We start from the raw sequence: 115,343 nt of genomic DNA on the forward strand, positions 1-115,343 counted from the left end.
GGTTGTAACGATATTTAAACTTTGAATATCTATAAAAATAAATTCATCACTTCCATCGTATAATTTTAATAGCCCATCTTCAACAACAAAACTTTTATTCTTTGTATTACTCCATTCTTTACTATCCAAATCCGATAATAATCGATGCCAACTATCTCTTTTCCAAAAATAATAGCCTCGAACTAATTCTGTATTTTCTGTTATATTATAAACAAGTAAACTTTCAACATTACCATGTTCTATCGTTTTATCGTCTGTAAGACTTTTCAATTCTATTCTAGGAATGAGAACCCCTCTATTTTCAGAGAAAATTTCAAGTTGAGCAGATAAATTAGGAGTAGCTGTACCTATTCCAACTTGAGCGTAAGTTATTGCCCCAGTGCAAAAAGCACCGAGTAAAATCCATCTCTTTTTCATGTGATTAGCTATTTAAATTATATATTAAGTGTGTGTGATTACATATAGGGGGTGATTATATTTCAGTTATGATAAACTCACTGCGTCTATTTAATTGATGTTCTTCGACTGTACACGGTACCCCATTACTACATTTGTTTAGCAATTGAGTTTCTCCGTATCCTTTTCCGGTCAAGCGACTTGGTGCTATTCCTTGTTCAACCATCCATTGTATCGTTGCTTTTACGCGTCGATCTGATAAATTCAGGTTGTACGCATCATTGCCTTTGCTATCTGTATGCGAGCGAACGTCAATTTTTAGGGTTGGGTATTGTTTCATTACTTCTACAATTTTCATCAATTCAATGGAAGCATCACGGCGAATAGTGGATTTATCAAAATCAAAGTAGATTGGTTTGAGCTGAAGGCGTTTGAATAAATCATCGTTCACTTGAAGTGGTTTCTCTGTTCGTTCCAATCCGATATTCACGGTTTTCACACCAGATTCTCGATTTACATTAAAAGCAACTTCAACAGTGTTATATGATTTGTTCTCTACTTTGATGCGGTATTTATGACCACAATCTAATAGAGAGGCGATATAATAGCCCTTGTTGTTGGTATAAATCGTATCTGTTTTTTGGTATAAACCGTCTGAAATAACTACCAAGGCATTCACTAAAACTTCGTTGGTATCCTTGTCGTATACCGTACCTTCTATACTTTGTTGACACGGTTTTTCAGCTAAAAAATAAATATCATCTGAGCCTTTACCTCCCGCGCGATTTGAACTCACAAAGCCTTTTCCTTGTTTGGAATCTAAATAGAAACCAAAATCATCCAAGCTACTGTTTATAGGAGTTCCCATATTAACTACGGGACCAAAACTTCCATCGGGATACAGCTTCGCTACAAATACATCGAGTCCCCCTAGTCCTGGATGTCCATCGGAAGAAAAATACAACTGATAATCTGAAGAAATGAAAGGGAAGCTTTCTCTACCTTCGGTATTGATGCCTTTACCGAGGTTCTCTATGGGACCATAGCCTTTATTTTCATATAAGGCTACCCGAAATAAGTCGGATTGACCGTGTGTACCGTTGCGATCTGAGGCAAAATACAACCATTTATCATCTGGAGTTAGCGCTGGATGAGCGGTATTGAAATTGTCTGAATTAAAAGGCAATTCCTCTACTTCTCCCCACTTGCCATCTGATTGTTTGACAGCCTTGTATAGTTTTAATAGTGAAGTCTCGTTTTTATTTTGCTTGCTCTTTCCGTTTGGTTTAGAATTGTTTCGCGTGAAGTACATCGCTGTGCCATCTTGTGTAAAAACTGCGGTTGCATCATTGACTTTGGAATTGATCTCGGGTGCAAAAAGCACAGGCTCTCCAAATCCATCTTGACGCATGATTGAGCTGTATAAACTCGTATAGCTCTCATTGGTCCAACTGTGAATCTGACTTCCACTTTGGTGATCTGTAGCTCTTGCAGAGGTGAAAATAAATTGATCTCCGAGCCTTGTTCCACCATAATCGGAATAGTCCGTATTCAAGTCCAACAATTTGATAGCATAGCGATCCGAATGATTTTCAATATGCGTCAAGTAATCGCTATTTTTAGTCAATTGTTCTACTCGAGAATCTTGATTTTCTAAAACAGCAAACTGATCCATCAATTGTTGCGATTTCTTATAATCTTCAACTGCTTTTAAGGTTTGCGCATAGCGGTAATAATATTCGGATGGCAATTTAGATAGGTTTTTATCTTCATAATCCCCATCAAATAATTGCGTATACCATTTATTAGCGTCAACTAACTTGCCATTGAAATAATAAGCATCCCCTAAATTTTGCAAGATAGAGGTGTTTACGTATCCCTTTTGTGCAATGCGTTCATACACTTTAATGGCATCTACATAGGCTAAGCGATCAAAGCTTTTATCGGCTTGTTTTTCTTTTTTTATTTGACTGTATCCCGAAACACTAAAGCTCAAAACAACACTTAGTATCCCCAGTCGTATCATTTGTTTTATCATAACTTGACTATTAGAAGAACCTAGGCGCAGTGATGCGCTTATAGCTGTTAAACAAAGTGAATCGCATAAAAATCTCGTGAGATCCAGAGTTATAACGAGCTAACTTGCTCGTTTCTGCATCGTAACTATAGCCGACAAGGATATTTTCTGATACTTGGAAGCCCACAAGTCCACTCACTGAGGCATCCCAGCGGTAAGCGGCTCCAACAGTAAATTTATCGACAAACATAAAGTTGGCCGTCACATCTACTTGCAAAGGAGAACCTTGTTCCATTTTTACCATAGCGGCGGGTTTGAACTTCAAATTGGGGTTCACCTCAAACACATAGCCCCCGGTTACATAGAGGTGCATTTTCTCGCGAAGGGTTTTGATACTGTTATCGTCATACCGAGAACGCGTCAATAAAGCAGGGACAGATATCCCTACGTAAGCTCTGTCGGAATACAAAAATAATCCCGCACCAATATTTGGGGTAAATTCATTCTTGACATCCTCTGCTACAATAGGATCCGTTGGGTTGTAAACATTTAATTTGCTGTAGTTGACATCGAGTAAATTAGCGGATCCTTTTAATCCAAAAGCTAATTTATAGGTATAATTCAGATCGATTGCATAGGATAAATCAACCGATAGTGTATTGTCATCCATTACCCCTAGGTGATCATTGGTGAAATTGACGCCTAATCCTAAGCCTGAATCTCCCAAAGGCGTATTGACTGATAGGGTAGCGGTTTTAGGTGCCCCTTCTAATCCTACCCATTGGGTGCGATACAAACCAAAAATATTCAAGCCCTCTCTACTCCCTGCATAAGCAGGATTAATATTGGAGTGGTTGTACATGTATTGGGTATATTGGGGATCTTGTTGCGCATAGGTTTGGGTGATACTTAGCAAACCTAGACCTCCAAGAACGATTGTCTTTAGTGTGTTTCTTTTTTTCATTTACTTGGGATTTACTGGTTCTCTAAATGTAAATTGGCCGCTTTCTTAATCATGCGACTTCCGTTGGCATCTTTGTATTCATAGGTAACTACATAGTAATACGTGCCACTTGGCAATTTCTTTTTCTTATCTATCGTAACTTTTCCTTCTGAATAACCTGTAAATACATTGGTACTTCCATCTCCTAGTGGATCGTAATTTGTCGTTTCATATACTTTTACTCCCCAACGGTTGTAAATCTCTACCCGGTTATTGGGGTATTTGCGGATGTTTTCAATGATAAAGTAATCGTTCTTTCCATCGCCATCAGGGGTTACTAAGTTGTAAATCACCACATCGCCTTCTAAAATAAAATCAGTCTTTACCGTCGCTAATGTAAAATAACCAAAGTCTTTTATTTCGGCTGGCGTGGTCACCGTGCGACTAGACATATCAACTACACCGCCTTCGTCAACCCATAGCTGCTGTTTTTCATCCCAACGAACAATGTGAAGTTCATTTTCAGGGTCTTTCAACAAGTCGAGAACAGTCGTGTGCTCATCCCAAGTCAAACTTAAAATAACTGTCGCAGGAGTTTTTAATTTCCCTTCCAATTTCCAATATTCTGCGGTATTGAGTTGTTTGATTACACCGGTAGTTGCTTTGTGATTTTCAAAGAAAGAAGGCCCTTCTATATTGTATTTGGCGGTAATCGCATCTTTAATATCCTTTGGAGCGCTAATCATTGCTGGGCGATATCTATTTTTATCCCCTACTGGATAGGTGAAAGGCTCCTTTCCTATCTTCTCAACCTCGCCTTCTATATGGCTTTGATCAGATACATTAACATGCTGTGACTGAGGCATAAAACTAACCATTCCATAAGGTAAATCTGTACTGGAATTAATTGTAGGATCTACTTTTACAATTCCTTTTTTAAAATGAGCCAGACCATGGATATCTACATTATTTTTTAAATCAAAGTCAACGCCATCCCATTCACTATCGAATTCAACATTGTATAAGGAGGTCAAACCTTTTCCTTTGATTTGTTTGGCAAAAGAAGAATTATTTAAAACAAAATAAGTAGATGATGTTTTCTTTGTAGTGGTAATACCATACTGTCCATCATTTGTAAAATCTTCATAATAATAAACACTACCATCATTCACAAAATCCCCTGTTGCTGTATTTATAAAATCAAACCGCGTTGATAAGATTGTTTCTGAACGGACACTAAACAAACCTGTATTTACCAGAGGGGCATTATCAGATCCATCTTGACCATACGATAAGCCATGAACACTGACAAGCAGTAAAAAGGTTATTTTTAAATAATGCTGACTCATATAATTTTAATTTAATGGTTTGTATTCCCGTCAATTTTCTACTCTTATTTAGTGCTCTCCAATATATTGAATCGCTAAAGTATATCTTAATTTAAAACGCACAAGTCTTAAATTTCACTTAAAATTAAATAAAAAATACCATCTAAAAAACAATTTCAAAATCATAATAGTAATTTAATTTAAAATTAACATTGAATAATACACACTATTTAACTAAAAAATAAAACAAATATGTTCATTTCTATTGTTTTTAACGAAAAAACACACTTTAGTATTTAAAAAATAATTTTATGATAATTTTACTTTTTTAAAAAAAATATCAAAATAGTATCAAAAAAGAATTTGAAACCTGAAAAACAATACGTTACATTTTTTCCATAAAAAAAACCACTAAGAGCAGAACTCCTAATGGTTTTTTTAGTATTTAATTTTTCTTTGTTAAGCTATCGTTTATGAGCTAACGTCATTTCTCTTTTTCCTGGAGGTCCTGGAACAATTTCAATTGTAAATCCCGCGGCCTTCATATTTCTTTTAATTGCTGATCTACAAGCATAAGTAACTAAAGTTCCCCCATGTTTTAAACTGTCATAAGCCTTTTTAAAAATAGCTTCTGACCATAAATGGGGTTGAAACTGATAACCAAACACATCAAAATAAACCAAATCAAAATAATCTTTGGTCAATTCAACGATTTCAAATGGGACAAGTAATTTTTGAATAACCAATTGAGGATGCAACGGACACATCACATTCCAAGGAACTTCATGCATCCTTGTAAACACTTCCTTTCCTTGTTTGAAATCAGGTAAGTGTGTTGAAAAAGTTAGCACTTCATATTCCTCTTTTTGCAAAGGAAATGCTTCAATTGTGTGATAAATCAATTTTTTTTGCTTGTCAATAATTTGAGCCATTGTCAAAAAGGCATTTAACCCAGTTCCAAAACCAAATTCAACAATCTTAACTTCCTCTTGGTGTATAAACTTCATCAATCCTTGTTCTATATAAACATGGTTTGATTCTTGAATAGCACCATGAATAGAATGATAGGTTTCTCCCCATTCTTCAATTTCTAAAGAATGAGAACCATCAGAAGTGATAATAATATTTCTCTTCATTATATTAAGGAATCAATAATCGCTTAATTCTCGGTATAGGTCCGCCACACTTTTTTTGATGGCAGCTCAAACAAGCTTCTACAATTGCATTGAATTTTTCTTTTGTATTGTGGTTGGGATCAGCATAGAATTCTTCCTCTATACGAATGAAATTTCGCGCTTGTGTTTCAAAAAACAAATCCTTATCTGAAGGATCAGTCATTGTAGCTGTATACAGGCGTTGATGTAAACTAGGCATAGAGTTCGCAATAGCGAGTTCTTCCATTATTTTTTCTCGAATCCGTTGATTATCAACAAACATCTGCTCCATAAGAGCAGCCATTTCTGACATCTCATACATTTTAAATTCGGTTTTCTCTTGCTCTATTTCGTTCGTTTGTTCTTTTGGTGCTTCTTTATTTGCTTGTTTGCAACTGAGACAAAAACTCAAGAAACACAAGGCTATCCCCCATCGAATCATAGTTCCGTTTATTTTGTAATTGCTATTCCATCTGCTTCAAATGCATACGTTACCTTAGGCTCTGTAATAGCAGCAATTTCTGTTTCATTTTTTCCTGCATCCTTAGCATAATGTTTCAATTCATCAATAGATACAATCGATACAAAAGCTTTCCCTTGCATCACCACTTCATGTCCTGCTGCATTCATAGGAGCGAAAAAACCGTACTCTTTAAAACGAACGAAGCTACTTTTATCTTGTGCTAAATCAACTTGCATCCAGCATCCCTTTTTCTGACACACTTCTTTAATTGTAGACGTAAATGAAACCTGAAGTGTATCCCCTGCTTTCAATTGATCAAATTTCTTCCACATCTCCTCTTTAGATAATACAGGTTGATTTACATCTACAGTCTGTCCAAAAGTTTCATAGTCCTTTTTAACTGTTTCGGTTACAGTCTCCTGTTCTACCTTTTGCTCTTTCTTCTTATCACAACTAACTGCTAATAAAGCAATTAAACCTAAAGTTAATACAAAATATTTCATGCGATTTAAATAAATAAATTAATTTCAAAGGTAAATCAAAAAAATAAACTAAAAACAAAGAGTTTACGCAAACAAATTGAATGTATCTTATATTTTCTCAATTTTTTTTTTGATAATATAATATTTTCTTCAGCTATGTAATTATTCTTTAAATTAAATTGATAAATAGTGACTTTTTTTGCTATTTTTGTAAGGCAGTAGTTCAAAAAACTACTTGAATTTTTAGTTTAAACAACAACAACTTTTTAAAAACACTATAAAATGAGTTTAGAAACAAAATTTGAACTTTCTATCGAAAAAATAGAAAAGTCTAGAGTCGATACAATTGATTTCGAGAATGTAAAATTTGGATCTATTTTCACAGATCATATGTTGGTTTGTCATTATAAAGATGGGAAATGGGGAAAAGTAGAAATCAAACCTTATGGACCTATGAGTTTTGCACCTGCTATGAATGTTTTCCACTATGGACAAGCTATTTTTGAAGGAATGAAAGCTTACAAAGATACCAATGAGGATGTATGGTTATTCCGTCCACGTGAAAATTGGTCTCGTTTTAATAAATCTGCAGAACGTATGGCTATGCCACACATTGATGAAGAAAGATTTATTGATGGTTTAAAAGCACTTTTAAATTTAGATAGAGAATGGGTTAGAAAAGGAGAAGGTAACTCTTTGTACTTACGTCCATTTATGATTGGTACACACGAAGGAGTTGTTGCTGGTCCATCTAGTGAATTTATGTTCTGTGTTATTTGTTCTCCTGCGCGTACGTATTACTCAGGAAAAGTAAAAGTACAAATTGCTGAACATTATAGCCGTGCTGCTAATGGTGGTGTAGGTTATACCAAATGTTCTGGAAACTACGGTGGGCAATTCTACCCTACGCAATTAGCTCAAAAAGAAGGATACCAACAAGTAATTTGGACCGATGATGCTACCCATACCAAATTAGAAGAAGCGGGTACAATGAATGTATTCTTCAGAATAGGAGATACTTTAATTACAGCCCCTACAAGTGAGCGTATCCTAGATGGAGTTACAAGAAAAAGTTTACTTGATATTGCAACTAGTAAAGGAATTAACGTAGAAGTAAGAGCTATTGTTGTTCAAGAATTATTAGATGCTCATGCAAAAGGAGAATTATTAGAAATATTTGGTGCAGGAACAGCAGTAACGATTGGACAAATAGAAGGTTTTGCTTACCAACAAAAATATTACGAATTACCTGAAATTAAAGAGGAAGATTCATTCGCTATTAGGTTGAAAACAAACTTACAAGGTATTCAACAAAAAGCAATTGAAGACACTTTTAATTGGACAGAAAAAATATAATTACTCGCTAGAGCAGTAATTTCAAAAACGGCAGACATCCTGCCGTTTTTTTTATGCGTTATATTAAAGGTTTTTACTTATTTTTGCTAAAATATTTATTATGTTTACACCAGGGCAAATTAAATTCGCTATTTTTTTTATTGTTGCGTTTACGATTATTCTAATCATCATGTATCGCAAAGATCTTAATCTTCATCGAAAATATTACAAAAATAGATTGTGGGTTTTACTGGCGTTTCTAGCCTTTATTGGTTCTTTGTTCATCCTAAAGAATGTACTTAAATAATATTTAATCCTAGGTATACGCTGCTTACTATGAAAATCCTCAAGTACTTCCTGCTTCTTGTCACTTTATTATGCACTTCCCTCGTCGTTTTTGTATTAACACAAAGTGGTACTTTCAAAATAACGAAATCATTTGAATTAGATGCACCTCAACCTATTGTATATCAATACATACAGGATTTAGATAATTGGAATGATTGGATTACAACGGAAAATTCATCCAATGGAATATACCAGATAACCTTGCCTAATATTGGTGTTTATCAAATCCGAAAGGAATATGACAAACCCTATGATAGTATTTCACAAGATATTTTATATGATAATAAGCTGTCTAATATTATCTGGCGCTTTAGTACGAAAGGACAAAAAACGAAAGTTGATTTCTCTTTTGAAGGATCAATAGACTTAAAGACAAAAATAATTACTTTCTTTTCGGGATCTCCAGATAAAGTGGTAGGTGAAGCGATTGACAATAATATTAATGCCCTTATTGTTTTTTTTATTAAGCAATACAAAGAATACAATTTAACGACAACCGGTTCTACAAACAAAGATACCCTACATTATATTTATCTGAACAGTACTTCAAATTATGAAAATATAAAAACAACAATCGCATTGCTTAATACACAATTAACCGATTTTTGTAAAACCCATAAAATTAAGGTAGACCCAACTCCGCTATTGATTTTTGACAATACGCCTCTAACTGAAAATATAACTTTTCAATATGGCTTTCAACTCCATGATTCTATCTTTTTAAATGAGGAAGAAAGTTTTAAAACAGGAATCCTAGCTTCAACTTCTTACTTTGAAAGCAGCGTTTCGGGTTATTATTCACACCTGCCAAAAGCGCTGAGAGAGATTCGTTCAATTATTAGTAAATCAGAGGTTTTTACTAATAATCCAGCTCAGAAAATGAGAATTGAATTAAATCAATCCTCTTTAAATAATCGCTTACCCTCTGCATGGGAAACCACTATTTTGATTCCCATCACACAAAATCAACAGCCAACGCTATTAAATGATAGTTTAAGACGTCCTATACGCCCTTCTTTTGGAGTTCCTAGAGAAACCTCTTCATTAAGAAAAACTCCTCCGGAAACACCCCAAGAGACAGTCGAAGCAACTAATCCATAAACAAAAAAGAGAAATACTTCGGAGGTACTTCTCTTTTTTGTTTTATGAATATCAAACTATTTTACAGACCACTTGCTAATAACACTTTGGCGCGTTCTAAATCTTCTGGCGTATCAATTCCAACACCTATATGTTGCGTCAGGGCCATCTTAATTCGCTTGCCATATTCTAAATAGCGCAATTGTTCCAATTTTTCAGTAGCTTCTAAAAACTTCATTGGCCACGTTGTAAATTCTAACAAAGCTTGTTTTCTAAAAGCATATACACCAATATGTTGATAATATTGAACACTCGTTTCTTTATCTCTTGGATAAGGAATAACAGAACGAGAGAAATATAAAGCTAGATTATTTTCATCTACAACTACTTTTACATTATTGGGATTTTCAATACTTGCCCAATCGTGAATTGGCGTCATTAAAGAGGCAAGATCTATTTGTTTGACTGTATCCTCTTTAAAAATGGCTATTAATCGTTCTAAATTATCTTTATTTACAAAAGGTTCATCTCCTTGAACATTGATAACAATATCCGCTTCTATAGAAGCAACAGCTTCAGCGATACGATCACTTCCACTTTCATGTTCTTTTACACTGCGCACCACTTTTCCACCATGCAATTGGATTTCATCAAAAATCAAAGGCGAATCAGTAACAACAAAAACATCATCAAATAGTCCCGTTGCTACAGTAGCTTCATACGTTCTTCTAATAATGGTTTTGCCTCCCAATTCTTGCATTAATTTGGCAGGAAAACGCGTAGAAGCATATCGAGCAGGAATAACTGCAATTACTTTCATAGTAGTTGTATTAATATCAATCAAAGATAAGCGTTTTTCAAGATTCCGCTCAAACAAATACATCGGATTTTTCCTGGAATTTAATCCAATTTCTCTTCAAAATACTCTTCCTGAAAACCAATCAGATACAATTTGCTTTTAGCCCGAGTTAAGGCTGTGTACAACCAACGTACATATTCTTGATTAATGCCTTCTGGCAAATAGGGTTGCTCGATAAAAACCGTATCCCATTGTCCACCCTGTGATTTATGGCAGGTAACGGCATAGGAAAACTTCACTTGCAAAGCATTGAAGTACTCATTTTCTTTTACTTTTTGATTCTTTTTATATTTTGAAATCTCCTCTTCATAATCCAATAACACTTCTTGATATAAACGATTGCTCTGTTCATAAGTCAATGCAGGTGATTCACTGGTGAGGGTATCCAACAAAATTACGGTATCAAAGGGAATCATATTCTCATAATCAATCATGCGAATTCGCACAGATGCAAATCGAAACCCATATAACTCTATTGTTTTGTAAATTTGTAAAATCTCAATGATATCGCCATTGGCAATAAAATCAGTTACGGTGGAATCTTTAAGCCAGTAATAATTATTTTTTACTACCATCAACAAATCTCCTGCTGCTATTTCGCTCTCTCTATCTAAAATACGCGTCCGAATTTGTTGATTATAGGCATTCGCTCGCTTATTGGAACGCACGATAAACATAGTTTCCTCTGGACCTGCATTAGAATAGGAGGAATAAATTGCATCTTGAATATCATAGCTGTCTGTAAGGCGAATAATATCTTTAAATCCATAGAGATTAAATTGAAACGTATCTATAAAATGAGAATCTAACAGCATTCTCAATTCAGTGGCATTATAGAGAATGCCTGAATCTTCTTCTTGGCGCATTACCTCATCCAACTCAATATGATGAATTGGCATATTATAGTGAAAGCTCAATTGATCTGTATCTAAAGCAGGACTGACCGTCATATTGATTGGAGGAAGCTGAGCTACATCTCCGATCAAAATCAACTTACAATTTTGCCCCGCATACACATAATAAATCAAATCATCTAACAAAGAACCATGTGGATACATACTGCTATCTCCAGCAGAGCCATCGCCTATCATCGAAGCTTCATCTACGATAAAAATTGTATTTTTATGCTTATTTTGGCGCATTGTATATTGCATACCACCACCATTTTTCAAAGGTTTGGGATAATATATATACTTGTGAATGGTAAAAGCCGAACGTTGAGCATAACCGCTAATAACTTTTGCTGCACGCCCAGTTGGGGCTAACATGACTGAAAATTTTTGAATTTCACGCAACTGGTTTACAACTACAGATAACAACGTAGTTTTACCTGTACCTGCATATCCTTTCAATACAAATAATTCATCTTGCTGTTCTGTTGTAACAAACGCAGCTATTTTTTGTAAAAAAATATCCTGCTTTAACGTTAGCTCATACGGAAATTGATGTCGTAATACTTTGTAAAATTCAGTTCCTCTCATTCTAATACTATCCTAAAATACGCCTAAACATCAAAGATACTAAGCTTTTTAGCCTAAGACTAATTTACTCCTTTAAAATTGTTTAAATTTGTCTCGCATTCACTGTTGGAAATTTAGAGTTAAACACATTATGAAGCAAAGCTTAAACAAACTTATTATTCAGGTTTCTCTTCAGAAATTTACTTTCATTATTCAGGATGTTGAATCTAAACAAATTCACCATTTTGTCTCAGAAGGACTGAACCAAAACAAGACAATTGACAATCAATTGAATATACTCTTTGCCAAACATGAGATTTTATCCTCTACCTTTGCCGATATTTTGGTATTACACGACAACAATCTCAATACATTTATACCAACAGAATTATTTGATGAAAAAGCACTAGGCTCTTATTTACAGTACAATACAAAGGTTTTTTCTTCTGATTTTTTTGCTTTTGATGAATTGACAACTAAACAGATCAATAACGTTTATATTCCGTATGTTCAAATTAACAACCTTATATTGGACAAATTAGGGGCTTTTACCTATCAAAATATCAATACTGCCTTAGTTGATCGCGTTTTGGATTTAACAGTCAATACCTCTGAAATTGAAGTATATGCTTATATCCAAAAAGATCACTTTGAACTAATTGTTGCTCAAGAAGGAAAATTGCTTTTATTCAATTCTTATTTGTACAATACCGCGCAAGATTTTATTTATTATCTTCTCTTTGTCTATGAGCAACTTAAACTTGATCCAGAGAGTACACCTTTAAAACTCATGAGCCGTATTGAAAAGGAAGATACGCTATTTGAACAAGCTTACACCTATATCCGATATATAGAAATACTAGAGGAAAACACAGCAATTGCTCCTACGCTCCTCTTACATTATCAAGTACCTAAACAACATTATATTTTATTCCATATATGAGAATTATTTCAGGAAAATTAAAAGGAAGAAAACTTAGTCCACCTAAAAACTTACCTGTTCGCCCTACTACAGATATGAGTAAAGAAGCTTTGTTTAATATCTTAAACAATCACTTCAATTTCTCAGAATTACAAGTGTTAGATTTATTTTCGGGCACAGGAAGTATTAGCTATGAGTTTGCTTCAAGAGGTGTGGAAAATATTATCAGTATAGATGCTGATTATGGTTGTGTCAATTTTATAAAAAAAACAGCCAAAGATTTGGGTTTAAATATAGTTCCTTATAAATCCGATGTATTTAAATTCCTTGAAAAACACAAAGGAACGTATGATGTCATTTTTGCTGATCCACCCTATGATTTCACACAAGAACAGTTTGAAAAAATAATTTCAGATATCTTAAACAATAATCTTTTAGATGCGGAGGGAATGCTTATTGTAGAGCATTCTAAATTTACAAAAATGGCGCATTTACCTCATGTTTCATTTGAGAAAAATTATGGAGGTTCTATTTTTACCTTTTTTGAATACGCATCGGAAGAGCAGGAAGATACTGAAGATTAAAAAAAGAGATTGACTTCATTAAATAAGTCAATCTCTTTTTTGTTTTATTTTAAAAATAAAATGCAGATCTATAAGCCGGATTCTGTATGTACCGAAGTACATCCTTATCATTTATCTAGGCCATCAATTGCTCAATGGCTCCATCTGCCTACCCCTAAAGCATCAGGCGAGCAGCCCTCAAACGCTAAATATACATGGCATTTCACCGCATAGAGTTTACCTGGTTTCACTACAGCCTTACCTGTACATACTTTCTGTTGCACTTGTCCTCACGAATTGCTCCGCGGATGGGTGTTACCCATTATACTGCTCTATGGTGTCCAGACTTTCCTCTCGTTTATTACTAAACCAGCGATAAGGCGATCTGCATTTAAGATTGCAAAAGTACAGTTTTCCACTGGAATGTGAACAAACTATTTACTTTATTTTGATAGCGCATAAGTAATGCGGACTTCTAAATAGTTAGGTATACCAACACTAGATAAAACTCGCTTTCCTATCTTCTATTCGATTAAGGAAGCCACTTTTTAGGGAAATTTGGTTTGCGTTTTTCCAAAAAAGCATTACGCCCTTCCGTTGCTTCTTCCGTCATATACGCTAAACGCGTTGCCTCACCCGCAAAGACCTGCTGACCAACCATACCATCATCCGTTAGATTCATAGCAAACTTCAACATTTTAATAGAAGTTGGTGATTTAGCTAATATTTCTTGCGCCCATTCATAAGCCGTATCTTCTAAATCATCATGTGGAATAACCGCATTTACCATTCCCATTTCAAAAGCTTCTTGAGCAGAATAATTTCTTCCTAAAAAGAAAATTTCTCTCGCCTTTTTCTGTCCTACCATTTTGGCCAAATACGCAGAACCATATCCTCCATCAAAACTTGTTACATCGGCATCAGTTTGTTTGAAAATAGCATGCTCTTTACTAGCTAAACTCATATCGCAAACAACGTGTAAACTATGCCCTCCTCCTACAGCCCATCCAGGAACTACAGCAATAACCACTTTAGGCATAAAACGAATTAAACGTTGAACTTCTAATATATTTAAGCGGTGCATCCCATCTTCTCCTACATAGCCTTGATGTCCTCTTGCATTCTGATCTCCTCCACTGCAAAAAGAGTAAACTCCATCTTTTGGAGAGGGCCCTTCTGCTGAAAGCAATACTACACCAATAGAGGTATCTTCTTGCGCATCGTAGAAAGCGCGATACAACTCACTGGTTGTTTTAGGTCTAAAAGCATTTCGAACCTCTGGTCGATTAAACGCAATACGAGCTACGCCATTACACTTTTTATAGGTAATATCTTCAAACTCGATAGCTGTTTTCCATTCTATCTTATTCATATTTTCTCTTATTTGAGAGTAAAATTACTGTTTTTTTTATTCATAAGTAAGTAAAGAAGTTTAGAATCCAAATTTATAATTTGAGCATACTAAAAGGGCAATTCTAATATAAAAAGCGACTCTTCTTCTTCTCTTCTTCTTCTAAATAGTATTATGTGTAATATTTTTAGGTGTAAAGTGAAACTTTATCAATAATTTTATTTGATATTCAATAACTTTTATTAATTTGGTTTTTTCTTTAAAAATTTCATAGAAAGACAGTAAGACTAATGAATATCAAACTCGCAATCTCTTTAGTTAGCTTATTAGCTTTAGCTTCTTGTAAACAACAAGAGGTTAATATGGATTTAGCCTTGAATATGCCTATCATAAAAGAACATAATGTCCTAATTGACAAGCCTTATGAAACCTCATTTCAAGAATTAAAACCTGAATATATCCTTGAAAAAGGACAAAAAATAGAAGATTTCTACAATCAATATATCAATAAAAGTGGGTATACAGGCAGCTTTTTAGTTGCTCAAAACGGTAAAGTCTTGTATGAGCATTACTCTGGTTATGCCAATAAAAGACAAAATGAAGCCATTACAGAAAATACGCCAATACACGTTGCTTCTGTAGGTAAAGTCGTTACAGCCATAACTATTTTGCGATTAGTACAAGAAAATCTCCTGAGCCTCGACCAACCAGTTTCCGAAATAATCGAAGGTTTTCCTTATGAAAATATAACCATTCGCATGCTGTTAAGTCACCGAAGTGGGCTAAAATATTACGGATATTATCCCAACAAATGGACCAATCAAAATGTGATTACCAACGATGCAGTACTAGATGTGATTAAGAGTAATACCGTTGCTTTGGATTTTAAACCCAATACGCGTTTTACCTATAGCAATACCAATTATGTTGTTTTAGCATCTATTGCTGAAAAAGTAACAAACAAAAAATTCAAACAAGTGGTTCGCGATTTAATATTTGATCCCTTAGAAATGAATCACAGTTTTGTTTTTGATGATATCACGCATAAAAATCAAGTAACGCAATCGTATAATTCAAATTACCGTGAAATGCATTGGGATTATATGGATGGAACCTATGGGGATAAAAATATTTATACCACGCCGAGGGACATGCTAAAATTAGATACGGCTCTTTATTCGGATGACTTTCTAAGTGCTGATTTAAAAGCACAAATGACAGAAGGTTATAGTTTTGAAAGCAAAGGAACGCGCAATTATGGTTTAGGTATGCGATTAATTAAAATGAAGAATAATAAAAACTATACTTACCACAATGGTTGGTGGAGAGGAAATACCTCTTCTTATATTCGCTTAGCTGATTCTAATGCTTGTATTATTCTATTTTCAAATAAATACTCGAAATCAACGTATAAAACAATAGATTTATCTCATTATTTAGGAGATTATCCCGTTGGAAATGTAGAGTTGTAATTAAAATTACAACTCTTTTTTTATAGCCTAACTATCTATCTATTTTTTAGAGATACAAATGGGATGACTCCTTCAATTAAAGTGCTTAATACTAGAAATATAAACTTCAATCCTTCGTTTTACTAGGCACTTTTAATCATTAAGAATGCGTTTAATATCTTTATTATCGCCGTAGATCACCATAATATCGCCTTTGTGTAGAACCGTTTCATACGAAGCAATCCCTTGTACTTCATGAATTTTTCTTTGAGCACCAAAAAAATTCTTTTCTTCCCGAACTTTTAAAGTGGTGAGTACAACTAAATTGTAATTCGTTCTAAAACCAATTTCAGCTAATGTTTTATTGGCAAAACGATCGGATATTGTGATTTCAACAATGCTATATCGTCCATTGATTTCATAAGAATCAACCACTCCTTTTATACACAATTTCTTTGCCCAACGCTCAGCGGTCTCTTCTTCTGGATGCACAATCTCATCAACGCCAATTGCCTGTAATACATTTTCGTGTAAAGGAGTAATAGCACGACTAATTAATCGCTTTACATTTAAATTTTTTAAAACAGCAGTGGTCATTATATTGGCTCCTTGATCTTCTCCTATAGCAACAATCACAATATCTGTATTAGCTAAAGGCAAACTTGCAACTAAATATTGATCCGTAGCATCTAAACAAATGGTATGGGATACTTTGTCTTTATTTGCATCTACACGAGCCATATTTTTATCTACGCCAATGACTTCATTTCCTTGTTCAGTCAATTTCTGAGCCAAAGATGCTCCGAAATTTCCCAAACCAATAATTATATATTTCATCCTAATGTTCTTAATTAATTGATCAAAATTTCTTCTGTTGGATACCTGTAATTGGTTATCGTTTCCTTTTTGCTAATTGCAATTAAAAGAGTCAATATACTCACCCTTCCAACAAACATAAGCACAATTAAAGTTACTTTACTTGAATCCGCAAGTTTTGCCGTAATTCCTGTACTTAACCCGGATGTACTATAAGCGGAAAACGCTTCATAAGACAATCGAATAATATCCATATTGGGTTCAAAAAAAGTAAGGGCAAAAATAGCAACCCCTATGCTAAACAAAGATAAAAAGATAATGGCAAAAGCGCGTCTTACGGCAGATTCATCTACTTCTCTTCTATTGATTTCAATCCTTGTTTTACCTCTCATTAAGGTCCATATATTCAAAATAGCGATGGCAAAAGTAGTGGTTTTAATTCCCCCACCTGTCGAAATGGGAGATGCTCCAATCCACATTAATAACATAATAATCAAAAATGTAGGTACACTAAATAGATTATTATCTACTGAAGCAAACCCCGCAGTACGCGGAGAAGTAGCTGTGAAAAAAGCAACAATCACTTTACCTATCCCCTGATGTTCCGATAGCGTATTGTTGTATTCTAAACCATAGACTAAAACCGTCCCACCAACAATTAAGCTCGCAGTGGTTATCAGAATGATTTTTGTACTTAAATTAATCACTCGAGGTACATATACACTTGCTTCTTTCAAGCTAAAAGGCAATAGGCGATTAACAATTAAATGCTTGATATAATTATACACATTGTAAACAATAGGAAATCCGAGTCCACCTAGAATAAACAAACCTGCAATAATCAATTGCAAGGGATAATTGAATCGATATTCTAACGTATATAAGTTTTCTGGCAAAGTCGAAAATCCCGCATTACAAAAGGCAGAAACACCGTGAAATACAGAAAAAAAGATTCGCTCGTAAATAGATTCAAACACTTGATTTCTAACACTGATAAAAATAGCAATCATGCCTATAACTTGAATAATCCCAGAGATAATCATAATGCGTTTCAGAGTACCAAAAACATCTCCGAGTTTATCAATGGATGAAACATCTTTTAATACCAATTGATTCCCATAAGAAGCCTTTCCTCGGAAGAAATAACTAAAATAGCTAGCGATTGTCATAATTCCTAATCCCCCACACTCCATTAAGAAAATCATCACTGTTTTGCCAAATAAAGTAAACTGACTCCCTATATCTACAGTAGATAATCCCGTTACACATACTGCACTTGTTGCTGTAAATAAAGCATCAATATAACGCAAACTCCCAGGAGTTACTGTAGCTTTTGGAAAAGAGAGCATAAAAGCCCCAATAAAAATCAGCAACAAAAAGCTAACAATAAACAATTGAGGCGGTGTTAATTTCGTTTTCTTCAAATTGAGTTGCAACATGGAGAACTCACGTACCAACATGATAAAAACCGCGAAAAAAATCACAGCACTACTATCAAAAAATCGATTGGTATGTTCTGGTTGCCAACGAACAACCACAAGCGTTAAAAACAGAATTATACTAAAAAAATCGAATATCTTAACGCCAAGACTAGGGTGCCTTTTTTGTTTAAAAGCAATATAATATCGATAGATAATAATCAGCATACCAAAGGTCAAACACACATTATATAAATGGTGTAAATGACTGTGATACTCATTCAAAGTATTAAATCCTAAATCAAAGATTAGGACAAATAAAGAAACAAAACTTAGTAAGAAAGGCAAACGAACTAAAAAATACTTCATTTTATTTACTACGACCTCCTTTAAATAAAATAACGGCATACTATAAGACTAATTCTTCAAAAAGTTGTTTAAAGGTTTGATCCACATCTGCGGTTAACCCGCAATGCGTAGGAGATACTTGGAGGCAAGAGCTCTTTGCTGCAGCTAACCACCTAAAGCGTTCCGCGGCATCAAATTCAGCAATCGGACTTGCTTCTGCATCTGCATCTGCTATGGCAATAAAAGATTGAATGTGCTTTTCTAAAATAAAAAAATCAACCTCTGTAGCGAAACAGGCTAGCTTTTCGCGATTTAAAAAATACGCCCCACGTAGTGTTTTCTTCCGTTTACAAAAAAGCAAAAGGCCAATATTAATAAATTCACCTCGTTCTACTCGAGGTACGAATCGAATTACTGCATATTCATAGACCAACATGACGTGCTTTTTTTGCTTCATTAACAAACACAGCTGCATTATCTCGTCTTAGTTGTAAAAACTGATAATAAACCGTTCTAATTTCTTCTGGTGTCAAGTTTACATGTTCCCAAATTAACCAATCCTCTGGAATTTGTTGAACAATAGCTTGTAAAACTTCATTGGTTAAAATTCGCGTAAAAGTGTCATTTACCTCCTCTAATTTTGAAGCTTTCCCTAATAACACATGATCCTTAATCAAGGAAAAAGGAGTTAGTGCACTTTTCTCCCAATTCGTAAAAGAATGATGAAAATAAAAAGAAGCCCCGTGATCAATCAACCACAATTCTTTATGCCATACTAACATATTGGTATTGCGAAAGGTTCGATCTACATTGGTGATAAAAGCATCTAACCAAACCACCTTTGAAGCCAATTCTTCCTCAACTTCATAAGCTTGGGGGTCATAAGTCAAAGCCCCTGATAGAAAATGAAGTCCCAAGTTTAAACCTTGGCTAAACTTCAATAAATCCTGAATTTCCTCATCGGCTTCTGTTCGTCCAAATGCTTCATCCAAAGTAGCAAAAACCAACTCTGGTATAGGTAAAGACAATGTTTTGGCTATTAATCCACCGAGTAATTCTGCAATTAAAGCTTTCACTCCATGTCCCGCACCTCGAAACTTAATAACATATTTAAATCCATCGTCTGCGTCTGCCAACGCAGGCAATGATCCTCCTTCTCGTAAAGGAGTTACATAACGTGTAACCACTACACTTCTCAAATCAAGTGATTCATTCATGAATTTGTATTCTTATTTAAAGACTTGTAGATTTAAAAGTAAGCTTTCTCTTGGGTTTTGCCAAATCGCGCTTGTGCTAAACGTAAAAAAGGGATAAATCCCTTCTTTTCCATCTTGTGTAAGCTATAAATCATTTGCTGTAATAGACCTATTTCATCGTTATTTTGGCGTTGTTCAGAATCTTTCTCAACACCCCTTGCTGTTCTTTTGTTTTCAAATTGAAGATTTCTCTTACTTTGCCATTATTTAATTTAACGACTGCTTTTGTAGCCAATCCTTTAGGCATTTTGACATGCTTAATTGCAACTTTATCTAAGTGTTCAGCAGCCGTTTTAGTCAAGAAATTCTTATAAGCCAAATACAAAAACACAGCCGCAATAATACAAAATACGTAATCCATTTCCTTAGGACTCTTCCAATCTGCCATAAACAAGCGAATTAAAGACATCCCTAAAATAATCGCAGACATCAAACGAGAAGATCTTAATCTTCCTTTGTAATTATCCTTAATCGACAATTGTTTTGTTTCATTATTAAATGACACCATATATACCGTATTTAGATTTTTATCTATCCTACAAAGTTAAGGATTTAACCAAGAAGTAGCTCATTTTTTAACCTTTGTTCAAGACTTTACGCTATAGGGTACGTTGATTAATATCGAGTAAAAATAGAATTAAAAATAACAAGTTGTTCATCCTCATGTTTTCCCAATAAGTATTTAAACAGAGGAATATATCCTGTATATAATCCAGCATGTTCAAACACAATCTGTTTATTTTTCATAATATAGCCATCATAAAAACACGTTTGCAACTGTCCTATTTTATTTACAACCCCAATCTCTAAATAGGGATGTTTACGACTAAAAAGAGCTACTCTATCCTCTAGAAAAAGTACAGGCGCCTCAAAATTAGCCCAACAATCATTCAGCTCGTCTATATTGACTGATACTACGAGTAAGCAATCTTCATCCATCGTGACAAATTCAATATGAGCAAAGGGAAATAAAATGATTAACTCCTCTGTAAAAGCTTGTTTATTTTCGACATGCAAAGCGATAACAATATAAAGGATTTCCATAGACTAACTTCTTTTATTTAAAGTTAAACAGTAAAAATGTTAATTCCTTATTTTTAACCTTACGAAAAGGTTATTATTTTATTATGTAAGGGCGAGAAAGTACTACTTCCTATTTTTTGTACATAAATAGCCATTTTTTAGAAAAAAAATGGATTCAATAAACGTATAGTCAATACTTCTATATTCATAAAAAAAGGGTTAGATTTTGTACAAAATCTAACCCTTAAACTATTTGGCGTTACCTAATTTATTGTGAATTTTAAAATTCAAAGTCCTTTATCGTTTCCACCTAAAGACTAAATGAACTAGCGAACTAATTTTTTATATTTCAAACGCGTTGGAGCAACATCTCCTAAACGTTTCTTGCGGTTTTCTTCATATTCCGAGAAAGAGCCTTCAAAGAAATACACTTGAGAATCTCCTTCAAAAGCAAGGATATGGGTACAAATACGATCTAAGAACCAACGGTCATGGGAAATTACTACTGCACATCCAGCAAAATTATCCAACCCTTCTTCTAAAGCACGTAGTGTATTTACATCCAAGTCATTCGTAGGCTCATCCAGTAACAATACGTTTCCTTCTTCTTTTAATGTCATGGCTAAGTGCAAGCGATTGCGCTCTCCTCCTGATAAAGTATCTACTTTTTTGTTTTGATCCGATCCAGCGAAATTAAAACGACTTAAATACGCTCTTGAATTTACTTGGCGTCCCCCCATCATAATCAATTCTTGTCCATCACAGAAGTTTTCCCAAATTGATTTTTCAGGATCTATATTTGAATGCGCTTGATCTACATAAGCGATTTTTACCGTATCTCCGATAGCAAAGGTTCCTGCATCTGGTACTTGCTCTCCCATAATCATACGGAAGATTGTAGATTTACCCGCACCATTAGGTCCGATTATCCCTACAATTCCAGCTTGAGGTAAGGTGAAATTCAAATTATCATACAGCAACTTATCGCCAAATGCTTTAGCTACTCCTTTAGCTTCAATAACATTAGTACCTAAACGAGGTCCATTTGGAATGTAGATCTCTAATTTTTCTTCTAATTGTTTTTGATCTTCATTCAATAACTTATCGTAGTTCTGTAACCTTGCTTTTTGTTTCGTTTGACGACCTTTAGCTCCTTGACGGACCCAGTCTAACTCGCGTTCTAGCGTTTTACGACGTTTTGAAGCTGTCTTTTCTTCTTGTTCTAAACGCTTTGCTTTTTGGTCTAACCAAGAAGAATAATTTCCTTTCCATGGAATTCCTTCGCCTCGATCTAATTCTAAGATCCATCCAGCAACATTATCCAAGAAATAACGGTCGTGCGTTACAGCAATTACCGTTCCTGCGTATTGTTGTAAGTGTTGTTCTAACCAATGTACGGATTCAGCATCCAAGTGGTTGGTCGGCTCATCCAATAACAATACATCTGGATTTTGCAATAACAAACGACACAAAGCTACACGACGGCGTTCTCCTCCTGATAATGTCTTGATTGGGGTATCTGGATCTGGTGTACGCAAAGCGTCCATTGCTATTTCTAGTTTCGTATCCAATTCCCAACCGCCAACAGCATCAATCTTATCTTGTAATAAGGCCTGTTTGTCCATGAGTTTTTGCATCTTATCTGCATCTTCATACACCTCTGGCAAGCCAAACATATCGTTAATTGCATTAAATTCATCAAGAATAGCTACAACCTCTGCAGCTCCTTCTCTTACAATTTCGATTACCGTTTTTTCCTCATCTAATTGTGGCTCTTGTTCTAAATATCCCACGGTATAACCTGGAGCAAATACAACATCTCCTTGGTGATTCTTATCTACTCCAGCAATAATCTTCAATAAAGAAGATTTACCAGAACCATTAAGACCCAAAATACCAATTTTAGCTCCATAAAAGAAGCTCAAATAAATGTCCTTTAAAACTGTTTTGTTTGTAGATGAGTACGTTTTACTCACCTTTGACATCGAAAAAATCACCTTTTTATCGTCTGACATAAAGTAAAAAAAATTGATTGAATAATGAAGTGATGTTGTGCTTAACTAATCGTCGATTAAGTATAGAAACATCGAATAGGTCAAAAATACACATTATTACGGAGATAAGAAATATTTTTAAGAAGCGATGTGAATTTTTAAGTTCCCTCTACGAATTAAAAACAAGCCATATCGTTACAATACAAAATACCATAAAGCAATTAAATAGTATATAATGTTGATATTGATTTTTTGATAGCTCAGTATCTCCCTGAAGCTTTACTAGACTAATCGCATAAGAAAAGGTTAATACAGCCATAAAAACAAGGCTAAATCCATTAAAACCAAATGATAACAAAGAAGAATAATCGCGTTTACTCGTTTTTACCTTCACTATTTGTTTAATAGCATTGTCCGTTGTAAGATCACCTCCTCTTCCTGTATAAAATCCTTTTCTAACGAAAATTTAGTCCCTTCGTCGGTATAAAATCGATAGCCTGTAACGGGATTACTTTTCCCTTGTTGAATTAAACTATAGGTTACAATGGTTTCCTCTGAGTTGCGATAAGGTAAGAGTAACAAATCTATACAAATCATCCCAAGCCCAGCAAGAACTGCTATCAAGCCCCAAACGACATAGACTCGATTTTGCTTATTAAATATAACTTCTTTTTTTACTCTTTAAAACCTCCTCCGGATCGTAAGCTTTGATTTATTAAAAAAGGTTAAAACAAACCTATAATAACAAACACATGACCACAACGTGTTAAAGTTTTCAAAAATAACAATTAATCAATCCAAAACACTTCAAATAATCAAATATTTTTACTTATATTTAAAGTAAGAAAAAACACACAATTGTATGGAAATTTTTATTAGAACGATCCGTTTTAAAGACCTCCAAGACGAGCATGTTGATACAAGCCAATCTGTAGGCGAAAACTTAAGTTATCCACTAGGTGAAGCGAATATGCCTGCTGGGCTTTACGTAGATTTAGAAGAGGAAGAAAAAGATTATTACGATGAATACGAAGAACACCTTGGAATTTAAGTATGTAGGATCTTGTAACTGATTTTCTGTTTTTCAAAAAAACGACAATCAATTACAAGATTTTTTATTTTATCTCTTTGTTACTTTATGTACAGATCTCTGTAGTGGATTTAATTATTTTACGCTACTTTAGGTAAAAACACAAACAATTCTATACGCGGCCTTTCAGCGCATTAAATACCCAAGCAATCGCTAAAAATCCTATACCCACAGCTGCAAATCCCCAGCCAGCGATTTCATAATATTTCAATGTTCCTAAAGCAATTAATACGATTCCCATTAGAATCATAATTAAGGTTGCATAACCTAATATTTTATTTTTATTTAAATTATATGCCATGGTGATTTTTAATTAAAGATTTTCATAAGCATTTCTTTCAATAAGTCTCCTTGAGGTAATTGAGTTGCTCCTACTCCTTTTCCTTTTAAATCCACTTCTTTAAGGTGTGAAATAATTTGACTCACTCTTTTCATAGGATAAGTTTTAAACCCCAACTCATAGTCTTTTATTGCATACTGAACAATTTTTAATTGCTTCATGACTTGTTGTGGTGATTTATCTTTCAATCCATGGTACAATAATAACTTTGAAAAATAAGCATAAACGATTCCTATCGTTACAACAAAAGGGTTGTTTTTCGGGTTTTGTGCAAAATGATTCGCTATTTTATAAGCTTGAAGTTGATTGCGATCAACAATCGCTTTCATTAATTCAAAATTATTGTAATCTTTACTAATACCGATGTTCTTTTCAATTACTTCCGCAGTAATTGGCTGTCCTTTAGGCAAAATAATAGCTAATTTATCTAGTTCTTTTACTATTTTAGATAAGTCATTGCCCAAAAACTCAATTAACATAGCCGCTGATTTGGGATCAATACTGTATCCTTTTTTCACAACTGCTTGTTGTAGCCAACCTTCCAATTTGTAATCTTTTAAGCGATTACTCTCAAAAAGAACCGCGTGCTTTTGCAAACTTTTATATAGTTTTTTACGCTTGTCTATCGTTTTATATTTATAACAAAAAACCAATACCGTAGAGGGTTGAGGCTGATTGACATAATCATCCAATTGTTCAATCGTTTTAGCTAAATCTTGGGCTTCCTTTACGATAATCACCTGTTTTTCAGCCATCAGAGGGAAACGCTTAGCATTCGAAACAATATCTTGAATGGTAACATCTCTCCCGTATAGTATCATCTGATTAAATCCTTTTTCCTCTTCAGTTAATACCTTACTTTCTATATAATCCGCAACATTATCAATATAATAAGGTTCATCACCCATCAAAAAATAAACGGGTGCGATTGTCTTATTTTTAATATTCTTTACGATTTCTTTGAGTTGTTCCAAAATATAATTTACTTAAAATTGTTCTATCCACTTAAACAAATATCTTTGTGTTATGCAAAGATTAAACTTTCCATCTTTTAATTTTCGATTCAAAAATAGTGAAAATAAGATAGCTATTTTTGATGTAATCAGGAAAAAATTTATTCTTCTAACTCCTGAAGAATGGGTAAGACAACATGTTGTCCATGAGTTAATGGAAGTAAAAGGCTATCCATTATCACTTATTAGTGTTGAAAAGATTGTCAAAATCAATGGAATGAACAAGCGCTATGATGTAGTTGTATTTAAACCCAATGGAGAAATTGCGGTTTTAGTAGAATGTAAAGCTCCTTCTATAGCTATTACCCAACAAACCTTTGATCAGATTGCCCGTTATAATTATCAATTACGCGCTGATTTATTATATGTGACCAATGGTTTGCATCACTATTTTTGCCGAATGGATTATGAAAAAGAAAGTTATTTCTTTTTGAAATCCTTGCCAAACTATCTTACTTTTTAAAGAAACAAACTATGGAGAAACAAGTTGCATTGGTTGTACTCAACTGGAATGGCAAAAAATTATTGGAAACTTTTTTGCCTACTTTATCTCAATTTTCACCCCAAGCCAACCTCTATGTAATTGACAATAATTCTTCTGATGGTAGTCAAGCTTATATACAACGCGAATTTCCAGCAATAGAAATCATTCAAAACAAAGGAAACTACGGCTATGCAAAGGGATATAATGTAGGTTTATCTGGTTTGAAAGAACCGCTACTCATTTTAATTAACTCAGATATTGAAGTAACTGAAAACTGGTTAGAACCGATTGTACACTTGTTTGACACAGATCCAAATCTAGCTATTGTACAACCTAAGATACTCGATTATAAAAACAAAGCTTATTTTGAATATGCAGGTGCTGCAGGGGGATATATCGATAAATATGGATTTCCGTACTGCAGAGGACGTATTTTTGGCACCATTGAAAAAGATGAAGGTCAATATGATGATATTGTGGATATATTCTGGGCTAGTGGCGCGTGTTTATGCATTAAAAATGAGGTTTTTAATGCATTGAATGGATTTGATGAAGCTTTCTTTGCGCATCAAGAGGAAATTGATTTGTGTTGGCGCGCAAAAAACAGAGGATATCACATCAAATACTGCGGATTCTCAACGGTGTATCACGTTGGTGGTGCAACATTAAATTACGAAAATCCCAAAAAAACCTATTTGAACTTTAGGAACTCCCTGATGATGCTCTATAAAAATCTTCCTGCTCAATCTAAATTCAACAGACTCTTTATTCGCTTGTGTTTAGACGGTGTTGCAGGGATTCGGTTCTTATTTTTACTCCAACCCAAGCACTGCTGGGCGATAATTCGATCTCATTTTGGCTTTTATAAACGCATCGCAACACTTAAAAACAAAATAGAAATAACAAACATTAACAATTATTTCACGGAAAAATCTATAATTTTTACGTACTTTGTGTGTAGAAAAAAGATTTTCACTATAATTCACAACAAACAGTAAATAATTTTTATTCAGATATACTAGAATCTCAATGCTTTTGGTATATTTGACTCAAAATTCAATCATTTTTTTATTTATGAAAAAAGTAGTTTTAGGTTTAGCAGTTTTGGCTCTTACGTTAACATCGTGTGGTACAAAACAAAAACTTGCTGATTTAGAAGCAAAAAACAAGGAAGTACAAGATTTATTAAACACTTGTACTATTCAATTGAACTCTGCACTAGCTGAGAAAAAAGTATTATCAGATCAAGTGCACGACTTAAAAAAGAACACCTCTGATTTAATTAGCAACATGGGTAACTTAACAATGTTATCTTCAAAAGGGGCTGATAACCTAGAGAAATCTTTAGAAAGTTTAAAAGAAAAAGATTTAAAAATCACAAGATTACAAGATGCACTTACTAAAAAAGACTCCGTTACTTTAGCTTTAGTTAAGAGTGTTAAGAAAGAGGTTGGTTTTGACGATCCGGATATTGAAGTTAACGTTGAAAAAGGAGTTGTATATATTTCAATTGCGGATAAATTGTTATTCAAATCTGCTAGTTACCAAGTAAACGACAAAGCGAAATCTGTGTTGGCAAAAGTAGCTAAAATTGCAAAAAGCAAACCTGATTTTGAATTGATGGTTGAAGGACACACAGATAATGTGCCAATCAAAAACACAATGTTTGAGGACAACTGGGACTTGAGTGTTAAGAGAGCTACTTCTATTGTAAGAGTTCTTCAAAAAGACTTAGGTTTAGATCCTAAACAATTAGTTGCTTCTGGACGTGGAGAATATGTGCCATTAGTTGAGAATGACAATGCTGATAACAAAGCAAGAAACAGAAGAACTAGAATCATTTTAATGCCGAAAATCGATCAATTCTATGATATGATTGAGAAGGAAATGAAAGAAATGAAAAAATAATCACTTTCAATATTTTTAAAAAGCCGTTTGACCTGTCAAACGGCTTTTTTATTTCCCTTATATTGTAAATTTTTATTGCCATACTTTTGTTTATTTCATTGAAAAATAGTACTTTATTCTTTCTTTTATATCTAGTACTTAACCTTCTTACACAGCCCCTCAAACTATGAGTAGAATTCCAGAAAACTTTAATAATTTTGATATCATTGGTGATATACACGGGCATAGCAACGACTTAAAAAAACTATTAGGTGCCTTAGGTTATAAACTAATAAGCAATTACTATCAGCATCCGGAAAGGAAAGTTTTGTTCTTAGGAGATTATATTGATCGCGGTGTAAATGTTGTTGAGGTATTAGAAATTGTAAAAAACATGGTTGACAATGGAGAAGCGATTGCTTTAATGGGAAATCATGAATACAATGCTATTTGCTACAACACTAAAGCTACCGATGGGTCTTATTTAAGAGCGCATACCAAGAAAAACTTCAACCAACATGCGATTACTATGGCTGCTTTTATGCAACAGCCGGCGTTATACCAAATGTATATTGAATGGTTTAAGACGCTACCGCTTTTTTATGAAAATAATTCGTTTCGAGCGATACATGCGTGTTGGGACTATGAAAGCATTGCCTATCTAAAAACACGTCTAACACAGCCTTGCTTACCTCTCGATTTATTAGAAGAGGCTACTAGGGAAGGTACTGCTTTGCATCAAGCAGTAGAAATTGTGCTCAAAGGAAAAGAAATGGTATTGCCCAACCAGAAATCTTTTATTGATAAAGATGGTGTTATTCGTGATTCTTTTAGAATAAAATGGTGGGAAGAACCGAAAAAACCGCATAGGCTCAGTACAGTTAGTGCTTCTGTAATTAAGCATCAATCCGACCAAGCGCTTACGCTTCAGAACCTCAGTTTCTACCCTAAAGAAGCTAAACCCGTCTTTTTTGGACACTATTGGATGAAAGTAAACGCCAATCTTAAACCTACTGTTTTAACAGCGAATACGTGCTGTTTAGATTTTAGTGTAGCCAAAGATGGTTATTTAGTATGTTACCGATACCAAGGAGAACAAATCCTTGATTCGACTTGTATGAAATTCATTAAAGAATATAATTAATAGGTAGAGAGATCCAATAAATCAATCAAATCATATTGCAAGATTTTTGGATCTTTTTTCAAAGAAAATCGCTTGGTTACAAAAAATGAAACATGCTTATTGGACAATTGGGTTGTATAGTTTTCTACTTTTTCAAAATACATCGCACTAAGTGACGATTTTATCCCTAATCCCCACTCTTCCCCCTGGTAGGCAAGATTCAATTCGCTACCGACTTGTCCGTTGACATAAAAAACAGTGTTTTTGGTACTCAAATTTTCATCAAAAATCCCATTAATGCCCACACTAAAAGACAGAGAAGCTAAAAACTTCTTCCACAATACCCAATTATAGCCATACCCAATAGTTGGGCCAAAACTAAAACTTCGACTATCATTCCCTCTGATTCCATCCATTAATTCTGGCGTATTTTTAATTACACTCAAAAAACTAGACCCTCCAATTAACAATGCTCCTGCAGACTTTTTTTGAATCCTATTCTTATTATGAGCTGCACCAATTGAAAACTTATCTGAATTAAATACATAAGTGAATTTCCCTCCATATAGGTTAATTCTCAAATCATCAAAACTCAAGTATTTCTGTTGTTCTGAATCATAGCGGTAAAACCCCTTGTACTGTTGAAAGTAAAAGTCAATAATAAACTTTTTACCCATAACGTGATATTGAAAGTCAACGGTAGAACTTTTTCCTTTTTCTTTATCTCGCATACCTGAAAATCCATGGCTATAACTCAAAGAAGAATTTTTCCACGCAAAAGCCAATCCTATATTCAAAGGTCGATTGGGTTCGAAGGAAAGTTCTTTTTTTCCTTCTTCGTAATTTAAAGACAAAAACGACTGACTTAAACTAGTGGTTGCACCATAGGTATGCTTATATTTACCAATGTATAAAGAATCGCCCTGAGCCAAACTGCAAGCACAACAAAATAAACTGATTCCTAAAATACTTACTCTTTTCTTTTTCACTGTTCTACATTAAGTAAATAATTCTTCTATTTTTTGAATCCCATCGCGCTGACAAACCAATCGATATCGCTTGTATTCTGTATAATTTTCATATTCAATTTGGGAAATAAGATTAATATAGTACACTTTGTCAGCATAAAAATTAATAACCTGATCATTTTGTTCATCCAAACTTAAAATAGAAACTTTTGGGTTATCCATTCGCTGCATAAAACGCGTCAAGTTGAATCGAAAAATATCGTGCACTCCTTTAAAGAAATACGTGCTATTTTTCATCATTTCTCCACGATCTAAGGATACTTTTTTGCGATAAAGCAATATTTTTTCATTGTGGATTCGATTCTCCACTTCCAATAAAACAGATCGATTTCGAATACTTAAAACTTCTGAAGGGACTTTCTCATCGGTTATAAAATCAACCGCTTCCTTAATCCATCCTATTGGTTTTCCTTTGATACTTATAGACGTTTTATTGTCAAAATACTTTCCTCCCAACTTCCCTGCAAAATAGAATCGAGTCAGTTCTTTAATGCGATCTTTTAACATATAGCCTACAACCAAAGCCACAAATAAAGGCATGGTAAAATTACCGTATTTTTGTTGAAAAGAAAAGGCTACAACTGTTGCGAATATCATGGATATTCCCGCAGCAAGACTATAGTAAACTTGTTGTACAAAAACACCATCGCTATCTTTTTTCTTATTTGATTCTAGTAGTAAATCGGATTCTACATATTTATTCAACATAGCATAACGATAAATCACTTCTTGATTGATCGTTTTTTCATTTGCTTTTATGAAACTATAACCTTTGCTTTTCATGTAAGCTTGTTCCGACAAAATCAATTGCTTGATTTGATTTTGTACTTCTTGAAAACGCGCATCAACGACCACGGTCAATTGATCTAATAACAAAAAGCTATAACGCAACAACGTATAAGATAAGTATTCATCAGCAAAACTAAAATAATTTAAATACTCTTTACCTGTTACTTGCTCATTTTGATGTAGTTCTTCTTTTACTATCCTATACTTATCTCTTATGGCAATACTTGCGGTAACATAGGTCTGTACCAACTCTTGCTTTGTATCTCCCGTAGTTTGCTTAAATTCTGTTACAGCTTGGCGCAAGGCACTTCTAAAAATAGCCATAAACATCTTTAACTGAAATTCAACTTCATACAAACTTTGTTCTGTTTCCTCTTTTAGCAAAAGATGAGTAGCTGAGCTTAAATTATTAAGAGGAATTGCTCCTTCATCTACGATGGCACTCAATTTATAAGCGGGAGTAATAAACCGAACTTTAGATTTTACATCTGAATAGAATTGATCTTTTGAATAATTCGATTTATTCAAGTCTAAGGTATTAGGTACAAAAATCCAAGTATTGATTGTAAAGTCACTTTTATGTTGATTTTTTTCTTTAATAAAGCCAACTTTCATCTCTAAAGTATACGCATCATGCGATCGAACTTTGATATCTAGCATTCTATTTTCTATCTTTCAAATTACAATTTAAAGTTAAGATTATTTTCTATTTTTAAAGTGTATATTTTGCAAAGAACGTATATAATCAACTTAAACCTCTTCCAATCAAAATAGATGACGAGGGTAAATAGATTTATCAAGCAAACAATACGTCTATTTGCCATATTTAGTAAAAGTTTTTAACTCAATTTTATCCCAAACAAAAATCTTTACTTATCTTTCAACTCCTATTGGTGAATAACATCACCCTAATTTAAAATACGCAAAACTATGAAGGGAATTATATTGGCAGGTGGTTCAGGAACTCGATTACACCCTCTTACCCTATCTATATCCAAACAGTTATTACCTGTATACGACAAGCCAATGATTTATTATCCTTTATCAACCTTAATGTTGGCAGGTATTCGCGATATTTTAATCATTTCAACTCCCAGAGACTTACCCTTATTTGAATCCTTATTAGGGTCAGGAAAACAAATAGGAATTAATCTTACCTATGCTGTTCAACCTCAACCAGAAGGGATTGCACAAGCCTTGATTATTGCAGAGGATTTTATTGGAGAGGACCCTGTTTGTCTGATCTTAGGAGATAATATTTTTTATGGCAATGATTTAAAAAACAAATTACAATCCGCTATTGATTCTGTCAAAGATGAAGAAAAAGCAGTTGTATTTGGCTATACGGTCAAAGATCCGCAACGCTATGGTGTTGTAGAATTTAACACCGATCACCAAGCAATTTCTATTGAAGAAAAACCACAAAATCCAAAATCAAACTTTGCCGTTGTCGGGTTATATTTCTATCCAAATAGCGCAATTGCCTATGCCAAAACCCTTCAACCCTCTCCTCGAGGCGAACTTGAAATCACCAGTTTAAATAACCTTTATTTACAGCACAACAACCTATTGGTACAACCTTTAGGAAGAGGTTTTGCCTGGTTGGATACAGGTACACATGAATCACTTGTAGAAGCCACTGAATTTGTCAAAACGGTAGAAAAGAGAACAGGATTAAAAATTGCGTGTTTAGAAGAAATTGCCCTATATCAAAACTGGGTTTCTCCTGAAAATCTAACGACAAGTATTGCCGCTTACAAAGGAGATTATTATGATTATATTCGAGAAAATATGCGTGTATTCAAAAAAGAATAATCTCTATTTTCTACGTTCTATTTCCGTTATCCACGCTTGATTATCCAAATACCAATTCACTGTTTTTCGCATTCCTTCTTCAATTTTCACGGCTGGCATCCATCCTAAGTTTTGTAGTTTTGTTGCGTCTATAGCGTATCTAAAATCATGCCCTTTGCGATCTTCTACCAAGCGAATAAGCTGTTTATTTCTCCCTTGTTCACTACCGAAATGAGTATCTAATAAATCGCACAAAAGGTGCACCAAATCCATATTTCTTACCTCATTAAATCCTCCTACATTATAGGTTTCACCGAGTATTCCATGTTCTAAAATAAATCGTATAGCCTCTGCATGATCTTCAACATATAACCAATCGCGAATATTATCGCCTGTACCATATACAGGAATTGGCTTTTGTTTCAAAATACATTGAATAGTTAAAGGAATTAATTTTTCTGGGTATTGATTTGGTCCGTAATTATTAGAACAATTGCTAATTAAAAAAGGCATTTGATAGGTTTCACCATACGCCCTAACAAAGTGATCTGAACTAGCCTTAGAAGCAGAATAAGGTGAATTAGGAGAATAGGCGGTTGTTTCTGTAAACAGCCCCTCTGCGCCTAATGCTCCATAAACTTCATCTGTACTGATATGATAAAACACCTTACCTTCCCAGTTATTTTCCCACAACTTGCGAAAGGCATTAAGTAAAATCACCGTTCCCATAACATTCGTAGTTACAAAAGCTAACGGATCTGCAATAGAACGGTCTACATGAGATTCTGCTGCCAAATGAATAACATGCGTAAACTGATAGTCTTCAAACAATTGATTGATGAAATATTCATTGCGAATATCACCTTGTATAAATTGATAATTGGGTAAATGAGCAATATCCTCTACATTAGAGCTATTACCTGCATAGGTCAATACATCTAAATTGACAATGACATCCATCGGATAAGCTTCTACAAATTTTCTTACCACATGACTTCCTATAAATCCAGCTCCTCCTGTAATTAAAATACACTTTGTAGATTTCATCCCTTTATGATTATCAATTAACAAACAAATATAGACATAAAAAAGCTACACCTCCGCGCGGAGGTGTAGCTTAATTTAAACAAAAAAGGCCTATTTTTCAATAGACCTTTTGTATTAGTTATTTAACATAACAGGCATAACAAGCATGGTAACTGCTTCTCCCTCTTCTAAACCATCAACTGGTGTTAAGATTCCCGCTCTGTTTGGTAAGGACATTTCTAATTGAATCTCATCGGATTGAAGATTATTCAACATTTCTAATAAGAATCTAGAGTTGAATCCAATTTGCATATCATCGCCTTGATAATCACAAGTCAAACGCTCATCTGCTTTGTTTGAGTAATCAATATCTTCTGCTGAGATATTCAACTCCGTACCTGCGATACGCAATCTGATTTGGTGTGTTGTTTTATTTGCATAAATAGCCACACGGCGAACTGAATTCAAGAATTGAACTCTATTTAACAATAATTTATTTGGATTTTCTTTTGGAATTACCGCTTCATAATTAGGATACTTTCCATCGATTAAACGACAAGTTAAAGCATAATTATCAAAGGTAAATTTAGCATTTGAATCATTAAATTCAATTACTACATCTGCACCTGAAGCCATTAAAATATTCTTTAAAATAGTCAATGGTTTTTTAGGCATGATAAAACTCGCTTCGCTAGCTGAAGTAATATCCGTACGAGAATATTTAACCAATTTGTGTGCATCTGTTGCAACGAAAATTAATCCCGTTGGAGCAAATTGAAAGAAAACACCTGACATGACTGGTCTTAAATCATCATTTCCTGCGGCAAATATAGTTTTGCTAATTGCTGTCGCTAATACGCCAGCTGACACTTCCGTTTTTGAAGGATCTTCTAAGCTCTCTGCTTTAGGAAATTCATCTCCAGCAGAATAGGCTAAAACATACTTTCCAACATCTGAACTAATTTCAATCGTATTGTTTTCCTTTACTGAGAAAGTCAATGGTTGCTCAGGAAATGTTTTCAATGTTTCCAACAACAACTTAGCAGGTACAGCGATACTTCCCTGGCTAGTTGATTCTATCTCTAGGCTTGCAGACATTGTTGTTTCTAAGTCAGAAGCTGAAACTCTTAAGATATTATTATCCAATTCAAACAAGAAATTGTCTAATATATGTAACGTATTACTACTACTAATAACACTTCCTAATACCTGTAATTGCTTCAACAAATAGGAACTCGATACTATAAATTTCATATTAAAATATTTTTATATGTAAAAGGCTTTACACCTACAAATATATTCGTTTAACTTCAATAATAAAAGCAGAATTTGCACTACTTTTTAACAAAAGCCTTTCTTTTGAAGAAAGAAAACAAAAATCCAACCACTAAGACAACAATTACAGGGATAACTAACACTATAATTTGAATAGTTGTGTAGTGTTCAAAAACTTTCATCTTATCTAAAACAGGGATTTTAACTTCTTTTGTGCGTAGATGAATCAAACCCGAATCGTCTAATAAATAGTTCACTGCATTAAATAAAAACTCTTTGTTTCCATATAATTTATTTGTCCATTTATCATATCCCAATTCCATCGGTTGATAATTTTGATCGAGTTGATTTTTGATGATATCCCCATCGCTAATCACAATCATTTTATTTTCTACACTTTGTTTTTTTGCATTTGTCAAAGCAAAAGGCAATACTCTATTTTCAAAAACCGACTTAAATTGACCTTCTAACAAGACCCCAAGTACATATTTTCCATTCCCTTTATAATGTTCAGGCGAAGATTCTTCGTTGAGCATATCCAAACTAATTTCGGATGGCGTCCCTGTTGTTAAAGAGTAGGGAGAAGATTGTAAGAGAATTGTTTTCTTAATTCCATTCTTCAAGGTATCAATAGGCGAAGTAAAATCTAAGCGAACTCCCTCAATATTTTTAACAATAGGATGATTTGATTCGGGATAAACAAAAGGAGCATATTTCCAAATAAATTCGTTATACTGGGTTTCACTGCCTTGGCGACCAATCGCTAATTTAATTGGAGTTCCTACCTCATCTTTAACTAATAGAGGATTAACTCGAACCCCATATTTAAACAACATCTCTCCTAGTGATTGATCTTTTGGGTAAGCCAACATAGAGCCTTTTTCACGCAAACTGTCAAAATCAGCTTGTACTTGATCTAGCAACCATAAAGTTTTACCCCCATTCATAATAAATTGATCTAAAACTTCAATTTGTTTTTCATCAAATGCTTTGGTTGGTTTTGCTAAAATCGCTAAGTCAAATTCTTGCAATTGCTTTAACGTTTTTTCAGGTGCATTCGCTACCGAATCCATTGTAAAAGGAGCAATGTGGTAATTCTCTTTTGCAGTAATCAAAAAATCTGCAATATATTGATCTTCCAACTGACCATTTCCTTTTAAAATGGCTATTTTTTTGGATTTTGGGGTATTAATTTTTGCAATCGCTTCTGTAAAAGCATATTCTAAATGCTGAATCGAAGTCAATACTTTTTCTTCTGTATTTGCTCCAATTCTATTTTTTAGTAACTGAACTTTTACCATTTGCTCGCCTTTGCTCACAAAAGCCCAAGGAAAAACTAAAGCTTGAGACTGAATACCTTTATTATTAACGGTTAAGGTAACGGGCTTCGCGCCTAATTCATACAAATTACTTATAATTTGTTCTTCAGAGCCTCCCCCTTCTTCCAAAGGATTAACAAAGCGAAATAAAATATTTGTATTTTCAGAAGCAAATTCTTCTAATAACTGACGTGTTTCTGCTTGTAATTTGACAAATTCTTGAGAAAACTGACCTTCTAAAAGCACCTCAATTAAAATAGGTTCTGCCACTTGGTCAATGATTTCATTCGTTATGGGCGATAAGGTATATCGTTTATCTTGCGTCAAATCAAAACGCTGATGAACAAATGAACCGATAATATTCAGGATAACAATTCCAGCAACAAAACTTCCTAACTGAACAATATTTTTCTTTTTCTCTCTTTTCATTATTTGCGCAATTGATTAATTCGAAATACGGTTAAACTCAAAAATACAGCAGAAAAAGAGATGAAATAAAGTAAATCTCTTGTATCAATTACTCCTTTAGAAATACTGCTAAAATGGGCATTCACACCTAATTTACTTAGGCCAGAGAACGCTTTAAAAGTATCTAACATAGAAAATCCATAAGAAGCTACTAAGCAAAACAATACTGCCAAAATAAAAGAAACAACCTGATTACTCGTTAAAGAAGAAGCAAAGATTCCCATGGATACGTAAGCTGCACCCAAAAAAACAAGTCCTAAATAAGAACCAATTACACTTCCCAAATCAAAGGTTTGTCCTGCTAATATATACTCTTGCAGTACCCATACATAAACGATAGTAGGTAAAATTGCTAAGACAACGAGAGCTAAAACACCCAAGAATTTCCCCAAAACAATTTGCCAAGGAGATAAGGGTTTGGTCAAAAGTAATTCTATGGTTCCTTGTTTGATTTCTTCTGAAAAACTTCGCATAGTCACAGCGGGAATTAAAAATAAAAATACCCAAGGTGCCAAAAAGAAAAAAGGAGATAAATCAGCAAAACCACTTTGAGGAATATTATAATTTCCATCAAAAACCCAAAGGAATAGTCCGTTAATAATCAAAAAAACAATGATTACCAAGTAGCCTATTGGCGATCCAAAAAAGGATTTAATTTCGCGCAAACACAGTGCTTTCATATAATTAATGCAGTTATTTTAAAGTAGCATATTTATCCACACTCCACGCTTCGGCTTTTTCTTTAAACAATGTTTTAAAATAAGGCCAAACTTCACCAAATAAGGTGGATTTTCTATAGATATCAAGAGCTGTTTCTTCAGACCAATAGCTATAAGTAAAAAAAATATTAGGCTGCTGTTTGTCTCTATAAACCTCTAAAAATTGACAACCTGGGAAATTGCGAATCTGTTCTTTGTATTTTTCAAAATGATTTAAAAAATCATCTATTCTGTCCTCTTGTAAGGTAAGTTTTACGATACGTACAAACATATTTTTTTGCTTTAGATTACTCTTCACTAAATTCGATAAACAACTGGTCTTCTAAATGAACGCCCAATAGCGTTCGAATAGACCCTCCAGGTTCGTCCGTTTTCGAATACATAATAGCTACAATTAATTGCCCTACTTCATTAAATAAAGCTAGTAATTCACCCGCTTTACTAACAAGTTCAATCGGATCATTAACGTTGAAATCTGCGTAGTATTCATTTATTTTTGTAATTGTACGATTTTTTATTCGAATACCAAAGTTTCTACCTTTACCCACTTGCTCAAACAATTCTCTCGAAATATTGGTTACAAGATTGCCAAACTTATCCTCATATACATAAGTTCCAATAATCAAATTTGGTTTAATTGTAAGGTTTTCAACCCATAAATTCATTTTATACAAAGTATCAATTGGCAAGCCAATAGCCTGTAATTCTTTACCTTCACATAACTGATAAGCACAATACACAAATACATCATTGGTATTCATTCCTTCGACGTGATTAATCGTCACGGCTTCTTCAAATTCACGTGTCCCTAAAGCAACGGCAATTGCTCCATTATCTGTTCCAATAAAATAGTGGCCTTGACATTTGACGCAAATGGCTGCCGAAAAAGGCAGAATAGCCGAAGCAACAGATAAAATGTGAATGGTTCCCTTAGGAAAATGACTATACGCCATTGAAAGTACAAATCCCGCATCAGCAACTCGATAATTCTTTACCCCATGCGATATATCAACTACATTACAGTTTTGAATATTAGAATATATCTTTCCTTTTAAAACCCCTACATAATAATCCGTATATCCAAAATCAGTTGTTAATGTAATTATTCTTTGCATTATTTTTTAGTCTCTATTTTTATAAGAAAAATCAATTTTTTATAGTAGATTTGAAATACAAAATTAGACTATTTTTTTAATTAATTCGCATTAGTATTGAACGAAAGAATAATAGAACTATCGGAAATTAGCCCTAAGGAATTTTGGGGACCTCAAGATTTACACTTAGACGTTTTAAAAAAACTTTATCCTCGAGTAAAAATAATCGCTAGAGGATCTCTATTAAAGATTTATGGAGAAGAAGAAGTTTTGGATGAATTTGATAAAAAATTTGTTCGTCTAATCAAATACTTTACTCGTTATAATAAAATCGACGAAAACGCAATTGAACGTATTGTATTGGATAGTGATCTACAACAAGTCTCGGCACTAGATGATATCTTAGTACATGGCGTGGGTGGAAAGCTCATCAAACCCATGACTGATAACCAGCACAAATTGGTCAAATTGGTAGAGAAAAATGACATGGTTTTTGCTATTGGTCCTGCGGGTACAGGAAAAACATATACAGGCGTTGCTTTAGCTGTTCGGGCTTTAAAGAATAAAGAAGTGAAGCGCATTATTTTGACGCGTCCTGCCGTAGAAGCAGGTGAAAATCTTGGTTTCTTACCTGGAGATATGAAGGAAAAACTAGATCCTTATATGCAGCCGTTGTACGATGCCTTACGCGATATGATTCCCCCACAAACACTAGAGGATTATCTTTTTAAGGGAGTTATTCAGATTGCACCTTTAGCCTTCATGCGCGGTAGAACCCTAGATAATGCCTTTGTTATTTTGGACGAAGCACAAAATACAACGCATTCTCAAATGAAGATGTTTTTGACACGTATGGGGAAAAGTGCGAAGTTCATTATTACAGGAGATCCAGGCCAGATTGATTTACCGCGTAAAGTTTCTTCTGGATTAAAAGAAGCCATCACTATTTTAAAAGATGTAGAAGGAATTGGTATGCTCTACTTAGACGATAAAGATATCGTCCGTCATAAACTAGTAAAACGCATTGTAAATGCTTATAAAGTAGTTGAAGACAGAAGAGATACTATCCAACCTGATGATATAAAAAAGGGTGAAAACTAATTGTTTTCACCCTTTTTCTATTTAAAATTATTAACCTTCGTTTTATACGTTATAAGTATCTCTAAAAAATTGTAATTTTAATTCCTCACCTATAAACAAATTTAAATCATCGCCATTTAATTCATAGCGATCACATTCTTCCAGAATTTCCAACAATTCTTTTTCTTTACTTTCATTCAAGGAAACATAGTCTGGAGATAAGACAATTTTAAAAGCAATACTATCTCCTTCACAACGAAGATCTCCATAAATCATATGATTACCTCCACTTCCTGAAAAACTACGCGTATTTACATCTATACAAACGAGTGGAATCTGATTGATACCCAGTTCTTCAATTCTCTTATTCTCGAAAGCTTTAAAAACCCAATTTCCCGATAATTTCTTATCGTAAATATAATGGCCAAAACAAGCAAAATCCGTTGCAATTCCATCTTTTTTAGTTAAACTCACAGCAACAGAATGATCAAATCTACCATCTAAAAAAGAACGAGCACTGTCATCTTTATAAATAACAATCTCAATTTTTTCATTTGCGGTAGCGGACCTATATACTCTACCTTCCCCTTCAATTAGTGGTTCCTCATAAGGAAAAACAATTTTCGCATTGGGTTTTGAACTAGCATAAACAATCGATTTTTTGGTTATTGTAATCGTTTGTAAAGAATCCTGTGCTAGAATCTTAAAAAACACTCCTTCTGAATCTTCTTTTTTAAGTAGATCCAGTTGCTTTGTATCATTTTCTTTTTGTCCTTTTTCAGTTAAATTATCACTTCCACATGAGGGAAACAATGAAACAGTTAAAGCCAATATCATATTCTCAATCTTTTACGTTACAAAGATAAACCCAAACAACATACCAAAAAAAACCAACTTTTTTTATTTAGTAATAATTTAACGTTTATTATTCATTATTTTAGAATTTCAAGTATAAATTTAAATAAAATTTTATTGATAAAAAAATAATATGACTAAAAAATAATGAATAGAACCAATAATTTAACAATTAAACCAAAACCCGCGTAAAAAGACCCTGTTAGGAGTAATTAACATTTTTAACTCACCTTATACTCTATCCCCTTAATAAAAACCCAAAACAAAAAAAAATCCCCCTCCTTTTGCATCTTATCCAAATACGAAATACATCAACTAAGTGTATAACTGGGGTTAACCACCCCAATATGAGACAAAAAAAAACTGTTTACACCACAAGGGAAACAGTTTTTAAAAAAGTGGGGGATTAGCTTTTCGTTCATGAACAGGTATCATTTTTACAGCAAAGTCGTTTTATATCCAGTTTGACGCAAACAAAACATCAAGTCTTCTTCATTATTACTTATACAATACACGCGAATGGTTGAATTAGCTTTCTTTTGAAAAATTGGTTTAAAACTCTTGGGTAAACTAGCATAAAAAGGATCCATCTCTTTCAATTCGTACTTTGGATCTATATCAACAGTCACTAATACCACAAATTCGTTTGATTTTAATACAATTGGTAATTTCATATATTTATTTTTTTTAATTCTACCTAAATTTAAAAAAAATTTCAGACAATTCATATTACGTCCCAAAAATACTTATTCAAATTCGCCAAAAATCGCGCAATACCAAGGTTCTTCTGAAATTAATTTCACTTTTTTTTAGTATTCTGTGAATATTTATATAAAAAACATATTTTGGTTCGAATAAACAGTAACCTATTTCATGAGTTCTACCTATTAAATAAATGTTATAGTTCCATACTATAAGCAATTTTATCTACTTTTGCTTCTTCTAAAAACAGTAAGAGCACATAACAACTTAGACAATGCAAAACATTCCTAGTGTTAACTTACGTGATTTCCTATCGGATGACCCGATACGTAAACAAAAGTTTGTAAATGAAATCGGCCAAGCCTACGAAGAAATTGGATTCGTAGCATTAAAAGGACACTTCTTAGAGGATCAATTAGTTGAGAATCTTTATACAGAAGTTCGCAATTTTTTCAACCTTCCGCTTGAAACCAAAAAGAAATATGAAGTCCCTGGCATTGGAGGCCAAAGAGGCTATGTATCTTTTGGTAAAGAGCATGCAAAAGGAAGATCTGAAGGGGACTTGAAAGAATTTTTTCACTTTGGACAGTATGTTGAAAACAACCCCGAGTTAGAAAAAAATTACCCTGCCAATGTTAAGGTTGAAGAATTAGCACAATTCAATGCTATTGGAAAAGAAACGTATCAAATGCTCGAAAAAACGGGTATTTATGTTTTAAGAGCTTTAGCAATTTACCTGGGACTTGAAGAGTTTTATTTTGACAAATTTGTCAAAAATGGAAACAGCATTTTACGTCCTATCCACTATCCTCCTATTACAGATGAGCCAAAAAATGCAGTTCGCGCAGCGGCTCATGGTGACATCAACTTGATTACCCTTTTAATGGGAGCCCAAGGCAAGGGCTTACAAGTACAAAATCACAAAGGCGAATGGATTGACGCCATCGCTGCAGAAGATGAATTAGTAATTAATGTTGGGGATATGTTAGCTAGACATTCAAACAACCGTTTGAAATCTACCATTCACCAAGTAGTAAATCCACCAAGAGAATTGTGGGGAACTTCGAGATTTTCTATTCCATTCTTTATGCATCCTATTAGCAATATGCCTTTAAATTGTTTAGACAACTGCATCGATGCAGAACACCCTAAACAGTTTGACGATATTACTGCTGGTGCGTTTTTACACCAACGTTTAGTTGAATTAGGTTTAATAAAATAAGTACCACAAGCCAAAGGGAGTTTCCTCGTAAACTCCCTTTATCTTTTGTGCTATAGTATCAATAGAATAGAGTGCTACTAGGTCAATCCTTGATTTGTAAATCCTTAGCTATCTATCCCTTATTTCTTCCTTTACTTCTAATCAATAATGCTTTTAAGACAAGCATTAAATTATTATCTTTGAATCACATCGATACAATTAGATACCTAAAACCAATTTAAAATAATGGCAAAAAAAATCAGCAGTTTAGAAGACCTAGGCGGTTTTGTTTTTTCAACGAATAAAGACTTTGAATTCAGTCAAGAAGATGGCATTGAAACCCTTGCTCCTCAAGAACAAAGACTAGAAGCTCATTTAGACAAGAAAAACAGAGGCGGTAAAATTGCTACGATTATCAAAGGTTTTGAAGGAAATGAAGAGGATTTAAAAACCTTAGCTAAAGACTTAAAAACACTTTGTGGAGTTGGAGGAAGTGCTAAAGAAAGTGAGATTATCATACAAGGTAATTTTCGCGACAAAATCATGGAATACTTACAAAAAAAAGGCTACAAAGTAAAACGTGTAGGCGGTTAAAAAATAAAAAATATGAAAATAAAATCATCCGAACTCATTTTAAATCCTGATGGTAGTGTCTATCACTTAAATTTAAAACCCGAACACTTAGCAGAGAATATCATTTTTGTAGGAGATCAAAATCGAGTAGATCGAATTTCAATGCATTTTGATACCCTTGAGTTTTCAACGCAAAAAAGAGAATTCAAAACCCATACCGGTACTTATAAAGGCAAGCGTTTTTCAGTTATTTCAACGGGAATCGGCCCAGATAATATTGATATTGTCATGAATGAAATTGATGCCTTATTCAATATTGATTTAGAAACACGAGAAATAAAAGAAGTGCTTACTTCAGTGAATATTGTTCGCATTGGAACATCAGGATCTTTGCAAGCGGATATTCCCGTAAACAGCTTTGTTTTGTCTCAATATGGATTAGGACTTGACAATATGATGCGTTCTTATTTAATTGAAGACATCACACATTACCCAATGGAAGAAGCCTTCATTAAGCATACGAATTGGGATTTAAGAAAAGGACGTCCTTATTTCATTCAAAATAGCCCATCGCTAGAAGAAAAATTAAGCAGTGCACAAACCTTTAAGGGAATTACAGGAACAGCAGGTGGTTTTTATGGTCCTCAGGGAAGAGTTTTGCGTTTAGGTATTCAAGATCCAGAATTAAATCACAAGATTGACAATTTCAAATTTGAAGCGTATCGCATTACCAACTTTGAAATGGAAACCTCTGCTATTTATGGTTTAGCTAAATTACTAGGCCATCAGGCTGTTTCATTAAACACCATTATTGCCAATAGAGCTAATGGTACTTTTTCTGAAGATCCTTATGCAGCAGTGGATCAATTAATTATTTATACTTTAGATAAGTTAAGCGAAATTTAACGCATATCCTATCTAACACAAAAGCTCAGCATTGCTGAGCTTTTGTGTTAGATACTACATTTTCACTCAAAATACGCTTCGAGATCAAAACCTAGAATCGCATTATACTTTTTATACTGTTCATCTATTGTTGCTCTGAGATGGATTTGTTTTTTTGTAATGGGATGTTCAAAAGACAATTCTAGCGCATGCAATAACATCGCTGTTAATCCAAACTGATCCAACCACAGTTTATTCTGCTTATTACAACCATGTGGCCTACTGCCTAATATAGGGTGAAAAATATGTTTAAAATGCTTGCGCAATTGATGTTGCCTTCCTGTTTCAGGATACGCTTCTACCAAAGAATACCGCGAAGTATCGTGCTTACCAAAAGGAATAGCAACTTCAACACTTTGCCGTGTTTTATAATAAGTCTTTGCCTCTTGCACTTGTTCTTTATCATTGGTCAATGCATAATCAATGGTTTCTTCCTCGGGTGTAAAACCACGTACAATCGCAATGTATTTTTTTTCTATTTGCCGTGTTGCAAAAATGGCATTCAATTGTTTTAGAACTTCTTTATCTAGGGCAAATAAAAGTACCCCTGAAGTTTTGCGATCCAAACGGTGTACTGGATATACATATTGACCGATTTGATCGCGTAGAATCTGGATGGCATATTCTTGAATATCACTGGCTATAAAAGATTTATGAACCAATAAATCACGTGGCTTATTAATAGCCACAAGATATTCGTCTTGATAAAGTATTTCTAACATCAGGCAAAGATACTTCAACTTGAATAGTACCAAAGCCTTTTAAATAATTTATCCTCCTCCCCTCTAAATAAAACAATACATTTGCATACTTTTTTTGAAATACTATGACCATTCAAATACAAAAAATAACAGCTGTTTGTGCTTTAATAAAACAGTCTTTTTCAAATGAAAATCTTGATTTAACCCAAATACCAACTAATCGAGCCGTTTTATTATTAGCGATTCCCATGATGTTCGAAATGTTAATGGAGTCTGTATTCGCTTTAGTTGATTTGTATTTTGTTGGACATTTAAAAGAAAGTGCTTATGCCATTCAAACCGTTGGTTTAACGGAATCCATGCTTTCTATTATCTATGCTATCTGTATTGGGATTAGTATGGCAGCTACAGCAATAGTAGCACGCCGCATAGGTGAAAAAGACAAAGTACAAGCTTCAATAAACGCGGCACAAGCGATTACTATTGCAACGATTATTACGATAGTGTTGAGCGTTTTTGGATTTATTTATGCCAAAGATTGGTTAATTTGGATGGGAGCCTCAGAGGAATCTGCAGACTATGGCTATGGATACACCCGCATCTTATTGGTAAGCTGTGTTTCTATCATGATGCTATTCTTAATCAACGGAATTTTTCGAGGGGCTGGAAATGCAGCCATTGCGATGAAAAGCTTATGGTTTGGTAATTTATTCAATATTATTCTTTGTCCTATTCTGGTAAGGGGTTGGTGGATTTTCCCAGAAATGGGATTGGAAGGTGCTGCGTATTCTACGGCTATCGGGAGAAGCATGGGGGTTGTGTATCAAGTTTACTATCTAACCCACAAAAATTCACTGATTCAACTCAAACTTCACTACTTTAAAATGCAATGGGATAAAGTATGGCACATCATCAAAATTGCTGTTCCAGGTATCATTCAATATATGATTTCAACGTGTAGTTGGGTGATACTCGCTAAAATTGTTGCACAAAGCAGTGGGGAGGTTGGTTCTTCAGGTTTTTTAACTTCTTTGCGTTTGATGATTTTTTTCATCTTACCTGCCTGGGGACTAAGTAATGCTGCCTCTACCTTAGTTGGACAGCATTTAGGAAACAAAGATCCTGAACGTGCTGCCGAATCTGTACGAATTACCTTAAAATACAATGTAATTTATATGCTTATTGTAACTATTTTATTCTTTTCGATGGCCAACGTATTAACCTCTATATTTACCACACAAGAAGATATAAAATCGGTTGCTATTTTAGCTATGTATATTGGTGCCAGTGGCTTTATTATCTATGGGATTGGCATGACTCTAATGAATGCCTTTAATGGAGCAGGTGATACATTAACCCCATCCTTAATTAACTTTGTTGGTTTTTGGGTATTTCAAATTCCCTTTGCCTATGCCATGGTTTATTATTTTAATTGGGGGGCAGAAGGCGTATTTATCGCCATACCAGCCGCAGAAATATTGATAGCAATCCTCGCTTTTATTGCGTTTAAAAGAGGGAAATGGAAACTAAAACAAGTATAAAAAATGCCCCGATAAGTGTCTAAACTTTTGGGGCATGTCTATAACTTGATAATCAGGATTTTTTTATATTTTTCGTATCATATCTACATGGGGAATCCCATCTTCTAAATACTCTTCTGAAACAGACTCGAAGCCGAACGAACCATAAAATTTTCTCAAATAACACTGAGCACCAATCTGTATAGCTTGTGGACCAAATTCTTCTTCAATTTTATCGATTGCTAAATCAATCAAAATTTTCCCTAATCCATCTTTTCTATATTCGGGACGAACCACCACTCTACCAATTGAAATTTCGTTATAACTCAAGCCTGGAGGTACAATTCTAGCATACGCAATTACTTTTCCCTGTTGGGTAGCAAATACATGCAAACAACTTTTATCCTTTCCATCCAATTCTGGATAGGGACAATTTTGTTCAACCACAAAGATATTCGTACGCAATTGTAAAATATCGTACAACTCATCCAATGTTAATTCTTCAAATGCTTTTGTATGCCAGTGAATGCTATTCATAACTTCTATAATTTGAAACAAAAGTAAAAAATTATACGCTTCTTTTTATATTATCTTTTATTCTTATTTATTGCCCTAAAAGTAAATAAACACTTAACGCAAAACTATTATTTAAAACATGAAATAGACAACCATACCAAAAACCAAAACGCATACGCAAATACCCCATCCCTAGTCCCAAAATAAATTGTGGTAAAGTAATAATAGGTGCTAATACAATAACGCGTAAAGGAAATTCTTCAAAATTAAAGATGTGTATCATTGCAAATGCAAAAGATAAGACATAGAATATAAGTGGAAAATAGGTTACCCATCCGGAAGCCATGCTCTTTTTATATTTAATACATATAGCGATAAAAGTAACAAGACCAATCGCCGCGAAGCTATATAAGTAATAGAGTCCATCACTAGCAAACTTTTCCATCAGAGAGGAAGTTGCTTGTACAATATAAAGGGTCAGAGCTATTGCGCCAATGAGGATATACCTCAATTGAAAACGCATGGCCAAACGAAAGGTTATTTCCTCCAATAAAGGCCCTAAAAGCACTGCAAAACCAATAAATCCCCAGAGGCCAATTTGATCCATTACTTCTTGAAAGCGATCATGCATGGGAACATCAATCAAGGAATCAAGGATAACACCTCCAAAGATAATAAAGATGAATAAACAACTCCATAAGCGAATCGTCTGAACGAAACGTTGTTTATTACTCAAAATCAATGGGGTAGTATGGGGTTTTTTCAAAAAGACTAGAAAATCTTTCAGTAGTTCCTGTGTTAACATATTCTTTTATTTGTTGGTATTCAAGTTAACAAAAAAAGGTTACTCTATACTGAATAACCTTTTTATTTTTTTATTTTATCTCTACTAGAATAATCCTTTTAAAGAATCTAAAATGCCTCCTAGGCCTTCTTTCCCTCCTGTTAAAGAGCCTAACAAATCTTTTATTCCGCCTCCTTTTCCATCACTCAATCCACTAATCAAATCCGTTAGTTGAAAACCACTTTCTCCTCCTTGTACTTTAGAAACTAGCATCTCTATTACAGAGGGTACAACTGAATCCGCAAAGTTTGTCGCTACACTTTCTGGCAATCCAATTTTATCTGTCAATCCCGTGATCAGATTTCCAATCATTCCCGATACCATTGGATTTGAAGTTAAATTACTTACACCTCCACTTAAAAGATCAGTTAATCCTCCAATATTTCCACTGCTAATACTATCTTTAAAACCAGTAATAATACTATTTCCTGTTTCTTGTGTAACCGCATTGACTAGATCACCCGAAATAGCTGTTCCGCTTATTTCTTTGGCACTTACTTGCTCAATTAATTTTGTTAGTTGCTCTACCATATTCCTTGTTTTGTTTTGATAAATCTACTTAATTAATTGATCAGATCTTGTATTTTAACAATTATTTCGTTCCATATCAAATGTTGACTTTCATGTGTGGCTGTGGCTATATTTGGCGATAATGAAAAAGCGGGTTGCATCAAGACTTGAATTGCGGGATGTGGTTCTTCTTCAAAGCGATCTAATCCCGCAAAAAGGATAGTTTCCTTATCAATTTCATCCACTAAATCAACTTCATTAATCGCTTCTGGATAGGCACAATTGACGATTCCAATTAAATTTTTCGCTTTTCCAAAAGACTCTTTATTTACGATATAGCGCTGAAAATACTTGGTGTGAACCGATATAAAATGAGCCTGTTCTAAGACCTCATCCATGGGAAGAGCATCCATTTCTACTGGAAAAACAAGTCCATTTGGCAATTCAAATTCCGCTTTGATATGTTGAGTCACTGAATCCGTATATACAACATGCATACCTAACCCTAATGCTTTTTGCGCAAGAAATTGTCCTGCTAAATTCATACCGATGATTCCAAGTGTCTTACCCGACACTTCTACGCCTGAACTGTACGCTTGTTGTAGCGTTTTAAATGTAGTGTCTCCTTCTAACGGCATATTTCTATTTGCTTCTTGCAACAATCGTGCTCCACTAAATAAATGAGCAATTACAAGTTCTGCAGTTGCGTTAGCTAAAGATTCTTCTGCCCAAATTACGGCTATTCCATTGCTTTTAATGCAATCAATTAGTTCTAAGTTCACTATAACACCAGAAAAAACTATCGCTTTTAGGTGTCGCAATTTATCTATAATTGATTTATTCAATGTGGTTCCTTGTTGAAGTAACAAAACCTCAATTTCATTTTTTTGGGTATAGGCTACCAATTGTTCGAGTGCTACTCTTACTTCTTTGATTTCAAAGCCCAAAGACACTAAGGTTTCTTTTATATTTTCGGGTATTCCATCATTCGCTAATACTCTCATTCTTTCTTCTCAATTTATCATTTAAACTAACGCCTTCATCTGATTTAAAACAGATGCTAAAACGGTTACGCTATCTAGAGTAACAGCATTATACAGTGATGCTCTATATCCTCCGACAGCACGGTGACCTTTTATATTTCTAATTTGAGCTTCCTCACAAAGTTGATCAAATAAGGCATTCATTCTTTCATTTTTAAAGGTAAAAACTACATTCATTTTTGATCGATCTTCTCTTGCTGCTGTTCCTTGAACAAAATCTAATTCATCAAGGGTTTGATATAATAGAGCCGCCTTTTGATTATTTACTATCTCAATAGCCGAAACGCCTCCTTGTTGTTTCAACCATCTCAAGTTCAACAAACAGGTATAAACGGCAAATACATTGGCGGTATGATACAAGCTATCTTTGGCAATATGTTCTTGATAGTCTAACATTTGTGGAATACTTCTTTGGGTTTTTCCGAGAATGTCTTCTTTAACCAAGATTAAACTCACGCCTGCTGCTCCAATATTTTTCTGTGCTCCAGCATAAATCAAATCAATTTGATCATAAGCAAATTCACGAGAATAAATATCTGAACTCATATCGCAAACCAAAGGAGCGTCCGTTTGAGGAATATAATTAAACTGCGTTCCATAAATCGTATTATTAGATGTGAAATGCACATAATCTACGGGATCTGATACCTGAATCGATTTGGGAATATAGGAAAACTGTTGATCTTCTGAACTTGCTACAAGATTTACTTCACCTAGCATTTTTGCTTGCTCAATGGCTTTACTTGACCAGACTCCCGTATTGATATAAGCTGCTTTTTGCTTCATCAAATTATAGGGAATACGCAAAAATTCCATACTCGCTCCGCCTTGTAAAAATAAAGCAACATACCCTTTAGTATCTAACTTCAATAATTCTAAAGCCAATTGTCTCGCTTCTTCTAATACAGCAATAAACGCTGCACTTCTATGAGAAATGGATAAAATAGACATTCCCGTATTTTCAAAATTGAGAATGGCTTGAGCAGCTTGTTCATATACTGGTTGTGGCAATAAACAAGGACCTGCACAAAAGTTATGTACTGCTTTCATGTTTTATAGTTTTAGCAAAAACTCAAGAGTATCTACCTGATCTGCATAATCCCAAAGTTCGGGTTGCTGCGTTTGTCCAAATGCAATACTATCATCCGTTAAACCATCAGACACAATACATTGTATTTTTTCGTGATTCTCTTGTAAGATTTTAATACTGTCTTCTAGTGAATCGTAATATTCATAATACACCGATGAAATTGGTGAAGCATAAGAGGCATCTTCTTTAAGCGTTAAAAACCCATTGTCTAACAATTTAAATTCACTCATTAAGAAAACGGCTTTATTATAGTCGTAGTTATTAGCATATCTTTCATAGTAAATTACCTCTTTTTGTGCATACATTCCTTGAAAGAAAGCATCAAAACTATAACCTCTCGGCACAAATAATTTAGATACGTTGCGACAACCTAATCCATAATAGGTAAAAATATCTTTACTTAGTTCGGTAAGTTGTTCTGCTGTCTCCTTTCCAGTAAGTAGGGCTATTGAGTTTCTATTTTTGCGAATCACATGAGGTACTGAATTGAAATAGTAATCAAAATAACGTGCCGTATTATTACTCCCTGTTGCTATTACGGCATCAAATCCTTCCATTTTTCCATCTATAAAAACAAGACGTTCACTAAATTGAGGTTCGATTACTTGTAAATATTGAGCTAGAAAAGGCAGGAGTTTTTGATCATTTGATGACAGTTTAACAAGTGCTATATTTCCAGAAAGCAAGACCGATATTAAATCGTGAAAACCTACTAAAGGAACATTACCTGCTAAGATCAGACCTACTTTTTTTAAGGGTTCACGTGAAAAATCATAATTTGAACACCACTTTGTAATATTTTTTTCTGTTAATGCATCCGCCCAAGATTTAACGGCTACAAGAACTTGTTCTTTGACAAACCATCCGTTGTAATGTACAGATGTTTCAATTAAAGCTTCAAATGAGGAGAAAAAAGTATCGTTCTTTTCAACTTCTTCACTTGGTACAAATTCATTCGCAGTAAATTGTCTTAAAAAATTCCCTAAGGCTACGAATGCTTTTTTTTTAGCTTCTAAATCCATATTGATTTGTTTGTGAAATGTTTTGGGTGTAAATTTGTAGCAAAGTTAATACATATAAAACAAAATATAAGCTATGGCAATCATTATAACTGACGAATGCATAAATTGCGGTGCTTGTGAACCTGAGTGCCCAAACACTGCAATATACGAGGGAGCTGACGATTGGAGATATAAAGATGGTACCGCATTAAGAGGGAAGGTAGTTTTACCTGACGGAACAGAAGTTGATGCAGATGATGCGCAAGATCCTGTTTCTGATGAGTTTTACTATATTGTTCCTTCTAAATGTACGGAATGTAAAGGTTTTCATGAAGAACCTCAATGTGCCGCTGTTTGTCCTGTTGATTGTTGTATTCCTGATGACAATCACGTAGAAAGTGAAGAAACACTTTTAACCAGACAAGCTTTTCTACACAAGCATTAATTGATTATGACAAAAGCATCAAAGCAATTTTGCTGAGATATTTCATAACGAAAAAGAGATTTGGGCCCTTTCCAAATCTCTTTTTTCATGTGTTTTTTTTGTGATTGATCCTTTTTTTGTTGTAAACACAAAACTAAATCAACACCTACTTCTTTTGCAATTCATTTCTTTTTTGGTGTTGATTGATACTTTTATAAATTTCCACCGTTTTCATTACCGTATATGCTTGCATTTTAGTTTGCAAATAAAAGGCATGACTCGAAGAATTATCTCCTACCTTTAACTTCCTCTTTTCTTGATCGACCCAAGTATAATAATAGGGTTGATTATTTTCAATTGAAATAGCGCCTTGGTCATCCGCAATAAAATTATAATCATTTAATGCAAATCTATCTTCAACTGCAGGGTCAAATAGATTGTCACCCGTATAGAAATAAGTAGCATCGGACAAGGCTAAATTAAAAATGGTTGGAAAAATATCTTTATGTGAAGCCAATACGGTTGTATCAAAAAAAGCGGGTTTATATTTTTCTGGTATATACATTAAAATGGGTACACTTCTTTTCAAGAAGCCTTCCTCAGGTGTATATTCAAATACTTGACGGATATTGTGATCCCCGGATGCAACAATAATTGTATTTTCACCTAAAGGCGAATTTCTTATTTCTTTAATTAATCGAGCCAATTCAGAAGCCGCATACTGGTGGGAGTAAAAATTAGCATAGGCCGTTTTTTCATCTACGCGAATTTTATTTTTTATCTCCTCACTCATCGTAATCTTTTTCTTTTTATAGTAAGCAGGCACTTCAAAAGGAGTATGGTTACTAATGGTCAATCCAAAGATAAATTTTGGTCCTTTTGATTCTTTCAAAAGATCTTGGATATAATCAAATAAATAGCCATCGTGAACTCCCCAAGCAAATTCTTCTACATCTGGATATTTCTCTTCGATAAAGTTTTTCCCTTGAATAACATCAAATTTTTGATGCTTGATCATATTGTCAATATTTCGCCATGAAATACTTGCGCCTGTTAAAAAATAGGTTTGATACCCTTTATTTTTAAAAGGCAAAGCAATTGAACTGGCAAAAGGGGTGTCAAAATAGACGGATTGAGAGATTATCGTTTTTGGCGTACCTAGTATAAAATCCTCCAACGTTTGAATCGTTCCATTATAGGCAGATAAACTATTTTTAAAATAGTAAAGATTGGGTAGTTCTTCACTTAAATCCCCTAATAGATTTAAAGTTTCACTATTCAAATCAAAATAATGATTACTCATACTTTCCATTTGCAAGAAAACTACATTTGGTGGATTTTGAGCTAAGAACTCATTATGACTGGTATGGGTAAACAAATTAGAATCAAACAAATCGCGTTCATGTTCGCCTTTGTAACTCCTTTGAACATCTTCTACAGTAGTAAATCCATTCGCCTGTAATTCTTTTTCTATATTCGGGGTGATTGCGTTCTCTTTTCTTTCCGAATTAGCAAATTTCAACGAATATAAAGCATTGTAACACAACGAATTTACAAATTCATTTTTTGAAATATTGGTATGTTCTCTTCTCAAAGTGAATACGCCTACACTTCCTCTCATCCCTATAAAGAACAACGGAAATATCAAAAGACCCAGTAAGCCATAAACCTTAGCTTTGTATTTTGCGGATTGATTTACTTTTTTCTTCATTCGCTTACTCCAATAAAGCCAACTTACACTAACAACAGCATATACCAAAGCAATAGAAAACAAGGGATAATCCTTCCAAACAGAAGTTAAAACAGCCTTTGTGTCATCATTAAAAATACCAAAAAACAAAAGGTTGATATGAGATTGGAAAAATTGATAGAAAAAATAATCAACAAGAATCAAGGTTGTAAAAACTAGCGCAACAAATAATAAGTAATACCGCACAAAACCAGCATATACTTTATTAAAAGCTACTTCTGTCTTTTTGGGTATAAACAAAGCCGTCAACCAAAAGAGAAGTAACGGTAAAAAACCATAGCAAATGGCTGACACATCAAAGCGCGCCCCTACAATAAAAGCCTCTACTATTTCCAGTTTTTCATTGTCAAATACCTCTGAAGATCCGTAACTAATTAAGAACACGAATCGCCCCAGGGCAAATAACAAAAAGAAAAACAAAAAACACAGGAGTCCATGGAGAACGATTTTTCGAAAAAGAGTAAGATTCATATTCTATTTTTTCAAATACTAGGTTCGCAAAAGTAAGAATTAAATAACAGTTCCTTAATTATTTCTCCAATAAATAGCATCGCTTTTGTAGGAATAAATGCACGTAAGCCTCTATTTATTATTTTATTTTCTCTCTCCATTTACCAAACGAATAAAGTGTATAGGAATCAACTGGTTTTCAACTTAACGCATTACCTTTCAAAATTAACTAGAAATAGGGATTTCTCATTTTGTCAAACAGTTCTACTTTTGGTTTAAGAAAAAGACATTGAATTGCTTTGAAAAACAACTATATTATTACTTACAATTTTGTTCTGAATCGCTTGTAATAGCAATACTACAAGCGATTTTCTTGAAGATTGTTTTTTTTCATATCTTACTTATAATGCGAAAACGAATAATTAACAGGGAGCTTATTTCCCTAAAACAAGGAAGGAAAATATGTTAATGGAACTTTTTTAATTAAAGCATAGGGTGATAAAACCAATATTCGCTCCCAAGGAGATTGGTATGTTTCTTTAGGTGGAACAGCAAGAACCTTGATTGCCAGAAATGAAGATGGGACAATCGCATTTGAAAGAACAGTTTCTATCTATGAGCTAACAACAAGTATATTCACGTATGACATTGAAGTTGAAGGTCGTATACTGAGAGTCGAACACCAAGCTATAAATTAGGAATACGATTTCAAAAAACAATAGAAGTACAAAATCTGTTTGGGTTATACCGAGCAGATTTTTTTACATTTAACTTACTAAAGCTACAGAGACAACTAAAAAAAGAGGCTCATAGACCAACACAACAAGGGAATTTAGTCCTTAAAAACAAGGAAAAGAGTTAGGTAGTTCAAGTTTCCATCTAGTAATCCGAAGAGAAAATGCCTCTTGCTGGAATTAGCAAATGGATAGTAAATTTTTTATGTACGCTTTAAATTCCAGAAACCAACAAGAAGGTATATCCAGTGGTTTTTACTGAGATAATCTTCTAAAATTGAAAGTAATTTATTAAAATTCAAAAGAATAACAGCTTTTTTTTATTTATTTGTTATCTTCACAAAAGCCAAAAAAAATCTTATGAAATTATATCTACCAAAACTAAACACTTCATTATTAACTTATTACACTTCAGCTTTACTAGGAGTATTAGTCTTTTTATACAACGATGCTGATACGCGATACTTATATATTATCTTATCCTTAGCTTTTGTTTTAATTCTAACTGCAAGTTGTTTTAATGCTTTAACTTTTAAAAGCTATCGTACCGTTTTATGGCCTTTTATTGTTAATGTTCTGTTACTCCTTGCCTTTCTCATAACAAATGGAGGTATTAGTAATGTTCCTTTTTTCGGGTCAGATAATTCTTCATTGTTTATCTTTTTTCTAATGTTAGGATTTAATTCCCACTGGTATATGTTAATCGAATCTTCTCTTATTTCAGATTTCAGTTTTTTAGTAATCAATACTTTTTTATCCTTTATTATTCCTAGTTTAGGATATGCCCTAGGCTATATATACACCGCCAAAATGAAACAAAACAACTAATTTAAATCCGAGTATAAAAACAGGATTGTTCATGAAATAGAAGCGTGAATGAACCTCGCAAAACTTAACTCGAAATAAATAAGAGAATACACCCTTTAATTAAAATCGCATTTAAATCCATGCAACAAAAACACATCGAATGCACCAAACATGGTCAACAAGAGATGGCATTATTGTGTACACATCTAGCTCATAGTTTACTCAATCGAATATCCATTGGTTTTCACAAATACGATTCTGGGGATACAGGGAGACCAGATGCTTGGTGTAACACTTGTGAAGAGGCCTGGAGTCAAACGAAAACAGAAGCCGATCGGGAGCAATGGTTCATGGATTGTCAACACAAAATTGTTTGTGTTTCTTGCTGGGATGAAGCCAAAGAACTCAATAAAGATACCTCGAAAATTGCATTTAAAGTTTTAGACCTTGAGGAGATCAAAGCAATAATTTTAGCGGATTGTTCTACTAAACAAAGCTTTCCCCCCACTATAACCTTTTCATTTCCGCCTTTATATGAAGAGCTAGTTACTCGTATACAAACGCTAGAGTTATCCTCAGAAACCTTTTTATTTAATGCAGTTGAAGCTACTCTTGAAAATAATGAAAAAACGTTTTCAACACATTGGGTATTCGCAGGTGATGGACAAGGAGACCGTTGGTTAATAGATGAAGAAAATCAAATATTTTTTGCGGATCATGACCAAGACCCTATCCCCTTACAAGCGATGAATATCAACTTTGTACAATGGTTGCAAATGGCATTTGTCGTACAACAATTAGATGATTCGTTACAGGCAGATTATCCTATTGAAAAAATAGCTTCTGCATTCAATGCGGTACTTAATCAGATACACCCTCGATTAGCAGAAAATTATCCGTTTGAAATCTTATAAAATATACAAACAAACTATTCATGAATAAAAAAACATATTTAAGTGCTTTTGTTGCTTGCCTACTAGCAGTAAGTTGTCAGGACAAAACGGAAACCAAAGATAATGAAACACCTACTTCTATTAAAAAACAAGTGAGTATCCCTGAAGACAAACAACCTTCTTTTGTTTTGTCTCCAGACCATAAAATTAATACAATCACCTTAGATATTGATGGCGATGGAAAACCAGATCACATACAAATTGTAAAATCTACTTCAGACAACCAGTACGGCATTACAATTCAAAAAGGCAATGGCAATTTTGATATTATTGGTCCATTAGAAGGTGCTATGTATAATGTATTACCCGAAGATATGGTTGACTTAACGTGGGCACAAGACGTATCGGTTGCAGAAAAAAACACCGTTATTTATGAAGTAACTGATGATAATGGTGATTTGCGTTCTGAAGAAGATGTTCCAGAAGATGAAAAAACAACACTCCCTTATGAGAGCTTACACCTCAGTGTACCTGAAAGTTGTGGAAGTGGATTGCTCTATTGGTTAGATGGAACCTATCACTGGCATCAAACAAGTTAATAAAAAAAGCGCCATTCTAAAGTAGAATAGCGCTTTTTCATTATCTTTTATACCGTTCAAAAGATTTCCAATATTTATCTTTATAAATCGTGTAATCAATTTTGAAATCATCTTGGTACCTTTTTTTCATTTGTTCTACTACTCTAGCTGGATCTCTAAAATCTTTACAGGCAAAGAAAAGATCTCTATTACCATCAACCGTTTCTCTTCCTAAATTGAGGTATCCTTCAGCATCTGGTAAAATCGCAATTAATTCATCTTCGAATTGATTCAGTAATTGGTAGGTTACCTCATCTGGAAAGCCCTTTTTATTAGCTTTATAAGCAATTTCAACGCGAACAATCCAAGGATGAGAAGCTTTGTTGTCCCAATCTAAAATACTTCGGTTAATTAAGGCAATTAAAGGCATTCCGTTTTCTAAAGTAGCTTCTAATCCCACGTAAGAATCATTTATTGTATTGTAGCGTGTCTCTTCATGTTTTTCAATACATTCTTTCTCTCGCCAAACTAAATAATCTTTAAGTTTTAAAATTGAGATTACTTCTGCCTCTACTTGCTCTGGTCCAATTACTTTTAAATTATCAATGGAAGTAATTGCATTTAACTCACCTAAGAAATTATCTAAAAAAATATAAATGCCATTCGCAATAATCGCTTTATCACTTTCTACAAAATCATCGTACACAAGAACCAAATCTATCTCATCTGGATAAGTAGAATTTTCAATGGGATAGAAATTTATTTTTTCTTTTGAAAACTCATAGTTATTCATGCGAATATTAAATCGATTGATATCTACGGCTGGTTTTAAGGCAGTAAATTTCCAATTAGGTAGTTGGGGTGCCGTTTGTACTAAATCTTCTACAAAAGCAATATTTTTGACGATTCCATCCGGTGTAAAGATTAATTCCGCTACCTGATCATCCATCATACCCGAAAGAAAATAAATCCCTTCTTTTAATTCTTGTAATTTGGGAGCCAAGCGATCAAAAAATTGTTCTTCAATAGCCTCACGCTCTTTTACAACTTTAAAAAAGGTTTGTTCATTATCTTGAAACCACTTCCAAAAATCTAGCGGTGTGTAAATCGGATTCTCTTTTTTAGCAAAAATATTTTTTAGTATACTCATATAAATAATAGTATAATACTTTGTCGATTCAATAACGAATTAAAATTGTAGTTATGCTTCATTTTTCATCTTATGTCAATTGACCTATAAAGAGACCAAGTATAAAATGAACTAAACAATGGTTTAGCTTTGTTTTTTCAGTTTAGCTTTAATAAACTCATATATAATAGGCAAGATAGAAATAAAAATAATCAACAAAGCAATTTTAGAAAAGTTGTCTTTTACTATAGGGAGATTCCCTAAAAAATAACCAGCTAAAGTTAACCCTACTACCCAGATTATACCTCCAATCACATTATACGTCATAAACACGCTATAGCGCATGCTTCCTACGCCTGCTACAAAAGGAGCCAATGTACGTACGATTGGTATAAATCGAGCAATTACGATAGTTCGCTCTCCATATTTCTCATAGAACGCATGGGTTTTATCTAGGTGTTCTTCTTTGATAACTTGTTTGCCAAAGAGGCGAATCTTGGTCATTTTCATACCTATTTTCTTGCCAAAAAAGTAATTCAAGGAATCGCCAGAAATCGCGGCAATAAGCAATAAAACAATCGCCAAGGTTATATCCAATTCTGTTGATTGGGCAACTAGCATTCCTGTAGCAAAAAGCAAGGAATCTCCAGGTAAAAAAGGCATAATAACGAGTCCTGTTTCCACAAAAATGATTAAAAACAAAATAACGTAAATCCAATAGCCGTATTTTGCTATAAGCGTGTGTAAATACTGATCAATATGAAAGATAAAATCGAAGAACTCCATGTTTTTTTAGGTATGGGATAAAATTGAACAAATTTATATATTCCACAAAGATGAAAAGATTATTCTAATTAGAAAGAAAAATAATCAATTTAAGAAGATCGTATTTATAGCCTACTTTTTTTTTGTATTTTTAAAATTGGTACCAAATACAGTCTGTCATGCTATTACACTTTCTATCCCCCTTATTCTTAGGTTCAAATTTAGCTTCTCTACAAGCTATCACAACCGTATTACATTTCTCATTTCTCATTGCTTTTGTAGTGATTATCCTTCGATTTTGCAGGGATTATTTCTTCTATAAACATCGATTTACACAAGCCTTTACTAGGAGAAAAGCAGCATTACTTGTGCTACTTATTGTATACAGCCTTATCATGTTGACCATTTATTTTTTGTATTAGTACTTGAGATTCCGTTTAGCAAAACCTAAACTGTGAAACAAAAAAAGGAGCGAATCACTTCGCCCCCATATTTTTTTATTCTTCTTCGTCGTCTTCGTAAAAATCTAGCCATTCTACATCTTCAGCCATTGTTTTTTCTACAAACATATCCAATGCTTCAACATAGTTGGTAGCAAAGTAAACGCGTTGTGTTTTTCCAATGCTTTCTGACAATCGATATAAACGCGGTTCTAATCGACTTCTCAATTGTTGATCTACATCATCAATCGCGTACATTTTCAATTGATTGACATCAAATCCAGCACCGCTAAACATTAAATTCAATCGCTCTGCTGTTCCAATAAGAATATCATTCCCCAAAGACATTTGATTTTTATCATCATCTAAATTGGTATAATCATGTACGCCATATACACGTATGCCCATTTTATCCCCCAATCGATCAAATTCTTCTACTAGGCGTTCTACTTCAAACTTATCTCTTACAACTAACAAGACACGGGTTGATACCATATCGTCAACAGGTGCATCCGCACGTTGCAAAGCAGCCATAAGTAAAGCCGTTGTTTTCCCTTCCTCTTTAGGTGCGATGAGCACAAAATCCTGTCCGCTTTTAATACGTCCAAAAGTAGATTTTTGCAATATAGTAGGTTCAACAAAACCATGTTGATTCAAGTTGTTTTGTAAAACTGGGTGTATTTTTTTTAATTTCATATTATTTTGTAGCAAATAGCTTTACGTCTTCTAGTGTTACTTCGTTTCCTCCTAAAATAATTAGTCGCTCAATTACATTGCGCAACTCTCTTATATTTCCACTCCAATCGTATTGCTGTAATAAAGCAATAGCTTCTGAGGTGAATTTTTTAGGCGCTGTTCCTTGTTCTGTGGCAATTTGCTTTACAAAATGCTCCAACAACAAAGGTATATCATCTCTTCGATCATTCAAAGCAGGTACTTTAATTAAAATAACCGCCAATCGATGGTATAAATCTTCTCTAAAACGCCCTTCCTCTATTTCTTTTCTCAAATCTTTATTCGTAGCAGCCAATACACGTACATCAATTTTTTGATCTTTTTCAGCTCCCACACGTGTAATTACGCCTTCTTGTAAAGCACGTAATACTTTGGCTTGAGCAGATAGACTCATATCGCCAATTTCATCTAAAAAGATGGTTCCTTTATCCGCTAATTCGAACTTACCTGGTCGATCTTTGACTGCTGATGTAAAAGCCCCTTTAACATGCCCAAACAATTCACTTTCAATCAATTCTGAAGGAATAGCAGCACAATTAACTTCAATTAAAGGTTTGACTGCACGTTGACTTTGTGCGTGAATCTGATGAGCAACCAACTCCTTTCCAGTTCCATTGGATCCCGTAATTAAAACACGAGCATCCGTTGAAGCCACCTTCTCAATCATCGCATTAATTTGCTGAATGGATTCATTTTGCCCTATTATCTCGTATTTCTTAGATACTTTCTTCTTTAAAATCGTATTCTCTACCACTAATTTACTCGTATCTAAGGCATTGCGAACCGTAGTTAATAATCGATTCAAATCTGGTGGTTTGGAAATATAATCATACGCCCCTAATCGCATGGTATTGATGGCTGTTTCTAAATCTCCATGACCAGAAATCATGACAAAAACAGTTTCGGGTTTTATTTTTTTTGCTTCAACAAGTAGTTCATCTCCACTCATTTTAGGCATTTTAATATCAGAAATGACCAAATCATAATCTTCGTGGATGATTTTTTGCAACCCCTCTGCACCATCTTCTGCGCCTTCCACTTTATAATCTGGAGATTCATCCTCTAAAATTCGAATTAAAACACGGCGAATAGCGGCTTCATCTTCTACAATTAAAATTTTTGATTCTTTACTCATACACTTTTTTTCGTTTAGTCACCCCCTAATTAGTACTTCAACCACTTGTATAGTTCCTTCCACGAAGGGCGTTTACCATACATCAAGATACCGATGCGATAGATTTTTGCAGCAAACCACACTACTAATAAAAAAGTAGCAAATAATAGAACAATAGATACAATTATTTCCCAAACTGGAACACCAAAAGGAATTCGCATTAACATCACAATAGGAGAAGTAAATGGAATCATTGAAAATACAGTGGCTACCGTTCCGTGAGGATCTTTAATCACCGTAAAAAATCCGATGTAAACCCCTAACATCAGCGGCAACATCACAGGGAATAAAAACTGTTGCGTATCCGTTTCATTGTCTACAGCGGCACCAATTGCAGCATACAAAGAGCTGTATAAAAAATACCCCCCAATAAAGAAAACAATAAAATAGAGAAACCACGACAATAAAGGTAAGCTTGTTATTTCAGTATAATAATTCTGAATATTCGCCATCATTGTAGGAGAGAGTGTTGTTGCCATTTGAGCAGTCTCAGCATTAGCCACTCCCGCACTTAATCCAAAAACCGAGGTCGCTACTAACATCAAGATTCCACCTACAACTCCCCAGATTAAAAACTGCAATAACCCAGCCATCGAGGTTCCAATAATTTTGCCCATCATCAGTTGAAAAGGTTTAACTGAAGAAATAATCACCTCAATGATTCGATTTGTTTTTTCTTCTATTACAGAACGCATCACCATATTTCCATAAATAATAATAAACATCATGATACAATATCCAAATAAAGATCCGATAAAAATCTTAATTTCATTCAATCCTTTTACCGTTTGTTCGCCAGATGCTTTTTCCAAATGTAGATTAACTTCTGCTTGGTTTTCCTTGATAATCTTAGGATCAATTCCTTTATTAATCAAATTTAAGCTAGAAACCTTATTTTCAACAATAGATTCTATTTTACTAATAAAAGCAATTCCTGGGCTTTCATTGGAAATATAGTAAATCGAATTTTCATAGGCTTTGATCTGATCTTGTTTAGGGATATACAACAAGCCGTCATATTTTTCAGCCAAAACGCTATCCTTTAAAATGGCAATTGGAACTACAGTGAGGTTTTGATATTCATATTCTTCCGAATTCTCAAAATCAGAACTAAAAATTCCGCTCTCATCGTGAATAGCAATCACTTTGGTTGTTGACTTCATAGTGCTCAAAAATCCAATCAGCACTGCAATACCTACAAAGAAAAGTGGGGCTAAAAAAGTCATCACAATAAACGCTTTATTGCGTGCTTTTGCGATAAATTCTCTTTTTATAATTAGTTTTAAAACACTCATAGTTATTTGCTTACAGTTTGAATAAAAATATCGTTTGCTGTTGGTAATTTCTCAACAAAATGGGTTACTTGCCCATTGTTTGATAAGATATGTAAGAGTTCATTAGGCATTGCTTGACCTAAATCTACTTCCAATTGTAATTCATCATTTAAAGACTTAAACGAAGTAGGGAAAACGGTAAATTTCTGAGATAATTCAAACATTAATCGATGTACATCGCTCGATAGGATACCTACCTGATATAGATTGGTACGGAAATCTCTCTTTACATCAACTAAACGTCCTTCGATCAATTTATTAGAATTGTGGATAAGTGCTATATAGTCACACATCTCCTCTACACTTTCCATACGGTGTGTTGAGAATATAATAGTAGCTCCTTTTTCTTTGAGTTCTAGAATTTCATCTTTAATAATATTGGCATTCACAGGGTCAAAACCTGAAAAAGGCTCATCAAATATTAATAATTTAGGTTTGTGTAATACCGTAACTACAAACTGTATTTTTTGAGCCATACCTTTAGATAGTTCTTGGATCTTTTTGTTCCACCACCCTTTGATATCCAATTTGTCAAACCAGTAATCCAGTTGTTCCTTTGCTTCAGCTTTACTCAATCCTTTTAATTGTGCTAAATACAGGACTTGTTCACCAACTTTCATTGTTTTGTACAGTCCTCTTTCTTCTGGCATATAGCCAATGTCTTTAATATGGTAGGGACTTAACCTCTGACCATCCAAAATAATTTGTCCTTTATCGGGATAGGTAATTTGATTAATAATTCGGATTAAGGATGTTTTTCCTGCTCCATTGGGGCCAAGTAAACCGTAAATTGATCCTTTCGGAACGGTTAATGACACATTATTTAAGGCTACTTTATCAGAATATGTTTTTTCTACATTCTGAACTTCTAAGATAGGTTGCATCAATCGATCTTTTATATTTCTGGTAAAAATAAATCTTTTATTTCAACTTGCGAAGCACAAGGAATATTTTGATTGACAATAGGCATAAAAAAACCCAACCTTATATTACTATAAGGTTGGGAAAAATTGCTATGAAAAAGAAAATCCACTGTTTAATAAGTGTGGCTCAAATGTATAACTTCTTTTCTAATTATGAAAACATTTCTTTGACTTTTTCAAAAAAAGATTTATCTCCTTTGCCAGGAGAAGGTTTGAAGTTACCATCCTCTTGCATTTTCTCAAAAAATTCCTTTTGTTCTTTTGTCAGTTTCTTTGGTGTCCATACATTGACATGTACTAATAAATCACCACTTCCGTAACTATTTAAATGAGGTAATCCTTTTCCTCTCAAACGGAGAATTTTACCTGATTGTATACCTTCTTCTAATTTGATACGCACATTACCTGTTACGGTATAAATTTCTTTACTTCCGCCTAAGGCTGCTTCAGAGAAGCTAATATACAGGTCATAATGAAGGTTGTCCCCTTCTCTTTTTAGCGTGTCGTGTTCCAATTCTTCAACAACGACCAACAAATCCCCTGGTACACTATTATTTCCAGGTGCTTCATTTCCTTTACCTGTAACTTTCAATTGCATGCCTTCAGCTACACCTGCAGGAATTTTGATTGAAACAGTTTCTTCTTGTAAAACCATTCCTTCCGCATCAGATCCTGTTGGTTTTTGATCAATCATTTGACCTGTACCTTGACACGTATGACAAGGAGAAGCCGTTTGCATACGACCAAATACCGTGTTGGCTATTTTAGTAACTTGTCCACTTCCATTACAGGTTGAACACGTTTTATAGGTAACACCAGCTGCTTTTATTTTGCGTTTTACTTTTACTTTCTTTTCTACTCCATTTGCGATATCTTCTAACGTAAGTTTTACTTTGATACGCAAACTTGTTCCTTTAGCTCTTCGTTGGCCTCCACCACCGCTGAAACCACCGAATCCGCCGAAACCACCTCCGCCAAAGGCACTTCCAAAAATATCTCCAAACTGACTGAAAATATCGTCCATATTCATATGACCACCGCTATATCCGCCGCCGCCTTCAAAAGCAGCATGACCATATTGATCATAACGCGCTTTTTTATCTGAATCACTTAATACTTCATAAGCTTCTGCGGCTTCTTTGAATTTTTCCTCAGCCTCTTTATCTCCTGGATTTTTATCTGGGTGAAATTCAATTGCTTTTTTGCGGTATGCCTTTTTAATGGCAGCAGCATCTGCTCCTTTATCGATACCTAATATTTCGTAATAATCTTTCTTCATTTTGGATTATAAGTTTCTATTAATAAATTAGTCCTACTACTTGTTATTGACCAATAACAACTTTAGGAAAACGAATAATCTTATCCCCTAATTTATACCCTTTTTCTACTACATCTACCACTTTTCCTTTTAGCTCATCACCTGCTGGAATTTGTGTAATCGCTTCTGATAGATCTGCATTAAAAACATCTCCACTTTGAATAGCTACTTCTTTTAATCCTTTGGCAGCTAACGTGTCAATTAATTTTGTTGCTATTAATTGAAATCCCAACAAATGGTCACTTTCTCCTTGTTTTTCCAACTCTAATAAAGCACGACTAAAATCATCTAAAACAGGAAGCATGGCAGACACAACTTCTTCATTGGCTGTTTTAAACAAGTCTAAACGCTCTTTCGATGTACGGCGTTTATAATTCTCAAACTCAGCGAATAAACGTAAATATTTATCTTTTTCTTCTGCGACTTGCGCTTTTAAAATTTCTTCCATTGACTCATTTTCAACTTGTGCAGTTTCCGTTTCTTGTGTATCTTCTACATTTAAGTCAATTTCTTCCTTGTTTATATCTTTATTTTCCATACTTCTATCCTACAGTTTATATTGCTTTCTCTTAATCAAATCCTTTGCCAACTGTTTTTTTATGCCATAATGACAGAAATATAAGGATTTATAATTTCAACTCTTTGTATGTCATAAAAAATGCCCTTGTAGTAATCACTATACTGGCATTTTTACTTATCCTTATTGGGCGTTATTTATCTTATCTTCCGAATACAAAGCAGCAAAGGCTTCTTCTAAGGTGAGATAATGAAATTTAAAATTACTTTGTTCCAATTTATGGCAACTTATTTGTTGTCCTTTTGTCACTAACATTTCTTTTTCACCTAAAACAAAACGCAGCACCCACGAAGGTACAGCCGGAAAAAATAGAGGCCGTCCTAAGGCAATACACAGCTTTTTGGTGAAATTTTCATTCGTTTCTGGTTTAGGTGCTACTGCATTGAAAACACCCGCTAAGTGATGATCCATTACAAATAGGAATATTCGTGCCAAATCACTCAGATGAATCCAGGAATAGTATTGATTTCCTGTACCTAAAGGCGAAGCGATATAGCACTTAGCTATTTGCTCCATTTTTGGTAAAGCACCTCCGGTTCTAGCTAAAACTAATCCTATTCTCAAAATACATACTTGCAGTCCTAAGGTTTCGAACCGTTTATTGGCTGTTTCCCATTGGTTGACAACGGTTCCTAAATAATTTGTTGCGGGTATATAGTCTTCTTCATCTTGCATGCGGTCAAGGGTATCGTAAATACCTACTGCTGAAGCACAAATGATTTGTTTGACTTGATGAGGCTGGTTGCTCAATAGTTGATACAACGTTTGAGAGGCGTCTACTCTACTATTGCTAATAAGCTCTTTTCCTTTAGCAGACCAAGAACCGTTAATTGAGCTACCCGCCAAATGGATAATTACCTCAACCTTTTCTATACAGGCAGAATCGATACTCTGTTTTTGGGGATTCCAATAATATCCGCTACATCCTTTTAGAACATCTAATTTATCTTTAGCCGTGGTCAAGAAAGCAACCTCAACCCCTCTTGCTAATAGCATCTCAATCAATTTATTCCCGACTAGTCCTGTTGCACCTGTAACTAAAACCCTCATATTTTTACTGTATATCTCTCTATTTCTTTGTCCTAACTCTAAGTGTCCATTCAAAATTAAACGTTGAAACCTCATCTCCTTTTTCATCCCTACCGATTGATTGCATCCATAGCGTTACACCTTCTTGTGTTGTTATCGCTTTTTGAATTGCCGCATCAAGTAAATGCCCCTCTACACAAGTAAACGAAATCTTCCCAGTTGCTTTTTTTACAAAAACAGCATTATTTTGAGCAACTAACATAGAAATAGGCTGTCCACTTTTACCTATTTTTTTCATTACTAAAGCTCCCGTTGACAATTCGGCAGCCATAGCTTGTACAGCAAAATACATGGAGCGAAAAGGATTTTGATTCACCCATCTATGCCGAACAGTTGTCGTGGCTTCTGTATCAGAAATACGCTTTAATCGCACACCTGTCCAATAGGCGGAAGGCAACTTGAAAAATAAAAATTTATTTATAGTTGAAACTGAAAACTGCATGGTATTATTTTTTTTATTACCACTAAATATACAACATTATACGGATGTTTCAGGCTACTCCTAAAATATAATCGCTTTTACAACAGGTACAATTGTTCTATTTTGCCTGTTAATTTTTTTTCGGAAACACATTAAAAAAATCACAACAAACTAACAAACAACACTTTATCAAAAATACAAAAAATACAAATAGTTAAATTAAAGTTAATTTTAAGTACTCTGCAATACATAGTACAGGCTTTTAACTATATCTTTGCATAAGAAAATCATTGAAACTATGAATAGTGAAAATACAAAAGCTCAAATGCGAAAAGGTATCTTAGAGTTCTGTATTCTTTCCATTTTAAAAGAACGCGATTATTATACTTCTGAAATATTAGAAGAGCTTAAAAAAGTAAAACTTTTAGTGGTAGAAGGAACCGTATATCCTTTACTAACAAGACTCAAAAATGGAGATTTGTTAACCTACAGATGGGAGGAATCCAATGCAGGTCCCCCGAGAAAATATTACAAACTAACTGCTAAAGGCGAACAATTCTTAGGCGAGCTTACAGAAACATGGGAAGAATTAGCAAATGCCGTTCAAAAAATAACCACAAACAAGCAAGATCATGAATAGAACTTTAACAATAAACATCGGTGGTTTAGTTTTTCACATTGAAGAGCAAGCCTTTCAGAGATTAGATCAATATATAAAAGCGATTCGCCGTTCGATTGCAATCGAAGAGCAAGATGAAGTGGTTGAAGATATTGAATTGCGCATTGCAGAAATTTTCAATTCAAAAATTACGACAACCAAACAGGTGATTACTTCTGATGACGTAGATGAAGTTATTCAAATTATGGGAAAACCGGAGGATTATTTCATTGATGAAGAGACCACACAAACGCATAATGAACACACCTATTACAGAGAGAAAAAATTATTTAGAGATACAGATAATCGCATCTTAGGAGGTGTTTTAGCAGGATTAGCGCATTATTTCAAAATTGATACCATTTGGGTGCGTTTAATCTTCATTTTTCTTGTGTTTTTCTATGGAACAGGCATCTTGTTATACTTTGTGTTGTGGATTATTATTCCAAGTGCAAAGACAGCTAGTGAAAAACTAGACATGATGGGAGAGCCCGTCAATATAGAAACGATTGAACGCAAAATAAGAGAAGGCGTTGACTATACGACGAGTAAGATTAATTCCATCGATTATGAAAAATTCAAACACCAAACACAAAGAGCCACAAACCAAGGAACTAAAATAATCCGTTACATCTTAGGTATTGGTTTTATTGTTGTAGCAATTATTGGTATGATGGTTAGCTTTTTTGTCAACTTAATGATTATTGTCAACACTAGTTTTATAGCTGCAGAGTTTGATCTTCCTCTTTTCATGACAGATGCAAGCGTTCCTAGATGGATTCTACATACCTTCATCAGTTTGATCACCTTTTTGCCTTTTATTATTATGTTGCTATTGGGATTAAAATTACTCTATACCAATATGAAGTACATCTGGCTTACAGCAATAAGTATATTTGTGCTATGGATCAGTAGTTTAATTATTTTATCCGTTATGATTATAAAAAGTGAAAATGGCGAATTTATAGAAAAGCAAATGGGCTTTACCTATGAAGTAACCCATGAATCTAAAGATTCAACAGCTGGTGATTTTTTATTTTCAACAACTAAACCGATTGTTTTACAACTCGATGAAAACGCAGTAATAACAGATGTTTTAGCCAATAAAATTGAGATTGTTCCATCCTACCAGGACACGGCTTACGGCAAGTTTGGCAATACAGCTAAGGAATACCAAACGAGTTTTAAAACGACCGAAAATGAAACTGAATTCCTTATTCACATCACAGAGGAACAATTAAAACTCAATGAATTTTTAACGTTGTATGTTCCGATTGGAAAAAAGATATTAATCGATGAAAAGGTAAAACCTTACCTATTTTCTCAGGCACAATCCCAGATAAAAACGGGCAATCATTGGTATGAAATGAAAGACGATTTTAACTTACATTGTACGGATTGTAACTAAAAAGAGGAGCTAATTAGCTCCTCTTTTCTATTTTTTATCTTGGTACAATTACATCGTAGCTGCTTCATTTTGAGCATCGATAATCATCTGCTCATTGGCTTTAATAGCAAATTCTACACGGCGGTTTTTTGCTCTTCCTGCATCTGTATCATTACTTGCAATTGGATCAGCAATTCCCATACCCTCCGTTGCTAAACGCTTATTTGAAACACCATTTTGCATTAAATAGGTTTTCACCGCATTTGCACGTTGTCTAGATAATTTTAAGTTGTATTCTTCTCTACCTGTATTATCTGTATAACCAAAAATACTGATTAAAGTATTCGGATTCTCTTTAAATACTACGATTAATTTATCTAAATTTTGTTTTGCCTTATCTGTTAAGGTAGCTTGATTCAAATTAAAATTAACTGAGCTTTCGCCTAAAATCAATTTAATTCCCTCACCTACACGTTCTACTTGAGCACCAGGAACTGTTTGTTCAATTTGACGTGCTTGTTTGTCCATATTGTTTCCAATAACACCTCCAGCAGCTCCACCAATAACTCCACCTAATACAGCACCCAAAGCACTATTGCCTCCTTTTCCAATATTATTCCCTAATATCCCGCCAATAATTGCTCCACCAGCAGCGCCAATAGTCGCTCCTTTTTGTGTATTATTCGCATTTTTGACAGAGTCGCAGCTTGTCAACGATAAAGACCCAACTAGCAAAGCACCTGCTAAAAGGGTTGTTGTTGTTTTTTTCATCATATTACCTTGTTGTTGATTCTTAATTCTTTGTGAAATGATACGTTACATCATATCCTTGTCCATCTACGTAAAAATAATCAATCAAATCAAAACTAGTAGCGGTTTGATTTTTCACTTTCATCTTGTACCCTGTGGTTACATTCTTCGCTTTTAATCCAGTATCTACAAATTTAAACTCGAATTCTCCACTTGGGTTAACAAACCACTTAAAGTTACTTTCAAACATGGGACACGAATTTCCGCCCAATAAATTTACCACGCCAGAGTTGTTATTTGAAACAAATTTCCACTGACTCCCTTTAAAACACTTCGCATCAGCAATATTAAAAGAAGTAACTTTTACAAACTCTCCGCCTATATGAGAGATATTAGTTAAAGTCCAATCTCCTTTTATTCCGTATTGCGACTGCTTATCCATAGTCGGCTTACAAGAAACCAATGCTAATCCCACAAAACTTAATAAAATTAACTTTTTCATAATAAATCTTCTTTTTTTTACAATAATACAAACTTTCTAGGTACAAATGGATTTTACTGTCCAAAAAAGAATAAAATGACAAATTGGCATCTCTTTCTAGGTTGGTATCTTTTTTGTCTACCTAATATCACATAAAAATATTAAAAATAATAATACCAAAATAAGTATGACAACTGGAAAAATTAATGTTACTGTAGAGAATATCTTTCCTTTAATAAAAAAGTTTTTATATAGCGATCACGAGATATTCTTAAGAGAATTAGTTTCAAATGCAACGGATGCTACCTTAAAGCTAAAACACCTAACAAGTATTGGGGATGCAAATGTAGAATATGGCGCTCCTATTATTGAGGTTAAAATTGACAAAGACAATAAGAAACTTCACATTATCGATCAAGGGATTGGTATGACCAGAGAAGAGGTTGAAAAATACATCAATCAGGTTGCTTTTTCTGGGGCAGAAGAGTTTTTAGAAAAATACAAAGACAGCGCCAAAGACGCGGGAATTATTGGACACTTCGGTTTGGGGTTCTACTCTGCCTTTATGGTAGCAGAAAAAGTAGAAATTATAACTAAATCATTTAAAGACGCACCTGCTGCACATTGGACTTGTGATGGTAGTCCTGAATACACGTTAGAAGAGGCGGATAAACAAGACCGCGGTACTGAAATCATCTTGCACATCGCGGAAGATTCTTTAGATTTCTTAGAGGAATATAAAATTCGCGAGCTTTTAACCAAATACAATAAATTCATGCCTATTCCAATTAAATTTGGAACCCATGAAGAAGGGGAGGGAGACGATAAAGTTGAAGTTGATACCATCATCAATAACCCAAATCCAGCTTGGACTAAACAACCTGCGGATTTAACGGATGAGGATTACAAAAATTTCTATCGCGAATTGTATCCAATGCAATTTGAAGAGCCTCTTTTCAATATTCACTTGAATGTAGATTATCCTTTTAACTTAACTGGAATCTTATATTTTCCAAAGTTAAGTGGTGATTTACAAATGCAAAAGGACAAGATTCAATTGTACCAAAATCAAGTATTTGTAACGGATAATGTTGAAGGGATTGTTCCTGAATTCCTAACGATGCTAAAAGGAGTAATTGATTCACCTGATATTCCGTTAAACGTATCTCGTTCTTACTTGCAAGCGGATGGTAATGTGAAAAAGATTGCTAATTATATCACTCGTAAAGTAGCGGATAAATTGAAATCTCTTTTTAACGAAAACCGCGCTGATTTTGAAAGCAAGTGGAATGACATTAAAATTGTTTTAGAATACGGGATGTTGTCTGAACCTAAATTTTCTGAAAAAGCAGGTTCATTCATGTTGTATCCAACAACAGAAGGGAGCTTCTTTACGCTAGATGAGCTAAAAGAGAACACCAAAGACTTACAAACGGATAAAGATGGGAACTTAGTTGTCTTGTATACTTCGAATAAAGATGCGCAACACAGCTATATCAGTGCTGCGAGAGAAAAAGGATACCAAGTTGTACTGCTAGATTCTCCTATTGTTTCTCACTTGATTCAAAAGTTAGAAAGTGAGAATGAGAAATTAACCTTTGTACGTGTTGATGCAGATCATATCAATAATTTGATTAAGAAAGAGGAAACGTCAATCTCAAAACTTTCTGAAGACGAGCAAACAACCTTACAAGGCTTTATTGAGCAAGTGGTTCCAAAGGAAAAATATACGGTAAAATTAGAAGCCCTAGATAGCAAAGATTCACCTTTAGTATTGACTCAACCAGAGTTTATGAGAAGAATGAAAGAGATGAGCCAATCTGGTGGTGGTGGAATGTTCGGTATGGGTAATTTCCCAGAGATGTACAACTTAGTGGTGAATACGAATTCTGAATTTGCTTCTAAAATCTTGAACAATACCAATGAAGCGGAACGCAAAACTGCTTTCAGTCAAGCCTTAGATTTAGCGAAATTATCGCAAGGGTTGTTGAAAGGCGAAGAACTTACGGCTTTCGTGAAAAGAAATTTTGAGAAACTGTAAATAACAACTCTTTTCAAGAAAAATAATTAAAAACCCCGTCTCCAAAAAGACGGGGTTTTATTTTTTAGTTTTTTTAGACAGCTCCTTTTAATTACATTACTTTCTTTAATGCTTTTAGTGCTTCCTTTCTTATCAAGGCTTTAGGGTGATTGATTAGTACTGAGATTTTATCTTTTGCTTTTTTTGATTTCATTCTGCCTAAAGCCTCTAAAGCTTGTGCTGCTACTTCATCATCATCAAGTAGTTTAATTAAAACATCTTCTGCTTTCCCTGATGTTACTTTTCCCAAAGCCACTACAAACATCTGTCTTGACATTCCATTTTCTTTGTCTTGTACGATGGGTAAAATCCGTTCTACATCATCTTCGATAATGGTGATATAAATTGTGTTTCCAATCGCCCAACGCAACAACGTTTTATCCTTTGGTATTTTGTTGTATTCATCGAGTAAAATTGGACTTGCTTTTCCAATGGCTTCTTGTACGGCTAATGCCCTGATAACACCTTCTTTGATAGCAATATGTTCTATTCCTTCCTGTAGCAAATCAAGCAAAACAGGAACTGCGGCTGGATACGGCTTGTCAGTGTTTACTAAATCATAAATATCGTTTACAGTAATCCCAACTTTTGCCAATTCTGATTTTATTTTATTTGCTTCTATTACCATAGCTATCTAAATGGAATTGGTTTAGTAATAATACTTCTATTGTTAATCAAGTTTTGCAACGGCCCCGAAAAAGTTGTATTCGGCCTTGTATAAAGAATGAACTGACGGCCTGTTTGCTGTGAGTACAGATGAAAATCCGTTAATTGCCGTGTTAAGCTTTGATGCCCTACATTCTTTACTTCTCCAAGTGTAGTAGATGTGAGTTGGTCGGGTATTCTGTATTTGGCTGTTCCTGTTAAAGACGGTATTCGTGTTTTTGCTCCAACCCCTACCGCTTCTTCTCCTGCAATACCTAAAGCCCTTGCATTTGAAAGCCCCCCCTTACTCGCGTTAATCGTAACTTCCTTCAAAAGCGTACCTCCTGTTGCGTCAGGTATACGCAATGGCCCCCTTGAATCCCCCATCCATGCTACGTAAAGGTACTACTTTTGTAACACTGTTTTTAACAATATTGGTAGAAGACAAATCAGGTCCACTTTTTATAGTTGCTGAAGAACTTAAATTTGTATTTGAAGTGTGAGAGATTGTTCCTGCCGGATTCATAGTTATAGCCTCTACTCTTGGTAGACTAGATGCACCTGTAAGAAAACTACGTCCATTAGCCAAAGTACTTATTCCATTTATCGTACCTCCAAACTGCCATTCCTCCTAAACTGTTGGGATGCATAGTATTCCAATAAATACTTCCTGGTGTATGCTGTACTTTTGGAACTAGCTGCAAAACTCTAGATCCTATATCAGGTGCACCTTGAAGATAATAATTTTTGAGGACAAACAATTAAAAAACCCCGACTTTTTTAAGACGGGGTTTTGTTCTTTAGGCTTTTTAGACAGCCTCTTTCATTTATGGGAGAAGCAAAGCCGATTTTAACTTTGCTATTTTCTTATCTTGTTTATTAATTTCGATTTGATCTAACAATTTTTCACGACTAATTATAATTAACTCTAAATCTGTAAGCCAATTATCTAGCTTACCATACTTCCATTCCAAAAACTTGGGATCATAGGCTACAACTAATTTTCTTATTCTATCTAATATCTTTTTAGCCAACTTTACATCATTTCCATATACAGCTGCTAAAAATTGAGCTTCCAAAAGTTTAACTTGTCCAACAGGGCTTGCTTTTACTATTCCTTCCGAAAATTGTTTTTCAATAACTTCTACTAATTGCTCTAAAGTAACACTTTTATTATCTAAAATAGAAGCCTGTTCTTTGGTACAAACTAATGCTTCTTGCAAAAGATCTCCATGTTTCTTATAAAGAACATCAAACTGTAAACCTTTATGATCACATATTTCCTGCATAAAAACAGGCTCTTCCAAGCATTTTTTCACATCTTTTTTCCACAATGGATAACAGACAAAAATAGGTCTATACTTTTCTTCTCCAGGTAATTTAAACAATTCTATTCCCAAAACAAATAGCCCATAAATCTTTAGCAACTTATTACTTGAATAAATAGTAAGTTCTGCTAGATTACTAGCCCAATCATTTATAATTTCTTTTTTTGATATCATGGTTTTATTATTTGAGTAGGTAATCCAAAATTCCTTTGATACTTTAGCATTTGAAGTGTCATGTTTAATTGAGAAGGGGACAGATTAGGATATCCAAATTTCCAATCATAAATAATTCCATTTGCATTATCAAGCACATCCAATACACCTCGATTACCAGGACCATTGTTAAACGGCACTTTGAATTTCATTCCTTGATCTCCATAAATACGTTGATAACGTGTCAATAAATCTGTTGCGTATTTATGTTTGGCTGTACCTGCAAATCTTCCAACTCCACCTATTACTGCTTCTGCTCTTACATCTGAACTTTGAACTAATTAGGCATTTGTATATCCTGACTTAGTGGTAACTACTTCCCTTACATCAAAAAAATCATTGTTTGCGGCATTTGTATTCGCCACAAAAAACAATAATATTGAAACATTCGAATAGGAGAATAAGCCATTCTACCATTACTACTACAATATTTACTTGATAATTCTTGATATACAAAAGTAAAATCTACAAGATCATATATTTTACGTAAAATGTTATCCTTAGGAACTAACATATCGTACAACTCAGAATATTTACTAAAAGAAAGTGTTTCTTGATGACTTAACATTGTTTTGTATTTAATCAAAACAAAGCTAAAAAACAAAGAGGTAAAACAGAAAGTATTAACTCTCTATTTTACCTCTTTTTAAAAAACGACTTTTTCAGTGCCTTCCCTTTTTGAGACGGGTTTTATTTTTTAAGCTTCTAGAGAGTCGCTTTGTTTTATCGCTTTTTTAAAGTTTTAATTTCGCTTTTGGAAAAACATGCAAAACTTCAATTGCTTCGCAGAAAAAACTGATCCGATCACTTTCGTAATCCTCAATTTGAAAATTGATATTCTCCCAACCCTTAGCTGAAATATCCACTACATCAAAACCCAAGACAGACTGTTTATCAGCACCCTCAAAATTTAATTTGAATTGCATAATATTTCGAAATTGTACCTCTACCTCAACAAAATCTTCTAATCTATTGGGCCATTCTTTTCCATGTTCTCTTTCTTGACACAAAAAGTTTAGGGTTACATCTTGTTTAGACCATACCAGCGACTGAATAAAAACTACGGTTGTAGGCTTCCAATTTTTATTTTTCAATGTTATCATTTTAAAAACCCAATTTGTTCATATATTCCATTTGTAATTTTTCTATTTTGTCAAAAGAGTAATCAGTTTCGTTTTTTCTATGTTGTGCTTCGTCACGCACAGCAAGTTCAAAGGCTATTCTTTTAAACACTTCCTCAATAAGCAAATCTACTTCGGGATAATATGTTCGTTCGTATTCTATTCCTCTTTCTCTAATTACCAAATGCATTTCCCCTTCAAAACCAATATCGATATAGGGAAATGCAAAATCATTAGATTCATTGATTTGAGGAATGAATTCTTCAGGAAAACCCTCTACTTTGCTTACTAATTGAGCTATTCTATTTTTAATTTTCAGCTTTAATTCTTTATCTTTTTTCATTTTATCATTTGTTTTAAAAATCCTCCTCTAACCAACTCTTCTGCATTTAAAAAAGGTGAATAATATTGAATTCCTGTTCCAACTTTATAATAAGCTGGTGTAATTCGAGAGAATTGAACATCAAAAGGTTTTATAACTTGATCCTTTGTTAAAGCACCTGTATTACCAGGAGGCAATGCTCTCATTTGTAAGGGTGTTCCTATAGGTGAAAAATATTTTCCATAGGGAGATCCATATCTATCTATTTGGATTCCTACGGTTAAAGTAGTTTTTGACCAACCCTCCTAATGCCCCACCATTTGGAGGATAAAAAGATGCAAGAGTTGTTGTACCTCATTTACTTGTTGTATTAATAACAACCTCTTCTAAAAGAGTAGGTAGCCCTTGATCATTTTGATTAATAGTCCCTAGAATCCCCCAAAAATGCAAAAGATAGAATGTTTAATAGCTTCTCTAATAACAAAAGAAATAATCTTTTTTTACTTTTCAATTATGTTTAATTTTCCTATTTAATGTCAGCTTAAATAGAATTTAAATCTGGTTTTTCAAGTGGTATTTCTAATACCTCCAAACTGCCATTCCTCCTAAACTGTTGGGATGCATAGTATTCCAATAAATACTTCCTGGTGTATGCTGTACTTTTGGAACTAGCTGCAAAACTCTAGATCCTATATCAGGTGCACCTTGAAGATAATAATTTTTGAGGACAAACAATGAAAAAACCCCGACTTTTTTAAGACGGGGTTTTGTTTTTTAGGCTTTTTAGACAGCCCCTTTCATTTATATGAGGAGCAAAGCAGATTTTAACTTTGCTATTTTCTTATCTTGTTTATTAATTTCGATTTGATCTAAAAAAGCTCTCCGATTAGCTTGCATTTTTTTCAAACTTTCAAACCAAACTTCAAAATTTCCATACCAAATTTCAAACATTTTTACTTCCCAGTTTTTACTTGCATTTAAGATCTCATTCAATATCTTATCTATTCTTGCTAGATCACCTATATATAATGCTGCATAAAACTTTAATTCTAATAATGCTGCTTTTTTTCCTGGATGCTTTATAGCACAACGATAATTGTAGAAATAATCATCGATTAAATCATTCAAATCTTCTAAGGAAACATCATCCTCAATTGATATCTTAAGACTATCATTCACAATAACATGCACCTCTTTAAACTCTTCTATTAGATCACTATAAGGAAGATTAATTTGCAATCCTTTCCTATTAAAAAACTCAAACATTAACTCTGGAGATTCTAAACAAGTCTTCAAATCCTTTTTGTATAATGGATAAATAACAAAATGTGGTCTATAGTTTTTCCCTCCAGAAATGGATATTAACTCTAACCCCATCACAAAAGGCCCAACAATTTTGTATAATTTATTTGAAGAATAATCCCATAAACTAGGGAAAAACTTTAACCATCCTTTGTTATTATTCTTTTTGTTTTATTATCTATCATGTTTTAATTTAGATTTATTGTTATCTAGGGCTAATATTAACATATCTGTCCACAATAATGCTGACCAATAAAAGTTTAAAGATTTCTTTGCTAAAAATGCAGCTACATTATAAAAGCAAAAGCCCCGATGAACGTGGCTTTGAGCTATTCTGCTAAACTAAAATGTTTTTTGACAACTAAAGGAATATCATTCAAGTGCGGTCGTTTCTTCAATTCACTTAATACATCTTCTTCCGTATTCACTTCCTGAATATTAAGTACCAACTTTTCAAGTAAGAGTTTCTTTAATTCCTTTGCCCTATCCTCGTTTGATATATTATTTCCAAGGTCTAATAAGGCTGTCATTCTCTGTTGTTCCGTTTTATCAATAGAGCCAAAGCCCTTAAAAACGTGCATCATTAATCCATTCAAAGGAACCGATTTTAAAATGTAGCCGTAATTGATATAAAAACTATTACTGAATTGTGATTTCTGAAGGTTAATCATTTTAGTGATTTCATCACCATTTATAACCCAGTAGTCGCCTTTCTTTTTAAATCCGATTGGAGCAAGCACCTCATTTAAAATACTTGCTAATTCTTTTTTCTCCATTGTAAGTATTTTTTAATAGTGGTCTAAAACTGTTTTCCATGTTCCTCCATAATTCTGCTCAAAAAGCGATTTGTAGTTATTCAATTGTTTTGTACCTAATTGAATTCCTCTCGGGTTAAATGGCTTCAATTCATAAATTGTCTTGGTTCCAAAATCTACAAAGTCGGGGCGTATACCTTTGATGCCTGTAAATTCTTTAAACTTGCCAAGTGCTGGAGCATGTTTTCCAAATTTATAATCAATACGAGGAAACTTATCTTAAAATTCGCCACTCTGATTTAGTACATTCTACAGAAAAAATCATAGGAGCGCCATTATTGATTTCACAACTTCTTCATTTTCACAATTTTGCTCTATTTTCTTGATGGTTGATCTTATAAACGCAGGTGAAGTCAAATTGTTTTTTATCATTGTCAAATCTTGTACGAAACCATCAAGTAAAGACCAAACGTTATAATTCATGTTTGATTTTTCTTCTTGCGTAGCAGAACGAACAAAACCGTCTCCATCGCCCTGATATTTCTTATAAATTTCAATATGTTTTAATGTAATCATGCTATATTAGGGTATTATATGATAGATAATCTCTACTTCATTTTTTATTAAAATGGGGTATTCTACAGTTCCCCATACACTTTTAACTCCAATTCCTCCGGAATTCTGAAAAACATGGATAGTTCCACTTGAACCTTTTGCATATTGAGATGATATTCTTTGCCACATTGGTCCTGCCTTTTCCCAAGGAAGGTCTCTTGTCAAATTAATCATATTTTTTCCTGCTCGCGTCATTTCTAATGTAGTCATCCCATTTTTAACTGCAAATTCACGAGCCGTTGCCTCCACTAAAGGGTTTCCTCCTCCTGACCAAAAGACACGGCCTCCTTTACTCGCATTAATCTTAATCTCAGGCAACATAGCAGATTCTGCATTGGGAACACGCAATGGTCCACCTTGAATCCCCCCATCAACTGCACGTAAAGGTACAATTTTGACACCATTTTTTTAATACAAAACCCGCTTATATCAAACACATACAAGCGGGTTTATTTTCATAATTTCTTTACAACTTTAGTATCGTCCTCAAAACAACGCGTAAAACTTCGATTGCTTCACAGAAAAAACCAATGCAGTCATTTTAAGCATTTTTTTCCTATATTCCAAAAGCATTTGAGCAATTTTCAGATTAGAATATCCTTTATCTTTCAGTTCTAAATCAAAATCAATCAACGCTATTGCATAATCTACAGGAAACAGCTGAATATATTGTATTTCTTCTTTTTCAAAAACAAGATCATCATCCGTTTCTTCTATTTCAAAAATAACAATAGATGATTCTAAACTCAACGTTTCTTGCATATATATGAGCAATGCTTCTGATTATTTGTTTAATCCCTGCTCTTGATATAGTTCACCTAATAACATAGGATTCATCAAATAATTTACTAATTCTACTAATTTCATATCTCCAATTATTTATTATTATCTGCCCCCAAATTGCCATTCCTCCTAAAACGTTGGGATGCATAGTATTCCAATAAATACTTCCTGGTGTATGTTGTACTTTTTAAATTAAAAACGAAACTCAGTAAATTATTTTTTGAAATGACTATAACTTATCTGACTCTTATTCCTGTACTAAGATCTACTTCAAATAAATCATAAGCTTCATTACGAGGATTCCAAAACTCTCCTTTAATTATGGATTTTGTTATTTCAATTATCTTGAATCCATCTTGAGATAATCGTTCTGTTCTCCATTTTACTCCAATTTCATCATAGGCTACTAAATCAGTGTAATTGGAAAACACAAGAATTCCTTGTTCTTTTATCGAACGAACATCTAAAATTGGAATTGATTCAACTTCCTCCCAATCCTTGTTATCATTTACAGATACAATATAACCAGATCCTTTTGAGACAATACAGAATCTATTAGGATTAGGCATGGTATAAATTCCTGATATTCCTTTCGAACTGAAAGTGCCAAAAGCAAAAACTCCTACCCAATCCTTGCTTTCAAAAGGTATTACTTGAACAACTACTCCATCCTTCCCTTCTTTATTACTTCCCTCAGGATAATAATATTGTTCACCTTTTTTAATTTTATCACTATTTTCAAGTGCATAATTAGCATTAAAAGTTAAATCAATGTTCATAATTATCTTGGTTTTGGATTAAAAAATCTATGAATTATAACTCCCGTATTACCTGATAATGATGACCTTGTTCCTATTTCAAAAACACCTTGCTTAACATTAACACTTCCAGGATGACTATAAAGTATATTTGTATTACTTAAGCCTGGTTTTTGCATTCTTGACAAATTACTTGCATCATAATTATTTGCATTAAAAAAAGCTTCATTTTTCCAAAATCTTTGCCTTACAGTACTCCAAACAGGTAAAGTTCCTTTATATGTATAATTGGTTATTGGTAGTCCTACCTTCCAACCCACATTAATCGTAATCTCATCTAATACCGTAGCTCCTGCATTGGGAATGCGCAAGGGTCCGCCTTGAATTCCACCATTAACTATTTAAAGCGTAAACTTCCCCTCTAAACTAAGTACCCTCAAATATTTACTGTGCTTATTTAGCGGCCGCTACTCACGCCTCTAACTCCTCTTCGGTAGGTAATCTCGAAAACTGCTTTAGTCGTTGTTCTACAGCACCAAACAATTGGAAATTTTCTTTTGCTTGGTTTAGACTTACTTGATTTGCTCCACCAACATAAGATGGATTTTCATTTTGAATACCATCGATTTCCCATAGACAAACAGGACAATCTTGAAAAGTATTAATCGGTTTATCAAAAAAGGTAAAATAACCACAACAAGGACACTCGTATCTTCCAAATTTATTTTGTCTAATTTCCATATTTTGAAACTTGGTTTAAATAATAATTCATTCCTGTAGTTGGTCTATAAAATGTTTCAATATATCCCGTAGGATGTGTAGTTAAGAATTCACCAGTAGTACTATTAAATCTGAAATTCCAACCTTGTGGAGAAGTAAATCCTTTTATTTCTCCTCCAATTGTGCTCTCAGATAATCTCACAGCTCTGTTATAATAAGCTGTCTTAGAAATATTCCCCCATTGCGATCATTCTTTAGCATGTTTCCCAATTTATAATCAATACGAGGAAACTTACCTGCCTCCAATAAAAGCTGTTCTCCTCTTTTACTCACATTAATCGTAACCTCATCCAATACTGTAGCTCCTGTATTGGGTATACGCAACGGTCCACCTTGAATTCCACCATCAACTGCACGTAAAGGTATAACTTTGATTACGTTATGGTATAATTTCTTTTTTTATGTCGATACCAATTAAAAAGCATCACAGTAAACGAGAATTAATAAATAAAACTTAAATGTTTTTTATCCAATTGGATTCAAACTATCCCATCTAAATGTAGCCGCCTCTAAAAATTTGATATTGGTAAACTTTTCTTCTTCAACAAAATTATTAAAACGCTGAGATACAATGATTGTGGATTCACCAATTGAATTCGTAAAAAAAACATCTAAATTTATCAAATCTGGTTTTTTAAAAATAATACCATCTATTTTATTTAATATACTCTTTCCCTTTTGACATGTATCACATAATTCTTTGTCTTCAAGTTCAACGTAATTTAGATCAATAAAAGCATTCATATGTAAAATCTCAGGATAATAATATGCTTTCTCTAACAACTTATTTTTATGATACAAATCTACTTTTTTAAAATTGATTAATCCCTCTAAATCAGCAGATTCAAATTTATCTTTAAATTTTTCAGAAACAATGAAACCTATAAAAGTTCCATAAATAAAATCACCTAATTTTTTCTTTGAAACATTTATTTCTAATGGAGGTAACCACTCTAAACTAGTCAAAAATACGCCACAGGTCTGACATACTTTTGCCTTACCTGTTTTATAACTTAAACTTCTATGCTCTCCATAAGAAAACGCTGTGTTTTCGAATAAATGATTTTTAACAACATAATATTTCATTCTATTTAATCCATTAAATTAACATTTGGTATTCTACTTTTCAGCCAAGGTTGTTGATATAGATTATGAAGATATAAATCAAACTGTGAAGGAGTTGCCGAAGGGTTGCTTTGAAGCCATTGGACAACTGTTGTATCATACTGTCGGTGCCAAGTCTGATACCCTCTGTGTGCTTCATTATCTAAAGCATTATAAATATACCTCGTATTTGTTCTACTGTAATCAAAAGACTCTTTTAGTGTTGGATGGCTATTTAATACTCGTGTTATTTTATTTCCGAGTAGATGATGGGCTTGTCCTGTTGCTTTTACACTACTACTTCCTGCATTAATCGTAATCTCATCTAATACTGTAGCTCCTGTATTGGGAATACGCAAGGGTCCGCCTTGAATACCACCATCAACTGCGCGTAAAGGTACTACTTTTGTAACACTGTTTTTAACTGCATTGGTATATACTAAATCAGGTCCACTCGTCATTGTTGCGGAGGGGCTTAAGTTAGTATCTGCTGCTCTAGAAGCCAATCCTGCTGAATTCATAGATATTACCTCCATTTTAAGTAAACTAGATGCACCCGTCAAAAATCACGCTCATGAACAAGAGCAGAAATCCTAATAAAAACCCTCCAAATACCCTCCTATTGCCATTGAGGAAAAAATGCTCAGACATCGTTAACATCTTGTCACCAAGGAAAGCATTATTTCCAATTGAAAACACTAACTATTGACATTGAAGCTTTGCTTTGCCCACTAATTACTATTAACTAACCTAAACAGCAATCCATCAAAAAAAAAGTTAATTACAAAAACCATTCACCCTCTAAAATTAAACGTAAAATCAAAAATTGTCAAAATAACTAACTCCGCTTTTGTTAACTTAAATTCAACAAACGAAAGATAGCAGGACAAAAACTTTATTTACCCTCTTTTTTCTTTAAACTCAAGCTAGACATTTGTCCTATACCTACAAAAAAATAATAAGTACCTTTGCCTCGTTAAAAATAGAGCAATGAAAGAACATAATTTGATAAAAGGTGTATTTTTAGTGGCCATTGGGGCATCCAGTTTTGGAATGTTAGCCTCGTTTGTAAAACTCGCTTATTCGCATGGTTATACAACAGCCGAGGTAACCTTATCTCAGGTATTATTGGGGTTAATTGGCATGTTCATCATCAATCTTATCCGCAAAAAACAACCTAGTGAATCAATCGCTAGTAAAAGAGATATTCGCAATCTTATTTTAGCGGGAACGTCCATGGGATTCACTTCAGTATTATATTATATGGCCGTAAGTTATATTGATGCCTCAATAGCGGTTGTATTATTAATGCAATCCGTTTGGATTGGTGTTGTTATTGAAAGTTTGGTGACCAAGCAATTTCCCAGTTTATTAAAAATAGTTGCCGTTGTCATCATTTTACTGGGTACTGTTTTAGCTACCAATGTTTTAGCTAGTGAAATTAATTTAGATTTTAGAGGAGTTATCTTCGGATTCCTTGCTTCTTGTTCTTTTGCAATGACCATGTTTTCATCGAACATAGTAGCAAATCATTTACCCGCACCTAAACGAAGCTTATTTATGTTATGTGGTGCAACAGCCGTCGTTTTAATTTTCTGTTTCATTACCCAAATAGGACCCAATAATTCAGAAATAATGCTGTCTTTTTATCAACAGTTTACGGATAACACAAGTGGTATTCGCAATTTTGATTGGAGTATTTTCTATACCTGGGGCTTATTGTTATCGCTTTTTGGAACAATCTTACCTCCTATCTTTCTGAATATGGGATTCCCGCATACAGGAGTAGGTCTAGGAAGTATTGTCGCTTCGATAGAATTGCCTGTATCTGTAACCGTTGCTTTTATGGTATTAAACGAACAAGTTTTTTTAATTCAATGGTTGGGGATTCTCCTAATCTTAAGCGCTATCTTTTTGATGAATAGTCAGCTAATTTTTAAGAAAAAACAAGCCATAAGTTAAACGCTATTCAACGTATATTAGTTTTAAAGAGTCTTTGTGCCAGTCACAAAGACTTTTTTTGTGCTTTTTCAACATTCACTAAAAGTAGTGAGCTCGTTTTCGCCTTGTTTTATCTACATTTGCTGAACAATAAAAACACAAATTAGGATGTACAAAAAACTATTACCTCTTGCCTTGTTATTTTCTTCTGCTATCTATAGTCAAACAGCAAAAGATACGTTATGGGTAAACTCTATGGATGAAGTAACAACTAAAGCGTTAGCTACTTCGTTCAGAATTTCAAAACCAGCCAAACAAAAAAATGGTTTAGAAGAGATTATTACGTACAACAAAGAAACAAAAGCAATTGAAATTAAAGGATTTGGTAATTTTGACAAATCCAAAACTCTTGCATACGACGGAAAAGTAACCTATTTCAATGCAGATGGTTCAGTTAATTTTGATATGTTTTATGAACTTGGAAACGCTATCAAAATAACCTCTATCGATCCTTTTACACAAGAAGAATATACCCTTACTTATTCAGAGGGCTACCCGTACGATGGTACAATGGTGCAATTGTATAAAAATGCTTATTTCTACATCGAAATGATTGAAGGAAGCTATCAATCGTACATCTATGTAAATAAAAATAATGAAAACGAAAAGTACATCTATACATTTGATGATGAAAATTACATCTTAGATGAACAGTTTTTTGATAAAAATGGACAAGTTGTCTATGCTGCTACTTATGAAAATGGTTCGGTTCACGATGGTACTTCTATCATTTTAAATTACGATACTTTCCTGCCAAGTGCAATTAGCACCTATAAAGAGGGCGTAAATACTGAAATAGTCTATTATTTTACTTCGGGACAAGTAAAATACAAAACGACGCTAACAACCACCCAATCGTCGACTGTTTTCTATGACAACAAAGGCAGTCAAATTGCCACATACAAAGCAAACATTGATGAATATGGCTCAGAGACAAACCAAGAGGGGGGATATTTATACTACAATGACTACGATGAAAATACAGATTTACCTGTTAGTCAATCAGAATACAAAAAAGGAAAGTTAGTAAAAGAAACTGCTTTTTATACAGCAACCACTCTACCTACACCTAAATCAATTAAGTATTATCTCAACGATTACTACATAGAAAAAATAGAATTTTTCAATGAAGATGGAAGTAAAAAAGGAGAAATTACGTACGACAAAGATGGATATAATCCAAAAGATGGGGTACTGTATGAAGACAACACGGTTTCAACCTATAAAGATGGGGTGTTAATCGATAAAAAAGTATACTATTCTACTGGAAAACTATTTGAAGAAACCAAAGAAAATCGTTCTACTTACTATGACCAAAAAGGAAATAGTATTGGAAAACTAACTTCTAAAAAAGGATATTATGGTTCAATAGAACCGTATGAGGGTACACTTTTAAGCTTAACTAATGATGAAATTAGCAGTAAGATTAACTATGAAAAAGGAGTTATTGTCTATTCAGCAACCTATGAGCCTCATCCTTCGAATGAGCGTAAATTAATCCTCAGAGAAGAAAATTTCTCACCTGTAAATGCAACACCTAAACGTATTGTTTATACCCGTGAAGGCAAAAAAAATAGAGAAGAATTATTTAATAAGAGCGATTACGATCAAAATATCTTAAAAGTAACCTACTTTGATGCAAAAGGAAAAGTAACAGGTATTTTTGATAATATTGAAAAAGAAGGAACACATTACACCTTTTTCGAAGATGACTCTATTGAATCGATGAGTACCTATGCGAAGGGTGAATTAATATACAAAAAAGAATACATCAACAAAAACGGTATATATAGCACAGAAATCAATGCATATTTGGCCTCTGAAATCAACTACAAAAAAGAAGGAATCTTTTATGATGCAGAGGGGAATCAAATTGCAAAAGCTTCTTATAAGGATGGACAGCCTTATACGGGAACTATAAGTAGCAACGATGGTTATTCTACAACCATTACTTCCTATGAAAAAGGGTTAAAAGAGGGGCTTGAAACGTTTAAAAGTGATTACGCCGATTATATCGCGACAAAAACCTACTATAAAGCAGGAGAAATTGTAAAAGAAGAAAATTATGTTGAAGAAATTTTACAATCTTCTAAAACGTATAAAGACGGTGACTTACACGGTCCTTCAAATTTTTACGATGCAGAAGGTGAGCTAATCGCTACTTTAGAGTATAAAGACGGTTTTGCCTACACAGGTACTTCGGTTGCCTTTGGTTATGATAACACGGTCTATACCACTTATGAAGAGGGAGTAGTTACGCATGAAAAAACAATCAGTCTAAGTACAGAAATGATGGTAGCTGAAGATAAGCTACTTGCAGATGGAACCATGCAAAAAAGCATTTATGATGAAAATGGAGCTTTAGTGTATCAATATGGAATTAAAGAGTACTATTTACACGGTACGTGTATTTACTTTGAAAAGGGTAAACCAAAATACGAAGGTAAATTTGACGAAGGCCGTTTGGTAGAAGGGAGTGTTGCCTTAAAAACATGGGGAGACTCTTATAATTATAACGATTACAATAGCGGCGATACTTACTTTGTGTGTACTATTCAAAAAAACACAATGACTATCCAACGCATATCAACAGAAACCAATAAGGTTATTTTTGAATTAACTAGCAAAGTCAAAAAGGGAAAAATGGAAGACAATCCGATCTTACAAAGTAAGATTGACAGTCAAAATCTTTACCCTTATTACGAATATAGTTCTTCTTACTAAACAGAAAAAGGTCATCCCGCGGGATGACCTTTTTTTATATTTAATAATTCTTGGATGAATTGTAATATCCGTAGGTTCGCTGTTCATTTAGTTTCTTTTGTTCTTCTAAGAACTCTTGGGGAAGTACTTTTAAGAAAGACGGATGTTGTTCAATTGCCATTTCAATTTGTTCAACAATTTGATCAATCGTACTATTTTCATAATCAATTTCCAAAGGTTCTTTAATTGCCATCGATTGAAGAATTCCCTTCTTCTTTAAGTGCAACCCTTTTTTGTCAAAAGAGCGTCTAAAACCATCAATAACGATAGGAACAACAATAGGTTTATAATTTTTAATAATATGAGCTGTTCCTTTGCGAATCGGTTTAAATGATTTTGTAGTTCCTTGCGGAAAGGTAATCACCCAACCATCTTCTAAAGCAATTTTTATATTCTCAACTTGATCTCGATCTACTTCTCTTTTTTCATCAATATCTACTCCTTTACTTCTCCAAGTTCGATCAACTTGTACAGCTCCTACATACGCCATAATACGAGGTAAAATTCCAGATTTCATCGTCTCTGCTGCTGCAACATAATAGAGGTTTAGTTTAGGTTTCCAGATATACATAATATTTTTAATCGAATTATCCCTTCCTTTTAAACTTGCATTAAAGACATGATACATCGCTACAACATCTGCAAAATAAGTTTGATGGTTCGAAATAAACAATACATTTTTATCGGGTAAACGGCGTAAAATTTCAGAACCTTCGATTTGCAAATCGTTAAATCCTCTAAAACGCTGATGAGTTAAAAATCCAAACGTTCTAATGATCCATTTTTTAAGCCATAAAATATGCCCAAATGGATTCCTTCTAAATAATCCCATACTCCTACATCCTGATTAATGAACTGCAAATTTAATGCTTTTACTGCTTGTAATAGGTTAAAATTTAGGAATTGCTTTTACTTGTAAGTATTTAATACTTGTTTGAGGGTTTCTCTTAGCTCGCTAAGCATCATTGCTGTGGCTCCCCAAATTGTATACTCCCCATAAATAAAAGCAGGTACATGAGTCCACAAAGCATAACTTGTTTTTAAAGCAACTTCTTTTATTAGCTGATCTTGCAACAAAATATGCAGCGGCAACTCAATAATATTAGCTACTTCAAATGCATCGGGTGTAAAAGACAACTCCTTTTTTGAAATACCTAAGTAGGGTTGTACATAAAAGTTACTCGGTGGAATGTAAATTTTAGTAAACGGTTGAATAATTTGGATATCCTTACCTAGAATTCCTACCTCTTCGTGCGTTTCTCTTAATGCGGTATGTTCCAAATCCAAATCTTCTAACTCATATTTTCCTCCGGGAAATCCCACCTGCCCTGAATGAATTCCTTTATAAGTAGCTCTTTCAATTAGAAGTACATTGGTTTCTTGTCCTTTGGGATACAACAACATCATCACCGCAGATTCTCTAGGATTTCGCTCTACAAAATCTTCTGCATACAAATAAGGAACCCTTTCAACAGGGATCATGAGTCGATGTGCATCAATCCCCGCAGGCTTTGCACCTTTAATTTGCTCGATCTTATGCAAAAAAGAATCAAAAGTCATAGCTTTGCTTTATCAAATTAACATACACCTAAAATTACAATTTTATCCGCCATGTACAGTAAAGAAGATGCTAAAAAAATACAAAAAGAATTCTGGATTCAGTTTGCCACTGAATACCCAAGAAAATGGTTGTTACACAAAACAAAGATTAAAGATGTTTCCTTTAAGTTTTACGCAGATAATAAAATAGCACAGGTTCTCTTGGATATCGAACCTCGAGACGAAGAGAAAAGAACGATTTATTATGAAAAAATTGAATCGCTAAAAACCATTCTCTTAGAAGACCATCTGTCAGATGCGATTTTTGAAAGAGAATACTATTTGGAAAATGGAAAATTAATCAGTCGCATTTGGGTTTCACTTGATGATGTCTCTATCAATAACCCCAAAACCTGGAATCAAATTTTTGCTTTTTTTAATGAAAAAATGACTGCTTTTGAAATTTTCTTCTACGAGTATGAAGATTATATTCGAGATTTAGAAATAAATACTTAACTTTTGCGTTAAAATAACTCACCGTCTTTTGATAAAAACTTCATGCTAAAATTTATCTACTTTTTGGTTTTCATCTGTTTTGCTGTGCAATTAACTTATGCACAGGGTACTCCTGCGATAAAATTAGATACTGTTCAACCTATTGACACCGTTTTTCAAAAAGAATTACCGCTCAAAATTGAGAAAGATACTACTCAAATTTTTTCTAATCTAAAAGAGAAAAACAAAGGTTCCAAATTAGGTCGTATGTTTAATAAATTAGTTTATAAAAACAATAAGCGGTTGACTGCCCATGCTCCCGATGTTCAGACCAATCAACATTTTGAACGTGGAGAAGGTAAAATCATTCGCAATATAAAAATAACCACCCTTGATCCCTTTGGATATTCCGAGAAAGACACGTTAAAGAAACCAGAAAAGGCGTTGGAACTATGGGGAAATCGATTACACCTCAAAACTAAAAAATTTACAATTAAGAACTTCTTGTTATTCAAAGAAGGGGATGTTTTTGATTCGCTCAAAGTAAAGGAGTCTGAACGTTTAATTCGTACCCAACGCTACGTGCGTCGAGTTATGATTACCCCGATTCCTACTTCGTCTCCGGATTCTGTAGATATTGCGATTAGAGAATTAGACTCCTGGACCATTTACCCTAGTGGTTCGCTATCAACATCTTCGATGCGTGTTAAATTAACGGAGCGAAATTTTGGTGGGTTTGGACATGATGTAACCATTCAGTACGTTTCGCGTTTCAAAGAAAATAAACAAGGGGCTTATTTTAGTTATTCTGTAAATAATATTCAAAATACATTTATTCGTTCCAATGTCTTATTCAATCAAGATCCTTGGGGTAATTATGTAAAAGGCGTTTCACTCAATAGACCCTTTTATTCTCCATATGCGAAATGGGCAGGAGGGGTAAGTGCACAACAGCGCTTTCGAAGAGATTCCCTTCCTGATACCAACATGAAGTACAGTTTGGAGTCAATTAAATACAATACTTACGACTATTGGGCGGGGTATTCTATTCCAATATCTACCAAGAATCCTACTATTACTAACTTGCGCACATCGCTCCGCTTTGTGAAGGATAATTACCATACGACTCCAGGTAAGGAATACGATTTGTATGATTATTATAGAGATCAGCGTTTGTATTTAGCCTCTATTAGCTTAAGTTCAACAAATTATATACAAGATCGTTTCATTTTTAATTATGACATCATTGAAGACGTTCAGGTGGGGAAAATATTAGCCTTAACGGGAGGAATGCGCGATAAATACAACAAACGACGCGCGTACTTTGGTGCTAGATTTTCGATGGGAGGCTATACTAAATTAGGCTATTTTGCTGGAAACATAGAATGGGGAAGTCATTTTCATGGCGGACAAACAGAACAAGCCGCTTTTCGATTAGAAGGCACCTATTTTACAAGGTTATTTGTGGTCGGTAACTGGCGATTCCGTCATTTCCTTGTTCCTCAACTCGTTATTGGAACACATCGTTATGATCATATTGGAGATGAATTGAAGATTGAAGGTATTATCCAAGGTATACGCGCTCAGAAAATTACAGGAACCAAACGCCTTTCAATTGCCTATCAATGGCAATCTTACGCTCCTTATGAATGGAAAGGTTTCCGTTTTAACCCTTACTTTAGTTTTGAAGGTGCTTTTATTGGAGATAGTAGCAATCGTTTGCTCGATCCTAAAATGTACTCGCGCCTAAGTCTAGGACTCGTTGCTAATAATGATTATCTTGTATTTAGTAAAGTTACTATCTCTTTGGTTTATTACCCAACTATGCCTGATACTGGCAATAGTGTATTCCGTGCTAATTCGGTACAATACAATATGGAACTACCTAACTTTAATTATGATAGACCGCAAACGGTTTCTTATTACTAGTGCGTGGTGAGAAGCTTTTTATATAGTGTTTATACGATTCTCTTCTGTTTCCGAGCTTCTCACCTAAACAAAAAAACTCAGCTATTTTATTTATCTTTACTTGTAACAATTTAATCCTTTTGACTACCCATTATATATGTGGAAAATAACACTTGAAAACATAAAGATTGCTACAACAAGTATTAAAAGTCAGTTACTTCGTACTTTTATTACGGTGTTTATTATTGCTATAGGCATCTGGGCTTTGGTTGGTATTCTATCGGTTGTAAGTGCTTTAAAAAATACGATTTTAGAAGATTTCGCCTCAATGGGAGCCAATACCTTTACCATTAGTCAATACGATACGGCAGGGCGAATTGCCAAAAATCAAGCCAATCAAGTGGAAAACCCCACGATTACTTATGCACAAGCTTTAGATTTTAAAGCTCGTTATAACTTCCCTTTTTCGGCTGTATCGCTTTCTTTTCCAGCTGCTTCAAATATAGAAGTCAAAAATGATTACATCAAAACAGATCCAGAAATTAGCATTATTGGTTGTGATGAAAATTATCTTTCTAATAGTGGCTTACTAATCGATCAAGGCAGAACTTTAAGTTTTACGGATTGTACAAATAACCTTTTTGTCTGTGTTGTAGGATCTGATTTTTCTAAAAAATTATTCAAAGAACAAGCTCCAATTAATCAATTCATTTCCATTCGCGGCTATAAATTTAAAATTGTAGGCATACTCAAAGAACAAGGTAGTACGTTTGGACAAAATGAAGATCAGCGCGTTTTTATCCCCATTCAAATCGCCCGAAATATATTTAGTATCGCGGATATCAATTATACTATCAAAGTTGGAATTAACCAAGAAGGTTTACTTAATCAGGCTATTGACCAAGCGACACTCGATTTTAGAACGAGCAGAAATTTAGCTATTTCTCATCCTTCAAACTTTGGTATTGAACGAAGCGACGATATGATTCGCTCTTTGGAAAAACAAGTAGATATGCTAAATATGGCAGCCTGGCTGATTGGTATGATTACTATTTTAGGTTCTTCGATTGCTTTAATGAATATCATGTTAGTATCCGTAACGGAGCGAACAAAAGAAATTGGTATTCGCAAAGCACTAGGTGCCAAAAGGAAAACAATTGCTCAACAGTTTTTTACTGAGACCTTAATTATTGGCCAATTAGGGGGCTTACTTGGTACTTTATTGGGAATAGGAACGGCTTACCTTCTAACTTCAATTCTTCATTTTTCGTTTGCCATACCTTGGCCCGCCATCGCAGCTGCTTTTATAACCACACTTGTTGTTGCAGTAATATCTGGTTTATATCCAGCTATTAAAGCATCTAAGCTAGATCCTGTAGAAGCCCTTCGCTATGAATAAAGACATACAATAAGATACGCTTACTCCTAGGTGTTTTTTTATAAAAACACGCTAGATCATCCCTACTTCTTTTTATTTTAACTTTTAAATTCATCATTTTTAGGGAGTACTAGGCAACTGCTTATTGGCTATTTTTGTAATTAACTAACACTCTTTTTAATTATGAAAACCTTTTTTCTAACGCTAGGCATTAGCCTTTGCTCTTTGATTTGGGCACAGGCACAAGAAATTTCAACCCGCAATATTTTGGTAAAACAAGGGAATCAAATCGATGTGATTGATCAAAACACACAAGATATTACGTTAAAACCCACCTCTTTTAGCATTGAATTTTTAAATAAACCCTATCAGGATAGAAAAGATCTTTTTTATGCAGCAAAAGCCTTGCTTACAGACAACAGTCAATTTAAAAATGACTACGAGTCAGCCTCTTTTGACAACATTGAATTCTTTAGTCCAGGAACAGGTTTTGCCGCGCCATTTGACCAAAATCAATCTTTTCCTAATTTGAGTGAAGAGGGACATCAATATTTATATTTTGCATCCAACAGCGATCATCGAATCAACAAAATTGGCAAACAAGATGAATGGGATATCTATCAATGGACATTGGATGGAGTTACTATCGATGAAAATGAAGTAACCTGGGAAAACTATCACATCGGTGAATTGTATATCTATTTTGTTGTGGATCGAAACTTAAATAATACGATTGATCCAAATGAACATCACTTGATTCGCATTGCGTTTAAAAAATAAATAACTTTACCTGGTTGATACCAATCGATTTGTCTATGACCCATTTTTCTAATTTTTCAATAGTTCTTCTCTTGTTTTTATGGTGTAGTATACTGTGCTATACACCCCATAAACTTTATGGACAAGAAATATTGACTACTTATAAAAATCAATACGACAAAACGTTACCAGGTAGTGCCGCTCGTTTTGAAATAGTTGGCAAATACGCTCAGGCACTTTTTTTTCATGAAAAACAACACGAAGCTAATCAGCTTTTAAAAGACAATATTCAAATTGCGGAGAAACATACCGATAACGTAAATGCGGCTTATCTCTATGCTATTTTGAGCATGAATGCACAATTAAATGAAAACACCAAGGAAGCCCACAAAGCGATTGTAAAAGCACTGGATTATGCCCAACAAATCGATGATTTTGAAACAAAAGCGTACGTTAACTACTGCCGCGGTTGGATTTATGTGCGAAATAACCAAGAAGCAAAAGCCGTTCAATCCATATTAGTGGCTATTTCCTTTTATGAGAAAGCGCCCAATTCTGCTACCAAGTTAGGCCGATTATCCGCAGCATATAAAGAATTAACAAGTATATATGCCAATTGGGATGACTATGAATTACAAGAAAAATACAGTAAACTGACGCTAGATGTTGCCATTAAACAAAATAATCCCAATGCGCTATTTGATGCCTATATGATGATGGGGTATTTTTATGAAAGTGAGTTTACCCAAAACAACAACAATATTTACGCCCGTGATTTAGCTGAAAAATACTACAAAAAAGCAATTAAAACCTACGAAGAAAATCAAGATGTAATCCCTTTTCGTTCTGACTTAGCTTTTGTTGCCAATAATTTAGCAAGTCTGTATCTACGTGCCTTTCCCAAGCAATACACAGAACGAGCTACTTATTATGCTGAATTAGCTTTAAAACAAGCGACCGAAACCAATCAGCTCAATTTTCAAGCTTCCTCTTATGGAATTTTAGCTGAAATTGCCTTACAGCAAAATAATACGAAAGCAGCCACTTCTCATTTATTATCAGCGCTTTCTGCTAGTAATAACACGAATTTACCGGATAAAAACACCTTGCTTTCTATTTATGAAAGTTTAGCACAGCTACATGAAACGCAAGGGAATTATTTGAGCGCTTTGCACTTCAATAAGCTGTATTTACAGACCTATCAATCAATTTACAGTCAAGATAAATTAGAAATAACAAAGCGCTTAGAGGCTCAATATGAAAAAGAGCAACAGAAACAACAACTCTTGACTTTGCAACTCGCTTCTGAAAAAAAAGAACAGCAAATTCAATTAATGAAAACGTTGAGCTTACAACAACAGCAGGAATTAGAAAATTTAAAGCTTCAGGAAGAGAACCAACGAAAAAAACTAGAGGTTAGTCACTTAGAAACTGAAACACATGCGCAGGCCTTAAAACTATCTCAACTTGAAAATGACAATAAATTTTTAGATATCCAACATTTTAAAAAAACACTCTCTTACAAAGAAAAAGTCAATTCATATTTTTTAGTCTTAGCTATTGTATTTGCTACTCTTCTCTTTGTTTTACTTTATGTTTACAAGCAGCGAACCAAAAGTATGAAACAACAAAAAGAGTTGTATAATTTAGCCTTAGAAAAAGAAAAACAACATGCTAAAATTGCGACGCTTACGGCTTTACTTGATGGACAAGAGCAAGAGCGATCTCGTTTAGCTCGCGATTTACATGATGGTTTAGGAGGATTACTCTCGGGAACAAAAATTCAACTGAGTACCTTAAATCACAAAATAACCGATGACAACCAAGCGGAAATGACTAAATCCATGGAACATTTAGACAATGCCGTAGATGAGCTTCGTCGAGTGGCTCATAATTTAATGCCCGATTTATTACTCAAATACGGTTTAGAAGAGGCTTTAAAAGAATATGCCAACCGGATGTCTACGGATCAATTGGATATCAATGTACAATTTTTAGGGTATACGAATACACTCAAACAAGACCAACAATTATTAGTCTATCGCATCATTCAAGAATTAGTAAATAATGCCTTGAAACACGCTTCTCCCCAACAAATAATTATCCAATTGGCTGAAAACAATGATTCTTATCTGGTAACCATTGAAGATGATGGTTGTGGTTTTAAACTTGAAAAAGTACATCAAACACAGTCTGCTGGATTACACAATATACAATCCAGAGTGCAATTTCTCAAAGGAGAACTGCACATTCATTCCGAACTAAATCTTGGAACTAGTATTGATTTTCAATTCCCTAAATTTTAACGCATGATAAAAGTAGCATTAACCGACGATCATCCTTTGTTATTAGAAGGCTTAAAAAACATATTAAACAAACAAGAAAATATTCAAGTTACAGGTTGTTATCCTTCGATCGAAGATTTACAGAAGGGAATCAAGAAGAATCCTATTCACATTTTATTATTGGATATTAATTTAGCAGATGTCAATAGCTTAGATTGGATAAGACCTCTTAAAAAGAAGTATCCTGAGATGCAAATTATCATGCTGAGTGTTCACAATGAATATGCGGTTATCAATAGTTCTTTACAAGAAGGCGCTTCGGGTTATATTCAAAAAAATGCTTCTGTAGATGAAATTGTACAAGGTATTTATGCGGTTTATGACCAGACTATTTTTTTGTGTTCTCAAACGCAAGTCGTTTTAGAGAAAAAAACCAAAAATGGATTGAATACAATTCCAAAACTAACCAGACGTGAAAAAGAAGTTTTGGTTGAAGCAACCCAAGGATTCACAACCCAACAAATTGCTGATCGCTTATTTATCAGTACGCATACGGTGGATAGTCATCGCAAGAATTTAATTGAGAAATTTCAAACCACAAACCTCAGTTCAGTTCTAACCTTGGCTATCGAATATGGTTTAATTAAAAAAGTTTAAACAAAATAAAATATTTCTCAGGTAACTAGTTACCTAAAAAAAAGCATTCGTTTCTTCTTTATTATTTTAAAAAATAAGAGTAAATGGAGGCTAATTGTACCTTTTTAGCTTTTATTAAATATATAAATATTTCTTTTTGGAGAAATCGGTTGCAAGTCAACACTAAGAAACAGAGGATAAACAGATCCTAATCGCAATTTTGTGAAAATAATTTACCCAAACGCTTTGTAAGAATCAAATGACTTTATTATATTTGCACTCGGTTTTGGCCCAAGTGTATCAAAGCTGAATTTTTTGAAAAGTAAAATACTAAGATTTAAAGATAAACGCAATGAGCAAGAGAACGTTTCAACCTTCAAATAGAAAAAGAAGAAACAAACATGGTTTCATGGAAAGAATGTCTACTCCTAACGGTAGAAAAGTATTAGCTGCAAGAAGAGCTAAAGGAAGACATAAATTAACTGTTTCTTGTGAAACAAAACATAAACATTAATGTTTTGATTAAAATATAATTAAAGGTGTTACTCATTGGTTGTAACGCCTTTTTTTATACTTTGTCGTAAGCATAACCGTACAATCACACACACACACTATACTTGCTTTTTTTTTAAAAAAAGTAATAAATAAACAACACAAGAAAATGCCTAAAGACACTTCTATCAAGACCGTTTTAATTATTGGTTCAGGACCAATTATCATCGGACAAGCTTGCGAATTTGATTACGCAGGTTCACAATCAGCAAGATCATTACGAGAAGAGGGAATTAAAGTTATCTTAATCAACTCTAACCCCGCAACAATTATGACCGACCCTTCTATGGCGGATCATATTTATCTAAAGCCATTAACTGCACGTTCAATTATTGAAATTTTAGTTGCTCATCCAGAAATTGATGCTGTACTACCAACTATGGGAGGTCAAACGGCATTAAACTTATGTTTGGAATGTGATGAAAAGGGAATTTGGTCTGACTTTGGTGTTCGTTTAATTGGTGTAGATATTAATGCTATTAATATCACAGAAGACCGCGAGCAATTTAAACAATTATTAGAGCGAATTGATGTGCCTGCAGCTCCTGCAAGAACAGCAACTTCTTACCTTCAAGGAAAAGAAATTGCGCAAGAATTCGGATTTCCTTTAGTAATTCGCCCATCTTTCACCCTTGGCGGTACAGGTGCTGCTTTTGTTCACCATGCGGAAGATTTTGACGATTTATTAACCAGAGGTCTTGAAGCATCTCCTATCCATGAAGTTTTGATTGATAAAGCTTTATTAGGTTGGAAAGAATATGAATTAGAATTGTTACGCGATAAAAACGACAATGTCGTAATTATCTGTACCATTGAGAATATGGATCCTATGGGAATTCATACTGGAGATAGTATTACCGTTGCTCCTGCTATGACTTTATCTGATAGAACCTTCCAAAGAATGCGCGATTTATCAATCAAGATGATGCGTAGTATTGGAAATTTCTCTGGAGGTTGTAATGTACAGTTCGCTGTTTCACCAGATGAAAAAGAAGATATTGTTGCTATTGAAATTAACCCACGTGTTTCTCGTTCATCTGCCTTAGCTTCAAAAGCAACGGGATATCCAATCGCTAAGATTGCTACAAAATTAGCGCTAGGTTATACTTTAGATGAATTACAAAACCAAATTACCAAATCTACTTCTGCTTTATTTGAGCCTACTTTAGATTATGTAATTGTAAAAATCCCACGTTGGAACTTTGATAAATTCGAAGGAGCGGATAGAACCTTAGGACTACAAATGAAATCGGTAGGTGAAGTAATGGGAATTGGACGTTCTTTCCAAGAGGCCTTACACAAAGCGACACAGTCTTTAGAGATTAAACGCAATGGTTTAGGTGCTGATGGAAAAGGGTACACAAATTATGACCAAATCATCGACAAACTAACTCATGCGAGTTGGGATCGTGTTTTCGTTATTTACGATGCAATTCAACATGGAATTCCATTGAGTAGAATTCACGAGATTACTAAAATAGATATGTGGTTCTTAAAACAATATGAAGAATTATATCTATTAGAAAAAGAAATTTCAACCTATACAATCGAAACTTTACCTAAAGATTTGTTACTTGAAGCGAAACAAAAAGGATTTGCAGATAGACAAATCGCTCATATGTTGAAAACACTAGAGAGTAAAGTTCACGATTTAAGAGATACCATGGATATTCAACGTGTATTCAAATTAGTGGATACTTGTGCGGCTGAATTCTCTGCAAAAACCCCGTACTACTACTCTACGTTCGAAGCTGAAATTGAAAAAGCAGATGGAACAAGATATGTATCTAACGAAAGTGTGGTTACTGATAAGAAAAAAGTAATCGTTTTAGGTTCAGGTCCAAACCGCATTGGGCAAGGAATTGAATTTGATTATTCATGTGTACACGGTGTATTAGCAGCTGAAGAAGCTGGCTATGAAACCATCATGATTAACTGTAATCCTGAAACTGTTTCGACAGATTTTGATACCGCCAACAAATTGTATTTTGAACCTGTATTCTGGGAACATATCTACGATATCATCCGCCATGAGAAACCAGAAGGTGTTATCGTTCAATTAGGAGGTCAGACTGCTTTAAAATTAGCTGAAAAATTAGATCGTCACGGAATTAAAATCTTCGGTACAAGCTTTGATGCTTTGGATTTAGCAGAAGACCGCGGACGTTTCTCTACGCTATTAGAGGAATTAAAAATTCCTTTCCCTCAATTTGGTGTAGCCAAAACAGCAGATCAAGCGTTGCAATTAGCAGACACCTTAGATTTCCCATTACTTGTTCGTCCATCGTATGTATTAGGAGGACAAGGAATGAAAATCGTTATCAATAAAAAAGAACTAGAAGAGCATGTAATTGATTTATTAAATCAAATTCCTGGAAACTCTCTTTTACTTGACCATTATTTAGATGGAGCCATTGAAGCTGAAGCAGATGCTATTTGCGATGGTGAAAATGTGTACATCATTGGAATCATGGAGCATATTGAACCTTGTGGGGTTCACTCTGGAGATAGCCATGCAATGTTACCGCCATTTAACTTAGGAGAATTTGTTTTAAATCAAATTAAAGATCATACAAGAAAGATTGCTGTTGCCTTGCAAACCGTAGGTTTAATCAACATTCAATTCGCAATTAAAGATGATACGGTTTACATTATCGAAGCTAATCCAAGAGCTTCTAGAACAGTTCCTTTTATTGCAAAAGCGTATGGAGAACCTTATGTAAACTATGCAACGAAAGTAATGTTAGGACACAATAAAGTCACTGACTTTACCTTCAATCCACAATTAAAGGGATATGCTATCAAAACACCTGTATTCTCTTTTAATAAGTTTAGAAATGTAAATAAAGCTTTAGGCCCAGAGATGAAATCAACAGGAGAAAGCATCTTATTTATTGACAACTTAAGAGATGATCAGTTCTATGAAATCTATTCACGTAGAAAAATGTACTTGAGTAAATAAATATACAACAGAGGGTGTCCCAAAAGGGCACCCTCTGTTTTTTGATTTTAAGAGAAAGGACTCCTTTAAAGCTTAAACTTAGTTCTAGAAGAACAAGAAATAAGTCCAAAAGTTGCGGATTACATAAAAAAACCAACAGAGTATGCTTCCTCTATGGTACAAAAGGTTATATGTTATGGGTTGACGATTTGACATCCTCACTCTTATCTCTTTACTTTTTCACTCATTAAACACAACTTTTTGCTACAAATAAGCACAACTTAAATACAGCAGAACCGCACAATATTCTCTATTTTTGCCCCCTAATCTAATGCTCTATGATGCTGCAAGAAATTATCCTAGGACTATTAGTCCTTACTATTTTAATCCTCGTTTTTCTCCTTGGAAAAAAAACATCTAAATCAGCACCCACAACTGTTGATTCCTTACAACTATTGGCAGAAAAAGAGTTTCTAACGCAACAAAATAAACAGTTACAAGCAGATAAACAAAAGCTCGAAGAACAAACTGAAATCCTACGACAGGACAATCAAGAATTGATAGCGCGGATTTCGATTCGCGAAACGGAATTACTCAACTTCAAAGAAAAACTGGAGCTACAGCAAAAACAAACAGTAGAGTTACAGGAAAAATTCGCTATTCAATTTGAAAATCTAGCCAATAAAATACTCGAGGAAAAAAGCGATAAGTTTACACAATTGAACAAAGCACAAATGGAAACTATCCTAACACCTCTCCAAGAAAAAATTGGTCAGTTTGAACAAAAAGTAGAACAAACCCACAAGGAGAGTATTGATCATCATGCAGCTTTGCGACAACAAATTTTTGGCTTACAACAAGTACACGCCAAAATGAGTGAAGAAACGCTTAATCTAACCAAAGCATTAAAAGGAGATAATAAGATACAAGGGAATTGGGGTGAAATGATTTTAGAAAGTGTATTAGAAAAATCGGGGTTAGAAAAAGATCGAGAATACAAAACGCAACAGAGCTATACGAGTGATAACGGCAATCGCTTACAACCTGACGTCGTTATCTATTTACCTGATAATCGACACTTAGTTGTTGATTCTAAAGTATCCTTAGTCGCGTATGAGCAATATATCAATACGACTGAAAAACAGGAACAAAATAAATTCTTACAAGAACATATCCTATCCATTAAAAGACATATCGAAAATCTATCCGATAAAAACTACCATGAATTATACAAAGGAACAAGTCCAGATTTTGTCTTGTTATTTATTCCCATTGAAACGGCATTTTCGACTGCCATAAATACAGATCCTGCCTTATACAACAAAGCCTTTGAAAAAAATATAGTCATTGTAACCCCTTCTACCCTACTAGCAACTTTACGAACGGTAGAAACCATTTGGAGACAGCAAAAACAACAAGAAAATGCCTATGAAATTGCCCGTCAAGCAGGGCTATTGCACGATAAATTTGTTGGATTAATCAACGACTTAACCAAAATAGGTAAGAAACTAGAAGAGACGCGCAATGAATACGACAGTGCTTTTAATAAATTAAGCTTAGGAAAAGGCAACTTACTTACCTCGGTACAAAAATTAAAAGATATGGGTGCAAAAACCAAAAAAAGCCTAGATCCCGATTTACTTCAAGACTAATATTTTCTATCCCTTGTTCTTTTTATTGAACAAGGGATTTTTGTTTTATCATTTTTTTATAATTCCTGGTATAAATAATTTCCTTTTTACAAGTATAGTCTTTAGATAACGTAATTTATGACTTAATTTGATTACTTTTATTATTAGAATATGATTATAAATTTTAATTTACTATATCTAAACTGTACTTTTGCGCTTGACTTGAAAAAATGATTATCAAACACTTTATAAATTCTAACTATGTTTTTTAAAGATATGCACCCAGCCGACATTGCTGAAGCTATTTCAGAAATGAAAAGGAAAGAAAGAAACCTTCATTTTCTAAAGCTTTCTCCCGAGCTGAAGGTCGAAGTGTTTTCATTTTTAGATATCAATATTCAAGAGGAAATTGTACGTAGTATGACCCGAGAAGATTATGCAGAAGTGCTCAATAATCTTGAACCAGATGATAGAACTGAATTATTAGAAAACTTTCCCGATGAATTAATCAAGTATTCAATTAATTTATTAAACGATACCGAAAAACAAATTGCTTTAAATTTAATCGGCTATAAAGAGGATAGTATTGCGCGTTTAATGACGCCCCTTTATATTCAAACGAAGGCAAATAAAACAGTAAAACAGGTTTTTCAACACATTAAAAAATATGGTAAAAAGGCGGAAACCTTAAATTATATTTATGTGATTGATGATAGTAATGTTTTAATTGACGACTTACAAATAGGCCAATTGTTATTGGCAGATGAAGATACCTTAATAGCAGATCTTATCGATCATAACTTTGTGTCACTGGTTACAACCACTCCCATGGAAGATGCCTTTGATATTTTTGAAAAGTACGACCGCTCGGCTATGCCTATTATTACCGAAAAAGGAGTACTGGTTGGCATTGTAACCTTTGATGATATCTTAGATAAAATTAAAGAACGCGATACGGAAGATATTCAAAAATTCGGGGGGATGGAAGAACTAGATCTCTCCTATACGCATACACCTCTATTTGAATTAGTAAAAAAACGTGCCGGATGGCTTGTTGTGCTATTCTTAGGAGAGATGTTAACTGCTTCTGCCATGAGTTATTATGATCAAGAGATTGAAAAAGCCGTTGTATTAGCGTTGTTTGTTCCTCTTATTATTTCCAGTGGAGGTAACTCGGGCTCACAAGCGGCTTCCTTAATTATTCGTGCCATGGCATTGGGCGAATTAAAACTAAGCGATTGGTGGTACGTAATGCGCAAAGAAATTGCCTCAGGATTAATGTTGGGGGGAATTTTAGGATTTATCGGTTTTGTGCGTATCTTTATTTGGCAAGAAGCAGGAATCTATGATTATGGTGAATTTTGGCTTTATGTAGGTTTAAGTGTTTCTGTCTCTCTTGTATTTATTGTACTATGGGGAACTTTATCGGGATCCATTATTCCTTTTGTCCTAAAAAGATTCGGCATGGACCCAGCAACGGCCTCAGCGCCATTTGTAGCCACTTTAGTCGACGTTTCTGGTCTAATCATCTACTTCACAATTGCTGCTCTATTCCTTTCAGGAAAGCTATTATAAACTACTTAAGATATACAATAAAAAAATCCGACACGTTATACGCATCGGATTTTTTCATACAGGTAGTAAAACAAAGAATTCAGTCCCTTTATCGGTACACTTTGTTTAAATCATCCTATATTATAGATTTATTCCTCTCTAAATTTCACTTTTTTCATATTGGGTAATAAACAAGCAATAATACCTAGTAAAGGCAAATAAGCACATACACTATAGATATATTCAATAGACGTATGATCCGCCCACCAGCCTAAAAGAGCAGAGCCCAATCCTCCCATACCAAAGGCAAATCCATAAAACAAGCCTGATACCATACCAATTTTTTTAGGCAATAATTCTTGGGCATAAACCAAAATAGAAGGAAAAGCAGAAGATATAATAAAACCAATCACAACAATTAAAATTCCCGTCCAAGCTAAACCTACATGGGGCAAAAGCAACGTAAAAGGTGCAGCCCCTAATACCGAAAACCAAATAATGTATTTTCGTCCAACTTTATCTCCAAGAAAACCACCAATCAAAGTACCCATGGCAACGGCAATTAGAAAATAAAATAAATAAACTTGCGCCTGTACTTCTGTAATACCAAACTTATCCCTTGTATAAAATTGGAAATAGCTTGAAATACTTGCTACATAAAAATACTTTGAAAAAATCAATAACAATAAAACCACGATAGCACTATTCACGCTCAAGGAAGATAATTCTGGAATTAATATTTTCTTTTTCTGTTTAGTTGCGGCGTGACGTAAAACTCCCTTGTACCACGTACCAATAAAGTAATAGACAAACTGAGATATAATAGCCACTACAACAAACCACAGCAAGTGTTGTTGACCTTTTGGCAATACAATCCAGGCAACCAAAAGAGGAGCTAAAGCAGTACCAGTATTTCCTCCTATTTGAAAGATAGACTGGGCTAAACTTCGTTTTCCTCCAGAAGCAATATACGAAACCCGAGAGGATTCGGGATGAAAAATAGAAGACCCAATTCCGATACAAGTTACCGCTACTAATACCCAAACATAAGTAGGGGCAAAAGCAAGCAAAATAACACCTAAGGTTGTACACAACATCCCGTAAATTTGCGAATAAGGTTGTGGTTTTTTATCTGTATAATTTCCTACTAAAGGTTGTAAAATCGAAGAGGACATTTGATAAAAGAAAGTAATCAAACCAATTTGTGCAAAATTCAACTGATAATTTTCTTTCAGTAAAGGATAGGTTGCAGGCACAATGGCTTGTAATAAATCATTGCATAAATGTCCAAAACTTATAGCCAATAAGATAGGATATACCGTTTGATGTGAGAGCGTTTGTTTACTCACTTTTTCTAGCACTTTGTGCTGAATACTTGCAATTTTGTTCATACCATAAATTTGAAGTGCACAAAGGTAGATAATTTTTATCCGCCTCCTCTTTTAGCTTACCTGAATTAAAACACCAAAAAAGAAGTATTTTTTTACTAGAAATGGTTCGAATTAAGAACCAAAAAGTACCGATTATTTCTTTTAATTCAAGTTTTAAATACAAACAACAACAGTTCAATAATCTTGTGAATTTAAAAAAAGGAGAATCGAATTATTTTTTTTCTTTAAAACAAAAAAAAAGCTGCAAAAGAAGAGCGTATCTCTTTTACAGCTGTTTATTTACTGGTCAAATTGTACAAAAAAAATTAGTCTTCTAATTCTTCTCCTGCAACATATCGTTCCATTTCTCTTTCGTAGAACTCACCCGCTTTTACGACTAAAGCTTCCATTTCAGCTTCAACCTCTGCCTCTTCTGATTCTTCGATTGTTTCTAAAAACTCAATTTCATCCGTATTTAAGTTGATGATAAAACGAGGAAATTCTAAATGTATAATAAAGATATCATCTAAATGATCTGTATTATCTGCTAAAACAAACTTTGGTAATTCCATTCTATATTTAATTTAAATTATTCTTAATCAATCGATTTGATATGTGACGAAAACGGGCATAAAGCAAGATAGCTGCTGTTGTTAACCCAGCTAAGAGTCCAATCCAAATACCCGGCGTACCGATAGTTGTGTAGAGGCTCAAATAGATAGACATTGGAAAACCTACTAACCAATACGATATAAAAGTAATAATCATCGGTACATTCACATCTTGTAATCCACGGAGTGCACCTAAAGTAACTACTTGTAAACAATCTGAAATTTGAAAAATTGCCGCAACTAATAACAACTGCCCAGCAATGCGAATTACTTCTTCATTCATTACTGCATTTACTACATCTTTACTGTCTAAAAATAGCAGTGGAATATAGTTGTGAAGCGCAACGAATAAAAGAGCAAAAACGATATAAATCAATAAGGCCATCAACATAATTGATCGCGCCACCGTTTTCAAATAGGCATAATTTTTTAACCCCATTTGATTACCTACTCGAATTGTTGCGGCAACCCCAAGCCCACTTGCAAACATAAAGGTCATAGATGACATGCTTAAGGCAATCTGATTAGCAGCTTGAGAAACCGTTCCTAACATACCTGAAAGCCAAACGGCTCCCACAAAAAGGGCTACTTCAAAAAAACTCATCAACCCTGTAGGGATGCCGATTTTTGTTATTTGATTCAACATCGACTTTTTTATTTCAGAAAAACGCAAATGAGTCATATAAGGTTTGAACAGTACCTGTTTTTTCAAGGCAAAGTGCATATAAATAATCATTACAACTCGAGAAATAAGTGTTCCATAAGCCGCCCCTAACATGCCCATTGTGGGGAAAAACCACACACCATAAATTAATAAATAATTAAAAAGTAAATTTACTACATTACAAATTATCGTGGCATACATGGCGTTTTTTGTTTGGGATTTTCCATCCGCAAACTGCTTGTACCCTTGATACATGACCAAAGGGATTATCGATAAAGCAACAATATCCAAAAAAGGTTTAGCCAATACGGTAACCTCTTCAGGTTGTCCCATATACCTCAAAAAAGGTTTAGCTAAAAATATAAGTAAAAAGAGAAAGACCCCAACAACTGTACAAAGAAAAAGTCCATTGACAAAGGTTGACCTGCTTCCATCCAAATCATTTGCGGCGTCACTCCTTGCTACTAAGGGTGTTAGTGCTGTAGAAAATCCAACGCCTAAAGAAATGGCAATAAACACAAAACTATTAGCTAAAGAAGCAGCTGCCAATTCCGTCGGACCAATTTTTCCAACCATAATATTATCGATTACTCCAACTACTGTATGTCCAAGCATGGCAAGGATAATTGGGTAAGCCAATTGGATATTATATCTAAATTCTTTGATATATATAGAAAGGTTCATTCTCCTAATTTTTTTGCAAATATACTCACTAGAAAATGAAAGGATACTTCAGAAAAAATAAATTCTTTAAAAAAGAATCCTAATACAACGGCAAACTATTTGCTTTCCTTATCGCAAACAATACTAAAAACACATCGCTTATGAGAAAATCAAAAAAAACAATTGCTGTATTCCTTTTGGCAATTGGTGTATTATCTATGTCCTCTTCCTATGCCCAAAAGGAAACAAAACCTTATTATCCTAAAGGATTCAGAATTGGGTTTGGTCTAAATGGAGGTATCTCAACAAATTCTGATTACGATGCTGTATTTGGAGCTGATGCAAGGTTACAATATGATTTAAGCAAAGAAACATCCTTAACCTTAACCAGTGGTTATACGCATTTAAAAGAAAAACACGACCAAGATTTAGGTTTAATTCCAGTAAAAGCAGGATTTAAACATTTTATGACCAAAAATTTCTATGTCATGGGAGAAGCAGGCGCTGGATTTGGTACCCATAAAGAGTCGGGTAATACATTTATTTGGTCTCCCTCAATTGGCTATGCAAATAAATATATTGATTTGAGTTTCAGGTATGAACGTTATAACGATTATCACGTAGACCAAATCGGATTACGCGCAGCCTATGGTTTTAGCTTAAAAAACTACAAAAAGAAAACAAAATAAAGTAGGGTTTTATAAAACCCTACTTTATTTTACTCCTGAAGCAATCGCTCTTTGTATTTAGACAAATTATCTTTGATACCATCTGGTAATTCAGGTAAACCGACATCCGTTAATCGCGCAGTAACCTCTAGTAATATACTAGCAAAAATATACCTACACATGGCTTTATCATCTGCGGGGATAACATACCATGGGCAAGTTTCAGTTGACGTTTTTTCAATAGTCTCTTCATAATACGCTTGATATTCATCCCAAAACTCTCGCTCGCGAACATCTTCTGGTGCAAATTTCCAATGGTGTTTTTCCTTACTTAATCGCCTTAAAATACGGCGCTTTTGTTCCTCTTTGCCTAAATGCAAGAAAAATTTTAAAACAATCACCCCATTATTGCTCACATGCTGTTCAAAATTGGCTATTTCCTTGTAGCGTTTCTCCCAAAAAGAAGCATCAATATCACTTGCTGATTTAATTTGTGGCAGTCGTTCTTGTAAAACAATTTCTGGATGTACTCTAGACACTAATACATTTTCATAATGCGTGCGATTAAAAACAGTAAATTTTCCTTTTTCAGGTAAAGCCACATAGTGCCTCCATAAGTAATCATGTTCTAATTCCGTGGAGGTAGGTTTTTTAAAACTCTGCACCACGACCCCTCTTGCATTAATTGATTTAAATACCTCGCGAATCAAACTATCTTTACCTGCAGCATCCATACCTTGTATACAAATTAAAAAACTGTATCGATTATGGGCATACATCAATTCTTGAAACTTACCTAAATGTCTACTTATTTCTTCCAATTTTCGTATCGCTTTTTTAGGACTCATCTCAAAATCAGGTAAAGTGCTCAAGTCTTTTAATTTAACTTTCCCTGATACTTTGTATTTATTTTCAAAACTCACCATGGATATCATTTTTTAAGTACGCATTATGTATTAAATTTATAAAATTCAATTCAGGTAACCATGAAAAAATTAACTTTAGAATTTCTTTATCATATAATTGGCTTAAGCGCTGCTTCTGGGTTGTATTATTCGGAAGATAAATTGCATCTTATTGCTGATGATAGTACGTACTTATACCACTATGATATTTCATCGAAACAGCTGCATAAAACAGCAATTCAAGAAGACTATATAGGTAAAGAACAAATAGCCAAAGCAGAAAAACCCGATTTAGAATCAATGACTTTTGATGGTATTAATTACTATCTATTTGGTTCAGGGTCTAAGCCCAACCGAACGAGCCTATATGAAGTTCATCAATTGACCAATGAACCTGTTAGTACCCAAAGTTTGGATTTATTGTATGAATCCATGCAAGCCTTTGCTCATTTGGATAAGGCAGATTTTAATATTGAAGGTGTTATTTTTGATAGTGAAACTTGGTATTTTTTCAATCGCGGAAATGGTCCTAAACAGCAAAATGGTGTATTTGTCGTAACGGGAGAAAGTATTATAGACAACTTTAGAATTACCTATACCCCTATTAAATTACCTAAATTAGATCAAGTACAAACGGGTTTTACAGATGCTGTTCTAGTAGACAAAGACATCTACTTTATAGCCACTGCGGAAGATTCTAGTTCAACGTATGCCGATGGTGAAATCAAAGGTTCAATTATAGGAAAACTCAATACCAAAAAGATGAAGGTTGAGCAAACGAAAACCATTAGTACCGATCAGAAATTTGAGGGAATTACAATCTATAAAAACACCAAAAAAGAAGTCTCTTTTTTCTTGTGTACAGATCCTGACAATCCTGAATTACCGACTTCAATCTATCAATTAACCATAAAAAAATAGGATCGTAATGATCCTATTTTTTTTATATTTCTTGGGGTACTGTTTCTTTTCTTCTCAAACGCCAATTGGTCCATACCGCTAGCATAAAATAGAATAAACAAACCACCCACATTTGCATAAACAAATCCTTAACATCGTGTAAAGAGGCGCCAAATTGAGTTAAGGCAACAAATCCTTTCGTTCCAATTGTTGAGGGCACAAAGAAGGAAATCACCTTAATTGCAGTTGGGAAAGCCGTTGTTGGCCAGGATAATCCAGTTAACAACAACGTTGGAATAGAGAAAAGTGTAATGGTCATAATAGAATCTTCTCTATGTTTAAATAAATTGGCCAAGGTCATCCCTAAAAAGGTAACGGCTAATAAGAAAGGAATCAAAAACAGCGTCACTTCACCTATATTTCCGCGTTGTGGAAATGTAAATACATGCATGACAACACCAACAACAATCCACATCATAACCATAGAGAGCAACAAATAAGCTAAGCTTCTACCTATAGTCAAAAAGAAATTTGAAAATCGCCCTGTTGCATAAGCAAAGGTTTCGGCAAATCTTCTTTTTTCTCGTAACGTTCCGGCTAAAATCCCCATACCATTGAGTTGTAGGGTCTGAATAGCTATTAAAAAAACAGCGGGCATTAAAAAGGTTGCATAGCCCCCATTGATATTAAATAAGGGTTTAGCGGTTACCTCAAAAGGGCGTCGGATTGCAACTGCTTGTTTCATCGGAACTCCGCCTGCCATAATTTTATTAACCTCAACTTGTCCTCCTAGTGTTCCGGCTGTCACCATTACGGCTCCCAGTGTTTGCTTATAATATAACATATAAGACGCATCGCAAAAGGCTTCAATCGTAGGTACTTGTCCTTTTTGTAAGTCTCTGCCAAAATCTTCAGGAATCACAACAATTCCCTTTACTTTTTCTTGATAAAAAGCTTCATAGGCCATATCCATACTTGCGGTACGTAAATCAATGCGCAATTGAGGAGTTGCATCCATCATTCGATCGATTTGATAACTCATCTTCGATTGATCTTGATTGACTAAAGCAATAGGGAGTTCCGTAATCACTTCTTTGGAATAGACATAAGAATACACAAATGCGACTAGCAGTACGCATACGATATAAGTGATCACAATAGCGGAGTCTTTAAAAATCATTTTAATTTCTCGCTTGCACGACTCAATAATCAAAGCCCAATTTTCTACAAATCCTTTAAGCATCATAGCCTCCCTTCTGTAATTTTTTATAATAAAAAGGCATGGCAATTACCCCTAAGCAAATAAATAGGGCAAAAGCGATTAAATAACTAAGCTGTTCCGTGTTAAATGAAATACCTCGAATTCCATAATTTACAACGAATCGCATATACGAATGAAAAGGAAACAAATAGTTTACCCCTCGTACAAAGCCACTCATTCCTTCTGGAGGAAATGTATAACCTGCAAATGAAAAGGCTACTGCTGCATAAGCTCCACCAATAGTCAAAGCAATTCTCAAACTATTCATCACCGAAGCTAAAAAGAAGGCCATACTCTGACAAACGAAAACAAACAAAATAAAAAACACGTTTAAAACGAAAAAACTCCCTTTTAGAGGCATGCTCAATTTATAAAACACATAGCTATTCATATAAAACCCCAAGAGAATAAATATGAGTGTATAGGGTAATATCTTAGCGGTGGTCAGTACCCAAACCTTATTATTTGCTCGTTCTAAAAGCTCTTTGCCTTTTCTGTATTTTAAATCTACGCCAAATACGTAAATAGACACAACCATCATAATAATTTGCAAAGCCATCGGCATAAAAGCCAAACCTAAATAATACTCATAACTTGTATAAGGATTAAAAAGTACATGTTCTTCTACATGAATAGGAGACACTGATGCCAATGCTTGCTGAGGCGTTAGTCCTCCTTGTTCTAAGGTGATTGTTCGAACACCAGCGGCTAAATAACCTGCTGCTGTTTGAAAATCACGCTGAATTAAACCTGCGGGTAATAAATACTGCCCATTGTAATAACAAGTTACATTGGTTTTCACTCCTTTTTGAACGTTTTTCTGAAAATCCTTAGGAATAATAATCAACGCATATGAATCTCCTCTTCGCACTGTCTTTTGTCCTTCTAATTCATCATTTACCTCATAAACAATTTCCATAGCTGAACTAGCATCTATAAAGCTGGCTAGTTTACGTGAAGTACTACTTTTATCTAAATCAAGTAGGGTTACGGGCAAATCTCGAGAAACTCCTTCTTGTAATAAAGCACCATAATATAGGAATAGCATAAGCGGAATGCCCAATATCAACACCAAGATTCTAGGTGTTGTAAGCATTCGTTTCAACTCTTCTTTAAATAGGGATAAAAAACCTTTACTCACGTTATTTGTATTTTATTTCAAACTACTATCTTCTACTAAAGCGCTCATTCCAGGTCTTAATCCCTCTATTTTTTGCGTTGGATAGGCTTTAATTAAAAAGGTTTTCATATCGAAATCCCCTTTTGTTTTGGTAGCACTCCAAGTAGCATAATCCCCTTGTACGGCAATATATTGTACTTCTAACTCTATTTTCTGATTGCCTAAAGCGGGAATAATCGCTTGAAACTTCGTATTCATTTTGAACTTACTCATCAAATCTTCGCGTATATTAAAGTTTACCCATACGTCGTTCATATCCACCAAATTGACAATCGGATACCCCGAATTAACAATTTCCCCTTTATTGGGCATAATGGTATATACTTCTCCATTTTGCGGTGCTTTTACAGTACCTTCTCCTTTGTAAATCAGTACTTCCTCTACCGCACCTTTCGCTTGATGTACAACGGCTAATGCAGCTGCTTTATCTTCGATTCTAGCACCACTTTTCGCCATTTCATAGGTGGCATTGGCGGCTTTCTCAACTTCTTGTGCAGCAATAAACTTGGCATATGCTTCATCTTTTTGCTGTGCTGGAATCACCTTTTCTCTGTATAAATTCTCAATTCTAGCATAGGTTTTTTGTGCAAAATCTGCTCCTGCTTTTGCTTGTTGCCACATGTTATAGGCCGCTTGAATTTCTTCTTTACGCGCTCCCTTATTTGCTTTGTTATCTTGCGCTTGCGCAGCCGCCTTTAAAGCTTCTACTTGTTGCAATTTTGCATCAATTTCGGGTGTACTTATCTGAACTAAAACTTGTCCTGCTTGTACCTTATCACCTTCTTTTACCAAAATATCATCTATTCTTCCTGGAATTTTAGAGGATACATTAATTTGCGTCGCATCAACTTGTCCTTGAATATAGCTCTCTTTAGGTGCACTTATATACCATACGGATACAGCAAAAACCACTACAACCACAACAATTCCGACAATAGCACTTATAACTTTATTTTTCATCTTAAACTCAATATTATTTTGCAAATTGGACAAACTCATTACTTAAACCGGTGTATTCAAACAAAGAAGCTAAATTCGCTACATAATTAAAATGGGCTTGTAGTTTTTTTAATTTTACTCCTGATAAATTTAATTCTGCATCTACAACTTCTGTTGAGGTTGCAAACCCTTCTACAAATGCTTTATTACGCACTCTTAGATATTCAGTAGCCATTACTTCTTGCGTAGTTAAATTTGCAATTTGCTCTTGTTGTTTTTCAATATCTTGATATAATTTAGCAATCAGCATTTTAATATCGGATTGTGCCTTAGCTTCGAAAAGCTCAACACTTTCTTTGGTTGCTTTTGCAGCTCTAATTTCATTTCTGTTTTTAAATCCTTCAAACAACGTATAAGTAACCCCAACACCAACCGTCCATGGTTTGTTGTTATCATATAAAACATCTAAGCCGCTAATTGGATTGTTATGTGCTAGAATCGTTTGACCAAAAGCAACTACCGTTGGGTAATTTGCTGCTTGTTTTGCTTTGACTCCTTGCTCTGCCAATTCTTTTTGTAGAGCCACTTTTTGTAAAGCAGGATAGTAATCCAATGCTGATCGCTGATAATACTCGACATTTTCCATTTGCGAAAGCACAAAAAAATCACTGCTTAACTCATCCGTTACCGTCTCTACTTCCATAGTATTGGCTAAAGCCAAACGCGCTAAAGAAGAATCTTTTTTTGCCGCATCAAATTCACGACTCGCATCCGAAACTGCAACATCTGCTGCCATTCGTTGTACAGGAGCTATCATGCCATTTTCTTCCAATTTCAAAGCATCGTGTAGATGTTTCTCCATACCGGTTAGAACTTCCTTACGCACCACCAAAGCTTGCTCAGCGAGTTTAACCGTGTAATAGCGAACCACGAGTTCCGATATTAATTTGTGCTTGGTTTCCTCCAAGTCTTTTTCTCCAATTTTACTTTTTAATTTCCCTGCTTTCACAGCGGCATTGATCTTTCCTCCTGTAAATATGGGCCAAGTAGCCATAAAACCACCAAAAGCCATATCTCTTTTATTGAAATCAACAGACCAATTACCCAATACTTCTGAATTAGGTAAATGAACAAAATCTCCAACTTTATTTCGAAGCCCATTAAAATCTAAACCTAAGGAACGATCCATATAGATTCCCATTCCAAAAGCTTTTACAGATGGCGAGCGCAAGCCTTTCATCGCTTTCCATTCATATTGGTGCACTTCCTCTTGTTTTTCTACTGCTTTAATCAAGCTATTCTCTTCGTTCATCACGCGCATAGCATCTGAAAAAGATAAACTTTGACCATAACTAGTATTCGAAATAGAAAAACAGAATAAAGTACCCCCTACAAGCAGAAAAAAACGTTTCAAGTTTATTCTTTTCATTAACTTAATGTTGTTAATTACACATAAATGCTTCAATAAATATACAACCTTTTTCACTTTGTGAAGCACTATTTTCAATCGTTTTACAAATATAATACTATCTCTTGACAGTAAAGAAAAAAGCGGCCTACTTTCGATCGCCAACTGCTTTGTGTTTTTGTTTTTTTACAACCTAAAAAAAAACTCCTTCTCTCAAAGACCAAGCAAAACATATGCCAAGAAGTCTTCGAAGAGAAGGAGTCTTTAAAAAATCAAATAAACGATTGTTTATTTTTCTATATCGCGTAAACTTTCCATTTTCTTATAAGCCAAGAAACCTTTGATATCTTCAAAATGCTCTTTGACGCGTTTATTGCCAAATTCAAATACTTTTTCTGCTAATCCATCTAAGAAATCACGATCGTGAGATACTAGAATAACGGTTCCTTCAAAATCCTTCAAAGCTGCTTTAATAATATCTTTTGTTTTCATATCTAGGTGGTTGGTAGGCTCATCCAGAATTAGCAGGTTATAAGGTTCTAATAACAATTTAACCATCGCTAATCTTGTTTTCTCTCCTCCAGAAAGCACTTTTACTTTCTTTTGAATATCATCCCCAGAGAACATAAATGCACCTAACAAATTTTTAATTTGCGTGCGAATATCTCCTTCAGCAATGCGGTCTACCGTTTCGAATATGGTCAAATCACCATCTAATAAAGACGCTTGATTTTGTGCGAAATAACCTACTTGAATATTGTGACCTAATTCAATAGTTCCTGTGTAGTCAATTTCCTTCATCAAGGCTTTGATCATGGTTGATTTACCTTCTCCATTTTTTCCTACAAAAGCGACTCTCTGTCCTCTTTCTACAACCATATTAGCCTCTTTGAAAACGATGTGCTCCCCATAGGTTTTTCCCATTTCTGAAACAGTAACAGGATATTGACCCGAACGAGGGGCTGGTGGAAATTTTAAACGAAGAGCCGAATTATCCACCTCGTCCACTTCAATAATATCTAATTTCTCCAACATTTTTACACGGGATTGCACTTGCAGCGTTTTGGAATATGTTCCTTTAAAACGCTCAATAAACTCTGTGGTTTCAGCAATCATCTTTCGTTGTTCTTCGTAGGCTTTCATTTGATGTGCACGACGATCTTGACGCAAGACTAGATAGTCCGAATACTTTGCTTTGTAATCGTAGATTTTACCCATAGTCACCTCAATGGTACGATTAGTGATCGCATCCACAAAGGCGCGGTCATGGGAAATGACCATTACGGCTTTCGCTTGTGTTAATAAGAAGTCTTCTAACCATTGAATACTCTCAATATCCATGTGGTTCGTTGGCTCATCCAATAAGATTAAATCCGGCTTCAGCAATAAGATTTTTGCTAATTCTATGCGCATTCTCCATCCTCCACTAAATTCTGAAGTTGGACGAGTAAAATCTTCACGAGCAAATCCCAAGCCTTTCAATACTTTTTCTACTTCAGCTTCATAGTTTACTTCTTCGATTGAGTAAAATTTCTCGCTCAATTCCGATACACGCTCAATCAACTTCATATAGGCATCACTTTCATAATCGGTGCGCACCGTTAATTCTTCATTGATTTTCTCAATTTCATTTTTCATTGAAAAAATCTGAGTGAAAGCTTTGGATGTCTCATCAAATAAAGTACAATCATCCGCAGTTAATAAATGCTGTGGTAAATAGGCAATCACCGCTTCTTTTGGAGCAGCGACAGAACCTGAAGTAGGTTTATTCTCTCCTGCAACAATTTTAAGCAACGTAGATTTACCTGCCCCGTTTTTTCCCATTAAAGCAATCTTGTCATTTTCATTAATAGAAAAACTTACGCCACTGAAAAGCGTTGTACTACCAAATTGGACAGCAACATCATTAACTGTTATCATAGTGTATTTTTATTTAAACCGGTGCAAATATAATATTTGTTTATTTGGTATGGAGATATTTTTACTAAGGAAGATTTTGAAAAGAAATAAGCGTACAAACTGTTACTTTTTATACCTTAATATACATCAAAAAAAAAGCCCGCTTTTTTGCGGGCTTTTTCATGAAAAAACTACAACTGAAAATAGTTTGTATAATTCTGTAAATCCTTATCCCCCCTACCGGAAAGGTTTACAACTATGATATCAGTTGGCAAAAACTTTTTATGTTTCAATACAGCTAAAGCATGTGAGCTCTCTATGGCGGGAATAATTCCTTCTAATTTACACAAGGCTAAACCCGCTTCCATTGCCTCTGCATCTTTAATGGCAAAGAATTCAGCGCGTTCTTCTTGCTTCATCAAGGCCAATAAAGGACCAAAACCAGGGTAATCTAGCCCTGCAGAAATAGAATACGCCTCTCGTGGTTCTCCCGACTCCTCTTGCATGAATAGGGTTTTACTTCCGTGAAGTACGCCAGGCTTACCTATAAAGGACGTAGCGGCTGTTTGGTTTGTTTCTACTCCCAAACCGCCACCTTCTGCAACAAGAAGTTTTACGCTTTCATCTTCTAAGAACGAGTAGAAAGCCCCCGTTGCATTACTCCCACCACCAACACTTGCGATAACATAATTAGGTTTATCCACGCCTTCCTTTTCTAGTAATTGTTTTTTAATTTCTTTAGAAATAACGGATTGAAAACGCCCTACCATATC

Annotated in this window: 118 protein-coding genes, 1 other RNA gene and 3 pseudogenes (1 of these 122 running past the window's edge); 38 read left to right on the forward strand and 84 right to left on the reverse strand. The window is 34.3% G+C overall.

Going from position 1 to position 115,343, the window contains the following annotated elements; translation table 11 throughout:
- The 7 genes and pseudogenes from ACMHJ2_RS08830 to ACMHJ2_RS08860 all read right to left on the reverse strand — a co-directional run.
- Window positions 1–417, reverse strand: a pseudogene (locus tag ACMHJ2_RS08830) (hypothetical protein); the annotation flags it as partial.
- Window positions 418–472: 55 nt separating this feature from the next.
- Window positions 473–2,434, reverse strand: coding sequence for an OmpA family protein (locus tag ACMHJ2_RS08835; RefSeq protein WP_413512531.1), 1,962 nt, complete (start codon window positions 2,432–2,434; stop codon window positions 473–475).
- Between the two features lie 10 nt (window positions 2,435–2,444).
- The gene (locus ACMHJ2_RS08840; protein WP_413512532.1) at window positions 2,445–3,377 is read right to left on the reverse strand and encodes a type IX secretion system membrane protein PorP/SprF; all 933 of its coding nucleotides are present in this window, start codon (window positions 3,375–3,377) and stop codon (window positions 2,445–2,447) included.
- An 11-nt stretch (window positions 3,378–3,388) separates the two neighbouring features.
- The gene (locus ACMHJ2_RS08845) at window positions 3,389–4,705 is read right to left on the reverse strand and encodes a gliding motility-associated C-terminal domain-containing protein (protein WP_413512533.1); all 1,317 of its coding nucleotides are present in this window, start codon (window positions 4,703–4,705) and stop codon (window positions 3,389–3,391) included.
- A gap of 443 nt (window positions 4,706–5,148) precedes the next feature.
- A complete protein-coding gene (gene mnmD / locus ACMHJ2_RS08850) occupies window positions 5,149–5,820 on the reverse strand; it encodes a tRNA (5-methylaminomethyl-2-thiouridine)(34)-methyltransferase MnmD (protein ID WP_413512534.1) in 672 nt (223 codons plus the stop codon).
- A 4-nt stretch (window positions 5,821–5,824) separates the two neighbouring features.
- Window positions 5,825–6,280: a hypothetical protein gene (locus tag ACMHJ2_RS08855; RefSeq protein ID WP_413512535.1), complete on the reverse strand. Its 456-nt coding sequence runs from the start codon at window positions 6,278–6,280 to the stop codon at window positions 5,825–5,827.
- 8 nt (window positions 6,281–6,288) lie between these two features.
- The gene (locus tag ACMHJ2_RS08860) at window positions 6,289–6,804 is read right to left on the reverse strand and encodes a DUF4920 domain-containing protein (protein WP_413512536.1); all 516 of its coding nucleotides are present in this window, start codon (window positions 6,802–6,804) and stop codon (window positions 6,289–6,291) included.
- Between the two features lie 261 nt (window positions 6,805–7,065).
- Between ACMHJ2_RS08860 and ACMHJ2_RS08865 the strand changes: the two genes are divergently transcribed.
- The 3 genes from ACMHJ2_RS08865 to ACMHJ2_RS08875 all read left to right on the forward strand — a co-directional run bounded on the left by ACMHJ2_RS08865 (window position 7,066) and on the right by ACMHJ2_RS08875 (window position 9,567).
- Window positions 7,066–8,139, forward strand: a complete 1,074-nt coding sequence (locus tag ACMHJ2_RS08865) for a branched-chain amino acid aminotransferase (protein WP_413512537.1) — start codon at window positions 7,066–7,068, stop codon at window positions 8,137–8,139.
- A gap of 100 nt (window positions 8,140–8,239) precedes the next feature.
- Complete coding sequence (locus tag ACMHJ2_RS08870; RefSeq protein WP_413512538.1) at window positions 8,240–8,425, forward strand: hypothetical protein; 186 nt, start codon at window positions 8,240–8,242, stop codon at window positions 8,423–8,425.
- A 29-nt stretch (window positions 8,426–8,454) separates the two neighbouring features.
- Window positions 8,455–9,567, forward strand: a complete 1,113-nt coding sequence (locus ACMHJ2_RS08875) for a hypothetical protein (protein WP_413512539.1) — start codon at window positions 8,455–8,457, stop codon at window positions 9,565–9,567.
- A gap of 61 nt (window positions 9,568–9,628) precedes the next feature.
- Here the strand turns inward: ACMHJ2_RS08875 and kdsB are convergent, their stop codons facing one another.
- Window positions 9,629–10,366 carry a 3-deoxy-manno-octulosonate cytidylyltransferase gene (gene kdsB / locus ACMHJ2_RS08880; protein WP_413512540.1) on the reverse strand — a complete coding sequence of 246 codons (738 nt, stop codon included), beginning with the start codon at window positions 10,364–10,366 and terminating at the stop codon, window positions 9,629–9,631.
- 80 nt (window positions 10,367–10,446) lie between these two features.
- The gene (locus tag ACMHJ2_RS08885) at window positions 10,447–11,886 is read right to left on the reverse strand and encodes an ATP-dependent DNA helicase (RefSeq protein WP_413512541.1); all 1,440 of its coding nucleotides are present in this window, start codon (window positions 11,884–11,886) and stop codon (window positions 10,447–10,449) included.
- 130 nt (window positions 11,887–12,016) lie between these two features.
- Here ACMHJ2_RS08885 and ACMHJ2_RS08890 point away from each other — a divergent pair, with 130 nt between their 5' ends.
- On the forward strand, window positions 12,017–12,808 hold the full coding sequence (locus ACMHJ2_RS08890) for a DUF3822 family protein (RefSeq protein WP_413512542.1): 792 nt from the start codon (window positions 12,017–12,019) through the stop codon (window positions 12,806–12,808).
- Window positions 12,805–13,371, forward strand: a complete 567-nt coding sequence (locus ACMHJ2_RS08895) for an RsmD family RNA methyltransferase (protein WP_413512543.1) — start codon at window positions 12,805–12,807, stop codon at window positions 13,369–13,371. Before ACMHJ2_RS08890 ends, ACMHJ2_RS08895 begins: the two co-directional genes overlap by 4 nt.
- Before the next feature lie 55 nt (window positions 13,372–13,426).
- On the opposite strand, the gene rnpB is transcribed toward ACMHJ2_RS08895, so the two are convergent.
- Both rnpB and ACMHJ2_RS08905 read right to left on the reverse strand, forming a co-directional pair.
- Window positions 13,427–13,742, reverse strand: an RNA gene (gene rnpB, locus ACMHJ2_RS08900) — RNase P RNA component class A.
- A gap of 140 nt (window positions 13,743–13,882) precedes the next feature.
- The gene (locus ACMHJ2_RS08905; RefSeq protein WP_413512544.1) at window positions 13,883–14,722 is read right to left on the reverse strand and encodes a 1,4-dihydroxy-2-naphthoyl-CoA synthase; all 840 of its coding nucleotides are present in this window, start codon (window positions 14,720–14,722) and stop codon (window positions 13,883–13,885) included.
- A 269-nt stretch (window positions 14,723–14,991) separates the two neighbouring features.
- Between ACMHJ2_RS08905 and ACMHJ2_RS08910 the strand changes: the two genes are divergently transcribed.
- Window positions 14,992–16,173 carry a serine hydrolase domain-containing protein gene (locus ACMHJ2_RS08910; protein ID WP_413512545.1) on the forward strand — a complete coding sequence of 394 codons (1,182 nt, stop codon included), beginning with the start codon at window positions 14,992–14,994 and terminating at the stop codon, window positions 16,171–16,173.
- A gap of 132 nt (window positions 16,174–16,305) precedes the next feature.
- On the opposite strand, the gene ACMHJ2_RS08915 is transcribed toward ACMHJ2_RS08910, so the two are convergent.
- The 8 genes from ACMHJ2_RS08915 to ACMHJ2_RS08950 all read right to left on the reverse strand — a co-directional run bounded on the left by ACMHJ2_RS08915 (window position 16,306) and on the right by ACMHJ2_RS08950 (window position 23,631).
- The gene (locus ACMHJ2_RS08915; RefSeq protein ID WP_413512546.1) at window positions 16,306–16,989 is read right to left on the reverse strand and encodes a potassium channel family protein; all 684 of its coding nucleotides are present in this window, start codon (window positions 16,987–16,989) and stop codon (window positions 16,306–16,308) included.
- A 14-nt stretch (window positions 16,990–17,003) separates the two neighbouring features.
- Complete coding sequence (locus ACMHJ2_RS08920; RefSeq protein ID WP_413512547.1) at window positions 17,004–18,794, reverse strand: TrkH family potassium uptake protein; 1,791 nt, start codon at window positions 18,792–18,794, stop codon at window positions 17,004–17,006.
- A 1-nt stretch (window position 18,795) separates the two neighbouring features.
- Window positions 18,796–19,170, reverse strand: a complete 375-nt coding sequence (locus ACMHJ2_RS08925; RefSeq protein WP_413512686.1) for a DUF3037 domain-containing protein — start codon at window positions 19,168–19,170, stop codon at window positions 18,796–18,798.
- Complete coding sequence (locus ACMHJ2_RS08930; protein ID WP_413512548.1) at window positions 19,157–19,951, reverse strand: HipA family kinase; 795 nt, start codon at window positions 19,949–19,951, stop codon at window positions 19,157–19,159. Before ACMHJ2_RS08930 ends, ACMHJ2_RS08925 begins: the two co-directional genes overlap by 14 nt.
- A 148-nt stretch (window positions 19,952–20,099) precedes the next feature.
- Entirely contained in the window at window positions 20,100–20,498 is a 399-nt protein-coding gene (locus ACMHJ2_RS08935) for a hypothetical protein (RefSeq protein WP_413512549.1), read from the reverse strand.
- A 107-nt stretch (window positions 20,499–20,605) separates the two neighbouring features.
- Entirely contained in the window at window positions 20,606–21,034 is a 429-nt protein-coding gene (locus tag ACMHJ2_RS08940) for a hypothetical protein (protein WP_413512550.1), read from the reverse strand.
- Window positions 21,035–21,339: 305 nt separating this feature from the next.
- Complete coding sequence (gene ettA / locus ACMHJ2_RS08945; RefSeq protein ID WP_413512551.1) at window positions 21,340–23,028, reverse strand: energy-dependent translational throttle protein EttA; 1,689 nt, start codon at window positions 23,026–23,028, stop codon at window positions 21,340–21,342.
- 372 nt (window positions 23,029–23,400) lie between these two features.
- The gene (locus ACMHJ2_RS08950) at window positions 23,401–23,631 is read right to left on the reverse strand and encodes a hypothetical protein (protein WP_413512552.1); all 231 of its coding nucleotides are present in this window, start codon (window positions 23,629–23,631) and stop codon (window positions 23,401–23,403) included.
- Between the two features lie 238 nt (window positions 23,632–23,869).
- Between ACMHJ2_RS08950 and ACMHJ2_RS08955 the strand changes: the two genes are divergently transcribed.
- On the forward strand, window positions 23,870–24,058 hold the full coding sequence (locus ACMHJ2_RS08955; RefSeq protein WP_413512553.1) for a hypothetical protein: 189 nt from the start codon (window positions 23,870–23,872) through the stop codon (window positions 24,056–24,058).
- A 151-nt stretch (window positions 24,059–24,209) separates the two neighbouring features.
- Here the strand turns inward: ACMHJ2_RS08955 and ACMHJ2_RS08960 are convergent, their stop codons facing one another.
- A complete protein-coding gene (locus ACMHJ2_RS08960) occupies window positions 24,210–24,398 on the reverse strand; it encodes a CAL67264 family membrane protein (RefSeq protein ID WP_413512554.1) in 189 nt (62 codons plus the stop codon).
- Window positions 24,399–24,406: 8 nt separating this feature from the next.
- Complete coding sequence (gene holA, locus ACMHJ2_RS08965; RefSeq protein WP_413512555.1) at window positions 24,407–25,411, reverse strand: DNA polymerase III subunit delta; 1,005 nt, start codon at window positions 25,409–25,411, stop codon at window positions 24,407–24,409.
- A 52-nt stretch (window positions 25,412–25,463) separates the two neighbouring features.
- Between holA and ACMHJ2_RS08970 the strand changes: the two genes are divergently transcribed.
- The 4 genes from ACMHJ2_RS08970 (at window position 25,464) to ACMHJ2_RS08985 (ending at window position 28,965) form a co-directional block, all read left to right on the forward strand.
- Window positions 25,464–25,913 carry a type I restriction enzyme HsdR N-terminal domain-containing protein gene (locus ACMHJ2_RS08970; protein ID WP_413512556.1) on the forward strand — a complete coding sequence of 150 codons (450 nt, stop codon included), beginning with the start codon at window positions 25,464–25,466 and terminating at the stop codon, window positions 25,911–25,913.
- A gap of 11 nt (window positions 25,914–25,924) precedes the next feature.
- Window positions 25,925–26,932, forward strand: a complete 1,008-nt coding sequence (locus ACMHJ2_RS08975) for a glycosyltransferase family 2 protein (RefSeq protein ID WP_413512557.1) — start codon at window positions 25,925–25,927, stop codon at window positions 26,930–26,932.
- Window positions 26,933–27,008: 76 nt separating this feature from the next.
- Window positions 27,009–27,842, forward strand: coding sequence for a flagellar motor protein MotB (locus ACMHJ2_RS08980; protein ID WP_413512558.1), 834 nt, complete (start codon window positions 27,009–27,011; stop codon window positions 27,840–27,842).
- 166 nt (window positions 27,843–28,008) lie between these two features.
- Window positions 28,009–28,965, forward strand: a complete 957-nt coding sequence (locus ACMHJ2_RS08985; RefSeq protein WP_413512559.1) for a metallophosphoesterase — start codon at window positions 28,009–28,011, stop codon at window positions 28,963–28,965.
- Here the strand turns inward: ACMHJ2_RS08985 and ACMHJ2_RS08990 are convergent.
- The gene (locus ACMHJ2_RS08990) at window positions 28,962–29,933 is read right to left on the reverse strand and encodes a DUF4421 family protein (protein WP_413512560.1); all 972 of its coding nucleotides are present in this window, start codon (window positions 29,931–29,933) and stop codon (window positions 28,962–28,964) included. The two genes, ACMHJ2_RS08985 and ACMHJ2_RS08990, sit on opposite strands and share 4 nt — an antisense overlap.
- A gap of 9 nt (window positions 29,934–29,942) precedes the next feature.
- The gene (locus ACMHJ2_RS08995; RefSeq protein WP_413512561.1) at window positions 29,943–31,421 is read right to left on the reverse strand and encodes a hypothetical protein; all 1,479 of its coding nucleotides are present in this window, start codon (window positions 31,419–31,421) and stop codon (window positions 29,943–29,945) included.
- A gap of 270 nt (window positions 31,422–31,691) precedes the next feature.
- On the opposite strand from ACMHJ2_RS08995, the gene rfbA reads away from it, so the two are divergent.
- On the forward strand, window positions 31,692–32,576 hold the full coding sequence (gene rfbA, locus ACMHJ2_RS09000) for a glucose-1-phosphate thymidylyltransferase RfbA (protein ID WP_413512562.1): 885 nt from the start codon (window positions 31,692–31,694) through the stop codon (window positions 32,574–32,576).
- 3 nt (window positions 32,577–32,579) lie between these two features.
- On the opposite strand, the gene rfbB is transcribed toward rfbA, so the two are convergent.
- The 6 genes from rfbB to ACMHJ2_RS09030 form a co-directional block, all read right to left on the reverse strand.
- Window positions 32,580–33,602 (reverse strand): dTDP-glucose 4,6-dehydratase, encoded by a 1,023-nt coding sequence (gene rfbB / locus ACMHJ2_RS09005; RefSeq protein ID WP_413512563.1) that lies wholly within the window; start codon window positions 33,600–33,602, stop codon window positions 32,580–32,582.
- A 114-nt stretch (window positions 33,603–33,716) separates the two neighbouring features.
- Window positions 33,717–34,835, reverse strand: coding sequence for a DNA polymerase III subunit beta (gene dnaN / locus ACMHJ2_RS09010; protein WP_413512564.1), 1,119 nt, complete (start codon window positions 34,833–34,835; stop codon window positions 33,717–33,719).
- Window positions 34,836–34,915: 80 nt separating this feature from the next.
- Entirely contained in the window at window positions 34,916–36,604 is a 1,689-nt protein-coding gene (gene gldG / locus ACMHJ2_RS09015; RefSeq protein ID WP_413512565.1) for a gliding motility-associated ABC transporter substrate-binding protein GldG, read from the reverse strand.
- Window positions 36,604–37,323 carry a gliding motility-associated ABC transporter permease subunit GldF gene (gene gldF, locus ACMHJ2_RS09020; RefSeq protein ID WP_413512566.1) on the reverse strand — a complete coding sequence of 240 codons (720 nt, stop codon included), beginning with the start codon at window positions 37,321–37,323 and terminating at the stop codon, window positions 36,604–36,606. The genes gldG and gldF overlap by 1 nt, the downstream gene beginning before the upstream one ends.
- Window positions 37,324–37,336: 13 nt before the next feature.
- Window positions 37,337–37,633 carry a putative quinol monooxygenase gene (locus ACMHJ2_RS09025; protein ID WP_413512567.1) on the reverse strand — a complete coding sequence of 99 codons (297 nt, stop codon included), beginning with the start codon at window positions 37,631–37,633 and terminating at the stop codon, window positions 37,337–37,339.
- A 16-nt stretch (window positions 37,634–37,649) separates the two neighbouring features.
- On the reverse strand, window positions 37,650–38,477 hold the full coding sequence (locus tag ACMHJ2_RS09030) for an S-adenosyl-l-methionine hydroxide adenosyltransferase family protein (protein WP_413512568.1): 828 nt from the start codon (window positions 38,475–38,477) through the stop codon (window positions 37,650–37,652).
- A 96-nt stretch (window positions 38,478–38,573) separates the two neighbouring features.
- Between ACMHJ2_RS09030 and ACMHJ2_RS09035 the strand changes: the two genes are divergently transcribed.
- Window positions 38,574–39,557, forward strand: a complete 984-nt coding sequence (locus ACMHJ2_RS09035) for a PhoH family protein (RefSeq protein ID WP_413512569.1) — start codon at window positions 38,574–38,576, stop codon at window positions 39,555–39,557.
- A 42-nt stretch (window positions 39,558–39,599) separates the two neighbouring features.
- Here the strand turns inward: ACMHJ2_RS09035 and ACMHJ2_RS09040 are convergent, their stop codons facing one another.
- Together ACMHJ2_RS09040 and ACMHJ2_RS09045 are read right to left on the reverse strand one after the other, a co-directional pair.
- Window positions 39,600–40,373: a hypothetical protein gene (locus tag ACMHJ2_RS09040; protein WP_413512570.1), complete on the reverse strand. Its 774-nt coding sequence runs from the start codon at window positions 40,371–40,373 to the stop codon at window positions 39,600–39,602.
- Window positions 40,374–40,828: 455 nt separating this feature from the next.
- The gene (locus tag ACMHJ2_RS09045) at window positions 40,829–41,065 is read right to left on the reverse strand and encodes a hypothetical protein (RefSeq protein WP_413512571.1); all 237 of its coding nucleotides are present in this window, start codon (window positions 41,063–41,065) and stop codon (window positions 40,829–40,831) included.
- A 302-nt stretch (window positions 41,066–41,367) separates the two neighbouring features.
- Here ACMHJ2_RS09045 and ACMHJ2_RS09050 point away from each other — a divergent pair, with 302 nt between their 5' ends.
- From ACMHJ2_RS09050 to ACMHJ2_RS09060, 3 genes are all read left to right on the forward strand, one after another.
- Window positions 41,368–42,315 carry an isopenicillin N synthase family dioxygenase gene (locus tag ACMHJ2_RS09050; protein ID WP_413512572.1) on the forward strand — a complete coding sequence of 316 codons (948 nt, stop codon included), beginning with the start codon at window positions 41,368–41,370 and terminating at the stop codon, window positions 42,313–42,315.
- A gap of 225 nt (window positions 42,316–42,540) precedes the next feature.
- Entirely contained in the window at window positions 42,541–42,888 is a 348-nt protein-coding gene (locus tag ACMHJ2_RS09055; RefSeq protein WP_413512573.1) for a translation initiation factor, read from the forward strand.
- Between the two features lie 12 nt (window positions 42,889–42,900).
- The gene (locus tag ACMHJ2_RS09060) at window positions 42,901–43,773 is read left to right on the forward strand and encodes a nucleoside phosphorylase (protein WP_413512574.1); all 873 of its coding nucleotides are present in this window, start codon (window positions 42,901–42,903) and stop codon (window positions 43,771–43,773) included.
- A gap of 62 nt (window positions 43,774–43,835) precedes the next feature.
- On the opposite strand, the gene ACMHJ2_RS09065 is transcribed toward ACMHJ2_RS09060, so the two are convergent.
- Window positions 43,836–44,534, reverse strand: coding sequence for a pseudouridine synthase (locus ACMHJ2_RS09065; RefSeq protein ID WP_413512575.1), 699 nt, complete (start codon window positions 44,532–44,534; stop codon window positions 43,836–43,838).
- A 104-nt stretch (window positions 44,535–44,638) separates the two neighbouring features.
- Between ACMHJ2_RS09065 and ACMHJ2_RS09070 the strand changes: the two genes are divergently transcribed.
- Window positions 44,639–46,054 (forward strand): MATE family efflux transporter, encoded by a 1,416-nt coding sequence (locus tag ACMHJ2_RS09070; RefSeq protein ID WP_413512576.1) that lies wholly within the window; start codon window positions 44,639–44,641, stop codon window positions 46,052–46,054.
- 63 nt (window positions 46,055–46,117) lie between these two features.
- On the opposite strand, the gene ACMHJ2_RS09075 is transcribed toward ACMHJ2_RS09070, so the two are convergent.
- The 6 genes from ACMHJ2_RS09075 to ACMHJ2_RS09100 all read right to left on the reverse strand — a co-directional run bounded on the left by ACMHJ2_RS09075 (window position 46,118) and on the right by ACMHJ2_RS09100 (window position 51,058).
- Complete coding sequence (locus ACMHJ2_RS09075) at window positions 46,118–46,570, reverse strand: GNAT family N-acetyltransferase (protein WP_413512577.1); 453 nt, start codon at window positions 46,568–46,570, stop codon at window positions 46,118–46,120.
- A 67-nt stretch (window positions 46,571–46,637) separates the two neighbouring features.
- Window positions 46,638–47,354 carry a type II CAAX prenyl endopeptidase Rce1 family protein gene (locus ACMHJ2_RS09080; protein WP_413512578.1) on the reverse strand — a complete coding sequence of 239 codons (717 nt, stop codon included), beginning with the start codon at window positions 47,352–47,354 and terminating at the stop codon, window positions 46,638–46,640.
- A gap of 84 nt (window positions 47,355–47,438) precedes the next feature.
- Complete coding sequence (locus ACMHJ2_RS09085; RefSeq protein WP_413512579.1) at window positions 47,439–47,924, reverse strand: hypothetical protein; 486 nt, start codon at window positions 47,922–47,924, stop codon at window positions 47,439–47,441.
- Window positions 47,925–47,956: 32 nt separating this feature from the next.
- Window positions 47,957–48,907, reverse strand: a complete 951-nt coding sequence (locus ACMHJ2_RS09090; protein WP_413512580.1) for an NAD(P)-dependent oxidoreductase — start codon at window positions 48,905–48,907, stop codon at window positions 47,957–47,959.
- Window positions 48,908–48,928: 21 nt separating this feature from the next.
- Window positions 48,929–49,996: a 3-phosphoserine/phosphohydroxythreonine transaminase gene (gene serC / locus ACMHJ2_RS09095; protein ID WP_413512581.1), complete on the reverse strand. Its 1,068-nt coding sequence runs from the start codon at window positions 49,994–49,996 to the stop codon at window positions 48,929–48,931.
- Between the two features lie 3 nt (window positions 49,997–49,999).
- Window positions 50,000–51,058, reverse strand: coding sequence for an acyl-CoA reductase (locus ACMHJ2_RS09100; RefSeq protein ID WP_413512582.1), 1,059 nt, complete (start codon window positions 51,056–51,058; stop codon window positions 50,000–50,002).
- 73 nt (window positions 51,059–51,131) lie between these two features.
- Here ACMHJ2_RS09100 and ACMHJ2_RS09105 point away from each other — a divergent pair, with 73 nt between their 5' ends.
- The gene (locus tag ACMHJ2_RS09105; RefSeq protein WP_413512583.1) at window positions 51,132–51,482 is read left to right on the forward strand and encodes a 4Fe-4S dicluster domain-containing protein; all 351 of its coding nucleotides are present in this window, start codon (window positions 51,132–51,134) and stop codon (window positions 51,480–51,482) included.
- Between the two features lie 145 nt (window positions 51,483–51,627).
- Here the strand turns inward: ACMHJ2_RS09105 and ACMHJ2_RS09110 are convergent, their stop codons facing one another.
- Complete coding sequence (locus ACMHJ2_RS09110) at window positions 51,628–53,682, reverse strand: LTA synthase family protein (protein ID WP_413512584.1); 2,055 nt, start codon at window positions 53,680–53,682, stop codon at window positions 51,628–51,630.
- A 1,073-nt stretch (window positions 53,683–54,755) separates the two neighbouring features.
- Here ACMHJ2_RS09110 and ACMHJ2_RS09115 point away from each other — a divergent pair.
- The 3 genes from ACMHJ2_RS09115 to ACMHJ2_RS09125 all read left to right on the forward strand — a co-directional run bounded on the left by ACMHJ2_RS09115 (window position 54,756) and on the right by ACMHJ2_RS09125 (window position 56,694).
- Window positions 54,756–55,223, forward strand: a complete 468-nt coding sequence (locus ACMHJ2_RS09115; protein WP_413512585.1) for a hypothetical protein — start codon at window positions 54,756–54,758, stop codon at window positions 55,221–55,223.
- Between the two features lie 119 nt (window positions 55,224–55,342).
- On the forward strand, window positions 55,343–56,116 hold the full coding sequence (locus ACMHJ2_RS09120) for a hypothetical protein (protein WP_413512586.1): 774 nt from the start codon (window positions 55,343–55,345) through the stop codon (window positions 56,114–56,116).
- Window positions 56,117–56,136: 20 nt separating this feature from the next.
- Complete coding sequence (locus tag ACMHJ2_RS09125) at window positions 56,137–56,694, forward strand: hypothetical protein (RefSeq protein ID WP_413512587.1); 558 nt, start codon at window positions 56,137–56,139, stop codon at window positions 56,692–56,694.
- A 40-nt stretch (window positions 56,695–56,734) separates the two neighbouring features.
- Here ACMHJ2_RS09125 and ACMHJ2_RS09130 read toward each other — a convergent pair whose 3' ends face one another.
- The 10 genes from ACMHJ2_RS09130 to ACMHJ2_RS09175 form a co-directional block, all read right to left on the reverse strand.
- The gene (locus tag ACMHJ2_RS09130; RefSeq protein WP_413512588.1) at window positions 56,735–57,823 is read right to left on the reverse strand and encodes a DUF695 domain-containing protein; all 1,089 of its coding nucleotides are present in this window, start codon (window positions 57,821–57,823) and stop codon (window positions 56,735–56,737) included.
- A 123-nt stretch (window positions 57,824–57,946) separates the two neighbouring features.
- Window positions 57,947–58,588, reverse strand: coding sequence for a DedA family protein (locus tag ACMHJ2_RS09135; protein WP_413512589.1), 642 nt, complete (start codon window positions 58,586–58,588; stop codon window positions 57,947–57,949).
- A gap of 476 nt (window positions 58,589–59,064) precedes the next feature.
- The gene (locus ACMHJ2_RS09140; protein ID WP_413512590.1) at window positions 59,065–59,703 is read right to left on the reverse strand and encodes a DEAD/DEAH box helicase; all 639 of its coding nucleotides are present in this window, start codon (window positions 59,701–59,703) and stop codon (window positions 59,065–59,067) included.
- Between the two features lies 1 nt (window position 59,704).
- Window positions 59,705–60,877: a sigma-54-dependent transcriptional regulator gene (locus tag ACMHJ2_RS09145; protein WP_413512591.1), complete on the reverse strand. Its 1,173-nt coding sequence runs from the start codon at window positions 60,875–60,877 to the stop codon at window positions 59,705–59,707.
- Between the two features lie 29 nt (window positions 60,878–60,906).
- Window positions 60,907–62,211: an ABC transporter permease gene (locus tag ACMHJ2_RS09150; RefSeq protein WP_413512592.1), complete on the reverse strand. Its 1,305-nt coding sequence runs from the start codon at window positions 62,209–62,211 to the stop codon at window positions 60,907–60,909.
- 2 nt (window positions 62,212–62,213) lie between these two features.
- On the reverse strand, window positions 62,214–63,134 hold the full coding sequence (locus tag ACMHJ2_RS09155) for an ABC transporter ATP-binding protein (protein WP_413512593.1): 921 nt from the start codon (window positions 63,132–63,134) through the stop codon (window positions 62,214–62,216).
- Between the two features lie 190 nt (window positions 63,135–63,324).
- Complete coding sequence (gene dnaJ, locus ACMHJ2_RS09160) at window positions 63,325–64,452, reverse strand: molecular chaperone DnaJ (protein ID WP_413512594.1); 1,128 nt, start codon at window positions 64,450–64,452, stop codon at window positions 63,325–63,327.
- Window positions 64,453–64,495: 43 nt separating this feature from the next.
- Window positions 64,496–65,029 (reverse strand): nucleotide exchange factor GrpE, encoded by a 534-nt coding sequence (locus tag ACMHJ2_RS09165; RefSeq protein WP_413512595.1) that lies wholly within the window; start codon window positions 65,027–65,029, stop codon window positions 64,496–64,498.
- A gap of 162 nt (window positions 65,030–65,191) precedes the next feature.
- On the reverse strand, window positions 65,192–66,118 hold the full coding sequence (locus tag ACMHJ2_RS09170) for a TIGR01777 family oxidoreductase (protein ID WP_413512596.1): 927 nt from the start codon (window positions 66,116–66,118) through the stop codon (window positions 65,192–65,194).
- A gap of 19 nt (window positions 66,119–66,137) precedes the next feature.
- The gene (locus ACMHJ2_RS09175; protein WP_413512597.1) at window positions 66,138–66,599 is read right to left on the reverse strand and encodes a DUF4442 domain-containing protein; all 462 of its coding nucleotides are present in this window, start codon (window positions 66,597–66,599) and stop codon (window positions 66,138–66,140) included.
- Window positions 66,600–66,876: 277 nt separating this feature from the next.
- Between ACMHJ2_RS09175 and ACMHJ2_RS09180 the strand changes: the two genes are divergently transcribed.
- The gene (locus tag ACMHJ2_RS09180) at window positions 66,877–67,218 is read left to right on the forward strand and encodes a PadR family transcriptional regulator (protein ID WP_413512598.1); all 342 of its coding nucleotides are present in this window, start codon (window positions 66,877–66,879) and stop codon (window positions 67,216–67,218) included.
- Window positions 67,211–68,644 carry a PspC domain-containing protein gene (locus ACMHJ2_RS09185; protein ID WP_413512599.1) on the forward strand — a complete coding sequence of 478 codons (1,434 nt, stop codon included), beginning with the start codon at window positions 67,211–67,213 and terminating at the stop codon, window positions 68,642–68,644. Before ACMHJ2_RS09180 ends, ACMHJ2_RS09185 begins: the two co-directional genes overlap by 8 nt.
- A gap of 48 nt (window positions 68,645–68,692) precedes the next feature.
- On the opposite strand, the gene ACMHJ2_RS09190 is transcribed toward ACMHJ2_RS09185, so the two are convergent.
- Both ACMHJ2_RS09190 and ACMHJ2_RS09195 read right to left on the reverse strand, forming a co-directional pair.
- On the reverse strand, window positions 68,693–69,394 hold the full coding sequence (locus tag ACMHJ2_RS09190; protein ID WP_413512687.1) for an OmpA family protein: 702 nt from the start codon (window positions 69,392–69,394) through the stop codon (window positions 68,693–68,695).
- A gap of 22 nt (window positions 69,395–69,416) precedes the next feature.
- On the reverse strand, window positions 69,417–69,875 hold the full coding sequence (locus tag ACMHJ2_RS09195; protein ID WP_413512600.1) for a hypothetical protein: 459 nt from the start codon (window positions 69,873–69,875) through the stop codon (window positions 69,417–69,419).
- Window positions 69,876–70,041: 166 nt separating this feature from the next.
- Between ACMHJ2_RS09195 and htpG the strand changes: the two genes are divergently transcribed.
- On the forward strand, window positions 70,042–71,895 hold the full coding sequence (htpG, locus tag ACMHJ2_RS09200; RefSeq protein WP_413512601.1) for a molecular chaperone HtpG: 1,854 nt from the start codon (window positions 70,042–70,044) through the stop codon (window positions 71,893–71,895).
- A 91-nt stretch (window positions 71,896–71,986) separates the two neighbouring features.
- Here htpG and ACMHJ2_RS09205 read toward each other — a convergent pair whose 3' ends face one another.
- From ACMHJ2_RS09205 to ACMHJ2_RS09305, 21 genes and pseudogenes are all read right to left on the reverse strand, one after another.
- Window positions 71,987–72,562: a HEAT repeat domain-containing protein gene (locus ACMHJ2_RS09205; RefSeq protein WP_413512602.1), complete on the reverse strand. Its 576-nt coding sequence runs from the start codon at window positions 72,560–72,562 to the stop codon at window positions 71,987–71,989.
- Window positions 72,563–72,564: 2 nt separating this feature from the next.
- A complete protein-coding gene (locus ACMHJ2_RS09210; protein ID WP_413512603.1) occupies window positions 72,565–72,966 on the reverse strand; it encodes a putative toxin in 402 nt (133 codons plus the stop codon).
- A gap of 440 nt (window positions 72,967–73,406) precedes the next feature.
- On the reverse strand, window positions 73,407–74,081 hold the full coding sequence (locus ACMHJ2_RS09215; protein WP_413512604.1) for a hypothetical protein: 675 nt from the start codon (window positions 74,079–74,081) through the stop codon (window positions 73,407–73,409).
- Window positions 74,078–74,308, reverse strand: a complete 231-nt coding sequence (locus ACMHJ2_RS09220) for a hypothetical protein (RefSeq protein ID WP_413512605.1) — start codon at window positions 74,306–74,308, stop codon at window positions 74,078–74,080. Before ACMHJ2_RS09220 ends, ACMHJ2_RS09215 begins: the two co-directional genes overlap by 4 nt.
- A 188-nt stretch (window positions 74,309–74,496) precedes the next feature.
- Window positions 74,497–74,688, reverse strand: a pseudogene (locus ACMHJ2_RS09225) (IS5/IS1182 family transposase); the annotation flags it as partial.
- A 166-nt stretch (window positions 74,689–74,854) separates the two neighbouring features.
- Window positions 74,855–75,223 (reverse strand): hypothetical protein, encoded by a 369-nt coding sequence (locus ACMHJ2_RS09230; protein WP_413512606.1) that lies wholly within the window; start codon window positions 75,221–75,223, stop codon window positions 74,855–74,857.
- Window position 75,224: 1 nt separating this feature from the next.
- Window positions 75,225–75,584, reverse strand: coding sequence for a hypothetical protein (locus ACMHJ2_RS09235; RefSeq protein ID WP_413512607.1), 360 nt, complete (start codon window positions 75,582–75,584; stop codon window positions 75,225–75,227).
- Window positions 75,581–75,838, reverse strand: a pseudogene (locus tag ACMHJ2_RS09240) (TNT domain-containing protein); the annotation flags it as partial. The pseudogene ACMHJ2_RS09240 and the gene ACMHJ2_RS09235, both read right to left, overlap by 4 nt.
- A 526-nt stretch (window positions 75,839–76,364) precedes the next feature.
- Window positions 76,365–76,943: a hypothetical protein gene (locus ACMHJ2_RS09245; protein WP_413512608.1), complete on the reverse strand. Its 579-nt coding sequence runs from the start codon at window positions 76,941–76,943 to the stop codon at window positions 76,365–76,367.
- Between the two features lie 251 nt (window positions 76,944–77,194).
- Window positions 77,195–77,641 carry a DUF4304 domain-containing protein gene (locus ACMHJ2_RS09250; protein ID WP_413512609.1) on the reverse strand — a complete coding sequence of 149 codons (447 nt, stop codon included), beginning with the start codon at window positions 77,639–77,641 and terminating at the stop codon, window positions 77,195–77,197.
- 12 nt (window positions 77,642–77,653) lie between these two features.
- Window positions 77,654–77,884: a hypothetical protein gene (locus tag ACMHJ2_RS09255; protein WP_413512688.1), complete on the reverse strand. Its 231-nt coding sequence runs from the start codon at window positions 77,882–77,884 to the stop codon at window positions 77,654–77,656.
- Window positions 77,885–77,941: 57 nt separating this feature from the next.
- Window positions 77,942–78,196, reverse strand: a complete 255-nt coding sequence (locus tag ACMHJ2_RS09260) for a hypothetical protein (protein ID WP_413512610.1) — start codon at window positions 78,194–78,196, stop codon at window positions 77,942–77,944.
- Between the two features lie 6 nt (window positions 78,197–78,202).
- Entirely contained in the window at window positions 78,203–78,583 is a 381-nt protein-coding gene (locus ACMHJ2_RS09265) for a hypothetical protein (RefSeq protein WP_413512611.1), read from the reverse strand.
- A gap of 138 nt (window positions 78,584–78,721) precedes the next feature.
- Window positions 78,722–78,997 carry a hypothetical protein gene (locus tag ACMHJ2_RS09270; RefSeq protein WP_413512612.1) on the reverse strand — a complete coding sequence of 92 codons (276 nt, stop codon included), beginning with the start codon at window positions 78,995–78,997 and terminating at the stop codon, window positions 78,722–78,724.
- Between the two features lie 257 nt (window positions 78,998–79,254).
- Window positions 79,255–79,797 (reverse strand): hypothetical protein, encoded by a 543-nt coding sequence (locus ACMHJ2_RS09275; RefSeq protein WP_413512613.1) that lies wholly within the window; start codon window positions 79,795–79,797, stop codon window positions 79,255–79,257.
- Between the two features lie 2 nt (window positions 79,798–79,799).
- Window positions 79,800–80,147: a hypothetical protein gene (locus ACMHJ2_RS09280; RefSeq protein ID WP_413512614.1), complete on the reverse strand. Its 348-nt coding sequence runs from the start codon at window positions 80,145–80,147 to the stop codon at window positions 79,800–79,802.
- 100 nt (window positions 80,148–80,247) lie between these two features.
- Window positions 80,248–80,517, reverse strand: coding sequence for a CPCC family cysteine-rich protein (locus tag ACMHJ2_RS09285; protein WP_413512615.1), 270 nt, complete (start codon window positions 80,515–80,517; stop codon window positions 80,248–80,250).
- Entirely contained in the window at window positions 80,507–80,698 is a 192-nt protein-coding gene (locus ACMHJ2_RS09290) for a hypothetical protein (protein WP_413512616.1), read from the reverse strand. The genes ACMHJ2_RS09285 and ACMHJ2_RS09290 overlap by 11 nt, the downstream gene beginning before the upstream one ends.
- Complete coding sequence (locus tag ACMHJ2_RS09295) at window positions 80,695–80,880, reverse strand: hypothetical protein (protein WP_413512617.1); 186 nt, start codon at window positions 80,878–80,880, stop codon at window positions 80,695–80,697. The genes ACMHJ2_RS09290 and ACMHJ2_RS09295 overlap by 4 nt, the downstream gene beginning before the upstream one ends.
- A 141-nt stretch (window positions 80,881–81,021) precedes the next feature.
- A complete protein-coding gene (locus tag ACMHJ2_RS09300) occupies window positions 81,022–81,642 on the reverse strand; it encodes an imm11 family protein (protein WP_413512618.1) in 621 nt (206 codons plus the stop codon).
- A 5-nt stretch (window positions 81,643–81,647) separates the two neighbouring features.
- Window positions 81,648–82,181, reverse strand: a complete 534-nt coding sequence (locus tag ACMHJ2_RS09305) for a hypothetical protein (protein WP_413512619.1) — start codon at window positions 82,179–82,181, stop codon at window positions 81,648–81,650.
- A 469-nt stretch (window positions 82,182–82,650) separates the two neighbouring features.
- Between ACMHJ2_RS09305 and ACMHJ2_RS09310 the strand changes: the two genes are divergently transcribed.
- Window positions 82,651–83,622 (forward strand): EamA family transporter, encoded by a 972-nt coding sequence (locus tag ACMHJ2_RS09310; RefSeq protein WP_413512620.1) that lies wholly within the window; start codon window positions 82,651–82,653, stop codon window positions 83,620–83,622.
- 147 nt (window positions 83,623–83,769) lie between these two features.
- Window positions 83,770–86,385 (forward strand): hypothetical protein, encoded by a 2,616-nt coding sequence (locus tag ACMHJ2_RS09315; protein ID WP_413512621.1) that lies wholly within the window; start codon window positions 83,770–83,772, stop codon window positions 86,383–86,385.
- Window positions 86,386–86,425: 40 nt separating this feature from the next.
- Here ACMHJ2_RS09315 and ACMHJ2_RS09320 read toward each other — a convergent pair whose 3' ends face one another.
- Both ACMHJ2_RS09320 and ACMHJ2_RS09325 read right to left on the reverse strand, forming a co-directional pair.
- Complete coding sequence (locus ACMHJ2_RS09320) at window positions 86,426–87,256, reverse strand: lysophospholipid acyltransferase family protein (RefSeq protein WP_413512622.1); 831 nt, start codon at window positions 87,254–87,256, stop codon at window positions 86,426–86,428.
- A 77-nt stretch (window positions 87,257–87,333) separates the two neighbouring features.
- Complete coding sequence (locus ACMHJ2_RS09325; RefSeq protein ID WP_413512623.1) at window positions 87,334–87,984, reverse strand: NUDIX hydrolase; 651 nt, start codon at window positions 87,982–87,984, stop codon at window positions 87,334–87,336.
- A 51-nt stretch (window positions 87,985–88,035) separates the two neighbouring features.
- On the opposite strand from ACMHJ2_RS09325, the gene ACMHJ2_RS09330 reads away from it, so the two are divergent.
- From ACMHJ2_RS09330 to mgtE, 10 genes are all read left to right on the forward strand, one after another.
- Window positions 88,036–88,479 (forward strand): DUF4268 domain-containing protein, encoded by a 444-nt coding sequence (locus ACMHJ2_RS09330; RefSeq protein ID WP_413512624.1) that lies wholly within the window; start codon window positions 88,036–88,038, stop codon window positions 88,477–88,479.
- Between the two features lie 42 nt (window positions 88,480–88,521).
- The gene (locus ACMHJ2_RS09335; protein ID WP_413512625.1) at window positions 88,522–90,387 is read left to right on the forward strand and encodes a hypothetical protein; all 1,866 of its coding nucleotides are present in this window, start codon (window positions 88,522–88,524) and stop codon (window positions 90,385–90,387) included.
- 136 nt (window positions 90,388–90,523) lie between these two features.
- On the forward strand, window positions 90,524–91,765 hold the full coding sequence (locus ACMHJ2_RS09340; protein WP_413512626.1) for an ABC transporter permease: 1,242 nt from the start codon (window positions 90,524–90,526) through the stop codon (window positions 91,763–91,765).
- A 162-nt stretch (window positions 91,766–91,927) separates the two neighbouring features.
- Window positions 91,928–92,524 carry a hypothetical protein gene (locus ACMHJ2_RS09345; protein ID WP_413512627.1) on the forward strand — a complete coding sequence of 199 codons (597 nt, stop codon included), beginning with the start codon at window positions 91,928–91,930 and terminating at the stop codon, window positions 92,522–92,524.
- Between the two features lie 35 nt (window positions 92,525–92,559).
- Complete coding sequence (locus ACMHJ2_RS09350) at window positions 92,560–94,809, forward strand: histidine kinase (RefSeq protein WP_413512628.1); 2,250 nt, start codon at window positions 92,560–92,562, stop codon at window positions 94,807–94,809.
- A gap of 3 nt (window positions 94,810–94,812) precedes the next feature.
- Window positions 94,813–95,445, forward strand: a complete 633-nt coding sequence (locus ACMHJ2_RS09355) for a response regulator (protein ID WP_413512629.1) — start codon at window positions 94,813–94,815, stop codon at window positions 95,443–95,445.
- 331 nt (window positions 95,446–95,776) lie between these two features.
- Window positions 95,777–95,938, forward strand: a complete 162-nt coding sequence (rpmH, locus tag ACMHJ2_RS09360) for a 50S ribosomal protein L34 (protein ID WP_002990519.1) — start codon at window positions 95,777–95,779, stop codon at window positions 95,936–95,938.
- Between the two features lie 147 nt (window positions 95,939–96,085).
- On the forward strand, window positions 96,086–98,938 hold the full coding sequence (gene carB / locus ACMHJ2_RS09365; protein WP_413512630.1) for a carbamoyl-phosphate synthase large subunit: 2,853 nt from the start codon (window positions 96,086–96,088) through the stop codon (window positions 98,936–98,938).
- 320 nt (window positions 98,939–99,258) lie between these two features.
- The gene (gene rmuC / locus ACMHJ2_RS09370) at window positions 99,259–100,569 is read left to right on the forward strand and encodes a DNA recombination protein RmuC (protein ID WP_413512689.1); all 1,311 of its coding nucleotides are present in this window, start codon (window positions 99,259–99,261) and stop codon (window positions 100,567–100,569) included.
- A gap of 240 nt (window positions 100,570–100,809) precedes the next feature.
- Complete coding sequence (gene mgtE / locus ACMHJ2_RS09375; RefSeq protein ID WP_413512631.1) at window positions 100,810–102,123, forward strand: magnesium transporter; 1,314 nt, start codon at window positions 100,810–100,812, stop codon at window positions 102,121–102,123.
- A 128-nt stretch (window positions 102,124–102,251) separates the two neighbouring features.
- Here the strand turns inward: mgtE and ACMHJ2_RS09380 are convergent, their stop codons facing one another.
- The 3 genes from ACMHJ2_RS09380 to ACMHJ2_RS09390 all read right to left on the reverse strand — a co-directional run bounded on the left by ACMHJ2_RS09380 (window position 102,252) and on the right by ACMHJ2_RS09390 (window position 105,431).
- Window positions 102,252–103,493 (reverse strand): MFS transporter, encoded by a 1,242-nt coding sequence (locus ACMHJ2_RS09380; protein WP_413512632.1) that lies wholly within the window; start codon window positions 103,491–103,493, stop codon window positions 102,252–102,254.
- A gap of 305 nt (window positions 103,494–103,798) precedes the next feature.
- Complete coding sequence (locus ACMHJ2_RS09385; protein ID WP_413512633.1) at window positions 103,799–104,044, reverse strand: hypothetical protein; 246 nt, start codon at window positions 104,042–104,044, stop codon at window positions 103,799–103,801.
- 7 nt (window positions 104,045–104,051) lie between these two features.
- A complete protein-coding gene (locus tag ACMHJ2_RS09390) occupies window positions 104,052–105,431 on the reverse strand; it encodes an MATE family efflux transporter (protein ID WP_413512634.1) in 1,380 nt (459 codons plus the stop codon).
- 140 nt (window positions 105,432–105,571) lie between these two features.
- Between ACMHJ2_RS09390 and ACMHJ2_RS09395 the strand changes: the two genes are divergently transcribed.
- Window positions 105,572–106,099 carry a hypothetical protein gene (locus tag ACMHJ2_RS09395; protein ID WP_413512635.1) on the forward strand — a complete coding sequence of 176 codons (528 nt, stop codon included), beginning with the start codon at window positions 105,572–105,574 and terminating at the stop codon, window positions 106,097–106,099.
- 29 nt (window positions 106,100–106,128) lie between these two features.
- On the opposite strand, the gene ACMHJ2_RS09400 is transcribed toward ACMHJ2_RS09395, so the two are convergent.
- Window positions 106,129–107,001 carry a PPK2 family polyphosphate kinase gene (locus tag ACMHJ2_RS09400; RefSeq protein WP_413512690.1) on the reverse strand — a complete coding sequence of 291 codons (873 nt, stop codon included), beginning with the start codon at window positions 106,999–107,001 and terminating at the stop codon, window positions 106,129–106,131.
- A gap of 63 nt (window positions 107,002–107,064) precedes the next feature.
- On the opposite strand from ACMHJ2_RS09400, the gene ACMHJ2_RS09405 reads away from it, so the two are divergent.
- Window positions 107,065–107,904: a DUF6929 family protein gene (locus ACMHJ2_RS09405; protein WP_413512636.1), complete on the forward strand. Its 840-nt coding sequence runs from the start codon at window positions 107,065–107,067 to the stop codon at window positions 107,902–107,904.
- A 22-nt stretch (window positions 107,905–107,926) separates the two neighbouring features.
- On the opposite strand, the gene ACMHJ2_RS09410 is transcribed toward ACMHJ2_RS09405, so the two are convergent.
- The 6 genes from ACMHJ2_RS09410 to trpB form a co-directional block, all read right to left on the reverse strand.
- The gene (locus ACMHJ2_RS09410; protein WP_413512637.1) at window positions 107,927–109,129 is read right to left on the reverse strand and encodes an ABC transporter permease; all 1,203 of its coding nucleotides are present in this window, start codon (window positions 109,127–109,129) and stop codon (window positions 107,927–107,929) included.
- Entirely contained in the window at window positions 109,119–110,285 is a 1,167-nt protein-coding gene (locus ACMHJ2_RS09415) for an ABC transporter permease (protein WP_413512638.1), read from the reverse strand. The genes ACMHJ2_RS09410 and ACMHJ2_RS09415 overlap by 11 nt, the downstream gene beginning before the upstream one ends.
- A gap of 12 nt (window positions 110,286–110,297) precedes the next feature.
- A complete protein-coding gene (locus ACMHJ2_RS09420; RefSeq protein ID WP_413512639.1) occupies window positions 110,298–111,284 on the reverse strand; it encodes an HlyD family secretion protein in 987 nt (328 codons plus the stop codon).
- Window positions 111,285–111,297: 13 nt separating this feature from the next.
- Window positions 111,298–112,692: a TolC family protein gene (locus ACMHJ2_RS09425; RefSeq protein ID WP_413512640.1), complete on the reverse strand. Its 1,395-nt coding sequence runs from the start codon at window positions 112,690–112,692 to the stop codon at window positions 111,298–111,300.
- A gap of 267 nt (window positions 112,693–112,959) precedes the next feature.
- Window positions 112,960–114,591: an ABC-F family ATP-binding cassette domain-containing protein gene (locus tag ACMHJ2_RS09430; RefSeq protein ID WP_413512641.1), complete on the reverse strand. Its 1,632-nt coding sequence runs from the start codon at window positions 114,589–114,591 to the stop codon at window positions 112,960–112,962.
- Window positions 114,592–114,761: 170 nt separating this feature from the next.
- On the reverse strand, window positions 114,762–115,343 hold the final stretch of the coding sequence (gene trpB / locus ACMHJ2_RS09435; protein WP_413512642.1) for a tryptophan synthase subunit beta. 600 nt of this gene lie beyond the right edge of the window; the window shows 582 of its 1,182 coding nt (coding positions 601–1,182); the start codon falls outside the window, past its right edge; it ends in the stop codon at window positions 114,762–114,764.

Source organism: Myroides odoratus, assembly GCF_965118575.1.
Taxonomy (GTDB): Bacteria; Bacteroidota; Bacteroidia; order Flavobacteriales; family Flavobacteriaceae; genus Flavobacterium; species Flavobacterium odoratum_B.

Coding starts and splice junctions, on each gene's coding strand:
- ACMHJ2_RS08835 (WP_413512531.1), bottom strand. CDS start 2,434: ATGATAAAACAAATGATACGACTGGGGATACTAAGTGTTGTTTTGAGC.
- ACMHJ2_RS08840 (WP_413512532.1), bottom strand. CDS start 3,377: ATGAAAAAAAGAAACACACTAAAGACAATCGTTCTTGGAGGTCTAGGT.
- ACMHJ2_RS08845 (WP_413512533.1), bottom strand. CDS start 4,705: ATGAGTCAGCATTATTTAAAAATAACCTTTTTACTGCTTGTCAGTGTT.
- mnmD (WP_413512534.1), bottom strand. CDS start 5,820: ATGAAGAGAAATATTATTATCACTTCTGATGGTTCTCATTCTTTAGAA.
- ACMHJ2_RS08855 (WP_413512535.1), bottom strand. CDS start 6,280: ATGATTCGATGGGGGATAGCCTTGTGTTTCTTGAGTTTTTGTCTCAGT.
- ACMHJ2_RS08860 (WP_413512536.1), bottom strand. CDS start 6,804: ATGAAATATTTTGTATTAACTTTAGGTTTAATTGCTTTATTAGCAGTT.
- ACMHJ2_RS08865 (WP_413512537.1), top strand. CDS start 7,066: ATGAGTTTAGAAACAAAATTTGAACTTTCTATCGAAAAAATAGAAAAG.
- ACMHJ2_RS08870 (WP_413512538.1), top strand. CDS start 8,240: ATGTTTACACCAGGGCAAATTAAATTCGCTATTTTTTTTATTGTTGCG.
- ACMHJ2_RS08875 (WP_413512539.1), top strand. CDS start 8,455: ATGAAAATCCTCAAGTACTTCCTGCTTCTTGTCACTTTATTATGCACT.
- kdsB (WP_413512540.1), bottom strand. CDS start 10,366: ATGAAAGTAATTGCAGTTATTCCTGCTCGATATGCTTCTACGCGTTTT.
- ACMHJ2_RS08885 (WP_413512541.1), bottom strand. CDS start 11,886: ATGAGAGGAACTGAATTTTACAAAGTATTACGACATCAATTTCCGTAT.
- ACMHJ2_RS08890 (WP_413512542.1), top strand. CDS start 12,017: ATGAAGCAAAGCTTAAACAAACTTATTATTCAGGTTTCTCTTCAGAAA.
- ACMHJ2_RS08895 (WP_413512543.1), top strand. CDS start 12,805: ATGAGAATTATTTCAGGAAAATTAAAAGGAAGAAAACTTAGTCCACCT.
- ACMHJ2_RS08905 (WP_413512544.1), bottom strand. CDS start 14,722: ATGAATAAGATAGAATGGAAAACAGCTATCGAGTTTGAAGATATTACC.
- ACMHJ2_RS08910 (WP_413512545.1), top strand. CDS start 14,992: ATGAATATCAAACTCGCAATCTCTTTAGTTAGCTTATTAGCTTTAGCT.
- ACMHJ2_RS08915 (WP_413512546.1), bottom strand. CDS start 16,989: ATGAAATATATAATTATTGGTTTGGGAAATTTCGGAGCATCTTTGGCT.
- ACMHJ2_RS08920 (WP_413512547.1), bottom strand. CDS start 18,794: ATGCCGTTATTTTATTTAAAGGAGGTCGTAGTAAATAAAATGAAGTAT.
- ACMHJ2_RS08925 (WP_413512686.1), bottom strand. CDS start 19,170: ATGTTGGTCTATGAATATGCAGTAATTCGATTCGTACCTCGAGTAGAA.
- ACMHJ2_RS08930 (WP_413512548.1), bottom strand. CDS start 19,951: ATGAATGAATCACTTGATTTGAGAAGTGTAGTGGTTACACGTTATGTA.
- ACMHJ2_RS08935 (WP_413512549.1), bottom strand. CDS start 20,498: ATGGTGTCATTTAATAATGAAACAAAACAATTGTCGATTAAGGATAAT.
- ACMHJ2_RS08940 (WP_413512550.1), bottom strand. CDS start 21,034: ATGGAAATCCTTTATATTGTTATCGCTTTGCATGTCGAAAATAAACAA.
- ettA (WP_413512551.1), bottom strand. CDS start 23,028: ATGTCAGACGATAAAAAGGTGATTTTTTCGATGTCAAAGGTGAGTAAA.
- ACMHJ2_RS08955 (WP_413512553.1), top strand. CDS start 23,870: ATGGAAATTTTTATTAGAACGATCCGTTTTAAAGACCTCCAAGACGAG.
- ACMHJ2_RS08960 (WP_413512554.1), bottom strand. CDS start 24,398: ATGGCATATAATTTAAATAAAAATAAAATATTAGGTTATGCAACCTTA.
- ACMHJ2_RS08970 (WP_413512556.1), top strand. CDS start 25,464: ATGCAAAGATTAAACTTTCCATCTTTTAATTTTCGATTCAAAAATAGT.
- ACMHJ2_RS08975 (WP_413512557.1), top strand. CDS start 25,925: ATGGAGAAACAAGTTGCATTGGTTGTACTCAACTGGAATGGCAAAAAA.
- ACMHJ2_RS08980 (WP_413512558.1), top strand. CDS start 27,009: ATGAAAAAAGTAGTTTTAGGTTTAGCAGTTTTGGCTCTTACGTTAACA.
- ACMHJ2_RS08985 (WP_413512559.1), top strand. CDS start 28,009: ATGAGTAGAATTCCAGAAAACTTTAATAATTTTGATATCATTGGTGAT.
- ACMHJ2_RS08995 (WP_413512561.1), bottom strand. CDS start 31,421: ATGCTAGATATCAAAGTTCGATCGCATGATGCGTATACTTTAGAGATG.
- rfbA (WP_413512562.1), top strand. CDS start 31,692: ATGAAGGGAATTATATTGGCAGGTGGTTCAGGAACTCGATTACACCCT.
- rfbB (WP_413512563.1), bottom strand. CDS start 33,602: ATGAAATCTACAAAGTGTATTTTAATTACAGGAGGAGCTGGATTTATA.
- dnaN (WP_413512564.1), bottom strand. CDS start 34,835: ATGAAATTTATAGTATCGAGTTCCTATTTGTTGAAGCAATTACAGGTA.
- gldG (WP_413512565.1), bottom strand. CDS start 36,604: ATGAAAAGAGAGAAAAAGAAAAATATTGTTCAGTTAGGAAGTTTTGTT.
- gldF (WP_413512566.1), bottom strand. CDS start 37,323: ATGAAAGCACTGTGTTTGCGCGAAATTAAATCCTTTTTTGGATCGCCA.
- ACMHJ2_RS09025 (WP_413512567.1), bottom strand. CDS start 37,633: ATGTTTGTACGTATCGTAAAACTTACCTTACAAGAGGACAGAATAGAT.
- ACMHJ2_RS09030 (WP_413512568.1), bottom strand. CDS start 38,477: ATGCAAAGAATAATTACATTAACAACTGATTTTGGATATACGGATTAT.
- ACMHJ2_RS09040 (WP_413512570.1), bottom strand. CDS start 40,373: ATGATATTGGCTTTAACTGTTTCATTGTTTCCCTCATGTGGAAGTGAT.
- ACMHJ2_RS09045 (WP_413512571.1), bottom strand. CDS start 41,065: ATGAAATTACCAATTGTATTAAAATCAAACGAATTTGTGGTATTAGTG.
- ACMHJ2_RS09050 (WP_413512572.1), top strand. CDS start 41,368: ATGCAAAACATTCCTAGTGTTAACTTACGTGATTTCCTATCGGATGAC.
- ACMHJ2_RS09055 (WP_413512573.1), top strand. CDS start 42,541: ATGGCAAAAAAAATCAGCAGTTTAGAAGACCTAGGCGGTTTTGTTTTT.
- ACMHJ2_RS09060 (WP_413512574.1), top strand. CDS start 42,901: ATGAAAATAAAATCATCCGAACTCATTTTAAATCCTGATGGTAGTGTC.
- ACMHJ2_RS09065 (WP_413512575.1), bottom strand. CDS start 44,534: ATGTTAGAAATACTTTATCAAGACGAATATCTTGTGGCTATTAATAAG.
- ACMHJ2_RS09070 (WP_413512576.1), top strand. CDS start 44,639: ATGACCATTCAAATACAAAAAATAACAGCTGTTTGTGCTTTAATAAAA.
- ACMHJ2_RS09075 (WP_413512577.1), bottom strand. CDS start 46,570: ATGAATAGCATTCACTGGCATACAAAAGCATTTGAAGAATTAACATTG.
- ACMHJ2_RS09080 (WP_413512578.1), bottom strand. CDS start 47,354: ATGTTAACACAGGAACTACTGAAAGATTTTCTAGTCTTTTTGAAAAAA.
- ACMHJ2_RS09085 (WP_413512579.1), bottom strand. CDS start 47,924: ATGGTAGAGCAACTAACAAAATTAATTGAGCAAGTAAGTGCCAAAGAA.
- ACMHJ2_RS09090 (WP_413512580.1), bottom strand. CDS start 48,907: ATGAGAGTATTAGCGAATGATGGAATACCCGAAAATATAAAAGAAACC.
- serC (WP_413512581.1), bottom strand. CDS start 49,996: ATGAAAGCAGTACATAACTTTTGTGCAGGTCCTTGTTTATTGCCACAA.
- ACMHJ2_RS09100 (WP_413512582.1), bottom strand. CDS start 51,058: ATGGATTTAGAAGCTAAAAAAAAAGCATTCGTAGCCTTAGGGAATTTT.
- ACMHJ2_RS09105 (WP_413512583.1), top strand. CDS start 51,132: ATGGCAATCATTATAACTGACGAATGCATAAATTGCGGTGCTTGTGAA.
- ACMHJ2_RS09110 (WP_413512584.1), bottom strand. CDS start 53,682: ATGAATCTTACTCTTTTTCGAAAAATCGTTCTCCATGGACTCCTGTGT.
- ACMHJ2_RS09115 (WP_413512585.1), top strand. CDS start 54,756: ATGAAATTATATCTACCAAAACTAAACACTTCATTATTAACTTATTAC.
- ACMHJ2_RS09120 (WP_413512586.1), top strand. CDS start 55,343: ATGCAACAAAAACACATCGAATGCACCAAACATGGTCAACAAGAGATG.
- ACMHJ2_RS09125 (WP_413512587.1), top strand. CDS start 56,137: ATGAATAAAAAAACATATTTAAGTGCTTTTGTTGCTTGCCTACTAGCA.
- ACMHJ2_RS09130 (WP_413512588.1), bottom strand. CDS start 57,823: ATGAGTATACTAAAAAATATTTTTGCTAAAAAAGAGAATCCGATTTAC.
- ACMHJ2_RS09135 (WP_413512589.1), bottom strand. CDS start 58,588: ATGGAGTTCTTCGATTTTATCTTTCATATTGATCAGTATTTACACACG.
- ACMHJ2_RS09140 (WP_413512590.1), bottom strand. CDS start 59,703: ATGAAATTAAAAAAAATACACCCAGTTTTACAAAACAACTTGAATCAA.
- ACMHJ2_RS09145 (WP_413512591.1), bottom strand. CDS start 60,877: ATGAGTAAAGAATCAAAAATTTTAATTGTAGAAGATGAAGCCGCTATT.
- ACMHJ2_RS09150 (WP_413512592.1), bottom strand. CDS start 62,211: ATGAGTGTTTTAAAACTAATTATAAAAAGAGAATTTATCGCAAAAGCA.
- ACMHJ2_RS09155 (WP_413512593.1), bottom strand. CDS start 63,134: ATGCAACCTATCTTAGAAGTTCAGAATGTAGAAAAAACATATTCTGAT.
- dnaJ (WP_413512594.1), bottom strand. CDS start 64,452: ATGAAGAAAGATTATTACGAAATATTAGGTATCGATAAAGGAGCAGAT.
- ACMHJ2_RS09165 (WP_413512595.1), bottom strand. CDS start 65,029: ATGGAAAATAAAGATATAAACAAGGAAGAAATTGACTTAAATGTAGAA.
- ACMHJ2_RS09170 (WP_413512596.1), bottom strand. CDS start 66,118: ATGAGGGTTTTAGTTACAGGTGCAACAGGACTAGTCGGGAATAAATTG.
- ACMHJ2_RS09175 (WP_413512597.1), bottom strand. CDS start 66,599: ATGCAGTTTTCAGTTTCAACTATAAATAAATTTTTATTTTTCAAGTTG.
- ACMHJ2_RS09180 (WP_413512598.1), top strand. CDS start 66,877: ATGAATAGTGAAAATACAAAAGCTCAAATGCGAAAAGGTATCTTAGAG.
- ACMHJ2_RS09185 (WP_413512599.1), top strand. CDS start 67,211: ATGAATAGAACTTTAACAATAAACATCGGTGGTTTAGTTTTTCACATT.
- ACMHJ2_RS09190 (WP_413512687.1), bottom strand. CDS start 69,394: ATGAAAAAAACAACAACAACCCTTTTAGCAGGTGCTTTGCTAGTTGGG.
- ACMHJ2_RS09195 (WP_413512600.1), bottom strand. CDS start 69,875: ATGAAAAAGTTAATTTTATTAAGTTTTGTGGGATTAGCATTGGTTTCT.
- htpG (WP_413512601.1), top strand. CDS start 70,042: ATGACAACTGGAAAAATTAATGTTACTGTAGAGAATATCTTTCCTTTA.
- ACMHJ2_RS09205 (WP_413512602.1), bottom strand. CDS start 72,562: ATGGTAATAGAAGCAAATAAAATAAAATCAGAATTGGCAAAAGTTGGG.
- ACMHJ2_RS09210 (WP_413512603.1), bottom strand. CDS start 72,966: ATGGGGGATTCAAGGGGGCCATTGCGTATACCTGACGCAACAGGAGGT.
- ACMHJ2_RS09215 (WP_413512604.1), bottom strand. CDS start 74,081: ATGATATCAAAAAAAGAAATTATAAATGATTGGGCTAGTAATCTAGCA.
- ACMHJ2_RS09230 (WP_413512606.1), bottom strand. CDS start 75,223: ATGATAACATTGAAAAATAAAAATTGGAAGCCTACAACCGTAGTTTTT.
- ACMHJ2_RS09235 (WP_413512607.1), bottom strand. CDS start 75,584: ATGAAAAAAGATAAAGAATTAAAGCTGAAAATTAAAAATAGAATAGCT.
- ACMHJ2_RS09250 (WP_413512609.1), bottom strand. CDS start 77,641: ATGGAGAAAAAAGAATTAGCAAGTATTTTAAATGAGGTGCTTGCTCCA.
- ACMHJ2_RS09260 (WP_413512610.1), bottom strand. CDS start 78,196: ATGATTACATTAAAACATATTGAAATTTATAAGAAATATCAGGGCGAT.
- ACMHJ2_RS09270 (WP_413512612.1), bottom strand. CDS start 78,997: ATGCAAGAAACGTTGAGTTTAGAATCATCTATTGTTATTTTTGAAATA.
- ACMHJ2_RS09275 (WP_413512613.1), bottom strand. CDS start 79,797: ATGAACATTGATTTAACTTTTAATGCTAATTATGCACTTGAAAATAGT.
- ACMHJ2_RS09285 (WP_413512615.1), bottom strand. CDS start 80,517: ATGGAAATTAGACAAAATAAATTTGGAAGATACGAGTGTCCTTGTTGT.
- ACMHJ2_RS09300 (WP_413512618.1), bottom strand. CDS start 81,642: ATGAAATATTATGTTGTTAAAAATCATTTATTCGAAAACACAGCGTTT.
- ACMHJ2_RS09305 (WP_413512619.1), bottom strand. CDS start 82,181: ATGAATTCAGCAGGATTGGCTTCTAGAGCAGCAGATACTAACTTAAGC.
- ACMHJ2_RS09310 (WP_413512620.1), top strand. CDS start 82,651: ATGAAAGAACATAATTTGATAAAAGGTGTATTTTTAGTGGCCATTGGG.
- ACMHJ2_RS09315 (WP_413512621.1), top strand. CDS start 83,770: ATGTACAAAAAACTATTACCTCTTGCCTTGTTATTTTCTTCTGCTATC.
- ACMHJ2_RS09320 (WP_413512622.1), bottom strand. CDS start 87,256: ATGGGATTATTTAGAAGGAATCCATTTGGGCATATTTTATGGCTTAAA.
- ACMHJ2_RS09325 (WP_413512623.1), bottom strand. CDS start 87,984: ATGACTTTTGATTCTTTTTTGCATAAGATCGAGCAAATTAAAGGTGCA.
- ACMHJ2_RS09330 (WP_413512624.1), top strand. CDS start 88,036: ATGTACAGTAAAGAAGATGCTAAAAAAATACAAAAAGAATTCTGGATT.
- ACMHJ2_RS09335 (WP_413512625.1), top strand. CDS start 88,522: ATGCTAAAATTTATCTACTTTTTGGTTTTCATCTGTTTTGCTGTGCAA.
- ACMHJ2_RS09340 (WP_413512626.1), top strand. CDS start 90,524: ATGTGGAAAATAACACTTGAAAACATAAAGATTGCTACAACAAGTATT.
- ACMHJ2_RS09345 (WP_413512627.1), top strand. CDS start 91,928: ATGAAAACCTTTTTTCTAACGCTAGGCATTAGCCTTTGCTCTTTGATT.
- ACMHJ2_RS09350 (WP_413512628.1), top strand. CDS start 92,560: ATGACCCATTTTTCTAATTTTTCAATAGTTCTTCTCTTGTTTTTATGG.
- ACMHJ2_RS09355 (WP_413512629.1), top strand. CDS start 94,813: ATGATAAAAGTAGCATTAACCGACGATCATCCTTTGTTATTAGAAGGC.
- rpmH (WP_002990519.1), top strand. CDS start 95,777: ATGAGCAAGAGAACGTTTCAACCTTCAAATAGAAAAAGAAGAAACAAA.
- carB (WP_413512630.1), top strand. CDS start 96,086: ATGCCTAAAGACACTTCTATCAAGACCGTTTTAATTATTGGTTCAGGA.
- rmuC (WP_413512689.1), top strand. CDS start 99,259: ATGCTGCAAGAAATTATCCTAGGACTATTAGTCCTTACTATTTTAATC.
- mgtE (WP_413512631.1), top strand. CDS start 100,810: ATGTTTTTTAAAGATATGCACCCAGCCGACATTGCTGAAGCTATTTCA.
- ACMHJ2_RS09380 (WP_413512632.1), bottom strand. CDS start 103,493: ATGAACAAAATTGCAAGTATTCAGCACAAAGTGCTAGAAAAAGTGAGT.
- ACMHJ2_RS09385 (WP_413512633.1), bottom strand. CDS start 104,044: ATGGAATTACCAAAGTTTGTTTTAGCAGATAATACAGATCATTTAGAT.
- ACMHJ2_RS09390 (WP_413512634.1), bottom strand. CDS start 105,431: ATGAACCTTTCTATATATATCAAAGAATTTAGATATAATATCCAATTG.
- ACMHJ2_RS09395 (WP_413512635.1), top strand. CDS start 105,572: ATGAGAAAATCAAAAAAAACAATTGCTGTATTCCTTTTGGCAATTGGT.
- ACMHJ2_RS09405 (WP_413512636.1), top strand. CDS start 107,065: ATGAAAAAATTAACTTTAGAATTTCTTTATCATATAATTGGCTTAAGC.
- ACMHJ2_RS09410 (WP_413512637.1), bottom strand. CDS start 109,129: ATGATGCTTAAAGGATTTGTAGAAAATTGGGCTTTGATTATTGAGTCG.
- ACMHJ2_RS09420 (WP_413512639.1), bottom strand. CDS start 111,284: ATGAAAAATAAAGTTATAAGTGCTATTGTCGGAATTGTTGTGGTTGTA.
- ACMHJ2_RS09425 (WP_413512640.1), bottom strand. CDS start 112,692: ATGAAAAGAATAAACTTGAAACGTTTTTTTCTGCTTGTAGGGGGTACT.
- ACMHJ2_RS09430 (WP_413512641.1), bottom strand. CDS start 114,591: ATGATAACAGTTAATGATGTTGCTGTCCAATTTGGTAGTACAACGCTT.